Genomic DNA, 115,343 nt, shown 5'->3' with positions numbered 1-115,343 from the left:
AAGAACACCATCAACACGATGGTCGACCAGCTGTCCGCATTCGCCGAGCAGGTGACCCGGGTGGCCCGTGAGGTGGGTACGGACGGCCGGCTGGGCGGTCAGGCGCAGGTGCCGGGCGTCGCGGGTGTGTGGCGTGACCTGACGGACTCCGTGAACGGCATGGCGGGCAACCTCACCGCCCAGGTCCGCAACATCGCCCAGGTCGCCACGGCGGTGGCGCGTGGTGATCTGTCGCAGAAGATCGACGTGGACGCGCGCGGCGAGATCCTCGAGTTGAAGAACACCCTCAACACGATGGTGGACCAGCTCTCGAACTTCGCCGAGCAGGTGACCCGGGTGGCCCGAGAAGTGGGCACCGAGGGCATCCTGGGCGGCCAGGCGGAGGTGCAGGGTGTGTCCGGCACCTGGAAGGACCTCACCCAGTCCGTCAACTTCATGGCGAACAACCTGACCTCGCAGGTGCGCAACATCGCCGAGGTGACGACGGCGGTCGCCAAGGGTGACCTGTCGAAGAAGATCACCGTCGACGCCAAGGGTGAAATCCTCGAGCTCGTGACCACCGTCAACACGATGGTGGACCAGCTGTCCAACTTCGCGGACGAGGTGACGAGGGTCGCCCGTGAGGTGGGCACGGAGGGCATCCTGGGCGGCCAGGCGCGGGTGCGTGGTGTCACCGGTATCTGGAAGGACCTCAGCGACAACGTCAACCTGATGGCCAACAACCTGACCAGCCAGGTGCGGAACATCTCCCGGGTGTCGTCGGCGGTTGCCAACGGGGATCTGACGAAGAAGGTCACGGTCGAGGCGCGCGGCGAGGTCGCCGAGCTCGCCGACACCGTCAACACGATGGTGACGACCCTGTCGTCCTTCGCGGACGAGGTCACGCGAGTGGCCCGTGAGGTGGGAACCGAGGGCGAGCTGGGCGGACAGGCCCGTGTCCCGGGCGTCTCCGGTACGTGGAAGGACCTCACCGAGTCCGTGAACTCGATGGCGTCCAATCTGACCGGCCAGGTGCGCCAGATCGCCACGGTCACCACCGCCATTGCCAAGGGCGATCTGACCAAGAAGATCGACATCGATGCCCGGGGCGAGATCCTCGAGCTGAAGAACACCATCAACACCATGGTCGACCAGCTGTCGTCGTTCGCGGAGCAGGTGACCCGGGTGGCCCGTGAGGTGGGCACGGACGGCATGCTGGGCGGCCAGGCGCGGGTGCGGGACGTCGACGGCACGTGGCGTGACCTCACCGAGTCCGTGAACGAGATGGCCGGGAACCTGACCCGGCAGGTGCGGGCGATCGCCGCCGTCGCCACCGCGGTGACCCGTGGCGACCTCAATCTCAAGATCGATGTGGACGCGGCGGGCGAGATCCAGGTCCTTCAGGACAACATCAATACGATGATCGCCAATCTGCGCGACACCACGCTCGCCAACGAGGAGCAGGACTGGCTCAAGGGCAACCTGGCCCGTATCTCCGGTCTGATGCAGGGCCGGCGCGACCTCGACGACGTGGCCTCACTCATCATGAGCGAGCTGACTCCGGTGGTCTCGGCACAGCACGGCGCGTTCTTCATGGCCATGCCGACCGGCAGCGGGGACCTCGGTTCGGACGGCGAGGGCTCGTACGAGCTGGTGATGCGGGGCAGCTACGGCTATTCGGCCGGCTCGATGCCGACGTCGTTCCGGCCGGGGGAGACCCTCATCGGCACGGCCGCCGAGGAGAAGCGGACGATCCAGGTCAACGTGCCACCGGGCTATCTGAAGATCTCCTCGGGGCTCGGTGAGGCTCAGCCCGCCTATGTGGTCGTGCTACCGGTGCTGTTCGAAGGAAAGGTGCTCGGTGTGATCGAGCTGGCCTCGTTCCAGCCGTTCACGCAGATCCAGCGCGACTTCCTCAACCAGCTCGCCGAGATGATCGCGACGAGCGTCAACACCATCAGTGTGAACACGAAGACCGAGGTGCTGCTCAAGCAGTCGCAGGAGCTGACCGAGCAGTTGCGTGACCGCTCGGAGGAGCTGGAGAACCGGCAGAAGGCGCTGCAGGCGTCCAACGCCGAGCTGGAGGAGAAGGCCGAGCTGCTTGCCCAGCAGAACCGCGACATCGAGGTGAAGAACACCGAGATCGAGGAGGCGCGGCAGGTGCTGGAGGAGCGTGCGGAGCAGCTCGCGGTCTCCATGCGCTACAAGTCCGAGTTCCTGGCCAACATGTCGCACGAGCTTCGCACGCCGCTGAACTCGCTGTTGATTCTCGCCAAGCTGCTCGCCGACAACGCCGACAGCAATCTCACCCCGAAGCAGGTGGAGTTCGCCGAGACGATCCACGGCGCAGGCTCGGATCTGTTGCAGCTCATCAACGACATCCTCGACCTGTCGAAGGTCGAGGCGGGGAAGATGGACGTCAGTCCGACCCGGATCGCGCTGGTCCAGCTCGTCGACTACGTGGAGGCGACGTTCCGCCCGCTCACCGCGGAGAAGGGGCTCGACTTCTCGGTGCGGGTGTCGCCCGAGCTGCCGGCGACGCTGCACACCGACGAGCAGCGGCTGCTCCAGGTGCTGCGCAATCTGCTGTCGAACGCGGTGAAGTTCACCGACACCGGGGCGGTGGAGCTGGTGATCAGGCCGGCGAACACCGACGTACCGCAGTCGATCCGCGAGCAGCTGCTGGAGGCGGGCTCGCTGCGCGACGCGGACGGCGATCTGATCGCCTTCTCGGTCACCGACACCGGCATCGGGATCGCGGCCAGCAAGATGCGGGTGATCTTCGAGGCGTTCAAGCAGGCCGACGGTACGACGAGCCGCAAGTACGGCGGTACGGGCCTCGGCCTGTCCATCAGCCGGGAGATCGCCCGGCTGCTCGGGGGTGAGATCCATGCGGCGAGCGAGCCCGGCCGGGGCTCGACGTTCACCCTCTATCTGCCCCTTCACCTGAGCGAACTGCCGCCGCAGGGCTACCCGCAGCTCGTTCCCGGCGGCGCTGATGCGCAGCGCGCCCCGCTGGACGATCCGGCGGCCCTCGAGTCCGGCCAGCACACGCCGCACCAGCCGACGGGGCCGGTCGATGGGCACACGGGCCCGGCGACGCTCTTCCGGCGCCGCCGCAAGGCCCTGGGCGCCACCGACATCCGGACGGCGCTGCCCGGGCAGCCGGCCGGATCGCCGGGCGCGGCACCGGAGTCGTGGGCTGCACAGCATGCGCAGGACGCGGCGCCCGAGCAGCGCCGCACGTTCGAGTTCCACAGTGAGAAGGTGCTCATCGTCGACGACGACATCCGCAATGTCTTCGCCCTGACGAGTGTGCTGGAGCAGCACGGTCTTTCCGTGCTGTACGCGGAGAACGGGCGGGAGGGCATCGAAGTCCTGGAGCAGCACGACGATGTGACGGTCGTACTGATGGACATCATGATGCCCGAGATGGACGGCTATGCGACGACGACGGCGATCCGCAGGATGCCGCAGTTCGCCGGACTGCCGATCATCGCGCTCACGGCGAAGGCGATGAAGGGCGACCGGGAGAAGGCGATCGAATCGGGCGCGTCCGACTATGTCACCAAGCCGGTCGACCCTGATCATCTGCTCGCGGTCATGGAGCAGTGGATGCGCGGGAAGTGACGATGGTTGCCCGCCGGTACATCACAGTCCGATTGCAGGCTGTGCGGATTTTCGCGAGTCGCTGACTGACTGTGGCCGAAGGCGTGTGAGAGGACGCTATTCGGGGAACCTTCTGGTCTCCCGCTGCGTTTCTGCTACGTGCACAGTGACATCGCGGTGACAGGGTGTGGCGACGGGCGGGGTGCGGCTACCATGACCGGCACAAGGACGGGCGACGCAAGGGAGTCGTCCCCTGGGGCGGCGCCCGGTGCTTCCTCCGGCCTTTCGGGCCGGGGTGAGCCCAAGCCGGGGCGAGGAGGGCGAGGCATGGTGCAGAAGGCCAAGATCCTCCTGGTCGATGACCGGCCGGAGAATCTGCTGGCGCTGGAGGCCATCCTCTCTGCGCTCGATCAGACGCTGGTACGGGCATCGTCCGGGGAGGAAGCGCTCAAAGCGCTGTTGACGGATGACTTCGCGGTCATTCTGCTGGACGTCCAGATGCCAGGAATGGACGGATTCGAGACCGCCGCGCACATCAAGCGACGGGAACGGACCAGGGACATCCCCATCATCTTCCTGACCGCGATCAACCACGGCCCGCACCACACCTTCCGTGGCTATGCCGCGGGCGCGGTGGACTACATCTCCAAGCCGTTCGACCCATGGGTGCTCCGCGCCAAGGTCTCCGTCTTCGTCGAGCTCTACATGAAGAACTGCCAGCTGCGTGAGCAGGCCGCGCTGCTGCGGCTCCAGCTGGAGGGCGGTCATGCGGGCGCGGGCGACAGCAAGGAGCCTGCGGGACTGCTCGCCGAACTCTCGGCACGGCTCGCAGCCGTCGAGGAGCAGGCCGAGGCGCTCTCCAAGCAGCTCGACGACGATTCGGCGGATGCCGCCGCAGTCGCCACCGCCGCCCACCTCGAGCGCAAACTCACCGGTCTGCGCAGGGCGCTGGATGCCCTGGAGCCGGGCACGGGCAGCGGCGCACCCACCCTTCCCTCTCAGAACTAGCCCTCTGCGAGGGGCATTCGGCGGGAAACCCGTTTCGGAGTTCTGTTTGAGCGGGCGTCAGTTCCGCGGTACGTCAAGGGCGACACGAAAGGGTGAAGCGGTGGGCACACGTGTCCGCCGCCGTTCGCACCGGTAATCTCACCACCATGTCCTCACGTACGTCCGGCAAGGGTTCCCAGGGCACGGCGGGCACCGCGAAGCCGCGTGCCGGCCGTACGACTGGCGCAGCGAAGAAGGCGGCGCCCGCCAAGAAAGCCGCGGTGAAGAAGACCGCTGCCAAGAAGACGGCACCGCCGAAGAAAGCACCCGCCAAGAAGGCGGCGGCGAAGAAGGCCGCACCGAAATCCACCCCGAATCCCACCGGCGGCGTTCTCTGGCTGCTGCGCGCCGTATGGCTCGGCCTTGCGCATGCCGTCGGTGCCATGCTCCGTGGCATAGGGCGCGGCGCGAAGGGTCTCGACCCCGCGCACCGCAAGGACGGACTCGCCCTTCTCCTGCTCGCCCTTGCGCTGATCGTCGCCGCGGGCACGTGGTCCAATCTGCGCGGCCCCGTCGGTGATCTCGTCGAGATGCTCGTCACGGGCGCCTTCGGCCGGCTCGATCTGCTCGTTCCCCTGCTGCTCGCGGCGATCGGGGTCCGGCTGATCCTCTATCCCGAGAAGCCGGAGGCCAACGGCCGTATCGTCATCGGACTCTCGGCCCTCGTCGTCGGTGTGCTCGGACAGGTCCACATCGCCTGCGGTTCGCCGGGCCGCGGCAACGGCTCGGAAGCGATGCAGGACGCAGGCGGCCTGATCGGCTGGGCCGCGTCCAAGCCGCTGGTCTTCGCGATGGGTGAGGTTCTCGCCGTACCGATGCTGGTGCTGGTCACCGTCTTCGGTCTGTTGGTCGTCACCGCGACCCCGGTCAACGCGATTCCGCAGCGGCTGCGCGCTCTCGGTGTCAGGCTCGGAGTGCTCGATCCGCTGTACGAGCCGGGCGCGACCGACGACGAGGCGTACGACGAACAGTGGCGGGACGCCCCGTCCGCCGGACCGGCCCGGCGCAGGGCTCCTGCCACCTCGTCCTCCGGGGTCTACGACGCCGAGCAGGCGGAGGAGGAGGCGCTGTCGCGTCGCAGGCGGCCGCGCCGGGCCTCCGCCCAGCCGCCCCTGGACCGTCCCATGGATGCGGTGGACATCGCGGCGGCCGCCGCGGCGGCTCTCGACGGGGCCGTGCTCAACGGGATGCCGCCCTCGCCGGTCGTCGCCGATCTGACCCGCGACCTCACCTCCGATCGTGAGCGCGCGGTCGGTCCCGTACCGGGAGCACGAACCGAGCAGCGGCCCGGGTCGGTGCCCGAGCCGCACGCCTCCGTGCCGGATCTGACCAAGGCCGCGCCCGAGGAGTCCCAGCCGCTGCCGCCGCGCGCCGAACAGCTTCAGCTGTCCGGTGACATCACGTACGGCCTTCCCTCGCTGGACCTGTTGGAGCGCGGAGGGCCCGGCAAGACCCGCAGTGCCGCCAATGACGCGATCGTCGCCTCACTGACGAACGTCTTCGCGGAGTTCAAGGTCGACGCCGCCGTCACGGGCTTCACCCGCGGCCCGACGGTCACGCGCTACGAGGTGGAACTCGGCCCTGCCGTCAAGGTCGAGCGGATCACCGCGCTGACCAAGAACATCGCCTACGCCGTCGCAAGCCCGGACGTACGGATCATCTCGCCGATTCCCGGAAAGTCCGCCGTCGGCATCGAGATCCCCAACACCGACCGGGAGATGGTCAAGCTCGGCGATGTGCTGAGGCTGGCGGAGGCAGCCGGTGACGACCATCCGATGCTGGTGGCACTCGGCAAGGACGTCGAGGGCGGCTATGTGATGGCCAACCTGGCGAAGATGCCGCACGTCCTGGTCGCCGGTGCCACCGGATCGGGAAAGTCGTCCTGCATCAACTGCCTGATCACGTCCGTGATGATAAGAGCGACACCGGAGGACGTCCGCATGGTCCTCGTCGACCCGAAGCGGGTCGAACTGACCGCGTACGAGGGCATCCCCCACCTGATCACGCCCATCATCACCAACCCCAAGCGGGCCGCCGAGGCCCTCCAGTGGGTGGTCCGCGAGATGGATCTGCGCTACGACGACCTGGCGGCCTACGGCTACCGGCACATCGACGACTTCAACGAGGCCGTGCGCAACGGCAAGGTCAAGCCGCCCGAGGGGAGCGAGCGCGAGCTTCAGCCGTATCCGTATCTGCTCGTCATAGTCGACGAGCTCGCGGACCTGATGATGGTCGCGCCGCGGGACGTCGAGGACGCCATCGTCAGGATCACGCAGCTGGCGCGCGCGGCCGGCATCCATCTGGTACTGGCGACCCAGCGGCCGTCGGTGGACGTAGTCACCGGTCTCATCAAGGCGAATGTGCCGTCCCGGCTCGCCTTCGCGACCTCGTCGCTCGCCGACAGCCGGGTCATTCTGGACCAGCCGGGTGCCGAGAAGCTGATCGGCAAGGGAGACGGTCTCTTCCTCCCGATGGGTGCAAGCAAACCGACCCGGATGCAGGGCGCCTTCGTGACCGAGGAGGAGGTCGCCGCGGTCGTCCGCCACTGCAAGGACCAGATGGCACCCGTCTTCCGGGAGGACGTGGTGGTCGGGACGAAACAGAAGAAGGAGATCGACGAGGACATCGGCGACGACCTGGATCTGCTCTGCCAGGCGGCCGAGCTGGTCGTCTCCACCCAGTTCGGGTCGACGTCCATGCTCCAGCGCAAACTGCGCGTCGGCTTCGCGAAGGCCGGCCGCCTCATGGACCTGATGGAGTCGCGGAACATCGTCGGACCCAGCGAGGGCTCAAAGGCTCGTGACGTTCTGGTGAAACCTGATGAGCTGGATGGAGTGCTCGCGGTGATCCGTGGGGAGGCTGACTCGTAAGGGAATGTGAGGCAACCGTTTCCCTTGGTCAAACGTCACATGGGAAGGAGGGACAGGACCGTGTCCCACTCTCCCGCTGTCCGGCCATTCTGATGGCGTACAAACGGCATCCGCCCGGTTGCCCCACCCTTTCGTACCACCCCTAGACTGAACCTCCAGCAGGTGGCTACACGCTCGAAAGGCGCACACGTGTCCATCGGCAACTCCCCCGAAGACGACCGGCCTTCGATCGAGGACGACCGCCCTTCGATCGGCCGCTCGCTCCAGCAGGCTCGAAGCGATGCAGGTCTGACCGTTGACGAGGTCAGTACCTCCACCCGCGTGCGCGTCCCCATCGTGCAGGCGATCGAGCAGGATGACTTCTCCCGCTGTGGTGGCGACGTGTATGCGCGCGGGCACATCGGGACGCTCGCCCGTGCCGTAGGACTGGATCCGGCCCCGCTCGTCGCGCAGTACGACGCCGAGCACGGCGGCCGCCCGTCGCCCACCCCCGCGGCCCCGCTCTTCGAGGCGGAACGTATCCGCCCAGAGCCCAGGCGCCCGAACTGGACCGCCGCGATGGTCGCGGCCATCGTCGCGGTCATCGGATTCGCCGCCTTCACCCTTCTCAACGGCGGCGACGAGGGCAACAGCACCAAGAACGTTGCCGAGGGCGCAGCGCCGCAGAAGACCACACCCAAGCCCACCCCGCCCCCCGTCAAGCCCGCGGAGCCCAAGCCGGTCCCCTCGGACAGCGCGATCGCCGCGGTTCCCCAGGACAAGGTCACCGTCAAGGTGTCCGCCGTCGGCGACAAGAGCTGGATCTCGGCGAAGTCCGCGAACGGAAAGCTGCTGTTCGACGGGCTGCTCCTGGCCGGGCAGTCCAAGACCTTCCAGGACGACGAACGGCTGGACATCATCCTCGGCAACGCGGGTGCGATCGAGCTGTTCGTGAACGGCAAGAAGGTCGAGGACAAGTTCGAGCCCGGCCAGGTCGAGCGGCTGTCGTACTCGAAGGGTGACCCCGAGGCCGGGTGACCCTGTGGCAGGTCCTGCCGGGGAGTCCTGTGGGCGGCCCCGCAGGGCCGCCCGGACCGGATGACCGGCCGAAACGGAGGCCCGTACGCCCCGGCAGCCTCGCGGACCGGGCGTGGGCCAGGACAAAGTAGTCTTGGGCCCATGCCCGAACGCCGTACCGTCGCCCTTGTCACTCTTGGCTGCGCCCGTAACGAGGTGGACTCGGAGGAGCTCGCAGGCCGCTTGGCAGCGGACGGCTGGGAGCTCGTCGAGGAAGCCACCGACGCGGACGTCGCGGTCGTCAACACCTGTGGATTCGTCGAGGCCGCCAAGAAGGACTCCGTCGATGCCCTCCTCGAAGCCAATGACCTGAAGGATCACGGCAGGACCCAGGCCGTCGTCGCCGTCGGCTGCATGGCCGAGCGGTACGGCAAGGAGCTCGCCGAGGCCCTGCCGGAGGCGGACGGTGTGCTCGGATTCGACGACTACGCCGACATCTCCGACCGGCTCCAGACCATTCTGAGCGGCGGGATCCACGCCGCGCACACCCCGCGCGACCGGCGCAAGCTGCTGCCCATCAGCCCCGCCGAGCGGCAGTCCGCCGAAGTGGCCCTGCCAGGCCATGCCCAGGCTCCGGCGCCGGAGAGTGTTCCCACCGATCTCCCGGAGGGCCTCGCACCCGCCTCGGGGCCGCGAGCGCCCCTGCGTCGCCGCCTGGACACCAGCCCCGTCGCATCCGTGAAGCTCGCCTCCGGCTGCGACCGCCGCTGCTCCTTCTGCGCCATCCCCTCGTTCCGGGGGGCCTTCGTCTCCCGGCGGCCCAGCGATGTGCTGGGTGAGACGCGCTGGCTCGCCGAGCAGGGCGTCAAGGAGATCATGCTGGTCTCCGAGAACAACACCTCGTACGGCAAGGACCTCGGCGACATCCGGCTGCTGGAGACGCTGCTGCCCGAGCTGGCGGCCGTCGACGGGATCGAGCGGGTGCGGGTGAGCTATCTGCAGCCCGCGGAGATGCGCCCCGGCCTCATCGACGTGCTGACCTCGACGGAGAAGGTCGCGCCGTACTTCGATCTGTCCTTCCAGCACAGCGCGCCTGGCGTACTGCGTGCGATGCGGCGCTTCGGTGACACCGAGCGGTTCCTGGAGCTGCTGGAGACGATCCGGACCAAGGCCCCGACCGCCGGAGTGCGCTCCAACTTCATCGTGGGCTTCCCCGGGGAGACCGAGGAGGACTTCGCGGAGCTGGAGGGCTTCCTCACGGCGGCCCGGCTGGATGCGATCGGTGTCTTCGGCTACTCGGACGAGGAGGGCACCGAAGCTGCCACCTACGACCGCAAGCTCGACCAGGACGTCGTGGACGAGCGGCTCGCGGATCTGTCCAGACTCGCCGAGGAGCTGACCGCCCAGCGCGCGGAGGAGCGGATCGGAGAGACCCTGGAGGTACTGGTCGAATCCGTCTTCGACGGGGACCAGGAAGACGACCTCGACGAGGACGAGTACGCGGCCGTGGGCCGCGCCGCACACCAGGCACCGGAGACCGACGGCCAAGTGATCTTCACGGCTGCCGACGGGCTGGTGCCCGGACGTATGGTCGAGGCGAAGGTGGTGGGCACGGAGGGCGTCGACCTGGTCGCCGAGATCGTTTCGGAGTGTCGTGAGGAGGCAGCCAGATGACGGGAGTCCCGGCGTCCGCGGGTGGGACCGGCAGGCCGGCACCCGGCGGCAAGCTGGGCGCTGCGGCCGTCAATCAGGCCAGCCTGTGGAACATTGCCAACATCCTCACCATGGTGCGGCTGGTGCTCGTCCCCGGCTTCGTCGTCCTGATGCTGATGGACGGGGGCTACGACCCGGCCTGGCGCGCCTGGGCATGGGCGGCCTTCGCCGTCGCCATGATCACCGACATTTTCGACGGTCATCTGGCGCGCACGTACAACCTGGTCACGGACTTCGGGAAGATCGCCGACCCGATCGCGGACAAGGCGATCATGGCGGCGGGGCTGATCTGTCTCTCGGCGCTCGGGGATCTGCCCTGGTGGGTGACGGGGGTGATCCTCTTCCGTGAGCTCGGGATCACGCTGATGCGCTTCTGGGTGATCCGGCACGGGGTCATCCCCGCCAGCCGCGGCGGCAAGATGAAGACGCTCTTCCAGGGCACGGCGGTCGGGATGTACGTGCTGGCGCTGACCGGCCCGCTGGCCACCCTGCGGTGGTGGGTGATGGCCGCGGCGGTCGTGCTGACCGTGGTCACCGGGCTCGACTACGTGCGCCAGGCGGTGGTCCTGCGCCGCAGGGGGCTCGCCGCCGAGCGAGAGGCCGCTCAGGAGGCCCGGCCGGACGCGGCGGAGTCGTCGCGATGAACGCGGCTCCGCACGACGCGGCAGGGGTGCTCGCGCTGCTTGCGGAGCGTGGCGAGACCCTGGCCGTCGCAGAGTCCCTCACCGGCGGTCTGGTGGCCGCGGAGCTGACCGCGGTGCCCGGCGCCTCGAAAACCTTCCGCGGCTCCGTGACGGCGTATGCGACGGCCGTGAAACAGGACGTTCTGGGAGTCGACGGGGCCCTGCTGGGCGCGCGGGGCGCGGTGGACCCGGAAGTCGCGGCGCAGATGGCGGCGGGCGTGCGCATGCGGATGGGCTCCGGCTGGGGAATCGCGACCACGGGTGTCGCAGGGCCCGAGCCGCAGGACGGGCAGGCGGTCGGAACCGTCTTCGTGGCCGTCGCGGGACCGGACGGGGCGCGGAAAGTGGCCGCGCTGCGGTTGAACGGCGACCGTGCGGAAATCCGTAGAGAGAGTGTACGGAGAGTGCTGGAACTGCTCGCCGGAGAACTCCTGGGGAATGAGCGGGCACAGGATACGGAACAGAACGGGGGGACTTGATGTTTGCAGCCCTGAGTGAACACGTCATCGCTCCCCGCACGGCCGCAGCGCGAGGCGGTACGGTGGGGCGTGAAGGATGCGGCTACACGGTCCGAGGAGGGAGCCACCGATGATTCTGCTCCGTCGCCTGCTGGGTGACGTGCTGCGTCGGCAGCGCCAGCGCCAGGGCCGTACTCTGCGCGAAGTCTCCTCGTCCGCCCGAGTATCGCTCGGCTATCTCTCCGAGGTGGAACGGGGGCAGAAGGAGGCTTCCTCCGAGCTGCTCTCCGCGATTTGCGACGCGCTTGACGTACGGATGTCCGAGCTCATGCGTGAAGTGAGCGACGAGCTGTCGCTGGCCGAGCTGGCCGAGTCGGCAGCGGCGAGTGAGCCGGTGCCCGCGCCAGTACGTCCGATGCTGAATTCCGTGTCGGTGACGTCGGTGGCGGGTGTGCCGACGGAGCGGGTGACCATCAAGGCGCCCGCGGAAGCGGTGGACGTCGTCGCCGCTTGACGGTACGGGCTGATGCCCGCGCTGATCTCCGTGTGTGAGCCCCGGTCGGGTGGGTACTCGATCGGGGCTCCACTCTTTCCCCCGAATAACCGTTTCGTCCCATATGTGCCATGGTGGAGAACGGTGTCATCGGGGGTGTCATCAAAACGGAGGTCACGATGTCTGTGGTGAAGAGCCCGCTCTCCGAGGCGGACCGCAAGGTCACCGGTGAGGCGCTGCAGGGTGCACTGGTCGATCTGGTCGATCTGGCGCTGGTGGCGAAGCAGGTTCACTGGAACGTGGTCGGGCCGCGATTCCGCTCCGTACATCTGCAACTGGACGAGGTCGTGGCCACGGCGCGGATGCACTCCGACACCGTGGCGGAGCGGGCGTCCGCGATCGGCGTGGCGCCGGACGGGCGTGCCGGAACGGTCGCCTCGTCGAGCGCCATCGGCAACGTGCCTGACGGCTGGATCCAGGACACCGATGTGGTGAGCACCATGGTGAAGGCGCTGGGTGCGGTGATCGGCAGGATGCGGGAACGTGTCGACGTCACGGGCGAGCCCGACCCGGTGAGCCAGGACATCCTGATCGGGCTCACCGCCGACCTCGAGAAGCACGCCTGGATGTTCCAGGCCGAGAGCGCGTAGCGCGATGTCCGTGTCCGTGCCCGTGGGCGCGCAGCCGGGAGAGACCGGTGGCGTGCGCGGGCGCACAGCCCGGTGCACGAACCTCCGGGACACCGAGCACATATGCTGCGGGCGCGCCTGGTGTGCAACCGGTGCGCCCTCCCGCCGAGTGATCGGTCCGGTCTAGCGTCGACCGGAGGAGGCGGCCATGGCAAGGCGATGGGTCCTGCTGCCGGCGCTCGCGCTGGGCGTGCTGTGGTGGTGGGCCGTTCTGCGACTGGCGCTGGTGCCGGAGCATGCGGGGCTCGTCGAGGGGGCAGTGGCGGCAGGCGGGTGGGGGCTCAGTCTGCTGCCGGTGCACGTCGCGTCGCGAGCCGGGGATGCCGGTGGAGCTGGGGGAGCGCACACGGCTACCAAGGCATCGCGACGCCCCCGTTCGGCCGGAGGATCTGACCCGTCGTGAACGACGACGCGTCGGAGGCGAGATGGAGGACCGCGTGCGCGATGTCCTCGGGCTCGCCGACCCGGCCGAGCGGTGACAGCCGAACCATGGCGGCCTCCGCCTTCTGCTGAAGACCGGCCTCATGGCGGTCGGTCATGGGGGTGCGCACCCAGCCCGGGGCGACCGCGTTCACCCGGATGGAGTGCTGTCCCAGCTCGGATGCGAGGGTCCTGGTGAGCTGTACAACAGCCGCCTTCGCCACGCTGTAGCAGAGCAGGCCCGGCGTCGCGGCATCGACCGCGCCCGAGGCCATGGTGATGATCGAGCCCTCGATGCCCGCATCGATCATGGAGCGGGCGGCAGCCTGGCAAGCGTGGAGCACGCCCTTGAAGTTGACCGCGAGGACTCGGTCGAGATCCTCGTCGCGGGTCTCCAGCACAGGGCTCGAGTGCATGATTCCGGCGATCGCGGCCATGACGTGAATCGGGCCCGCCGTCTGCACCGCCGCCCGGAGGCGGACGGGGTCGCTGACGTCGACGACATGGGTGTGGGCGGTGCCGCCGATGTCGGCGATCAGGGCCCGGGTCTCGTGCAGGCCCTTCTCGCCCACATCCGCACAGTGGACAGTGGCGCCCGCCCGGGCCAGGAGGACTGCGGACGCCCGGCCGATACCGCTCGCCGCCCCGGTGACGAACGCGGTGCGGCCGGTGAGGTCGTACGCGGTGAGGGGCATGCCGGTGACCGTACGACCAGATCTGACGGAGCGTCAACCAGTGCTGCGTGCACGGGAGATGGAGGTGTGCAAGGCGGCTGCTCAGGCCGCAGGGCCCGACTGGCACACCGGGCACCAGTACGTCACGCGATCGCCCTGGTCCGCTCTGCGGACCGGCGCCCCGCAGCGCAGACAGGGACGGCCTTCGCGGCCGTACACGAACAGGCGCTGCTCGGCGCGGCGCTCGGCAGGGGTGGTGCGGCGGTCGAACCGTTCCTTGTTCGCCTCCAGCAGCCGGTGCGCGGTCGCAACGAGACGCTCGGGGACGCCGGCGGGAAGCTCGCCGACCGGGAGCCAGGGCGTGACGCGGGCCATGAAGGCCAGCTCGGACTTGTAGACATTGCCGATGCCGGCGAGATTTCGCTGGTCGAGGAGCGCCTCGCCGAGCGGGCGGGCCGGGTCGGCGAAGAGATTCCGCAGCGCTGTGCCCGGATCCCAGTCGGGTCCCAGGAGATCGGGGCCCAGGTGTCCGACGACCCGTTCCTCGTCCTTGGTGCGGAGCAGTTCGAGTACGGGGAGGCGGTACCCGACAGTGGTGTGCTCGGTGTTGCCGAGCACCGCCCGGATCTGGTGCGCGGGGCCGCCGCGCCAGCGCGCACCGGCCGGGTACACCCGCCAGGAGCCGTCCATCCGCAGATGTGAGTGGAGGGTCAGACCACCCTCGATGCGGGTGAGGAGGTGTTTGCCGCGTGGTGTGACGTCCAGAACGTCCCGGCCGGTGAGGTCGGCGGTGGCGAACCGCGGCACCCGCAGGTCGAAGACCGTGAGTGTCCGGCCGGCCAGGGCACGGTGCAGATTCCGGGCGGTCAGCCAGACGGTGTCTCCTTCGGGCATGCCATCCATGATGCGGGAATCGGGCGGGAGCGCGCTCCGGCAGCCCACGGCCGGCCGTACCGGCGGGCGCCCGCCGGGCAGCGGAACGAGGGGCGTGCAGGGGTGTCGGCGGCGCGTGCGGACGGGCCTCGGGGCGTGCGACACCTGCGCAGGGCCTCCGGCTGCGTCAGGGACGCAGCCGGAGGCCTCTCGGAGTGGCGTGGAAGCCGGATTCCTCGAGCGCTCGTGACAGGGGAGAAGTCAGAGCGGTCACTCCGTTGATGCGCTCGACGGTGACGGTGCCGAGTGTGCCCGCCCTGGCCGCCGCTGCGAGCGCATCGGCCGCTGCCCGCAGCACCGGGGCGTCCGGTTCGGTGGGCCAGCACAGGAGGGTCCTGCCGCCACGCTCCATGTAGAGCGTGAGCTCGCCGTCGACGAGAACGACCAGGGAGCCCGCTTTGCGGCCCGGCTTGTGGCCCGCGCCGGTCGGAGGCTCCGGCCAGGACAGCGCTGCCCCGTACGCGTTCGCAGGGTCCGCCGCCGCCAGCACCACCGCGCGGGGCGCGGCGTGCCCGTCGGCGCGGTCGCGGGCGGTGGCGGCCGCGCGCAGCCGGTCCACGGCTCCGTCCATGGCGAACTGGGCGGCACCCAAGCCCTCGACGACATAGCCGCGTCGGGCCTGCCCGTTGTCCTCGAAGGCGGACAGGATGCGATACGTCGCGGAGAAACCGCCTTCGACCCCTTCGGCGGCCACCGCACCGCGGGTGACCACGCCATGGCGGTCCAGCAGAGTGCGGGCCAGGGCATGGGCGCGATGCGTGGGGTCCGGCTCATGGGCGGGGAGCAGCGACCAGCGCCCGGAGACGGTCGGCGGTCCCGTGCGGGAAACGGGGCGCGCGGCTCCCGTCAGTGCACCGTAGCGCCCGCGGGGGACGGTGCGCTTGGCCCGGTGCGCCGTGGAGCCGGCCGTACGGCCCGATCCCAGGAGCGAGCGCAGCGGCGCCAGGGTGTCATTGGTCAGCCGTCCCGACCAGGCCAGGTCCCAGAGCGAGTCGGCCAGCTGGGGATCAGTGGCGTCCGGGTGGGTCGTGGCCCGTACCTGGTCGGCGATCTGACGGAAGAACAGGCCGTACCCACCGGAGAGGGAGGTGAGCACCGACTCATGAAGTGCCGTCAGCTCCAACGGGTGTGGCGGAGGGAGCAACAGCGGGGCCGCGTCGGCGAGATAGAGGGAGACCCAGCCGTCCTTGCCGGGCAGGGAGCCGGCCCCGGCCCACACCACCTCGCCGGTCGTGGTCAGTTCGTCGAGCAGGGCGGGGGCGTACCCCGTGACCCGGGACGGGAGGATGAGCTTCTCCAGCGCGGAGGCGGGTATCGGCGCACCCTGCAACTGCTCGATCGCGCGCGCCAGTCCGTCGATGCCGCGAAGGCTGCTGTTCCCGACGTGCTGCCACTGGGGGAGGAATGTGGCGAGCGCGGCCGGGGGGACGGGCTCCAGCTCCTGGCGCAGCGCGGCCAGGGAGCGGCGACGCAGCCGCCGTAGCACCGCTGCGTCGCACCACTCCTGGCCGATGCCCGAGGGGTGGAACTCGCCCTGCACCACTCGCCCCGTCGCGGCCAGCCGCTGCAGCGCCCCGTCCGTGACGGCTGCGCCGAGGCCGAACCGCGCGGCGGCCCGGGACGAGGTGAACGGACCGTGCGTACGGGCGAATCGGGCCAGAAGGTCGCCCAACGGGTCCTTGACGGGCTCAGTGAATGCTTCGGGGATGCCCACGGGGAGTGCCGTGCCCAGGGCGTCCCTCAGCCGTCCGGCGTCCTCGACCGCCGCCCAGTGGTCGGCGCCCGCGATACGGACCCGGATGGCGCGGCGGGCCGCGGCGAGCTCCTCGGGCCACCGCGCCTCGGCGCCGCGCTCGGTCAGCTCCGCCGTGGTGAGTGGTCCGAGCACGCGCAGCAGGTCGGCGACGCCCTCCATGTCCTTGACCCTGCGGTCGTCGGTGAGCCACTGGAGCTCCTGCTCGAGCTCGGTGAGCACATCCGCGTCGAGCAGCTCGCGCAGCTCGGCCTGACCGAGCAGCTCGGCCAGCAGCCGTGAGTCCAGGGAGAGGGCGGCGGCGCGACGCTCGGCGAGGGGTGAGTCCCCCTCGTACAGGAACTGCGCCACATAGCCGAAGAGCAGGGAGCGGGCGAAGGGGGACGGCTCGGGGGTGGTGACCTCGACGAGCCGGACCCGGCGGGACTCGATGTCCCCCATCAGTTCCGTGAGTCCCGGGACGTCGAACACGTCCTGGAGGCACTCCCGCACCGCTTCGAGGACGATCGGGAAGGAGCCGAACTCGCTCGCCACCTGCAGCAGCTGGGCGGCACGCTGGCGCTGCTGCCAGAGCGGTGTGCGCTTGCCGGGATTGCGGCGCGGCAGGAGAAGGGCGCGCGCCGCGCACTCCCGGAACCGGGATGCGAAGAGCGCAGAGCCGCCCACCTGATCGGTCACGATCTGACCGATCTCCCCCTTGTCGAAAAGAGTGTCCGCGGCACCGACCGGCGCCTGATCGCTGTCGTACGCCGTGTCGAGGTGCACGGGGTCCTGGTCGAGGAGATCCAGGCCCATGAGGTCGGCGTCCGGCAGCCGCAGCACGATTCCGTCGTCCGCGTGCATGACCTGGGCGTCCATGCCGTAGCGCTCGGCGAGCCGGGCGCCGAGCGCGAGCGCCCACGGGGCGTGCACCTGGGCACCGAACGGGGAATGCACGACGACCCGCCAGTCACCCAGCTCGTCGCGGAACCGCTCGACGAGGATCGTGCGGTCGTCGGGCACATGGCCGCAGGCGCGACGCTGCTCGTCGAGATAGGCGAGCACATTGTCGGCCGCCCATGCGTCGAGCCCTGCCGTCAGCAGTCGCAGCCGGGCGTCCTCGTCGGAGAGCGAGCCGATCTCCCGGAGGAACGCGCCCACGGCACGGCCCAGTTCGAGGGGCCGGCCGAGCTGGTCGCCCTTCCAGAACGGGAGTCTGCCCGGAACTCCCGGCGCGGGGGACACCAGCACCCTGTCCCGGGTGATGTCCTCGATCCTCCAGGACGTGGTGCCGAGCGTGAAGACATCGCCGACGCGGGACTCGTACACCATCTCCTCGTCGAGCTCGCCGACGCGACCGCCGCCCTTCTTGGGGTCCGCCCCGGCGAGGAACACCCCGAACAGCCCGCGGTCCGGGATCGTGCCGCCCGAGGTGACGGCGAGGCGCTGGGCGCCGGGCCGCCCCGTGACCGTTCCGGCGACCCTGTCCCACACCACGCGCGGCCGCAACTCCGCGAAGGCATCGGACGGATAGCGCCCCGCGAGCATGTCCAGCACGGCCGTGAACGCCGACTCGGGGAGCGAGGCGAAGGGAGCCGCGCGCCGCACCAACGCGAGCAGATCGTCCACCTGCCAGGTGTCGAGGGCGACCACGGCGACGAGCTGCTGGGCCAGTACGTCCAGCGGATTGGCGGGGATGCGCAGCGCCTCGATCGAGCCGGTCCGCATCCGCTCGGTGACCACGGCGGCCTGCACCAGATCGCCCCGGTACTTGGGGAAGACCACGCCCGTGGACACCGCGCCCACCTGGTGCCCCGCGCGGCCGACGCGCTGAAGTCCGGAGGCGACGGACGGTGGCGACTCGACCTGGACGACCAGGTCCACCGCGCCCATGTCGATGCCCAGTTCCAGGCTGGACGTGGCGACGACGGCGGGCAGCCGGCCCGCCTTCAGGTCCTCCTCGACCAGCGCGCGCTGCTCCTTGGAGACCGAGCCGTGGTGCGCGCGGGCGAGCAGGGCCGGAGCGCCGTGGGCGGTACCGGACTGCGCCATGATCTCGGCGGGCGGAGCGCCTTCCGGCAGGGGTTCCCCCACAGACCTCTCGTACGCGATCTCGTTGAGCCGGTTGCACAACCGCTCGGCGAGACGGCGGGAGTTGGCGAAGACGATCGTCGAGCGGTGTGCCTGGACCAGGTCGGCGATCCGCTCCTCGACATGGGGCCAGATGGACGGCTTCTCACCGGCGGCGTCCGGCTCCGACGCGGGGGATCCGCCCAGCTCGCCGAGATCCTCGACCGGTACGACCACGGACAGGTCGAACTCCTTGCCCGAAGGCGGCTGGACGATCTCCACCCTGCGCTGAGGCGAGAGATAGCGGGCCACCTCGTCGACCGGCCGGACCGTCGCGGACAGGCCGATCCGGCGGGCCGGGCGCGGCAGCAGCTCGTCCAGCCGCTCCAGGGACAGGGCGAGGTGCGCGCCTCTCTTGGTCCCCGCGACCGCGTGCACCTCGTCCAGGATCACCGTCTCGACACCCGTCAGTGCCTCCCGGGTGGAGGACGTGAGCATCAGGAACAGCGACTCGGGGGTCGTGATCAGAATGTCCGGCGGGCGGGTGGCCAGAGCCCTCCGCTCGGCCGCCGGGGTGTCACCGGAGCGGATCCCGACCCGCACCTCCGGCTCGGGGAGTCCGAGCCGGACCGACTCCTGGCGGATCCCCGTCAGCGGGCTGCGCAGATTGCGCTCGACATCGACGGCGAGCGCCTTCAGCGGTGATACGTACAGCACACGGCAGCGCTTCTTCGCGTCCGCGGGCGGCGGCGTGGACGCGAGCCGGTCGAGGGCGGCCAGGAACGCGGCGAGCGTCTTGCCGGACCCGGTCGGTGCCACGACCAGGACGTCCGAATCCTGCCCGATGGCCCGCCAGGCGCCCTCCTGGGCCGCGGTGGGCGCGCTGAACGCCCCCGTGAACCAACCGCGGGTCGCGGGGGAGAAGGAATCGAGCGCGCTCCTGGACATGCCCCCATCGTGCACCGCCCCAGTGACAATCGCCCGGACCTGCGAGAATGTGCTCATGGCGAAGGGCGAGTGGGCGCGATTCTGGCAGCACGAGGGTCTGCCGGGCATCGATCTGCTCAGGGCCCGCTACGTCCGGCACACGTTCCCCCGCCACAGTCACGAGGGGTACGTCTTCGGCACGATAACCGGCGGGATCGAGGACGTCGGGCTGCCCGGCGGCGTCGTGCACGCGGGACCCGGCACGGTCGTCATGATCAATCCCGAGGTCCCGCACACCGCGAGGGCCGGGGCGCCCGAGGGATGGGTGTACTCGACTCTGTACCCGTCCTCGCAGGTGGTCGCCGAGATCGCCGCCGAGACCACCACGATCCGTGGCACGCCCGGCTTCGCCGAGACCGATGTGGTGGACCACCGGGCGGCCCGGCTCATCCGCGCGGTCCACCGTGCGGCGGAGGAGGGCAACGCGCTTGCAGCCGACAGCATGCTGCGGATCATGGTTTCGCGGATGCTGTGCCACTACGGCAGCGCCCTGCCCCCTCGCCCGGCACCCACCGCTGGCGCTGGCAACGCCGCGCGCGCCCGTGCGCTGCTGGAGGAGCGGATGGAGGATCCGCCCACGCTCCAGGCTCTGGCCGCCGAGCTCGGCACCAGCCCGTTCGCCCTGCTGAGGGCCTTCCGCGACAGCTACGGAATGCCCCCGCACACCTGGCTCACCGACGCGCGGGTCCGCCGTGCCCGTCGGCTGCTGGACACGGGCACCGCCCCGGCGGAGGCGGCCGTCGCCGTCGGCTTCACCGACCAGCCCCACCTCAACCGGCATTTCGCGCGGATCGTGGGCGTGCCTCCGGGGGCCTACCAGCGGGGCCGCGGGCTCGGCGGGGAGGGCTGAAGCACGTCGGGCGGGACCGGCTGGGTCCGTCGTCGCGCTTCCGGACCCGTCGCGCCGGCACCGTGCAGGACCGGGGCGGGCCGCAGGGCCGTTCACGAGAGGACGGACCGCCGGTACGACCGGACGGACCGCACAGGGCCGGGGACGGACCGCAAGAACGTACAAGACCGTGGACGATCCGCCCCCGTAACGTCCACGGCGTGGCAGAACAGACAGCATCCCCAGAGATACCCGTCGAAGGCGCACGGTCCACAGCGGCCCGTGCGCCCGGGCGCCCGGGCATTCCCGGTGCACCGGTGAAGACCGACTCCGCGGTCGTGAGGGACGCTCTCGGCGTCGGAATCGCCGTGGGCCTCTCCGGCTTCGCCTTCGGCGTCACCGCCGCGGGCGCCGGACTCACCGTCCTGCAGACCTGCGCGCTCAGCCTGCTCGTCTTCACCGGCGCCTCGCAGTTCGCCCTGGTCGGCGCGCTCGCCGCGGGCGGCAACCCGTTCACCGCGGCGGCCGGCGCCTTCTTCCTGGGCACCCGGAACGCCTTCTACGGTCTCAGGCTGTCCCAGCTCCTGGCCCTGCGACGGTCCGTGCGGCCTCTGGCCGCCCACTGGGTCATCGACGAGACCACTGCCGTCTCGCTCGCACAGCCCACCAGGCACGCAGCACGGCTGGGCTTCACCGTCACCGGTCTCACGCTCTACGTGCTGTGGAACCTCACCACGCTGCTGGGCGTGCTCGGGGCCGAGGCGATCGGCGACACCAATGCATGGGGTCTGGACGCCGCCGGACCGGCGGTCTTCCTCGCCCTGCTCGCACCCATGCTTCGCACGACGACCGAGCGGGTCGTCGCCGGTCTCGCAGTCGTGCTGGGGCTCGGCCTGCTGCCGGTGCTGCCCGCCGGGGTGCCGGTGCTGGTCGCGGCGCTCGCCGCGCCCGCCGTCCTCTGGCTCGAAGGCCGCAAGATCATCAATAGTCGGAAGGGAACGGACCGTTGAACGGACCGTTGAACGTATGGATCGCGATCGGCGTGACAGCGGTCGCCTGCTACCTGGTCAAACTGGCCGGTCTCCTGGTCCCCGCAGGGGTGCTCGAGCGACCGCTGGTGCAGCGGCTCGCCGCACTGCTCCCCGTCGCGCTGCTGGCGGCGCTCACGGCTCAGCAGACGTTCAGCGCCGGCGGCGCGCTCGTCGTCGACGCCAGGGCCGCGGGTCTGGGGGCGGCGGCGGTGGCGCTGGTACTGCGCGCGCCCTTCCTCCTTGTCGTCGCGGCAGCCGTCCTTGTCACCGCGGGCGTGCGGGCACTGGGCGGCTGAGGCCTCGCCCGAGGGCGTGCGCGTGCGCGAGCAGGCGCCCAGCAGGACGCGATCGGCGGAACCCGGTGGGCCTCGGCATGCCTCAGCGGATTGATCGCCCGTGCGCCCTGAGCGTCCGGAGTGCCTCGACCGTCACGACCGGGCGGCCCTCCAGGGCGGTGCCCGGGGCCCACTGCTGCCAGGGCACGGGCCATCCGCCGTCCTCCTGCTGCCGGCCGGCGAGGTGATCGAGCGAGAGCTCCATCTCCTCGTCCGTGAACCAGCGTCGGGCCAGCGAGCCGGGCACCCGCGCGTAGTCGTACGGAAAGTGGTGCTCGCCGGGCGCATATCCGGCAGCGACCGGGTACGCGTCCGGCCGGGACGGGTCGAGGACCACGAGGCGCTGCTCGCGCACGAGCCGGCCGAGCCGGTCCGCCGCAGCCTCGGCCCTGGAACGGTCGGGGACGCCGTCCAGGAAGGCGACCGCTGCCTGGATCTCGTACGGATGCGACTTCCCGAGCGCGTCGACCGCCGCCCAGCAGAAGTCCGTCGCCCGGAACAGCCACGCGTGCCACACCTGGTTGCGGTGCAGCAGTCCGACGACCGGCCCGGTGGCCAGGAGCTCGCTCGCGGGGTCGTCGACGACGGGGATGAACGGCGCGGACGGGTAGCCCCGCTGAGAGGGATGGACCGCGGGCAGCGCGCCGTCCCTGGTGGCCACCTGAGTGAGATACCGGCACATCCGCTCGACCCGCAGTCCGCCGCAGCGCCCGATGGAGTCCAGGATGCGCAGCGCATGCAGCGTGTGCAGCGGCTGGCTCACGGGGCCGCGGAGATCGGGTTCGAGGGCGTGCCCGTACCCCCCGTCCTCGTTGAGGTACGCGGTCAGCGCGGCTTCGACCGGGTCCGCGCCCGCACCGAGGAAGTGGTACGCGAACCGTCGCTGCTCGAGCACGCGGGCGGTCAGCCAGACGAAGTGCTCGGCCCGTTCCAGGGGTGTTCCAGCCATGCTCCGACCGTAGGGCGGAAACGGCTCTCGGCAAGGAGGTCGGGCACGGCTGCACTCTCAGGAGCGGGATACTGGAGGCATGCGGTTGACGATTTTCTGGGAACGCATGGAAGAGCACTTCGGTGCGGCCTACGCCGATTCCTTCGCGCGGGACCATGTGATGGCCGAACTCGGCGGCCGCACCGTGTACGACGCACTGGCCGCCGGGTGGGAGACGAAGGACGTGTGGCGCGGGGTGTGTGCGGCGGTGGGGATTCCCGCCGACAAGCGGTAGCCGCCGGGTTTTCCACAGGCCGTCGTCCGGTGGTCGGCGCGGTGAGTGAGACTTGCTCCGTGGCATCGACTGACGAGACCCTCCGTGACGAAGTGCCGCCGATCGCCCCGCCCGGCGTCGGCGGTCCGCAGAGCTGCGCCGGTACCGCGCATCCCGGCGCCGAGGCAAGGGGAGCCAGCGCCGGTGCGACGGAGCCGGACGTCCGTCCCGTGGACACCGCCAACGGGCCGGCTCCCGGGGTTGCTCCGGGCCCGGGGGCCGTCAGCGGGACCGCCCAGCCGGGCGGTCCCATCCGTATGCCCCGCTGGCTTCCGCGGGCCATGGTGCTGGCGCTGGCCCTCTACGCCTGCTTCCAGCTCGGCAGCTGGGCGTTCCACCAGCTCGTCGGGCTGCTGATCAATATTCTGATCTCGTTCTTCCTGGCACTGGCGATCGAGCCGGCGGTGGGCCGCATGGCAGCGCGTGGCATGCGCCGGGGCCTCGCCACCTTCCTCGTCTTCTTCGGGGTGCTGATCGTCGGCGCCGGATTCGTCGTGCTGCTCGGCTCGATGCTGGCGGGTCAGATAGTCGAGATGGTCGAGGACCTTCCCAAGTACCTCGACCAGGTGATCAACTGGATCAACCAGACGTTCCGCACCCAGCTGTCGCGGGTCGCGATACAGGACAGTCTGCTGCGCTCGGACAGGCTGAAGAAATATGTCGAGAACAGCGCGACCGGCGTTCTCGACGTCTCGGCGACGGTGCTCGGCGGACTGTTCAAGCTGCTGACGATCTTTCTGTTCTCCTTCTACTTCGCGGCCGACGGGCCCCGGCTGCGGCGGGCGCTGTGCTCCGTGCTGCCGCCGGCGAAACAGACCGAGGTGCTCCGCGCCTGGGAGATCGCGGTCGACAAGACGGGCGGCTATCTCTACTCGCGCGGTCTGATGGCGCTGATCTCCGGCGTCGCGCACTACATCCTGCTCGCGCTGCTCGGTGTCCCGTACGCCCCGGCGCTGGCGGTGTGGGTGGGGCTGGTCTCGCAGTTCATCCCCACGATCGGTACGTATCTGGCAGGCGCCCTGCCGATGCTGATCGCCTTCACGGTCAACCCCTGGTACGCGCTGTGGGTCCTCGGCTTCGTGCTGGTCTACCAGCAGTTCGAGAACTATGTGCTGCAGCCCAAGCTCACGGCCAGGACCGTGGACATCCACCCCGCGGTGGCGTTCGGCTCGGTCATAGCGGGCACGGCGCTGTTGGGGGCGGTCGGCGCGCTGATCGCGATTCCTGCGGTCGCCACACTCCAGGCCTTCCTCGGCGCGTACGTGAAGCGGTACGCGGTGACGGACGACCCCCGTGTGCATGGCCACCGCCGCCAGGGCGAAGCGGTGGTCGCCCGGCTCCAACGCGTGCTGAGCAGCAGGAGGGAGCAGGCGCCGCCCGCGGGGGACGACGCCTGAGACTGCCCGACCGAGGAGCCTCCCGTCCGAGGGGTGGTGCCGATTCGACAGTCGGCGCGCATGGACCGCCCCGGCCCTCACCTGTGCCCGCTCCGTGAGGCCGACGCCTGTCCTCAGGGCAACCGGGCCGGCCGGCACAGCGCGGGACCGCCGGCCCTCCCGTCAGGGCACATCAGTGGCGTTCCAGCTCCATTGCCGGCAGTGCACGGCGCAGCCAGGACGGCAGCCACCATGCGCTGCGCCCGAGCAGTTGCATGACCGCCGGGACGATCAGACAGCGGATCACGACGGCGTCCAGCAGGATGGCCACCGCCAGCCCGAGTCCGAACTGCTGCAGCATCCGGTCAGGGCTGAGCATGAAGGCCGCGAACACCACGATCATGATCGCCGCCGCAGTGGTGATGACCTTCCCGGTCGCCGCGAGGCCCTCCCGCACCGCACCCTGCGGGTCCTTTGTGCGCTCCCACTCCTCGTGGATCCGGGAGAGCAGGAAGACCTCGTAGTCCATGGAGAGACCGAAGACGATCGCGAAGATCATGACTGGGATGAACGCCTCGATCGGGCCGGGATCGACTCCGAACCAGCCGTGCTGGAAAACGAGAGTGATCGCGCCGAGCGCCGCGCCGATGGACACCAGATTCAGGAGCGCCGCCTTCACCGGGATCAGCACCGAACGGAAGACCGCGAGCAGCAGCAGTGCGGAGAGGCCGACGACGATCGAGACGAACATCGGCATCCGGTCCGAGACGGTCGAGGCGAAGTCCTCCGTGGCCGCCGTAGAGCCCCCCACCAGCAAGTCCGTACCCGTGCGCAGCTCGAGCCGCGGCAGGACGTCACCACGGAGCCGTTCCACGAGCCGTGAGGTCTCCTCGGCCTGCGGCGCGGAGTCCGGGAAGACGATCAGCGTGGCGACCGAACCCCCGTCGGCCGCGAGAGGCGGGGTGGTCGCCGCGATCCCGGGCGTACGTTCCAGAGCGGCCCGCACTTCGCCCGCCGCCGCCACTGCCGTCCCGCTGCCGCTGCCGCTGCCGCTGCCGCTGCCGTCGCCGTCCCCGGTCCCGTCCGCGACCACGATCAGCGGACCGTTGAAACCGGCTCCGAAGCCCTCGGCGAGCATGTCGTACGCCCGCCGACTGGTCCTGGTCTCCGCGTCGTTGCCCGCATCGGCGAAGCCGAGCCGCATATCGAGCGCGGGTGCGGCCAGGGCGCCGAGTGCCACGACCGACACCAGCAGGGCGGCCCACGGCCTGCGCTGCACCCTGTCGGTCCAGCGCCGCCAGCCCGCGCCCTCGGTACGGCCCTTGGCCGCGGTCCTCGCCGCCCGCTTCTCGACCTGCCTGCGCAGTCGGTTCCCGCACAGGCCGAGCAGAGCGGGAAGCAGCGTCAGCGAAGCGACCATCGTCACCAGCACGGTCAGCGCGACCGCCAGCGCGACACCCTGCAGTGACCCCAGCCCCAGCGCCACCAGCCCCATCAGCGCGATGATCACCGTGCAGCCCGCGAAGAAGACCGTGCGTCCAGCGGCGTCCAGCGCCCTGCGGGTCGCGTCCTGCGGGGTCGCACCGCTCAGCAACTCGCCCCGGTAGCGGGAGAAGATCAGCAGCGCGTAGTCGACGCCGACCCCGAGACCGACCAGCATCATGATCGGCGGGGTGAAGTCGGCGACGTCCGCGAGATGCGAGGCGAGCGCGATCAGACCGATCGAACTGCCCACGGCGAACAGCGCAGTGACGACCGGAAGGCTCGCGGCCACCAGCGAACCGAAGAGGAAGACCAGAATCACCAGCGCCCCGAGGACGCCGGCGCCCTCGGCCGCACCGCCCTCTCCTTCCTCCGCTCCGCGCGCCGCGTCACCGCCCACCGCTGTCACCAGTCCATCGCCCTCGATCGACGCCGCCGTGCCGATGAGCTTCCGCACGTGCTCCTTGGGAACGTTCTCGGCCTCGCCGTCGAGGGTCACGGTCGCATAGCCGACGGTGCCGTCCTCGGAGATCGCCGCGGAGTCCTCGTAGGGGCTGCGCACATCCGTCACACCCGGCAGTCCGGCGACCTCGCCGAGCATGCCCTCCACACGCCGCTCGGCCGAGCCGCCGCGGATTCCTCCCGGGTGCTTGACGACGATCTGCACGGTGGCGTCCGCCTGTGCCGATCCGTGCCGCTCCAGCACCGCTCTGGCCCGGTGCGAGTCCGTGCCGGGCAGCGAGAAGTCGTTGTGGTACGAACTGCCGACGGCCGTCGAGGCCAGGGTGACCCCGGCCACGGCCACGACCCAGAGGAGCAGGGCCCACCAGCGGTGCCGGTGCGAGAGAGCGGCGATGCGTTCGAAGGCGCTCGCGCGCTGCCGGATCGCGCGGTCGGTGTCCCGTGTCACGGTCATGGTGGTCTCCTCGTCGAAGTCGGAAGATGCGGGTGGGTCAGAGGTACGAGGGGCGGCTCACCCGGTGCCGGAACATGCGCCACGTCCATACCTGGGCAGCGACCAGCAGCGGAGTGAGGACGAGCAGTGCAGGCACGAGCAGCGCGAGCGTCGCGCCGTCCGCGGCCGACGAGCCGAGTTCCAGCCCTGTTCCCGCCAGCAGCGCCGTGGCACCCATCGACACGGCGGTCAGAGCGAACGACTTCCCGGGCCCGGTCCGGCCGACCAGTCGGCGGGCACGCTCGTAGGGGGCTCCGGTGAGCCGCATCCCGGCGAAGCCGAGCCCGTGCACGGCGAACAGCGCGGCGACCGCGCCCGCCGTGAGGACGGCGACGGGACCGGAGGCGAGCTCGCCAGGCCGCCCGGTGAACAGTGCGGCCAGCAGCCAGCCCCAGGCCGACGCGACCACCCAGCTCCCGCACACCACGGCCGTGTCGCAGACGGCCCGCCAGAGGCGCTCCTCGCGGCGACCGCGCAGCCACAGCCCCATGTCACGGACGATCCACCCGGCGAGCAGCGGTACGACCACGGCGATCTGGCCGCTCAACAGCTCCCCTTCGAGATCCGGGAAACATCCGACGAGCACCCCCGCCGTGGCTATCAGCCACACCTCGTTGCCCAGGAAGAAGGGCGCGAAGGAGGCGATGACCAGCCGGCGTTCACGGTCGTCGCGGCCGAGGTACGGGGCGAGCATCCCGGTGCCGATGTCGGCTCCGGCGAGCACGAAGTAGCCGGTGGCGAAAAAGCCGAGCAGCACGATGGCAAGGGTCTCCACAACCACTCCTCAGTAACTGGACGCGGGGAACGGGTCGGCGGCGTCCCGACCGTCGCCGCCGGTGTGCGTGCGGTCGTCGTGGCCGAGGCCGTGCTCGACGGGGCCGCGGCGCGCGAAACGCACCAGCAGGTGCACGTTGACGGCCGCCAGCACCGCGAACAGGGCGGTGAAGGTGATGAGTGAGGCGCGCATCGCACCGGGGGAGAGGCCGGAGACCGCGTCCTCGGTCCTGAGCAGCCCGTACACCACCCACGGCTGGCGGCCCGCCTCCCGGAACACCCAGCCGCTGATCATCGCCAGGTACGGCAGCGGAACGGAGGCGATCAGCACGACATGCCAGGCGCGGAAGCGGAGGACCGCTCTCCTGAAGAAGGCCATGACGAAGCCCGGCAGGACCAGGTACATCATCAGCGCGAAGCACAGCAGCATCACGATCGCTCCGCCCCGAGTCCATGCCTCGGACGGCACGTAGTCGCCGGGGCCGAACCTGGCGGTCATGTCCGCCTGGAGCTGGTCGATCTCGGCCTTCTTCTGACTGAACACGGCCGATTTCATGGGCTGGAGCGTCGTGAGCGACAGCAGCTGCACCCCGCCGAAGGCCGCCGCGGCGAACAGCGCGGGCACGGACAGGAACACTCCCGTGCGCAGACTCAGCCCGAAGAGTTCCCATTCCGGACTCCTCCGGAAGAGGTGGTACGCGCTGACCCCGGCCATGAAGAAGCCCGCCGTCAGCAGCGCTCCCGCCACGATGTGCCCGAAGGCCAGCAGGGCACTGGGGTTGGTCAGCACGGCCCCTGCATCGGTCAGGACCAGCTTCCCGCCCTCCACGCGGTGTCCCACCGGGTTGTTGAGGAAGCCGTTCGAGACGAGGATCCAGTACGCCGACAGATACGCGGTCAGCGTGACGGTCCAGATCATCGCCAGGTGGACCCAGCGATTGAAGCGGTGCCAGCCGAAGATCCACAGCCCCAGGAACGTCGACTCGACGAAGAACGCGACGATCGTCTCGACGGCGAGCGAGGCGCCGAACACATTGCCCGCGTAGTGGGTGAGACCGCTCCAGCTCAGCCCGAACTGGAACTCCATCACGACGCCGGTGACGATGCCGACCGCGTAGTTGATGACGTACAGCTGCCCCCAGAAGCGCACCATCCTGGCGTGCAGGGGCCTACGGCTGAACGTCGCCCTCGTCTGGATGCAGGCGACGACCGTCGCCAGCCCCAGCGTGAGGGCGACGAAGAGGAAGTGGCCCCCGGCGGTGAGGGCGAACTGGAGCCGCGCAAGATCGAGGACCTCTGCGCTTTCGATGGATTCAGCCACGCCGCAAGCGTCGGCGTACGGCTACGCGCGGAGCGTCGGCCGAGGGTGGTCACCCGGCGTACCCCAGGGGTTGCGGGCCCCGCCCGACGCATACCCCATGAGTTGCGGAAGGTGGGCGAGGCCCCCTAGGGCCTCTCGTGTGGATCTTGCCGGGCTCGTGTGCCCCGGTACGCACGCTCGCCGCGTTGTCGTCGGTCGCCCACGCTCCGCGTGGGCTCCTTCCTCCGCCCTGCGATCGCACGCACCGGACCCCGCTCACCGATCCAGCCTGATCCAAACGAAAGACCCCAGTGACCTGAGTCAGAGATCTTTAGGCAGTTCGATCGGCTCTCGGCTTGCGGCTGGCGATGCCAAGTCGAGTCACACCGTGGTCGACAGTGGACGAGGCAGCCGACATTCGAATCGGAGATCTACCGAGGAATCTCTGACTCAGGTCACTAGGGACCAGCCTCAGCCCAGCCAGCCCGGAGTGATCATGCCCGACTCGTAGGCCAGGATGACGAGCTGCGCCCGGTCCCGTACGTCGAGCTTCGTCATGATCCGGCTGACATGCGTCTTCGCGGTGGCGGGGGAGAGGACGAGCCGTTGCGCGATCTCGTCGTTCGACAGACCGGCCCCCACCAGTCCCATCACCTCACGTTCCCGTTCGGTCAGGGCATTGAGGCGCGGGCTCGGGTCTGGCTGCCTGCCGCGCTTCGCGAACTCGGCGATCAGTCTGCGGGTCACGGCGGGCGCGATCAGCGCATCGCCGCGCGCCACCACCCGTACACCGTGGAGCAGTTCCATCGGCTCCGTGTCCTTCACCAGAAAGCCGGAGGCCCCGGCGCGCAGCGCACCGTAGACATAGTCGTCGACGTCGAAGGTGGTGAGGATGACGACCCGCACATCAGCGAGGCGCTCGTCGCCGGTGATGCGACGGGTGGCGTCCAGGCCGTCGAGGCCTGGCATGCGGATGTCCATCAGGACGACGTCGGGGCGCAGTTCGCGGGCGAGTGCGACGGCCTGCTCGCCGTCGCCCGCCTCGCCGACGACTTCCATGTCGGGCTCGTCCGCCAGGATCGAGCGGAACCCGGCCCGTACCAGCGTCTGGTCGTCAGCGAGCACGACACGAATCATTCCTGGGTCCCCCCGGTGGTGGTGAGCGGCAGCCGGGCGCTCACCCGGAAGCCGTCCGCGGTGTTCTCCGCGGTCAGTTCGCCGCCGAACGCCTTGGCACGCTCGGCCATTCCCCGGATGCCGCTGCCCAGCGCCTGCTCGTCCGCCGAGCCCCGTCCGTCGTCGTCGATCCGCACCCGAACGTCCTCTTCGGTGAACACGATCGTGACCAGTGCGCTGTGAGCCTCTGCATGCCGCGTCACGTTCGTGAGCGACTCCTGCACGATCCGGTACGCGGCCAGGTCGAGCGGAGGGGGCAGCGACCGCGGTGTGCCTTCCGTCCTCGTACGCACCTCGATCCCGGCAGTACGGGCCCGTTCGACGAGCTCGCCGAGCCGGTCGAGTCCCGAGGTCGGCGCGGTCGGCGCCGCCTCGTCGGCCTGGCGCAGCACACCGAGGGTGGCCCGCAGCTCGCGAAGGGCGTCCTTGCTGGTGGCCTTGACGGCTTCCAGCGCCCCCTCGGCGGTGGCCAGCCCCGCGGCGGGCCCGGGCTTCTTGCCGAGTTTGTGCAGCGCGGCGGAGGACTGGACGTTGATCAGGGAGATGCTGTGGCCGAGCACGTCGTGGACCTCGCGGGCTATCCGCAACCGCTCCTCGGTGGCGCCCTGCAGGGCGCGCGCGTCCTGTTCGCGCTCGGCGGCCAGCGCCCGTTGCTCCACCTCGTGGAGATAGGCGATCCGGGTGCGCTGCGCGCGGCCCATTGCCACCAGACTGATCAGCCAGCCCGCGAGCATGAAGAGAGAGGTGTCGTCGATCTGGCGGTTGTCCCCGGTCTGGCGCGCCTCGCCGAAGCCGACAGCGAGCAGCGTGATCACGCCGAGCGCTACCGCGGCGGTGAAACGGCCCTCGGCGCTCGCGGTGTAGAGCGCCAGCGCGAACGCGACCATCAGGGGACCGTCGTAAGCACTGAGGGGGTAGTACACCGTGGACACGACCAGGGTGACGGCGGCGACGGTGACGGGATGCCGACGCCGGAAGGGGAGGGCCCCGCACCCCACGGCGATCAGCACCCAGCCGATCAGGGTGCGGTCCAGCGGCTCGTCCTCGTACCGCATGCTGACCAGCGTCCAGGCAACCACGACGGCGGTGACGACGAGCGTCACGGCGGTGTCGGTGGCCCGTGCGGACAGACGGCCGCCAAGGGCGCGGGAGAGGAGGGCCATGAACGGAAGGATAGGCAGACGCGGGGTGCGAGCAGCGGGGGTTGTGGACGGCCGGGCAGTATGTGGCGGTACGGACCGGTCTCAAGGACCCGGCTTCTCCCGGACGCCTCACCCCGGCCACGCCCTGGCACCGGTCACTGCACCGCCGCGCGGTGGAAGCGGCGGCGCTCCGTCGCATCGCCGGGGTGCGGGAGCGCCAAGGCTCATTCCGGCCCCGTCGCGAGCCGCTCGGCCAGGAAGGCGATGATCTCGTTCCGAGCCTGCACGGTGGGGTGACCGTTCTCGTCGACGAGGTGTGCGGTGACGACGCTGTGGGCGCAGCCGACGACGTCACGGAAGAAGGGCGGAGGGTTCGTGTTCGCCGTCTCGGCCTGGAGTACGCGGCCGTCGAATGCGTCCCCGAGGAGCGCTCGGTAGGCCGCGAACCGCCGGCCGGTGCACCAGCTGTCGTCGTCGAAGCGATAGGCGAGGACCTTCAATCCGTCTCGCGCGACGCGTTCGGCCACGGCAGCTGCGTCTTCGTCGCTGATCTCCAGACCTCCGGGGTCGTCGAGCGGAAGCGACGGATGGTTGACCACCGGTGCGATGACGGCGGGTTCGAGCGCCATGGTCAAGGCGAAGTTGCCGGTGAAACACAGACCGACGGCGCCGACGCCGGGCCCGCCACGCTCGGCGTGCGCCAGGCGGGCGAGGCCGCGCAGCCATGCGACGACCGGGCTGGTGCCGCCACCGGCAAACGCTCGGAACTCGGCGCTGACGCACGCCCGTCGAACGACGGTGTCGCGTGCCTCGGCGAGCGGATAGGCACCGTCGACGCCGAAAAGAGAAGGCAGGTACACGGAGAAGCCGGCATCACGCACCCAACGCGCGAACCGCGCGACGTCGGGGCTGATACCCGGCATCTCGGGCATGAGGACGACCGCCGGTCCCGAACCGGCGACGTACACGGTCTTGTCGACGCCATCGACGCCGACGGCCCTCCGTACGAAGTCGTCCAAGGGGTCGCTCTGTCCTCGCATGATTGTCATGATCGAGATGATGATGAGTGGCCGCCCTCCTGAGAAGCGGCGGCATCGCCATGTATCCCGGTAATATCGCCACCCGTTCAGAGGCGCCGGAGGGGCTGTATGAGTCCGCTGCGAGTCGGTGTGCTGGCCTATCCCGGCTGCTTCGCGTCGGAGGTGTTCGGGGTCCCCGATCTCCTCGCGATGGCGACTCACGTCGCCGCGGCGCAGGGCTCGGTCCAGCCGGCCTACGAGACGTCGGTCGTCTCGCCCCGGCGGCGCGTGATCGCGTCCGGCGGCTCCGTCCTCGACGTCTCGGCGGTTCGCCCGGTGGACGTCCTGATCGTGCCGGGCTTCGAGCTTTCGCCCACTCTCGATCTCGACGCGACACTCGCGGACCTGGGACCGGAAGTGGCGTCGATTCGGTCGCAGGCGGCCTCGGGGACCGCCGTCGTGTCGATCTGCGTGGGTGCCTTCCTGGTCGCTGAAGCCGGGCTCCTCGGCGGACGCGAAGCGACCACGTCCTGGTTGTTCGCGGATCGGTTCGCCCGCCGGTACGCCGATGTGCGCCTCCGCCCGGAGAGCTTGGTCGTGACCGACCGGGGGGTGACGACCACGGCGGCCTTCAGCGCCATGTACGACTTCGCGCTGCAGTTCATCCGCGAGCACGACGGTCCCCGCGTCGCCCGTAGCACCGCGCGTATCGCGCTGGTCGACGATGCGCGTTCCACGCAGGCTCCCTATGTCGACTCGGAGCTCATACCCACTGTGGGCAGGGAGTTCTCGCTCAGCGTCAAGCGGTGGCTCGACCAGAACCTCAAGTCCCGCTATGACCTGCCCGCGCTCGCCCAGGAGTTCCACGTGAGCACGAGAACCATGCTCCGTCGCTTCGGTGACGAAGCCGGCGAGACGCCACTCGCGTACCTGCAGACGGTCAGGGTGCGTCGGGCGAGACACCTGCTGGAGACGACCGACAGGACCGTCGCAAGCATCGCCGCCGACGTCGGCTACCGCGATCCCGGGGCGTTCAGCGGCATCTTTGCCAGACACACGGGCCGGCGGCCGAGGGAGTACCGCGCGACATTCCATCGTCGCGGCGACCACCACGGGTCGACCCGACGACCGGAGACATGAGACCCGTCCGCCGACAGACAGGACCTTCGGGCCGGGCCGAGCGCAGGCTTCCGCAAGCCCGCAAGCCCGCAAGCCCTGCGCCTGCGTGTCTGCAACCCGGCGGGTCACGCTTCGACGGCACGAACCACTGGTCATCGACCTTCGATGATGACGCCGAGCGCGGACGGCGCAGGGCACATGTTCTGTGACTGCGAACCTCGACCATTGCCCTCGAACGTCTGACGACCGGGCAGTTCGTGGCGCCGGAGCCTGACCGGACGGAATTCCGCAGCCGACACCGGACAGCCCTCAGCGCGGCGTGGTGTCGTCGGCCCTGAACGGGCCTCCGTGGCCGGGCACGATCAGGTCCGCGGCGGTCAGCACCCGGAGCCGGGAGGCGCGCAACACCTCACGGTCGGGGGCCACGGGGTCGTCCGCCGGGCCGTCCGCGTGCCACCACAGGTCACCGGCGAAGGCGACCACGCCCGACTCCGTGCCCGCCAGCATCGTGATGTCCTCGGCGCTGTGGCCGGGGGTGCGGATCAGCCGTAGCGACGGGGTGAGTTCGTAACCCTCCGCATCCCGGTTCCTCCACCGATCGCCGAGGTACTCCACCTTGTGGTCGTGCACCCGGGCCCGTCCGAACAGGCCCACGTTCATGGTGTTGTCCGGGTGGTGGTGGCTGAGCACCACGTCGGTGATGTCGTCGGGGCCGAGCCCCAACTCTTCGAGCGGGGCGAGGATGCGGTCGCGACTCGCCACCATGCCCGGGTCGAAGATCACATGCCGGCCGGCGTCGGACACGTAGGAGACGGTGGCGGCGACTCCGGGGCCGGTGGAGCCGACGTATCCGGTGGTCAGGATCGTGTACACGGCGCTGCGGCCGAGCGGTGCGTCTGTCATGGCCTCAATGCTTCCGGGCAGGCCGATCGTTCACGAGTGGCACAGCTGCCGCTGATCGCAGGATTAGTGCCACACTGCACGTGTGCCTCCCTTCGTGACCGTCGCCGCGTACACCCCGCCCGGAGTCGGCATGCTCGCCGTCGGCATCGTCGCCGAGGTCTTCGGCCCGCACGGCGGGACACTGCCCGGCTTCGACTTCGCCCTGTGCACCGACCGGCCCGGGCCGGTCCCCACCGACCTCGGCGTACCGCTCACCATCACGCACGGCCTGGACCGGCTCGCCTCAGCCGATCTGGTGATCGCCCTGCCGTGGGCCGGCTTCCGCACACCACCCGCTCCCGCCGTGCTCGATGCGCTGTCGGCCGCACACGAGCGCGGCTCACTGGTCGCGGCCCACTGCGTCGGCGCTTTCGCGCTCGCCGCCGCCGGACTGCTCGACGGTCGGCGGGCCACCACCCACTGGCGGTTCGCCGAACTGCTCGCCCGCCGCCACCCCGAAGTCACCGTCGAACCCGACGCCCTCTACATCGACGAAGGACACCTCATCACGGGCGCGGGCGCCGCCGCGGGCTTCGATCTCTGCCTGCACCTGCTGAGGCGGGAGTACGGAGCAGCGATGGCCAACGCTGTTGCCCGGGACGTGGTGCTGCCCTCCCACCGCGACGGCGGGCAGGCACAGTACCTGGCCGCCCCCGTCCCCGAAGACTGCCGCGACGAGCGTCTCGCCGGGGTACTCGCGTGGGCCCGCGAGAACCTCCACGAGCCGCTTCCCGTCGCGGAACTGGCCCGGCGTGCCTTGATGAGCAAACGCTCCTTCGCCCGCCGCTTCACCGCCGCGACCGGCACCACCCCCCACGCCTGGCTGCGGAGCCTGCGTCTGAGCAGCGCCGAGGAGCTCCTGGAGACCACGGACCTGCCGGTCGAGGAGATCGCCCACCGCGTCGGATACGGAAGCGCGGCCGTCCTGCGCGAACAGTTCGTGCGCCGCCGGGGAGTGCCGCCCCGCTCCTACCGCCGCTCCTTCACGAACACGCCGTAACGAACAGGGTCAGGAGAGCCCACGCCGCTCCGAGCAAGGCCGCCTCCCGCTCCCGCGGGCACCTGGCCACGGCGTGAGCTGCGGGACTCTTCCGGCCGAACCGTCTCGGCATTCGAGCAAGATCCACTGGCGAAGTTCTCCGCATCCCAGAGCAACGGCACCCATGAAGCCAAGCCACTTCGCCACTCAAGATTCCTCATTGCAGGTCAGAGCGACTGACTCAGGGACGACTCAGTGGCACGGGACAGCTTGACACCAAAATCGAACATCCATTCTTATGGGATTCCCCGGCCCGTGGATCCCGGCTTTCCGGTCGAGGTTTTCCACAGGCCGGACGGACGTCGGGGCGCATTGTCAGTGGCAGGGGTTAGCGTCTGTGACGTGAAGCGATCGACTCAAGCATCCCGGGTGGAACCCATGGCAGGAACCGACCGCGAGAAGGCGCTCGACGCCGCGCTCGCGCAGATTGAACGGCAATTCGGCAAGGGCGCTGTGATGCGCCTGGGCGAGCGGCCGAACGAGCCCATCGAGGTCATCCCCACCGGGTCGACCGCCCTCGACGTCGCCCTCGGTGTCGGCGGCCTGCCGCGCGGCCGAGTGGTGGAGGTGTACGGGCCGGAGTCCTCCGGCAAGACGACCCTGACCCTGCACGCCGTGGCCAACGCCCAGAAGGCCGGCGGACAGGTCGCCTTCGTGGACGCCGAGCACGCCCTCGACCCCGAGTACGCGAAGAAGCTCGGCGTCGACATCGACAACCTGATCCTGTCCCAGCCCGACAACGGCGAGCAGGCTCTCGAGATCGTCGACATGCTCGTCCGCTCCGGCGCTCTCGACCTCATCGTCATCGACTCCGTCGCCGCGCTCGTCCCGCGCGCGGAGATCGAGGGCGAGATGGGCGACTCCCACGTGGGTCTCCAGGCCCGGCTGATGAGCCAGGCGCTCCGGAAGATCACCAGCGCACTCAACCAGTCCAAGACCACCGCGATCTTCATCAACCAGCTCCGCGAGAAGATCGGCGTGATGTTCGGCTCGCCGGAGACCACGACCGGTGGTCGCGCGCTCAAGTTCTACGCATCGGTGCGCATCGACATCCGCCGTATCGAGACGCTCAAGGACGGCACGGAGGCGGTCGGCAACCGGACCCGCTGCAAGGTCGTGAAGAACAAGGTGGCACCGCCCTTCAAGCAGGCCGAGTTCGACATCCTGTACGGCCAGGGCATCAGCCGCGAGGGCGGCCTCATCGACATGGGCGTGGAGCACGGCTTCGTCCGCAAGGCGGGCGCCTGGTACACGTACGAGGGCGACCAGCTCGGCCAGGGCAAGGAGAACGCCCGGAACTTCCTCAAGGACAACCCCGACCTGGCCAACGAGATCGAGAAGAAGATCAAGGAGAAGCTGGGCGTCGGCGTCAGCCCGGAGGCTCCGTCGGCCGAGCCGGGTGCGGACGCGGCGGGCACCGCGGCTTCCGCCGATGAGCCCGCGAAGTCGGTGCCCGCGCCCGCCACGAAGGCGACCAAGGCCACCAAGGCGGCTGCTTCGAGCAAGAGCTGAGCCCGCCCATGACCCGGCGCACCGAATGGCCGGGCGACAGCCCCGATTCGTCGAGGGCCGAGAAGGAGCTGTCGCCCCAGGATCCGGCTGAGCGGGCGCGGGCGATCTGCCTGCGCCTGCTCACCGGCACCCCGCGTACGCGCAAGCAGCTCCGCGATGCGCTGCACAAGAGGGACATCCCGGAAGATGTCGCCGATGAGGTCCTGTCCAGGTTCGAGGACGTCGGCCTCATCGACGATGCGGCGTTCGCGGAAGCCTGGGTGGAGTCCCGGCACCATGGGCGGGGCCTGGCCCGCCGGGCTCTTGCAAGGGAACTGCGGACCAAGGGCATCGAGTCGTCGCTGATCGACGAGGCGGTCGGTCAGCTCGACCCGGACCAGGAGGAGGCAACGGCCCGCGAGCTGGTCGCCCGAAAACTCCGGGCCACTCGCGGTCTCGACCGGGATCGCCGACTGCGCCGCCTTGCGGGCATGCTCGCCCGCAAGGGATATGCGGAGGGCATGGCTCTGCGCGTGGTGCGTCAGGCACTGGAGGAAGAGGGCGAGGACACCGAGGGCCTGGACGACGGCTGCGACGACCTCTACTGACCGGAGTCCAGTGAGTTCAGCCCCGGTCCTGCCCGGTCACCGGCAATGCACTGCCTGCTGCCAGGAACGACCACAGCCGTTCGTCGGCTCCCAGGATCGACCCTCTGCATCAAGGGCCTGGCCCGGGCGACCGGCAGCCCCTGGGCCATCACTACAGGTGGCATCACGAGCGCCCTCTGTGCAGAAAGAGGCGGCCGTCATGAAGAACCGTCATGAAACAGGGGCGGCCGTGGCCGGCCGCCCCTGACTCAGCCCGTCATGCCTCAGGGCTTGGGCGTGGCGTGCGGGGTGCACGTCACATCGCGGCTGTCCAGCTTGCCGCTGAGCAGGTAGGAGTCCACCCGCTCGTTGATGCACGGGTTGACCAGACCGGTCACACCGTGCGAGCCGGCGTCCTTCTCGATGATCAGACGCGAGCCCTTGAGCCGCTTGTGCAGCTCGACGGCGCCCCCGAAGGGAGTGGCGGCGTCACGGGTCGCCTGCACGATGAGCACCGGCGGCAGGCCCTTGCCGGTCCGCACCTGCACCGGGGTGTGCTGCTTCGAGGACCAAGTGGCGCACGGCAGGTTCATCCAGGCGTTGGCCCAGGTCATGAACGGGTGGTCCTTGTGCAGCCGGGTGTTGTCCCGGTCCCACTTCTTCCAGCTGGTGGGCCACTTGGCGTCGGCGCACTCGACGGCCGTGTAGACGGCATTGCCGTTCTCCGAGGCGATGTTGCCCTTGGTGTCGGACAGGTCGGGTGCCGCGGCGTCGACGAGTGCCTGGGTGTCACCGGCGAGGTACTTGCTCCAGGTCTGGGCGACGGGCACCCAGGACGAGTCGTAGTACGGGGCGCTCTGGAAGAAACTGATGAGTTCGGCCGGGCCGACGACCCCACCGAGCGGCTTCTTCTTCGCGGTGGCCCGCAGCTCGACCCACTGCTGCTCGACCTTCTCCGGTGTGTCACCGATGTGGAAGACGGCGTCGTTCTTGGCGACCCATGCCTTCCAGTCGTCCCAGCGCATCTGGAACGCAACATCCTGGTCCAGGTTCGCCTGGTACCAGATCTTCTCGCGCGACGGGTCGACCACGCTGTCGACGATCATGCGCCGGACATGGCCGGGGAACAGGGTCGCGTAGACCGCACCGAGGTAGGTGCCGTAGGAGACGCCCAGGAAGTTGAGCTTCTTCTCACCGAGTGCGGCCCGGACGACGTCCAGGTCACGCGCCGTGTTCGGCGTGGTCATGTGCGGGAGCATCCAGCCGCTGCGCTCGGCGCACCCGTCCGCGTATTCGGCGGCGAGCTTGCGTTGCGCTCGCTTGTCGGCCTCGCTGTCGGGCACCGGGTCGAGCTTCGGCGCCTTGACGAACTCCTGCGGGTCGACGCAGGAGATGGGCGTCGAGTGGCCGACGCCGCGGGGGTCGAAGCCCACGAAGTCATAGGCCTTCGCGGTCTTGGCCCACAGTGGGCTCTTGTTGGTCACCCTGGCCGGGAAGCGCAGCCCGGATCCGCCCGGGCCTCCCGGGTTGTAGATCAGGGCGCCCTGTCGCTCTTCCTTGGTCCCGGTGTTTCCGATACGGTCCACGGCAATCTTGATCTGCTTGCCGTTCGGCCGCGCGTAGTCCAGCGGTACGCTCACGAAACCGCACTGGATGGGCTTGGCGAGCCCCCAGTCCTCCGGGCAGTCCGCCCAGTCGATCCCCTTCTTGGCCGCCCGCTCCGCGGCGACCTGGACGCCCCGGGCTTCGGACCATCCATGGCTGCGGCTGTCGGCACTGGCCGCCGGAGCCGCCATCGCACCCGCTATGAGGGTGCCCGCGACCAGAGTGCCGGCCGAGCCGAGCACTACTGTGCGTCTCACGTAGAACCTCCCCCTGATGTTGTGGAGTTGACCGGGAGATCCTTTCGTGGGCAGCGCGGCGCGGAACAGGGCGGACCGGTGTTCTTTACCGAACCAATAACCGGTGCGACAAGTACCGCTCAGCGGTGCAACTCCATGGACGGGTCGACCGGTTGGGCAGGAGCGGGCCACCCAGTGCGACGCATGCTCCTCGACGGGTTCGGTCGATGTCGGCCCGGGAAGGGGCCGTGGCGCCAGGACGGGGCACCGGTGCGTGGGGCCGTGGGCGTCGCATCCGTGGCCCATCGCCTGCGGGTGTCGCCCGGGCACCCGGTTGCGAGGGTCCGACGAGATCGTGACCGGCCCTTCCCCAACAGGCCCCCACCACGCACGAGATCACCGGCCCGTGTCCGCAAGGTCCCGGCCGGTCCGCGACCTCCGCCCGGCCGGCCCGCTGCGTCGTCGGGCCCACCCGAGTGCGTCACGAGAGCAGCCGCCGTACGACCGCACGCCGGGGCAGCGACGTCCGTGCGACTGCACACCGCGGGCAGCGACGTCCGTGAGACCGCACGCCGCGGGCAGCGACGTCCGTGAGACCGCACGCCGCGGGCAGCGACGTCCGTGCGGACGACGCTGCCGTGGCGAGACGTCCCGGGCTTACGGCACCTGCACCGGCAGGCCCTCCGCCCGCCAGGCCTGGAAGCCACCCACCAGATCCGTCGCCCGGTGCAGCCCCAACTGCCTGAGCGAGGCGGCCGCGAGGGACGAGGCGTAGCCCTCGTTGCAGACGACCACGATGTGCAGATCGTGGCTCGTGGCCTCGGGCGCGCGATGGCTGCCCTGGGGATCGAGCCGCCATTCCAGCTCATTGCGCTCCACCACCAGCGCACCCGGGATGAGTCCGTCCCGCTCCCTCAGCGCCGCATAGCGGATGTCGACCAGCAGCGCCCCGTTCGCCGCGGCATCGAAGGCCTCGTGCGGCCCGACCCGTACCAGACCTTCCCTGACCCGTTCCAGCAACTCGTCGACACCCAGCGGGTTCCCGCGCCGCTCGCTCACTGCCAGTCCTCCGGACGCTCGACCTGTTCGAGTCGGAGCATTGCCCCGGTCCGGCTGAAACGCCGGAGCAGTGGCAGCGGTGGAAAGTACGCATGGACCGATACCGCGTGTTCGGTCTCCGAGGCGTTGAGCACCTCGTGCACATGGTGCTGTCCGAACGCCCGCCCCCGGCCGGGACCCAAGCGCCGCTCGCGGTCCACCCCTTCCGCCAGCTCCAGTGTCTTCCAGCCGTCGGCCGGGAGCCTCACGGTGAGCGAGTGCTCCCTGAGCTCACCGGAGGCCGTCGCGAATGCGCCGATCGACTCGGCGTGGTCGTGCCAGCCGGTTCCGGTGCCCGGCGGCCAGCCGATCAGCCAGGCCTCGCTGCCGCCCGGTCCTTCGAGCCGCACCCAGGTGCGGCCCTCGGGGTCCAGGGGGAGCGAGGCCATCAGTTCGGTGTCGGCGGCGGTGCGTCGGACGAAGTCGAGGAGATCGGCCGCGGTGGGCGCGGCCGACGCCGTGGGTACGGCAGCAGACTGAGGCACGGGAACCGTCCTGGAAGTTCGCAGAGGTGTGCGCGGCCCGGCCCAGGAGGGAGCGGACGCTGTTGCGCGGAGGGAAGAGGCGAATCAGCAGGACGGACGACACACGCAGCCCGCATAGCGGAGCAGGTCCATATGGACCCTCCGCCACAGGCGCACATGGGTGTCGGTCATGTTCCGGAGTACACCATGCACGCCTGTGGCGGTCAATTGATGTCCGCAGTGCGGTCGGCGGCGCGGTCCGAGCGTACGGACGGTGATTCCGGTTCGCCCCCGCGCGCGCTGTCAGCCGCCGCGAACAGCTCGGCCGGGTGCACCCCGCCGAAGGCCGCGACGAGATGCCCGTCGGGCCGTACGAGCAGCACCGTGTGCGCCGAGGCTCCCGGGTAGCACTCGGTGACCAGCAGTTCCGCCCGGACCGGCAGGGCCTCGACGGCCTGGACCAGCCGTGGCATCACACCGGCCGTGACCCAGTGCCGCCGGTCCCAGACGCCCGTTCCGGGCGCGACCAGGACGACCAGCAACCTGCCCAGCCCGAGCCGGTCCCGCAGCCGTACGGTCGTGCCGTCCGGTGCCGTGACCCGGGCGTCGGCCACCGGTGCTCCGTACGGAGTACCGACGGCGGTGTGTCCCTCGGTCTGCCGTGGCTGGAGCGGGGAGTGCCGGTACGAGGGGGGCGCGCCCAGTGGCCCGAGCCCGAGATGCGCGTCGGTCAGCATGGTGTCGTGCCCACGCGCGGCACCCGGTAGATAGGTCCGCAGCCCACCGCTGCCCCGCAGTATCGGCAAGGACTGGTCTGCGGCACGCAGCCGCGCGGCAACGGCCGTCCGCCGCTCCGCCTGGTAGCTGTCGAGCAGAGTGTCCGAGGCGCCGTGGTGCCAGGCATGGGCGAGCTTCCAGGCCAGGTTCTCGGCGTCGCGGAACCCCTCGTCGAGTCCCTGCGTGCCCACCGCACCGAGGAGGTGTGCCGCGTCCCCGGCGAGGAAGGCCCGGTCCACCCGCCAGCGCCTGGCCAGCCGGTGGTGCAGGGTGTAGACGCCCGTGTCGACGAGGTCGTACTGCGGCGGACCGTCGCACCAGCCGGACAGGGTGTCCCGCACCCGCGACACCAGGGCGTCGGGCGTCACCAGCTCGCCGCGGGCCGGTAGCAGCCAGTCCAGCCGCCAGGCGCCGTCGGGCAGCGGCCTGGCCGTGACCTCCTCGCCACCCGATCGCCACGGCGGCAGCCGGTGCAGCACCGCCTCGTCGGGCCACGGCAGCTCGGCCCGCAGCGCGGCGACGGCATGACGCTCCACGGCGGTACGGCCCGGGAACCGGACGCCGAGCAGTTTGCGCACCGTCGACCGCGCCCCGTCGCAGCCGACCAGATAACTCCCGCGCCACCACGTCGCCTCGGGCCCGCGCGTGTGCGCGGTCACACCGCTGTCGTCCTGCTCCAGTGCGTCGAGCCGACTGTGGGTCGCGACCTGGACCAGATCGGCATCCGCAATGGCGTCCCGCAGTCCGCGCAGCAGGGCGTGCTGCGGAATGTGCAGCGGCGCCGGGAAGTCGTCCCCGCCGAGCTCCAGCGCCCGCAGCTCCTGCTTGCGCCGCAGCGATCGCCAGCCGACCCAGCGGGCACCCTCGTCACGGATCGTGGCACAGCCGAGCCGCTCCATCAGGGCCGCGGTGTCGGCACGGAGCACGACCGTACGGGCCGGGCGCGGCTCGTCCTTTCCCGCGCCTTCGTCGAGAACGACGGAAGGAACGCCCTGCGCGGCCAGAGCCAGCGACAGCGCAAGCCCGACGGGGCCCGCGCCGACGATGATCACCGGGTCCACGGCGCTGCTCCTGAGGCCTGCCGGGTCGGAGGGAATGGTGAGGACGGGCTGGCCGGAGCTGGGTGCGCGATCACAGAACGTATGCAACCCACTGCCGCTGCCCCCGTCAAGCGACGGCGGAACGCGGCGAGGGGCGGTGGCCCTGTGGCCACCGCCCCTCGCACAATGAATCCTTGACGACTGATCAGACCGCGCGGCCGTCGTCGACGTGGATCGTCGGCGGGCCGATGGTCTCCAGACCCCCGCCGGGGCCGGCGTGCACCACGGCGCCCGTGCTCTTCTTGCCGCGCCGCAGCTTGCGCTCCAGCCCGCTCGCGGCCGAGGTGAGCGCGAAGTTCAGGGCCACGAAGATCACGGTGACGATGGTGAAGCAGGCAATGGTGTTCGCACCGTAGTTGGCGCTCATCGGGCGGACCGAGGAGAGCAGTTCGGAGAAGGTGAGCATCGCGCCGCCGAGGGCGGTGTCCTTCACGATGACCACCATCTGGCTGACGATCGCCGGGAGCATGGCCGTGACCGACTGCGGCAGCAGCACGTGCTGCATGGTCTGGCCCTTGCGCATGCCGATCGCCTTGGCCGCGTCCGTCTGCCCGCTGGGCAGGGAGAGGATGCCGGCCCGGACGATCTCCGCCAGGACCGAGGCGTTGTAGAGCACCAGGCCGGTGACCACCGCGTACAGCGGACGCATTTCGCTGCTGATATCGGTGAAGTCGACGTAGGCCTGGTTGGCGAACAGCATGAGGATCAGCACCGGGATGGCGCGGAAGAACTCCACGACCGCGCCGGCGACCCCCCGGACCCATCGGTGGTCGGAGAGCCGGGCGATGCCGAAGAGCGCTCCCAGCGGCAGCGCGATGACCAGCGCCAGGGCGGCGGCGATCAGAGTGTTCTGAAGGCCCGGCCAGATGTACGTGGCGTACGGCTGGGAGCTGGTGAAGAACGGCTCCCACTTGACCCAGTCAAGCTGGCCCTTGGCGTCGAGGCTGTCGTACACCCACCACCCGAGGGCCGCGAGACCGACCGTGAACAGCAGCGTGTAGAGGATGTTGCGCCGCTTGGCGCGGGGGCCCTGGGCGTCGTAGAGAACGGAACTCATCGCTTCACCGCCACCTTCTTGCCCACCCAGCCGAGAACCAGTCCGGTCGGCAGCGTGAGGCAGATGAATCCGAGCGCGAAGACGCCGACGATCGGCAGGAGCGCGGCGTAGTTCTCGATCCATTCCTTCATCAGGACCGCGGCCTCGGCGACGCCGATGGCCGATGCCACGGTCGTGTTCTTGGTCAGCGCGATCAGCACGTTCGCCAGCGGATTGACGACCGAGCGGAAGGCCTGCGGAAGGATGACGAGCCGCAATACCTGCGTGAAGCTGAGACCCAGGGCGCGCGCCGCCTCCGCCTGTCCCACGGGCACCGTGTTGATGCCGGACCGCAGTGCCTCGCACACGAAGGCGGCCGTGTAGGCGATCAGACCGAGCACGGCGAGCCTGAAGTTGATGACCGTGAAGTCTTCCGCCCCGAGCTTGACAGCGAGCGTCTGGAAGAGGCCCAGTGAGGTGAAGACGATGACCACGGTGAGCGGGATGTTGCGCACCACGTTCACATAGGCGGTGCCGAAGCCCCGCATCAGCGGGATCGGGCTGACCCGCATGCCGGCCAGCATTGTTCCCCATATGAGGGAGCCGAGGGCCGAGTAGACGGTGAGCTGCACCGTCACCCAGAAGGCCCCCAGGAGCTTGTCCATTTCAAGAAAGTCGAACACGATCTCCCGCGCTTCCGCGTGTGCGTGTGGGAAGGGCCGGCGCGCCGCCGCCGTCAGCGGCGACGCGCCTCGTCAGCCCCGGAGTCACTTGACGATGTTGCCGATCTTCGGCGCGGGGTCGTTCTTGTAGCCGGCCGGGCCGAAGTTGGCGTCCACGGCCTTCTGCCAGGAGCCGTCCTTGACCATCTTCTCGAGCGCCGCGTTGATCTTGGTCTTGAGCTCGGCGTCGCCCTTCTTCAGGCCGATGCCGTAGTTCTCGTTGCTCAGCTTGAAGCCGGCGAGCTTGAACTTGCCCTTGTGCGCCTCCTGCGCGGCGTAGCCGGCGAGGATGGAGTTGTCCGTGGTCAGGGCGTCGATGACCTTGTTCTCCAGGCCGGTCAGGCACTCGGAGTAGCCGCCGTACACCTGCAGCTGGGCCTTCGGCGCGAGCTTGTCCTTGACGTTCTGCGCGGAGGTCGAGCCGGTGACCGAGCAGAGCTTCTTCTTGTTGAGGTCCTCGGGCTTGGTGATGGTGGTGTCGTCGGCGCGGACCAGGATGTCCTGGTGGGCCAGCAGGTACGGGCCGGCGAAGTCGACCTTCGCCAGACGCTTGTCGTTGATCGAGTAGGAGGCGGCGATGAACTTGACGTCACCGCGCTCGATCGCCGTTTCACGGTCGGCGCTCTTCGTCTCCTTGAAGACGATGTCGCCCTCTTCGTAACCCAGCTCCTTGGCGACGTACTTCGCCACGTCCACGTCGAAGCCGGTGTACTTGCCGTCCGGGGTCTTCAGGCCGATGCCCGGCTGGTCGATCTTGATACCGATCGTGATCTTCTTGCTGCCGCCCGCGGAATCGCTGCCGCCGCCGGCGTCCTTCTTGCCCGAACCACAGGCAGTGGCGGAGAGGGCCAGCGAGAGCGCGACGGCCGAAACGGCGGTGACCTTACGAAGGTTCATGGTGACTTCCCTAGAGTTGAAGCGATGAGGTGATCAGCTGATCCGGGCCGGATTCAGTGGTGCAGGATCTTCGACAGGAAGTCCTTGGCGCGGTCGCTGCGCGGGTTGTTGAAGAACTCCTCGGGCGAGGCCTCTTCGACGATCTTGCCGTCGGCCATGAACACGACCCGATTGGCGGCCGATCGCGCGAAGCCCATCTCGTGCGTGACGACGACCATGGTCATTCCGTCCCGGGCCAGCTGCTGCATGACCTCGAGCACCTCGTTGATCATCTCGGGGTCGAGCGCGGAGGTGGGCTCGTCGAAGAGCATCACCTTCGGATCCATGGCCAACGCCCGGGCGATCGCGACACGTTGCTGCTGACCACCGGAGAGCTGGGCCGGGTACTTGTCGGCCTGGGTGCCGACGCCCACCCGGTCGAGCAGGGAACGCGCCTTCTCCTCGGCCGCCTTCTTGTCCGTCCTGCGAACCTTGAGCTGACCCAGCATCACATTCTCCAGCACGGTCTTGTGTGCGAAGAGGTTGAAGGACTGGAAGACCATGCCCACGTCGGCGCGCAGCCGGGCGAGGGCCTTGCCCTCCTGGGGCAGTGGTTTCCCGTCGATCGTGATGGTGCCGGAGTCGATCGTCTCCAGGCGGTTGATGGTGCGGCACAGCGTGGACTTGCCGGACCCGGAGGGCCCGATCACGACGACGACCTCGCCGCGCGTGATCTTCAGGTCGATGTCCTGGAGCACATGCAGCGCGCCGAAGTGCTTGTTGACGTTGCTCAGTACGACCAGGTCGGCCGCCGGTACGGCATCCTCGGCGCCCTTGGTCACTGACACTCCGCTCATCGGCTTCTTGCTCCGTCCTCCTCGGTTGGGGAGGACACTAAGCACGCGGTACGACCAGCGTCAGTACATCTGAGCGGAAATTGAGCATAACGATCCGGCTTCATCCGGGCACTCTGGGTGAACGGGACGGTCGATGTCGTACCGGGTCGATAACGGAAACCCCAGGTGAACGGAAACCGCTTGACGCACCCCCGCGTCATCGGCGTTCATTCGGTGGTACATACGCGAGGGCTACGTCTGGAGAGGGGCCATGAGGCTGCTGCTCGTCGAGGACGACGACCATGTCGCTGCGGCCCTGTCGGCAGTGCTCGCCAAGCACGGCTTCTCCGTGACGCACGCCAGAAACGGTGAAGAGGCGCTGCAGGCCGTGCTGCCCGCCGCCACCGGGACCAAGCCGCCCTTCGGTGTCGTTCTGCTCGATCTCGGACTGCCCGACCAGGACGGCTACCAGGTCTGCGGAAAGATCAGGAAGCTCACGTCCACGCCGGTGATCATGGTGACCGCGCGGTCCGACGTCCGCTCCCGTATCCACGGCCTCAACCTCGGCGCGGACGACTACGTCGTCAAGCCGTACGACACGGGTGAGCTGTTGGCCCGGATCCATGCCGTCAGCCGGCGCAACGCACCCGGAGAGGATGCGACTCCCTCTGCCGACAGCGCCCTCAGGCTGGGATCCGTCACCATCGAGCTCCCCACCCGCCGTGTCAGCGTCGAAGGCACGGCCATACAGCTCACCCGCAAGGAGTTCGACCTGCTCGCGCTGCTCGCGCAGCGTCCCGGAGTGGTCTTCCGCCGGGAGCAGATCATCAGTGAGGTGTGGCGCACGAGCTGGGAGGGCACCGGCCGGACGCTCGAGGTGCACGTCGCGTCGCTGCGCTCCAAGCTCCGTATGCCCGCTCTGATCGAGACCGTGCGTGGCGTCGGCTACCGCCTGGTCGAGCCCGCCGCGTAGGGCGGCCGCTCCCCTTGCGTACCCGCCTTCTCCCGCTCCTCATCGTCCTCATGGCGGGCGTTCTGCTCGCACTCGGCTTTCCGCTCGCCGTGAGTCTTGCCGCGGGCGAGCAGCAGGGAGTCGTCGTCGACCGGCTGGACGACACCGCGCGGTTCGCGGCGCAGGCCCAGTTCGTCACCGACGGGTTCGCGGGCCAGGACGAGCGCCGCGAGACGCTCGAGGAGGAGCTGAGCCGGTACCACGATGTCTACGGAATGCGGACCGGGGTCTTCTACCGAAGTGACGTCGCCATGGCTCGCGCTCCCGAGTTCTGGGAGCTCCCGGAGGAGGGGGAGGGTCGCCGGGCCTTCCAGGAGGCGCTGGTGGGGCGGCGCAGCCACGACCCGCCCCAGGTCTGGCCCTGGCAGCTGGATGCCAGGCTCGTCGTCGCCTCACCGGTGGTGCGCGACGGCGATGTCGTCGCCGTGGTCGTGACCGACTCGCCCACCGGTCAGCTGCGTTCGCGGATCCTGACCGGCTGGCTGCTGATCGCCGCGGGCGAGTCCGCGGCCATGCTCCTCGCCGTCGGGGCGGCGGTCCGGCTCACCGGCTGGGTGCTGCGTCCCGTACGCGTCCTGGACGCCGCAACCCACGACATAGCGACCGGCCGGATGAACTCGCGTGTTGCGGCGGCCGGCGGACCTCCGGAGCTGCGCCGGCTGGCCCGTTCGTTCAACGAGATGGCGGACAACGTGGAAGAGGTGCTCGAGCAGCAGCGCGCCTTCGTCGCCGACGCCTCCCATCAGCTGCGCAATCCGCTCGCCGCACTGCTGCTGCGGATCGAGCTCCTGGCGCTCGAACTTCCCGAGGGCAACGAGGAGATCGCCTCCGTACGTACGGAGGGCAAGCGCCTCGCCCAGGTCCTGGACGATCTGCTGGACCTGGCGCTGGCCGAGCACGCATCCGCGGACCTCCAGCTCACCGACATCGGCGCGATGGCCGCCGAGCGGGTCGCTGCCTGGCGTCCCCTCGCGGAGGAGAAGGGTGTACGGCTCACCGGCAAGGGCCCGGCGGTCACCGCCTGGGCCGACCCGGTGGCGCTGTCCAGCGCTCTCGATGCGGTGATCGACAACGCCCTCAAGTTCACGCCGGAAGGCGAGGAGGTCACGGTCGCGGTCGCCGCGGACGGCGACACGTCGACGATCGTGATCACCGACCGGGGCCCCGGACTGACCGACGAGGAGCTGGGCCGGGTCGGCGACCGGTTCTGGCGCAGCAACCGGCACCAGAACGTGAAGGGCTCGGGTCTCGGACTGTCGATCACCAGGGCACTGCTCGCGGCAGCGGGTGGTTCGATCTCCTACGCGCACGCTGATCCTCGCGGCCTGCGTGTGACGCTCACGATTCCGCGCACCTCACCCGTCGGGGACCGCTTCGAGGACGCGCCCGACACCTGCTGACCGGACAGGAGGCCCACACCTGCTGACCGGACGGGACCAAGCGGGGCCGGAGCGTTCGGCGCATGGCCGTGCAAGGCGCATCCACAGCACCGCGCGCCGAGCACGCGCCGGCAGCACACCGGCGTCCGAAGCATGCGGGACGCGCCCTGAGCCGTCGGGCGACGGTCTGCGGGGAGACCTCTACGGCTTGACCGAGCGGTAGTACCGTCGGGCGCCCTCGTGCAGCTGCAGCGGATCGGTGTAGATCGCCGTACGCAGGTCGACCAGCTGCGCCGGGTGCACCTCCCGCCCGATCCGATCCCGGCTGTTGATCACCGCACGGGTGAGGCGCTCGGTCAGTTCCGGGTCCGCGGCGGTGGTCGTGACCAGCAGGTTGGCGACGGCGATCGTCTCCACCTGCAGGGCGCCGCCCATGATGTTCGGGTATGCGTCGGCAGGTATCACGGCCGAGCGGTAGTAGCGGGTCGAGCCGCCGGATCCGTGGAGCCGGTCGACCAGGTCGTCCTTGAGCGGGATCAGCCGCACGGGGAAGCGTTCCGAGAGCATCTGTACCGCGCTGGTGGGCAGTCCGCCCGACCAGAAGAAGGCATCCAGCTCCCCCCGCTCCAGCCTGCCGGGCATTGTGTCGATGCCTGCGGAGACCGGAGTGATGTCCTCCTCCGGGTCGAGCCCCGCCGCCGTCAGCACCCGCTCGGCGATGAGCCGGACACCGGACCCGGGCTGCCCCACACCCACTTTCATGCCGCGCAGATCGGCCGGGGTGTCCGCCCGCGACCCCTGCGGGACCACGAGCTGCACATAGTCGTCGTACAGCCGTGCACAGCCGCGCAGCCTGTCCGCTCCGACCTTGCCGTCCCGTTGGTGCGTCGCCACGGCGTCGGCGGAGGCGATGGTGAAGTCGGCCTCGCCGTTCGCCACCCGTTCGAGGTTCTGCTGAGAGCCCTCGCTGGTCCGCAGGTCTATGGAGACGTTGGGCAGATCGCGGGCGAGCGTGTTGTCGAGGAGCTCGCCGTACTTCTGATAGACGCCGGATGTCACGCCGGTGCTGAACGTGAGCCGCCCACTCGGAGTGCTCTCCCCGACGGGCAGGAGCCACCAGAGCAGCAGCCCGCACACCACGGCCAGCGCCGCCGACGCCTGGAGAGCGAGGCGTCGGGTGATGCGAGGAAGTGCCGGTGACATGCCCGCGATCCTGCCAGCTCGCTCCCCGTGCTGGCCAGGCCGCCCCGGAGCAGTGCCGGCCAGGCCCCCTTCGGGCCGGGCCCCGTCTCTCGTCGGAACTCAGCGGCGGCGGCTGGACGCGACCCCGTACCCTGGTGTGCGAGATGAGCGCGAAGACTTACGAGGTGCGCACCTACGGGTGCCAGATGAACGTCCACGACTCCGAGCGGCTGTCCGGCCTGCTGGAGGATGCGGGATATGTCCGGGCGCCCGAGGGCACGGGGGAGGGCGAGGTCGATGTCGTCGTCTTCAACACCTGCGCGGTGCGGGAGAACGCCGACAACAGGCTGTATGGAAATCTCGGCCGGCTCGCCCCGATGAAGGCCGCCCGTCCAGGGATGCAGATCGCCGTCGGCGGCTGCCTGGCCCAGAAGGACCGCGACTCGATCGTCAAGCGGGCGCCGTGGGTCGATGTGGTCTTCGGCACGCACAACATCGGCAAACTGCCGGTGCTGCTGGAGCGTGCGCGCGTCCTCGAAGAGGCGCAGGTCGAGATCGCCGAATCGCTGGATGCCTTCCCCTCCACGCTGCCCACGCGCCGCGAGAGCGCCTACGCCGCCTGGGTCTCCATCTCCGTCGGGTGCAACAACACCTGCACCTTCTGCATCGTCCCCGCGCTGCGGGGCAAGGAGAAGGACCGGCGCCCCGGCGACATCCTCGCCGAGGTGGAGGCACTGGTCGCCGAGGGCGTCTCGGAGATCACCCTGCTCGGCCAGAACGTGAACGCTTACGGCTCCGACATCGGTGACCGCGAGGCGTTCAGCAAGCTGCTCCGTGCCTGCGGGAGGATCGAGGGGCTCGAGCGGGTCCGGTTCACCTCGCCGCACCCGCGCGACTTCACCGACGACGTGATCGCGGCCATGGCGGAGACCCCGAACGTGATGCCGCAGCTGCACATGCCGCTGCAGTCCGGCTCGGACACGGTGCTGAAGGCGATGCGGCGCTCGTACCGGCAGGACCGTTACCTCGGGATCATCGAGAAGGTCCGCGCCTCGATTCCGCATGCCGCGATCTCGACCGACATCATCGTGGGCTTCCCCGGCGAGACCGAGGAGGACTTCGAGCAGACCCTGCATGTCGTGCGCGAGGCGCGCTTCGCGCAGGCGTTCACCTTCCAGTACTCCAAGCGGCCCGGAACCCCGGCTGCCGAGATGGACGGGCAGATTCCCAAGCAGGTCGTCCAGGCCCGCTACGAGCGTCTGGTCGCCCTTCAGGAGGAGGTCTCCTGGGAGGAGAACAAGAAGCAGGTCGGCCGCACCCTGGAGGTCATGGTCGCGGAGGGCGAGGGCCGCAAGGACGGCGCCACCCACCGGCTGTCCGGCCGAGCCCCGGACAACCGCCTCGTGCACTTCACCAAGCCGGTGACCGAGGTCCGACCGGGCGATGTCGTCACCGTCGAGATCACCTACGCGGCCCCCCACCATCTGCTGGCCGAGGGCCCGACGACGGCGGTGCGGCGTACCCGTGCCGGCGACGCCTGGGAGAAGCGCAATGCCGCCCCGCCCCAGCCGGCCGGCGTGATGCTGGGCATCCCGACGATCGGAGTTCCCGCGCCGCTCCCGGCAGCGACCGGTGGCTGCGCGGTCGACTGATCCGACCCGGATGCCGGGCGGACCGCGTCCGAGCCGTTGCACCGTTCCGTGCGGCTGCGGCGATGACTTCGCGCCCCGGCCGCACGGCTCGTACGCGGTACCGAGCCTGCGACCGGGCCGTGTGACACGGTCCCGTCAACCAGTGGCTGCGGCAGGGACTAGGCTGCGATCATGCTCGTCGCCGCAGCCGTCTGTCCCTGCCCCCCGCTCCTCGTGCCCGACGTGGCAACGGGCGCCGCGCCCGAGCTCGACGCCGCCAGAACGGCTTGCGCCGACGCCCTGAGCGTGCTCGCGGCCTCCCGCCCCGACCGGCTGATCGTGGTCGGTCCTGCGGGGCCCGACGAGCTGGGCCCCTACCCCCAGGGAGCGCGGGGCTCCTTCGAGGGCTTCGGAGTCGATGCCACGGTACGGCTGGGAGCGCCGGACGCCGCGGAGACCGACCACACCGGTGCGCCCGACACCCAGGTGCCCGGGCGCCCGCTCCCGGTGGCGCTCGCCGTCGCCGCCTGGCTGCTCGACCGGGCGCGGTGGGCCGGTGCCCCGGTCGAGGGTCTCGCCGTCGACCGGTGGCTGCCGACGGAACGCTGCGCGGAGACCGGCCGTGAGCTCGCCGCCCGGGCGCCGCGCGTCGCGCTGCTGGTCATGGGGGACGGCAGCGCCTGCCGCACCCTGAAGGCACCCGGTTACCTGGACGAGCGGGCCGCCGGCTTCGACACCGAGGCGGCTCGTGCGCTGGGAGCGGCGGACACACCGGCCCTCATGGCACTCGGCGCGTCGCTCGCGGACGAGCTGAAAGCCGCAGGGCGTGCTCCCTGGCAGGTGCTCGCGGGAGCGGCGGAGGGCGTGGGCCTGGAAGGGCGGCTGTTGTACGAGGACGCCCCGTACGGCGTCGGCTACTTCGTCGCCGCCTGGTCCTGAAGCCACCCGGCACACCCGCACGGCTCAGGACTCTCGGACACCGCAACGGCGGACGGCCGCGGAGAGAACTCCGCGGCCGTCCGCCGTTGTTCATGCGCGCCGCGTCGTGCCGGCGCATCACCGTCTCAGGTAGCCGGCGGCATCGTGCCCTTTTCCCCGGGGCCGGTGCCGTCGTCCTTGTGGGCGAGGCGGTCCAGGGCTTCCTTGGCCTTGCCTGTGCCCGACTGGATCCTGTCGCTGTACTTTCCCTTGGTCCGGTGGTCGACCTTCGCCGCGGCCTTGTCCAGACCGTGCTCGATCTTCGAGATCTTGTCTTCGTGATGGTGCGCGAAGTCGGAGACCTTGTCCTTTGCCGGGGCGAGCTTGGCCTTGAGTGTGTCCACGATTCCCATGGGTCACCTTCGCTGGTGGGTTCTACTTCCGGGCGCTCTCGCCGGCCTCGTTGTCCGCGGCCTCCTCGGCGGACTGCTGCTTGGGGATCTCCACACTCTCCGCCGGGGGAGCCTCCGCCTCCCCGGCTGCCGCTCCGGAAGCGCCCGAAGTGGCCTGCGCGTCCCCGGACACCGCCTCGGACGACGTCTCCGACGTCTTCGGCGCCGCTCCGGACCCGGGCTCGGTGCCGGCCGCGGCATCCACCTCGGAACCGGATTCGGCCGTCAGAGTGCCGGCTCCGCCCTCCTCGGTTGACGCCGTGGCAGTGTCCTTGCCCTTCCGGCGAAACCTTGCAAAAACGCCCATATCTACTCCATAGCCTACTCGGGTGGGCGAAATTCCGCGCAGCCCGGGGCATCCCATCGCGGCGCCCGGGGCGCCGGTTCGTAAACCGGCGGGCAGAACCTCGCAACAGGAACGACTCCGCGCAGGTGCCGTCACGTAACTCGTTCGGGGTGCCGGTGGAGATTTGCGAGACTGTGGCGGTGAGAAGTGCAGCTCCCGCACCGCGGGTCATCGCCGTCGTCGGTCCCACCGCGGCCGGAAAGTCCGATCTGGGTGTCCATCTGGCCCAGCAGCTCGGCGGCGAGGTCGTCAACGCCGACTCGATGCAGCTGTACCGCGGCATGGACATCGGAACCGCCAAGCTGACCCCGCACGAGCGCGGCGGTGTTCCGCACCATCTCCTCGATGTCTGGGACGTCACGGAGACGGCGAGCGTCGCCGAGTACCAGCGGCTGGCCCGTGCCGAGATCGACCGGCTCCTCGCCGAAGGCCGTACACCCGTGCTGGTCGGCGGCTCCGGGCTCTACGTACGCGCAGCGATCGACGCCCTCGAATTCCCCGGCACCGATCCCGGGGTGCGCGCCCGCCTGGAGGCCGAGCTGGAGGAGCGCGGCCCCGGGGTGCTCCATGCCCGGCTGGCCGCCGCCGATCCGGACGCCGCCCGCGCCATCCTCCCCGGGAACGGGCGTCGCATCGTCCGCGCCCTCGAGGTCATCGAGATCACCGGCAAGCCCTTCACCGCGAACCTCCCCGGCCATGACGCCGTGTACGACACGGTCCAGATCGGTGTCGACGTCGGACGCCCCGAGCTCGACGAGCGGATCGCCCTGCGCGTCGACCGGATGTGGGAAGCGGGACTCGTCGACGAGGTGCGGGCCCTGGAGGGGCAGGGACTGCGCGAGGGGCTCACGGCCTCCCGCGCGCTCGGCTACCAGCAGGTGCTCGCGGCGCTCGCGGGGGAGTGCACGGACGACGAGGCGCGGGCCGAGACCGTACGCGCCACCAAACGCTTCGCGCGCCGCCAGGACTCCTGGTTCCGCAGGGACCCGCGTGTCCACTGGCTGAGCGGCGCCGTGGTGGACCGTGGGGAACTCCCCGGCCGTGCGCTGGCGTTGCTCGAACGAGCGGTCACAGCCTGATCACGTGATGGCATCGGGACGTCATGCTCGTCATTCCGGTAGCCGAGGCCGTGCCATCATCAATCATCGATCCACCAGTGGAGTCCGAGTTGGGAGGGCGCGTGGCGATGGAGGCCGGCCCTCGAGAGAGAGATCAGGAAGCACCGGAGGACGTGGTTCGTCTGAGCCCCGACGGTCCTGACGACGCTCTGGACGTGGCCTTGGACATGCCGACGGACGACGCCGACGGGGTGCTGGTCGGTGCCGAGGTCGAGGTCGAGCTCCGCCCCCAGCGCAGGCTGCGCATCTGGCAGCTCGCCCCCATCGTGGGGCTCGCCGCGGTGGGCTCGCTCATGTTCGCCTTCCCCCTGGCCTTCGGTTCGGGGGACGGCGGTGCGGTCGTCGCCATGCTCGGCCTCCTGATCAGCAGCTGCGCCGCGGGCTGGGGAATGATGGCGGCCCGCAGGGTCGGCCACACCTGGCCCGGGCTGCCCGAGCGTGGCTCCGGCGAGCGCCCCGACTGGCGCGTGATCGCGTTGTACGCCGTCGTCGTCGTCGCACTGGTCGCGCTTGCCGTGTGGAGAGTGGCCCGGCTCCGCTGACCGGCTGCCGCGGGATCTGCCGTACGCGCCTGCGCGGCGCCCGGCCCGAGACCCTGCCGGTCCCGTCGGGCACTGCCGTGGGCGGCGGGCACGCCCCGGTCGTACCCGGCCCGGCTGCTCCGCCCTGCCCGGCCCTTACGATTGACCCGTGACCACAGCGCAGATCAGCACCAGCACGTCGCCGCTCGAGTTCCTCAAGGGCCATGGCACGGAGAACGACTTCGTGATCATCCCCGACCCCGACGGCGTCATCGATCTGACCGCGGCGGCCGTCGCCCGGATCTGCGACCGACGCGCCGGGATCGGCGGCGACGGACTGCTGCGCGTCGTGCGCTCCGCCGCCCACCCCGAGGCGCGCTCGATGGCCGGCGAGGCCGACTGGTTCATGGACTACCGGAACGCCGACGGCTCGATCGCCGAGATGTGCGGCAACGGCATCCGGGTCTTCGCCCGCTACCTGGAGCACGCGGGCCTGGTGACCGCGGGCGACATCCCCATCGCCACGCGGTCCGGCATCAAGCGGGTCCATCTCGCCAAGGCGGTGTCCGGAAGCGGTTCCACCGTCGAGGGAGACATCACGGTCACGATGGGCCGCGCAAGGCTCCTCGAGGACGGGGTCACCGTCACCGTCGGCGGCCGCAGTTGGCCCGCCCGCAATGTGAACATGGGCAATCCGCACGCGGTCGCCTTCGTCGAGCACCTCGACCACGCGGGCGATCTGCGGTCCGTGCCGCCGTTCACCCCCGCCTCCGTCTACCCGGACGGTGTGAACATCGAGTTCGTCGTCGACCGAGGCCCCCGGCACGTGGCCATGCGTGTGCATGAGCGCGGCGCCGCCGAGACCCGCTCGTGCGGAACGGGCGCGTGCGCGGTCGCGGTGGCGACCGCCCGGCGCGACGGCACCGACCCCGCGGTCACCGGTGAGCCCGTGACATACACCGTGGACGTGCCCGGCGGCACACTCGTGATCACCGAGCACCCGGACGGCGAGGTCGAGATGACCGGCCCCGCGGTGATCGTCGCCGAGGGGCGCATCGGCCCGGCCCTTCTGGACGGAGTCACGGTCGGCGCCGCACAGCACGGCCATACGGCTGCGCCATAGAGCTTCGCTCGAATGGGTGATCCGTTTCACGCTGAGCGAGAGCCGGACTCCGGGTCGTGATGGGCTCGGTAGCATCAAGCACCGGCCCGGAGGGCAAGCCTGACCTTCCCACCGCCGGTCGACGCTGCCGGAGGTGCCCCATGAGTGCAGAGGCCCCCAATCCTGGTGCTCCCAGTCGTCGGCGCGGCCGCCCCAGACTCGATCTGCGCCGGCTGGGTCGCGCGGCACTGCTCGGCCCCGCGACGCGGGACCGGTTGCCCGATGCGATCGGCCATGTCGCGGAGGCGCACCGCGCGCACCACCCCGATGCCGATCTCGCCATCCTGCGCAGGGCGTACGTCCTCGCCGAGTCCTCGCACCGGGGCCAGTTCCGCAAGAGCGGCGAGCCCTACATCACCCATCCGCTCGCCGTGACGCTGATCCTCGCCGAACTGGGCGCCGAGACAACGACCCTGACCGCCTCCCTGCTCCATGACACCGTCGAGGACACCGAGGTGACACTCGATCAGGTGCGGGCCGAATTCGGCGAAGAGGTCTGTTATCTCGTCGACGGGGTCACCAAACTGGAGAAGGTCGACTACGGAGCGGCGGCCGAGCCCGAGACGTTCCGGAAGATGCTCGTCGCCACCGGCAACGACGTACGGGTCATGTCCATCAAACTGGCCGACCGGCTGCACAACATGAGGACTCTCGGCGTGATGCGCCCGGAGAAGCAGGCCCGCATTGCCAAGGTGACCAGGGATGTCCTGATCCCGCTCGCCGAGCGGCTGGGCGTCCAGGCCCTCAAGACCGAGCTGGAGGACCTGGTCTTCGCGATCCTCCACCCCGAGGAGTACGAACGCACGCGTGCCCTCATCGCCGACAACGCCGATGCCTGCGACGCGCTCGCCGTCATCGCCGAGAACGTGGGGGCCGTGCTGCGGGACGCCCGTATCCAGGCGGAAGTCCTCATCCGGCCCCGCCACTTCGTCTCCGTGCACCGCATCCGGCTCAAGCGCGGCGATCTGCGGGCGACGGACTTCGGACGGCTCCTCGTCCTCGTCGGTGAGGACGCCGACTGCTATGCGGTGCTCGGTGAACTGCACACCTGTTTCACCCCGTTGATCTCGGAGTTCAAGGACTTCATCGCCGCCCCCAAGTTCAACCTCTACCAGTCGCTGCACACCGCGATCGCCGGCCCCGACGGTGCCGTCGCCGAAGTCCTCATCCGCACGCACCGGATGCACAAGGTCGCCGAGGCGGGCGTTGTCGCCCTCGGCAATCCCGATGTGGCGACGGACGGCAGTGAGGTGGACGAGGCCCGGCGCACGGGGGAGCACGCCCACGCCGATGGCGAGCGCGCCGACCCGACCCGGCCCGGCTGGCTCTCCCGGCTGCTGGAATGGCAGGAATCCGCCCCGGACCCCGACACGTTCTGGACGTCCCTGCAGGCGGACCTCGCCGAGGACCGTGAGATCACCGTCTTCCGCGCAGACGGCGGCGCACTGGGCCTGCCGGCCGGGGCGAGCTGTGTCGACGCCGCGTACGCCCAGTACGGCGAGGAGGCCCACGCCTGTATCGGCGCCCGCGTCAACGGCCGGCTCGCCACGCTCAGCACCCAGCTCGGCGACGGCGACACCGTGCAGCTGCTGCTCGCCCAGGACTCCGCATCAGGGCCCTCGCCCGACTGGCTCGACCACGCCCGTACGCCCGCTGCACGCATCGCCATCACCCGCTGGCTGGCCGCACATCCCGAAGGCGCGAAACCCCCGGCCGCGGCCCCCCGTGCGCCCACGTCCGTCACGGCAGGCCGCCGTTCCGCCGCCAATGCGGTGGCCGACCTGCCCGATGCCGCCGTACGTCTCGCCGGCTGCTGCACTCCCGTGCCCCCGGACACGATCACCGGCTTCGTGGTGCGCGGGGGAGCCGTCACCGTCCATCGAGAGGAATGCTCCGCCGTGGACCGCATGCGTGCACTCGGGCGGGCGCCCGTGGGCGTCCGATGGGGCGACACGGCCGAGTGCAGGGTCACCCTCGTAGCCGAATCGTTCGGACGCCCGCGGCTGCTCGCCGACCTCACCGACGTCATCGCGACGGCGGGTGCGGCGATCGTCTCCGCCACCGTCGAGCCGCCGAGCGAACAGCGTGTACGCCACACCTATACGCTCCAGCTCCCGGACGCGGCCGGGCTGCCGGCGCTGATGAGGGCGATGCGCGATGTGGCCGGGGTGTACGACGTGACCCGCGCACAGCATCCTGTGGCGACGAGCTGAAGCCCGACCGCCGGGGTGGCTCGCCGTCGTCCGGCTGACGGAGTCCGTTCGAGTGGGCGAGGAGCGCGCCGTCGCCGTGGGCGATCGGCGCGCTGGTAGCGGTGGTGCATGCTGCTCTCCTCTCGCCCCCTGCGGGCCGTGCTGCTCGTTGCCGCCTCGGCCACCCTGCTGGCCGCCGCACCGCCCGCGCCGGTACCGCTGGGGATCGGCGACCCGCTCTTCCCCTACTTGGGCAATCCCGGGTACGACGTCCTCACGTACGACATCGCCTTCGCCTACGGCGGCTCGAACAGCAAGCCCCTGGAGGCGGTCACGAAGATCGAGGCCCGCGCGACCGAGCGTCTCGAGCGGATCAACCTCGACTTCACCCGCGGCAAAGTCCGGACCGTCGAAGTGAACGGCCGCGCAGCCGGGTTCGCGACTGCCGGTGAGGACCTCGTCGTCACGCCTCGGGACGCGGTCGAGGACGGCGATCGCCTGCGGATCACCGTCACCCACACGAGCGACCCGAAAGGCCCCAAGGGGGCCGGCGGATGGGTCCGCACCTCCGACGGGCTGGTCATGGCCAACCAGGCCGATGCCGCCCACCGCGTGTTCCCCTGCAACGACCACCCGGCCGACAAGGCCATGTTCACGTTCCGCATCACCGCCCCGGCAGAGTTGACGGCGGTGGCCAACGGGCTGCTGGTGGCGAAGGTCCCGACCGGCCGGACCGCGACCTGGCTGTACCGCACCGGCCACCCCATGGCGACCGAGCTTGCCCAGGTCAGCATCGGCACGTCGGCGGTCGTCCACCGGGCGGGCCCGCACGGACTGCCCGTGCGGGACGTTGTGCCGGCGGCGGACCGCAGGCTCCTGGAGCCCTGGCTCAAGAAGACCCCGGGCCATGTCGAGTGGATGGAGCGCAAGGTCGGGCGCTATCCCTTCGAGACGTACGGACTGCTGATCGCCACCGCCGACACCGGGTTCGAACTGGAGACGCAGACGCTCTCGCTCTTCGAGCGGTCGCTGTTCACGAACACCCAGCGCCCGGCGTGGTACGTCGACTCGATCATGGTCCACGAGCTGGCCCACCAGTGGTTCGGGAACAGCGTCACCCCGCGCGGCTGGTCGGACCTCTGGCTCAATGAAGGGCACGCCACCTGGTACGAAGCGCTGTACGCGGAGGAGCACGCCCAGCAGTCCCTGCAGAAGCGGATGCGCGACGCATACACGCGGTCGGACGGCTGGCGCGCCGCGGGCGGACCGCCCGCGGCTCCGAAACCCGCAGCGCCAGGCCAGCAGCTCGGGCTGTTCCGGCCGATCGTCTACAACGGCAGCGCGCTCGTGCTGTACGCGCTGCGGCAGGAGATCGGGAAACCCGCCTTCGAGGCGCTGGAGCGCGCCTGGGTGGCCGAGCACAGGGACGGCACGGCAAGCACGGCGGACTTCACGGCACTCGCGTCACGGATCGCCCACCGGGATCTGTCCGCGTTCTTCCAGGCGTGGCTCTACGGAGAGCGCACGCCGAGGATGCCGGGGCATCCCGACTGGCGCAGTGCCGCACCGGCGGCGAAGCAGGAGCAGCCGGCGCAGCCGCAACGGTGACTGCGCCGCGCCGGCTTGGCTGCCGGGCCGCGGAAGCGGCAGCGGTGGACCGGGCAGTGGTCGTGTGCACGGCGGGGCGCGAAGCGGCGTACGGCACCGAGGGCCCCGCGGTGCCACCGAGGGGCCGCAGCGCGGCCGGCGTCAAAACCGGGGTGACGGCCGTGGTGGCACCGTGCGACCATCGACAGGTCGGCGGTGCTGCCGGGCCGGACCTTCCTGCGGGGCCCGCAGGGGGTTTCTTCCGGAGCCCCTTCGGGAATCTTTCCGGTTCGTCACGCGTTGTGACCGGCGTAGCGTACGTTCCGTACCGTAAATCTCATCGACGTAAGGATCCAATGACCTCCTCTTCATCCCCTTCCAAGCGCGCGCAGAGCTTCGCGGACAGCCACCGCACGGAGAGCCTTCGGGCCGATGCCCTGATGGAAGAGGACGTCGCCTGGAGCTACGAGATCGACGGGGACCGGGACGGCGATCAGTTCGACCGCTCCGATCGTGCCGCTCTGCGGCGTGTGGCAGGCCTCTCCACCGAGCTCGAGGACGTCACCGAGGTCGAGTACCGGCAGCTCCGGCTGGAGCGCGTGGTGCTCGTGGGTGTCTGGACCTCGGGGACCGTCCAGGACGCCGAGAACTCCCTGGCCGAGCTGGCCGCGCTCGCCGAGACGGCGGGCGCGCTCGTGCTCGACGGTGTCATCCAGCGCCGCGACAAGCCGGACCCGGCCACCTACATCGGTTCGGGCAAGGCGAACGAGCTGCGCGACATCGTGATCGAGAGCGGGGCCGACACCGTCGTCTGCGACGGTGAACTTAGCCCCGGCCAGCTGATCCACCTCGAGGACGTCGTCAAGGTCAAGGTGGTCGACCGGACCGCCCTGATCCTGGACATCTTCGCCCAGCACGCCAAGTCCAGGGAGGGCAAGGCGCAGGTGGCGCTGGCACAGATGCAGTACATGCTGCCCCGGCTGCGGGGCTGGGGCCAGTCCCTGTCCCGGCAGATGGGTGGCGGCGGAAGTGGCGGCATGGCCACCCGCGGACCCGGTGAGACCAAGATCGAGACGGACCGGCGTCGGATCCGCGAGAAGATGGCGAAGATGCGCCGTGAGATCGCGGAGATGAAGACGGGCCGCGAGATCAAGCGCCAGGAGCGGCGGCGGAACAAGGTCCCGTCGGTCGCGATCGCCGGATACACCAACGCGGGCAAGTCCTCGCTGCTCAACCGTCTTACCGGCGCCGGTGTCCTGGTGGAGAACGCACTGTTCGCCACCCTGGACCCGACGGTGCGCCGGGCCGAGACGCCCAGTGGCAGGTTGTACACGCTGGCGGACACGGTCGGATTCGTCCGGCATCTGCCGCACCACCTCGTGGAGGCGTTCCGCTCCACGATGGAGGAGGTCGGCGAGGCCGATCTCATCCTGCATGTGGTCGACGGCTCGCACCCGGTTCCGGAGGAGCAGCTGGCAGCCGTGCGCGAGGTGATCCGCGACGTCGGCGCGGTGGAGGTGCCCGAGATCGTGGTGATCAACAAGGCGGATGCGGCCGATCCTGTGGTGCTCCAGCGCCTGCTGCGGATCGAACGGCACGCGATCGCCGTATCGGCCCGCACCGGCAAGGGCATCGGTGAGCTGCTCGCCCTGATCGATGCCGAACTGCCCCGGCCCGAGGTCGAGATCGAGGCTCTCGTGCCGTACACGCAGGGCGCACTGGTCTCGCGGGTGCACGCCGACGGTGAGGTGCTCTCCGAGGAGCACACCTCCGAGGGCACACTGCTCAAGGCGCGCGTCCACGAAGAACTGGCCGCCGCCCTCGGGCCGTACGTACCGGCGACGCACTGACCCGGAGCCACGGCGAACGCCGGCAGGCAGACCGAAGGCCCGCCCCCTCCGAATGAGGGTGGCGGGCCTTCGGGCGTCCACGGCAGTTCGTGCCGGCCGGCGAACGCGTCGCCCATCGTCGTGCGGATCTGTCGGCGCCCCCGCCGAGCCGCGGTCCGGCCCGCCGGCGGACCTCGCCGGGACGACGGACGTGTTGGAGGCCGGCGCGAGCCTGCCGTTCGGCTGCTCGGTGAACCAGCCGCCACCGGAGGAGCCGGCCGTCCCGGTACGGCCGATGCGCCACATCGTCGGCGTCCCGGGGCCGGTGGACAGCCGGCCGGGAGCGACGACGACCCGGCGCCTCGGTCGATGCACTTGTGCACGATCAGACCGTCGAAAGGCACCGCCACAGGGTGGCACCGCGCGCTCATTGCACCGTTGCGCCGCGGCGGAGGAGGGCGGGAGCGCGAAGGAGCCTCCGGAGACGCGCTCCGGAGGCTCGATCGCATGTGCGGCGCTGCTGCCCCGCAGCCGGCTACTGGCCGGCGAACTTCTTGCTGACCGCGTCGTAGATGCCCTTGGCCTCGGGGCCGAGCCGCGGGCCGGCCAGCCAGCCTCCCGTCGCCGGGCCTATGGACGTGTTCGACACGAGCGCGGGCTTGCCGTTCTTGCCCGCCGCGAACCACCCACCGCCGGACGAGCCGCCGGTCATGGTGCAGCCGATGCGGTACATCGTCGTCTGGTCCTTGTCGATGGACAGGCGGCCGGGCCGGTCCTTGCACTGGAACATCCGCTCACCGTCGAACGGCGGCGCCGCCGGGTAGCCCGTCGCCGTCATGCCGCTGATCTTCGGTGTGGCGGGGGCGTTGAACTCCACCGGGAGTGCCGAACCGACCGTCTCCTCCAGTGACTTGCCGTTCCCGCCCTTCTCCGGCGTCACATGGATCACGGCAAAGTCGTACGGAGCGCCGTGGCCGCCGGTCGCCATTCCCTGGGAGATCCACTGCTCGGAGGTCTGCGCGCCGTCGGCCCACCAGACGCCGAGCGGGGCGATCTCGGCCCTCGTGCCGCCCGAGGACCTGGCGTCGTTGTTGTACGACGGGACGAAGACGATGTTCCGGTACCAGCCGCCCTCCTTGCCCGCGTGGACACAGTGACCCGCCGTCCACACCAGATTGGACTTGCCGGGGTTCGCCGGATCCTGCACAACGGTCGCGGAGCAGACCATCGAGCCCTTCGGGCCATCGAGGAGGAGCTTCCCCGCCTCGGGCGCACTGTCGTGGTACGGACTCTTCACGGCCTGTGCCGTGACCGGGTCGGGCGTCGGGTCCGTGACGCCTTCGTCACCGGAGATGTCCTCCTCCTCGACCGGCCTGTCCGGCTGCTCGGCATCCCGCATCCGGTCCGCGTCCCAGAGGTCCTCGATGATCGGGTTGACGAAGTCCTTGGCCTCGCGCAGCCACGTGTCCTTGTCCCAGTTCTTCCACTCGCCGTTCTTCCACTTGTCCAGGTCGATCCCGTGCTCCTTGAGCCGGTCCTTGAGGTCGTCCGGGATCGTGATCTTGCCGTCGGAAGTGGCTGTGGCACTGGGGCTGTTGCTCGCATTGTTCTCGCTGGGGCCGCATGCCGTGGCCGTCAGCGCGAGGGCAGCGACGACAGCAGCCGCCGTGAGCACCGGAGTTCTGCGACCGGCGCTCCTCCCGCGGCCTGCAGCGAAGGTCGGGCGAATGAGTCGCATGTGGTGATCCCCCTGGGACTTCAAGAGTTCCGTGCCTGTTGAACGAACTGCCTCCGCACAGCGGGCGGTGCCGCCCGTCGCCGGAGCGCAGCCCCCCACTATGCCGGTGCCGAAAGGGACGGTTGACGGCAGGGGCTCGGTTCCCGCCGTCAGGATCTTCGGTAGGGACCGTGATCCCTTGCGGTCGTCGTCGTTGCTACGTACGGGGGACACAACGCCGGCGCTCGGCCCCATGGTGCGGTGGTGGAGCGTCGTACCGGGTGCGCATCGCAACTGTGGACAGCAGGAGGACCCTTAGCCGTGGCCGTGACCGAACCTGCCCGGGTGACGCAACCCGCCGTGCACGAAGGGATCCTCGGACGCCAGTCGCTCCGCGAGTCGGCGGCCCGTACCTATGCTCGCTCGCTCCCGATCGTCCCCGTACGGGCCCGGGGCCTGACCATCGAAGGGGCCGACGGCCGCCGCTATCTCGACTGTCTCTCGGGAGCGGGAACCCTGGCTCTCGGCCACAACCACCCGGTCGTGCTGGAGGCCATCAGAAAGGTGCTCGACTCGGGTGCACCACTCCATGTCCTCGACCTCGCCACCCCGGTCAAGGACGCCTTCACCACCGAGCTGTTCGCCACTCTGCCCCGTCCACTCGCCGACAACGCCCGCATCCAGTTCTGCGGACCGGCGGGCACGGATGCCGTCGAAGCGGCCCTCAAACTCGTCCGCACCGCGACCGGCCGTACCGGCATGCTCGCCTTCACGGGCGCCTACCACGGCATGACCTCCGGAGCCCTCGACGCCTCGGGCGGCGCCACCGACGTCCGTGTGACCAGGCTGCCCTACCCGCGGAACTACCGCTGTCCCTTCGGCGTGGGCGGGGAGCGCGGCGCCGAACTCTCCGCGCGATGGACCGAGAATCTCCTCGACGACCCCAAGGGCGGTGTCCGCTCCCCGGCCGGAATGATCCTTGAACCGGTGCAGGGCGAGGGCGGGGTCATCCCTGCGCCCGACTCCTGGATGCGCAGGATGCGCGAGATCACCTCGTCCCGCTCCATCCCCCTGATCGCCGACGAGGTGCAGACCGGCGTCGGGCGTACCGGCACGTTCTGGGCGGTCGAGCACAGCGGGATCGTCCCCGATGTGATGGTCCTGTCCAAGGCCATCGGAGGCTCTCTGCCGCTGGCCGTGATCGTCTACCACTCGGACCTCGACACCTGGCAACCCGGCGCCCACGCCGGTACGTTCCGCGGCAACCAGCTCGCCATGGCCGCGGGCGCCGCCACCCTCGCCTATGTACGCGAGAACCGCCTCGCCGAGCGGGCCGCCACCCTCGGTGCCCGCATGCTCGGCCGGCTCCAGGGCCTGGCGGCGACGCACCGCTGTATCGGCGACGTCCGCGGCCGCGGCCTCATGATCGGCGTCGAACTCGTCGACCCGGACATCGACGACCCGGGCGCCGACGCCCCACCGCCCGATCCCGCGCTCGCCGTCACGGTCCAACAGGAATGCCTGCGCCGCGGTCTCATCGTCGAACTGGGCGGACGCCATGCCGGTGTCGTGCGTCTGCTGCCCCCGCTCACCCTCACCGATGAACAGGCCACCGCGGTCCTCGACCGCTTCGCCGATGCACTGACGGCGGCCGAAGGCTCACTTCACCGCCGGAACGGCACCCGGCCGTCTCACTGACCCCCGGACGACAGCACAAGGAAGTCCCCTGTGAACCCCACCCCCGTTGCACCCGACGTTCCCGATCCCGACTGCCCCGCCGCCCCCCACGTGACGGAGAACGGAACACCCGGCGCTCTCACGGTCGAGCAGACGACGGTGCCGCGGCAGTCATCGGGGTTCCCCGGCGAGGGGACCGACCCCGCCGCCGCCCTCGATGCCACCAGGACGCCCCTGGCCGCCTCGCCCGATCCCCTCGACCACGCCGACCCGCACATCGCCGCGGACGCGGCCGCGGTCGAGAACCTGTTGCGCTGCTGGGTCCGCGAGAACGATCTGCCGCGCCCCGACGGGTACACCCTCACCATCCCGCTCCACGCCAGCGGCACCGCCCTCCTCGTCCCCGTGCGCTACTGGTCCGACACCGGCTGGCACCGCTTCGGCCCGCCCGCGCTGCAGGGGGTGCCGGACGGTGCCCCGACGGCCGACGCAGTCACGGTCGCCGCTCTGCTCACCCGGGAGCAGGGAAGCAGGGAACGGGCCGACAGCTGCTCCGACACCGATGACCACGGGCCGGCAGGCGCATCCGGGGCCGAAGGAGCCGACCTCGTCGGCCGGGTCGCCGACTCACTCCGTCGAACGGCCGACTTCATTGCCGCCCGCCGAGAGTCCCCCGGCCCCGACGAGCGCGCCGACCTGTTCCTCACAGCCGAACAGTCGCTGATCCTCGGGCACCCCCTGCACCCCACGCCCAAGAGCCGGGAAGGCCTCACCGAGACCGAGGCCCGCCTCTACTCACCCGAACTGCACGGCGCTTTCCTCCTCCACTGGACGGCCGTCGACCGCAGCATCCTCGCCACGGACTCGGCATGGACGGAGGAAGGTCGCGTCATCCCGGCGGAGCGGCTCACGGCCCGCCTCCTCGGCAGTGATCCGAGGCTCCCTCCCGGCACCGTGCCCTTGCCGCTCCACCCATGGCAGGCTCGCGAGCTCGGCCGTCGTCCCGCCGTCGCGGCACTCCTCGACGCCGGACTGCTCCATGACCTCGGACCCGGTGGGGACCCGTGGCATCCCACCTCCTCGGTGCGCACCGTCCACCGCCCCGGCACGCCCGCCATGCTCAAGCTCTCACTCGGTGTACGCATCACCAACTCCCGTCGCGACAACCTCCGCAAGGAACTCCACCGTGGGGTCGAGGTCCACCGACTACTCCGCACAGGACTCGCCGAGCAGTGGCGGACCGTCCACCCGGGCTTCGACATCGTGCGCGACCCCGCCTGGCTCGCCGTCGACGCCGGCGACGGTCTGCCCGTGCCGGGACTTGACGTCATGCTGCGGCACAACCCCTTCGGCCCCGGCGACGACGCCGTGTGCATCGCCGGGCTCACCGCGCCGCGGCCCTGGCCGGGCCGTCCCGGGATGCACTCGCGCCTCGCCGACATCATCAACCGGCTCGCCGTCAGCACCGGCCGGCCCGGCGGCGCCGTCGCCACCGAGTGGTTCCTGCGGTACCTCGATCAGGTCGTGCGGCCCGTGCTCTGGCTGGACGGCACCGCGGGAGTCGCCCTCGAAGCCCACCAGCAGAACACCCTGGTGCTGCTCGACCCCGACGGCTGGCCCGTCGGCGGCCGCTACCGCGACAACCAGGGCTACTACTTCCGTGAGTCCCACCGCTCGGCCCTCGACCACAGGCTCCCCGGTATCGGCAGCGTCAGCGACACCTTCGTCCCCGACGCCGTCACCGACGAACGCTTCGCCTACTACCTCGGCATCAACAACGTCCTCGGCCTGATCGGCGCCTTCGGAGCCCAGCGCCTCGCCGAGGAACGCGTACTCATCGCCGCCTTCCGAAGGTTCCTCACCTCTGCCGCCGCACTCGGCTCACCCCTGCCGGCACTCCTCCTGGACATGCCCACCCTGCGCTGCAAGGCCAATCTGCTGACCCGGCTGCACGGCCTCGACGAGCTCGTCGGTCCCGTCGACACCCAGTCCGTCTACGTCACGATCGCCAACCCCCTCCACTCCTGAACGACACCGCCACCCGATGACATCGCCCCCGAGCCGCTGAGAGGAGAGGGCCACCCATGCCTCCCACCGAATCGAGCACCGACACCGGGCCGTCTCCGGCACCTCCTTCCGGCGGCGGCACCGAGGACACCCTGGACCTGCGGCTGCCCGATGAACTCCTCGCACTGCTCGGACAGGACCAGGCCTTCGGCGACACCCCCGCCACGCGCGTGGCGTCCGTCGCCGAAGCCGCCCACTGGGCGCCGGACCGTGACGATCTTCTCGACGGCCTCGCCGACTGGGGCCCGGCCGGCACCCCTTTCGGCTCCCTCCAGCTCCTCCCCGTTCGCATCGAGCGCGACCTCGAACTGATCAGCCGGTGGATGAACGACCCCGCGGTCGCCGCCTTCTGGGAACTGGCCGGGCCCGAATCGATCACTGCCCTCCACCTGCGCACCCAGCTGGACGGCGACGGCCGCAGCATCCCCTGCCTCGGAGTGCTCGAAGGCGTACCCATGAGCTACTTCGAGATCTACCGCGCCGATCTCGACCCCCTCGCCCGCCAGTACCCCGCACGCCCCCACGACACCGGAATCCACCTCCTCATCGGTGGCGTCGCAGACCGGGGACGTGGCGTCGGCACGGCACTCCTGCGCGCCGCGGCCGACCTCGTCCTCGACAAACGTCCCCGTTGCGCACGCGTCGTCGCGGAACCGGACCTGCGCAACACCCCCTCCGTGTCCGCCTTCCTTCGGGCCGGCTTCCGCTTCTCAGCGGAAGTCGACCTCCCCGACAAACGAGCCGCGCTCATGGTCCGCGAGCGCCTGCTCACCGGCCTGCTCTGAACGACCCGCTGATCTACATACACCGCTCGACCCGCATCGGTTCCATCCGAGGAGTCCCCGTGCCGAAGTCCTCCGCCGCCCCAGACTCCGACGGGCATTCGGCCCTGCTCGCACCGCCCGAGCTGAACCCGGAGACATGGCACGGTGCTTCACGTCGTCTCCTTGCCAAGATGATCGGCGAGTTCGCCTACGAGGAACTGATCGAGCCTCTGCCGCAGGGCGACGGCGATCACTACACCCTCCACCTCGACGACGGCGAACCCGTCGCCTTCCGCGCCGAGCGGGGCTCGTACGGCAGTTGGCGGGTGGCACCCGACTCGATCACAGGCGGCGCGGGGGAGCCGTTCACGGATCCACTGCGCTTCATCGTCGGAGCCCACGGTCTGCTCGCCCTGGACGGAGCCACCCTCGGCCACCTCATCCGCGAGCTGAACACGACGCTCGCCGCCGACTGCCGGCTCGCCCACACAGCACTCCCCGCCGCCCGGATCGCAGACCTCGACTACGCGACACTGGAAGGCCACCAGACCGGTCACCCCTGGCTCGTCGTCAACAAAGGCCGTCTCGGCTTCTCCGCCCAGGACTGCGCCCGCTGGGCACCCGAAGCCCGCACCCCCGTCCACCTGCCCTGGATCGCCGTCAGCACCACCCTCGCCACCTATCGCGGAGCAGGCACCGTTGCCACGGCCGACGGCCTGTACACGAGGGAACTCGACGACGCCGTCCGCGACACCTTCGTCGCAGGACTCCGCTCACGCGGCCACGACCCCGACCGCTACCTCTTCCTCCCCGTCCACCCCTGGCAGTGGGAGCACGTCCTGCTGCCCCTCTACGCCGAGTCCATCGCCCGGGGCGACATCGTCCCGCTGACCTGTGACAGCGATCTGCGGCTGCCCCAGCAGTCCGTCCGCACCTTTCTCAACACCAGCCGGCCCGACCGGCACACGGTCAAGCTCCCGCTCTCCGTGCTCAACACTCTCGTCTGGCGCGGACTGCCCACCGACCGCACCCTCGCGGCCCCCGCCGTCACCGCCTGGGTGCACGGGCTGCGCGACGCCGACCCCTTCCTGCGGGACGAGTGCGGTGTGATCCTGCTCGGCGAAGTCGCGTCCGTCACGGTCGAGCACCCGCACTACGACCGGCTCCCCGAGGTCCCGTACCAGTACAAGGAGCTCCTCGGCGCCATCTGGCGCGAGCCCCTGCGGCTGCCGCCCGGCGAGCGAGCCCGCACGCTTGCCTCACTCCTGTACACCGACCCCGAGGGGCGCGCCCTCACCACCGAGCTGGTCGGGCGCTCCGGTCTCTCTGCCACGGCCTGGCTGCAGCGCCTCTTCGCCGCACTCCTGCCCCCGCTGCTGCGTTTCCTCTATCGCCACGGCACCGTTTTCTCCCCGCACGGGGAGAACGCCATCGTCGTCTTCGACGATCACGACGTGCCAGTGCGGCTCGCGATCAAGGATTTCGTCGACGATGTGAACATCAGTGCGGAATCGCTGCCGGAACATGAATCGATGCCCGACGACGTGCGGGCGGTCCTCCTCACAGAGGAGCCGTCCTTCCTGGTCCAGTTCATCCACTCCGGACTCTTCGTCGGAGTCTTCCGCTTCCTGGCGCCTCTGTGCGAGGAGCAACTGGGTGTACCGGAAACCGAGTTCTGGCGACTGGTCCGGACGGAGATCCTGCGCCACCAGGCCCGTTTTCCGGAGCTCAAGGAGCGATACGCGATGTTCGACCTGCTCAGTCCACGTATCGAGCGGCTCTGCCTCAACCGCAATCGGCTCCACCTCGATGGCTACCGTGACCGCCCCGAACGCCCGCACGCAGCCGTGCACGGCACGGTCCGCAACCCCCTCGGCACGGGCTGAGGGCCCCGGCCCGCCATGTGTGTGATCCCGGTGTCAGTGGCGCCCCGTAGGGTGGACTGTCTATGACGAAGCCATCCCTCCCCGAGCTCCTCCACGCCGCGGTGTCAGCCGTCGGCGGGATGGAACGGCCTGGCCAGGTCACCATGGCCGAGTCCGTGGCCGAGGCCATCGACGACAGCTCCCACCTGCTCATCCAGGCCGGCACCGGCACCGGAAAGTCCCTCGGCTATCTGGTGCCGGCCCTGTCTCACGGTGAGCGTGTCGTCGTGGCCACGGCCACGCTCGCCCTGCAGCGCCAGCTCGTGGAGCGGGACCTGCCGCGGACGGTGGACGCGCTGCACCCGCTGCTCCGCCGCCGCCCGGAGTTCGCCATGCTCAAGGGGCGGTCGAACTATCTCTGTCTGCATCGCCTCCACGAAGGTGTTCCGCAGGAGGAGGAGGACGGACTCTTCGATCCCTTCGAGGCCGCGGCGCCCACCAGCAAGCTGGGCCAGGACCTGCTCCGGATGCGGGACTGGGCCGATGAGACGGAGACGGGGGACCGGGACGATCTCACCCCGGGTGTCTCCGACCGGGCGTGGTCCCAGGTCTCCGTGTCGTCCAGGGAGTGCCTCGGGGCGAGCAAGTGCGCGTACGGGGCGGAATGCTTCGCCGAGATGGCCAGGGAGCGCGCCAAGCTCTCCGACGTCGTGGTCACCAATCACGCTCTTCTGGCGATCGATGCCATCGAGGGCGCTCCGGTGCTGCCGCAGCACGAGGTGCTGATCGTCGACGAAGCCCACGAGCTGGTCTCCCGGGTCACCGGCGTCGCCACGGGCGAGCTCACTCCCGGCCAGGTCAACCGGGCGGTGCGGCGCGCCGCCAAGCTGGTCAACGAGAAGGCGGCGGACCAGCTGCAAACGGCGGCCGAGGGCTTCGAGCGGCTGATGGAGCTCGCTCTCCCCGGCCGGCTGGAGGCGATCCCGGAGGACCTGGAATATGCGCTGATGGCGTTGCGTGACGCCGCCCGCACGGTCATTTCGGCGCTCGGTGCCACCCGCGACAAGTCCGTCCAGGACGAGGACGCGGTGCGCAAGCAGGCGCTCGCGGCCGTCGAGACGATTCACGACGTCGCCGAGCGGATCACCAATGGCTCCGAGTACGACGTCGTCTGGTACGAGCGCCACGACCGGTTCGGCGCCTCGCTGAGGGTCGCACCGCTCTCCGTGTCGGGCCTGCTCCGCGAAAAGCTCTTCGCCGACCGGTCGGTCGTCCTCACCTCCGCGACGCTCAAGCTGGGCGGCGACTTCAATGGGGTGGGTGCCTCGCTTGGGCTGGCCCCGGAGGGTACGGGGGGCGAGGACCTCCCGGTGTGGAAGGGCATCGACGTCGGTTCGCCCTTCGACTATCCGAAGCAGGGCATTCTCTATGTCGCCCGCCATCTGAGCACGCCCGGACGCGAGGGCAGCCGCGACGACATGATGGAAGAGCTGGCCGAGCTGGTGGAAGCGGCCGGAGGGCGGACTCTCGGTCTGTTCTCGTCGATGCGAGCGGCCCAGGCTGCCGCGGAGGAGCTGCGGGGCCGGCTCGAGAAGCCGATCCTGCTCCAGGGCGAGGAGACCCTCGGCGAGCTGATCAAGAACTTCGCGGCCGACCCGGAGACCTGTCTCTTCGGCACGCTCTCCCTCTGGCAGGGTGTCGATGTCCCGGGGCCGAGCTGTCAGCTCGTCGTCATGGACCGTATTCCCTTTCCCCGGCCCGACGATCCGCTGATGAGCGCCCGCGCGAAGGCCGTGGAGGAAAGCGGCGGAAACGGGTTCATGGCGGTCGCGGCTACGCACGCGGCACTGCTGATGGCCCAGGGAGCAGGCCGCCTCGTACGTGCCACGGGCGACCGCGGGGTCGTGGCCGTTCTCGATCCCCGCCTGGCCAACGCACGCTACGGCAGCTATCTGCGGGCTTCACTGCCCGACTTCTGGTACACCACGGACCGTAACCAAGTGCGCCGCTCCCTCGCGGCCATCGACGCGGCGGCGAAGGTCGACGGACGCTAGTGCCGCGTCGGCCAAGGTTTGCCCCGTCGCGACGCCCGGCACGGCACTCCCCCTGGCTTCGCCGGGAGGTGCCCCCCACGCTGCGTTGCCGAATCAACCGAGTAGGCCCACTACGAGGTCGATCCAGCGCCTTGCGATCCACCGCACCGGACGCCGCTCCTTGACGGGCAGACCTTGCCTGATGCGGCACTGGTGCGCTGACCGGGGCGGTGCCGGGGCCCGCGGCGTCGGGGTGCGCGGAGTCTCCTCAGGCCTGCCAGGCCCGGGAAGGATCCCAGGGCGGTGGGGGTCCGGGGATGCCGCCGCCCGTCCGGACGCCGGGGGAGCCCTCTACCGGTTGTGGATGCTTCCCAGGCGTAGCTCCGGGAGAGCACTCGGTTCACCCCGAGAACGACGAACAACGCAGCGCGGGCGTGCCTCCGGCGGTAGCCGGGGAGCGCCGTGCAGGGAGGGTGTACCGGTGGACCCGCACCATGTCGCAGGTGTACAAGCCGGGCAGACAACAGGGCCCCGGGACCGGCGCAGTGGGTCCCGGGGCCCGGTCAGGGCCGACGAGGTGGGCTCACACCCGTCGAAGCACCGCCACCACCTTGCCGAGGATTGTGGCCTCGTCACCAGGGATCGGCTGGTAGGCCGCGTTGTGCGGGAGGAGCCAGACGTGACCGTCCTCCCGCTTGAAGCGCTTGACCGTGGCCTCTCCATCCAGCATCGCCGCGACGATGTCGCCGTTTTCGGCCACCGGCTGCCGGCGCACGGTCACCCAGTCACCGTCGCAGATCGCGGCCTCGATCATCGAGTCGCCGACGACCTTGAGGACGAAGAGTTCACCGTCACCGACCAGCTGGCGGGGCAGGGGGAATACATCCTCGACCGACTCCTCGGCGAGGATCGGGCCACCGGCGGCGATCCGGCCGACCAGGGGCACATAGGACGCGGCGGGCTTGCCGGTGGTGTCCGTGGGCTGCGTGGCGGGCTGGTCGGAGCCGCGCACCTCGTACGCCCGCGGTCGGTGAGGGTCGCGGCGGAGGAATCCTTTGCGCTCCAGAGCCATCAGCTGGTGGGCGACCGAGGAGGTGCTGGACAGGCCCACTGCCTGGCCGATCTCGCGCATCGACGGCGGGTAGCCCCGACGCTGCACGGAGTCGCGAATGACCTCGATAACCCTCCGCTGCCGGTCGGTGAGGCCCGAGCTGTCCGCGCGGATCCCTGGAGGTCGGCCTGGGAGCGAGCGCGTGGGGCGCGAGGGCTCGGCCCCCTCCGGGGTCGTGACTGTGTCATTCATGGCATGCACCGGCTCGAATCGGTTCTGGGAGCGGTCCTGGGCAGTGATGGTGGCACTGTCTGCGGTGGTGGTCACGTCGGCCCCTCTCGAGATGGTCTCCCTAGCTGGACAACGGTAGTTGCTTTCGAAAGGTTGCGCCAAACACACGTTCGAGTGAAAAATCGCAAATGACCTGACGCGTGCTTGTGGCCGGGTGTATTGGACGGGCCGTGATCACGGTGGCGATCCGGGCTGCTGCGAACGCAGCCGCGGCAACCTTCACCGCCGCTCGCCGACCGCGGGATCTTCCCGTGGGGTGTGACACCAGTGTGTCACCCGTGGCCCCGTAATCCGGGTAGCCGCGCGTTTCCCGTACCCTCGTGGCCGGTCGGATCCGCCCCTGTTCCGCTTGCCGCCGCCCCCGTGCGGCAGGGGACGCGCCGATACGCGAAAGCGGGCCAAACCCCAGATCTAGTGGTTGGATTGGGGCCGCCTCCCAGAAGTTGTGGTCCCCGGTGATTCAAGGTCCCGGCGATCGCCTATGCTTGTGGCTGCTTCGAGGGGGTCCGACCGGCCCTGTCGGGGCTATTCAGTCGTGCTGTGAAGGAGGGTTGGGAGCCATGCACTGCCCCTTCTGCAGGCACCCGGACAGTCGCGTCGTCGACAGCCGGACCACTGATGACGGCACGTCGATCCGGCGGCGCCGCCAGTGCCCCGACTGCTCCCGTCGATTCACGACGGTGGAGACCGCCTCGCTGATGGTGATCAAGCGCAGCGGGGTGACCGAACCCTTCAGTCGTACCAAGGTCATCTCCGGTGTGCGCAAGGCATGCCAGGGACGGCCGGTCACCGAGGACGCCCTCGCTCAGCTCGGCCAGCGGGTCGAGGAAGCGGTGCGCGCCACCGGCAGTGCCGAGCTGACCACCCACGATGTGGGGCTGGCCATACTCGGCCCCTTGCAGGAACTCGACCTCGTCGCCTACCTGCGCTTCGCGTCCGTGTACCGAGCGTTCGACTCGCTCGAAGACTTCGAGGCCGCCATCGCGGAGCTCCGTGAGCAGCGGCCCCCCGCAGAGGAATGCGTGCCCGGTGTGGCCCCCGAGGTCCCCGTGCCCGCCGCTGCCGCCGACTGACTGACCGGCCGGCCCCCGAGGGGCCGGCGATCGGCCGCCGGGCGGCGAACGACTGCCCCGGGCGCCGTGCGCGGCGCCAAGGGGCGAAAGACAGAGACTGTGCCACGGGAAGATCTGGGCACTTCAGGGCGTTTTTGCCCGTATATGGGAGGCGGCATGACAGAGACGGCGAGCGGCCCGGCACGGGGTTCCCGAGCCAAGGGATCCAAGGCCGCAGCGGCCCGGCAGGGCCTGCGTATCGAGCGTGTCCACACCACCCCCGGCGTGCATCCGTACGACGAGGTGGTCTGGGAGCGCCGTGACGTCGTCATGACCAACTGGCGCGACGGCTCGGTGAACTTCGAGCAGCGTGGCGTCGAGTTCCCCGACTTCTGGTCGGTCAACGCGGTCAACATCGTCACCAGCAAGTACTTCCGCGGAGCCGTGGGCACCCCGCAGCGCGAGACCGGTCTCAAGCAGCTCATCGACCGGATCGTGAAGACGTACCGCAAGGCAGGTGAGGACTACAAGTACTTCGCCTCGCCCGCTGATGCGGAGATCTTCGAGCACGAGCTGGCGTACGCCCTCCTGCACCAGATCTTCAGCTTCAACTCGCCGGTGTGGTTCAACGTCGGCACGCCGCAGCCGCAGCAGGTCTCCGCCTGCTTCATCCTGTCCGTCGACGACTCCATGGAGTCGATCCTCGACTGGTACAAGGAAGAGGGCATGATCTTCAAGGGCGGTTCCGGCGCCGGCCTGAACCTCTCTCGCATCCGCTCCTCCAAGGAGCTGCTGTCCTCCGGGGGCAACGCCTCCGGCCCGGTCTCGTTCATGCGCGGCGCCGACGCCTCCGCAGGAACGATCAAGTCCGGTGGCGCCACCCGCCGCGCCGCCAAGATGGTCATCCTCGACGTCGACCACCCCGACATCGAGGGCTTCATCGAGACCAAGGTCAAGGAAGAGGAGAAGATCCGCGCACTGCGCGACGCGGGCTTCGACATGGACCTGGGCGGCGACGACATCACGTCCGTCCAGTACCAGAACGCCAACAACTCGGTCCGTGTGAACGACGAGTTCATGAAGGCTGTCGAGTCCGGCGGCAAGTTCGGGCTGCGCGCCCGTATGACCGGCGACGTCATCGAAGAGGTCGACGCCAAGTCCCTCTTCCGCAAGATGGCCGAGGCCGCCTGGGCCTGCGCCGACCCGGGCATCCAGTACGACGACACCATCAACCACTGGCACACCTGCCCCGAGTCCGGCCGCATCAACGGCTCGAACCCGTGCAGCGAGTACATGCACCTGGACAACACGTCCTGCAACCTGGCCTCGCTGAACCTGATGAAGTTCCTGAAGGACGACGGCAAGGGCAAGCAGTCCTTCGAGGTCGAGCGCTTCGCCAAGGTCGTCGAGCTGGTCATCACCGCGATGGACATCTCCATCTGCTTCGCCGACTTCCCGACCCAGAAGATCGGCGAGAACACGCGCGCCTTCCGCCAGCTCGGCATCGGCTACGCCAACCTCGGCGCGCTGCTGATGGCGACCGGCCACGCCTACGACTCCGACGGCGGCCGCGCCCTGGCCGGTGCCATCACGTCCCTGATGACCGGTACGTCGTACCGGCGCTCCGCCGAGCTCGCCGCGGTCGTCGGCCCGTACGACGGATACGCCCGCAACGCCGAGCCGCACAAGCGGGTCATGAAGCAGCACGCCGACGCCAACTCCAAGGCCGTCCGCATGGACGACCTGGACACGCCGATCTGGGCGGCCGCGACCGAGGCCTGGCAGGACGTCATCCGCATCGGCGAGAAGAACGGTTTCCGCAACTCGCAGGCATCCGTCATCGCCCCGACCGGCACCATCGGTCTCGCGATGTCCTGCGACACCACCGGCCTGGAGCCGGACCTCGCGCTGGTCAAGTTCAAGAAGCTGGTCGGCGGCGGCTCGATGCAGATCGTCAACGGCACCGTGCCGCAGGCGCTGCGCCGCCTCGGCTACCAGCCGGAGCAGATCGAGGCGATCGTCGCCCACATCGCCGACCACGGCAACGTGATCGACGCCCCCGGGCTGAAGACCGAGCACTACGAGGTCTTCGACTGCGCCATGGGTGAGCGCTCCATCTCCGCGATGGGCCACGTCCGCATGATGGCCGCGATCCAGCCCTGGATCTCGGGCGCCCTCTCCAAGACGGTGAACATGCCGGAGTCGGCCACCGTCGAGGAGGTCGAGGAGATCTACTTCGAGGCCTGGAAGATGGGCGTCAAGGCGCTCGCGATCTACCGTGACAACTGCAAGGTCGGCCAGCCGCTCTCCGCCAAGAAGAAGGAGGCGGAGAAGGCCGAGATCACGGAGAAGGCCGAGGAGACGATCCGCACCGCGGTCGAGAAGGTCGTCGAATACCGCCCGGTCCGCAAGCGCCTGCCGAAGGGCCGCCCCGGCATCACGACCTCCTTCACCGTCGGCGGCGCCGAGGGCTACATGACCGCGAACTCCTACCCGGACGACGGTCTCGGCGAGGTCTTCCTGAAGATGTCCAAGCAGGGGTCCACCCTCGCGGGCATGATGGACGCGTTCTCGATCGCCGTCTCGGTCGGTCTGCAGTACGGCGTGCCGCTGGAGACGTACGTCTCGAAGTTCACGAACATGCGCTTCGAGCCGGCCGGCATGACGGACGACCCGGACGTGCGGATGGCGCAGTCGATCGTCGACTACATCTTCCGCCGTCTGGCGCTGGACTTCCTGCCCTTCGAGACCCGTTCGGCCCTCGGTATCCACTCGGCGGAGGAGCGTCAGCGCCACCTGGAGACCGGCTCCTACGAGCCGGCGGACGACGAGGTGGACGTCGAGGGCCTGGCCCAGTCCGCCCCGCGCCAGCAGGAGACCCTGCGGGCGGTGGCCCCGCCGAAGGCAGAGGCCCCGGACCCGAAGCAGGCCCACACCTCGGCTGAGCTCGTCGAGATGCAGCTGGGCATCAGCGCCGACGCGCCGCTGTGCTTCTCGTGCGGTACGAAGATGCAGCGTGCCGGTTCCTGCTACATCTGCGAGGGCTGCGGCTCCACCAGCGGCTGCAGCTGAATGTGAGCGCCTTTCAGGCGTGAAGTGACTGCTCGGGTTGGGGAGTCGGCAACGTGCCGGCTCCCCACTCGGCTGTCGTGGCTATCGGGACTTCCTGTCGCCCGGTTCCCCAAGTGTTCTTGCTATCAGGTCGGTATCGCAGTACTCGGTCAGCGCCCGCAGTTTTCCGTCCTCGATATGGCAAACCCAGCAGTACGTGTTGTGATAGGGCTTCCCCTCCGTGGTCGTGGCGCGCCCTCTGCACTCCACGACGACGCAGTCGCCGGCGGCGACGAAACGATGTGGGGTGTTCGTGTACGTGTCCGCGAACTGGGCGAGCAGCGGCCGGAACAGCTCGTTGAGGACGGTCTGTTTCCCCTCATAGGTCCCGGACCATTTCGTCGTACCGATGATCGTCCAGCGGAAGTCGTCGGCGAGACTCTCGGCGAGAGGCCTGCCGTCCCCTTCCTCCAGCCCGGCGAAGATGCGCTGCATCAGTCGCGTGTTCTCGGTCTCGCTCATGGCTCCTCCGTCACCTCTTCCCAAAGGTTCGGCCTGTCATTCAACAGGCTGGAGTGCCGTCGCGGGCGGCGTTCCCGGGAGAGGCGGGCACCGCGGGAGCGACGGCGCAGGCACCCGCGCGGTCGGGACCGACGGCCAGGGGCCGAGGAACGGCGCACACCAGGAACAACGGCCCTGCGCCAGTACGAGGGGGCGGAATCGCGTCGGATGCACCACCCGGCGCATCGGAACCCGAAGCATGACCTCCGGAGGGAGGGACTTTGGCTCTTGGCCGGCGCCCCTCCCTCCGGCGCGCACCAGGGCCATGCCGTGGGGACCGGCATCGCGCCGGAGAGCGCGAAGAGAACGTTCCGGAGGTGAGGGCCTCCGGGATGACGACCGCCCGGCCCTGGAGGGGCCGGGCGGTCGTCTCGGACAGGAGGCCGGCGGGTCCGCCCGCAGCGGCAGTGCTCCTGGGCCGGTCCGGCGGCGAGCTGCGGCAGCTCCATGGGCCGTCGGTCCCCCGCGGGCATGGCCTGGCTTTCACGTAGGTGGAGCAGGTGGCACAGGTGGTTCAGACCTCGGCGGACCGAAGCTGGGACGACCTCGCGCCGGGGGCGATACGACCCCCTCCCACGCTTGCCGTGAGGGTCAACGGTCCAGCCGTCGGCTAACGGGAACGCAGGGCGGACTGCGTGACGTTCCTGAGGAACGGCACCACCGTCGCCGCCGTAGCCACCGCGAACACCCCGAAGGCGGGCCGTATGCCCCCGAGTTCGGCCAGCACGCCCACCAGGGCCGCGCCCAGCGGCATCGCGCCGAAGTTGAAGAGCCGGGCCGCCGCGCCGTAGCGGCCGAGCATCTCGTCGGGGACCATGCGCTGGGTGATGGTGCGGGAGTTGACCGTCCAGAGCGTGCCGCCCATGCCGCCGAGGAAGGCGCCGACTGCCACTGCCCAGATGTTGGTGGTCAGGGCGGGCAGCGCCACCATCGCCGCGGTGCCGATGAGGTCGGCGAACATCGCCCAGCGAGCGCCCAGCAGCCGGTTCGCCCAGGTAACGGTCACCGTGCCGGCCAGTCCGCCGATGCCGAGAGCGCTGAGCACGATGCCGTACTGCTGCGGCCCGAGCTCCATGGCTTGCTTGGCGTAGAGCGGCATGAGCGCCAGCCAGGCGCCCCAGACGGCGCCGAGCACCGCGACGACCAGCGACAACGTGCGCAGCACCTGGTCCCGCCAGAGGAATCGCAGCCCCTCGGCGATCCGGCTGTGCACGGGGACGGGAGCCGCGTCCTGGGTGGGCATGGCCGCCCGGAAGCGGCCCACCAGCAGGAGCAGGGAGAGGGCGGCGATGGCGTACGAGGCGCCTATCGCCCCGAGCGCGAGGCTCGTCCCGGCGGCGAGCAGCAGCCCGCCGACAAAAGGTCCGGCGAACTCCTGCCCCACTGTCTCTGCCCCCACCATCCAGGCGTTGGCGCGTTCCCGCCCCGCCTCCGGCACCGCGGCCGGCACCAGAGCGGAGGCGGAGGTCGAGGCCAGTACGTCGGCGACGCCGAGGATCCCCCCGGCAGTGAAGAGCTGGGTGAGGGAGATGCCGCCGGTCACGGCGGAGGCGGTGAGCCAGCCCATCGCAGCCAGCCGCATTCCGTTCGCGCCCCAGAGCAGCCGCCGCCGGTCGAAGCGGTCGACGAGGACGCCGATGTGCAGGGCGACAAGCAGCCAGGGCAGCGTGAGGGTCAGCGAGACGGCGGTGACCTGGGCGGGAGAGCCGGTGAGCTGGGCGGCGAGCAGCGGGAGGGCCATCTTCATCACGCCGTCGGCGAGGTTGGTCGCGGCGGTGAAGCCGACCAGGATCGCGGTGTTGCGGCGACGAGGGTCCGGCCGGTGCCCGCCCAGCGGCAGGGAGCCAGGGTTTCCCTCGGTCTGCGTCCGCTCGGGCACCGTGGTGACCATGATCTTCTCTCCTAACCGGCTAACGCTTTAACTGGTGAGATCACTTTGGCATGCGCGCCACCGCATCCCCAACCGGTAAAGCGTTTAGGCGGTAGAATGGCGGTATCCCGTAGGAGGTGACCCGCAATGCTGGAGCCGTCGGCATCGGCCGTTCTGGTGGAGGCCTTCGCCAACACGGTCGACGTGGAAGAGGCGAGCGACGAGATCTCCACCCCGGCCGGGCTGACCGGCTGGCTGAAGAGCCGACGCCTGCTCGACGCGCCGGACGAGATCTCCGACGAGGTCCACGAGAGCTATACGGCTCTGCGTGCAGGCATCCGAGAGGAACTGGGCGCCCATGTCGGCGACACCCCGGACCCGCAACTGCTCGCCGCGGCGGACAGGGTGCTGGCCGAGCACCCGGTGCTGATCACGGCGCGCGGCGTCCTGGCCCCTGCGGCGGGACTGCCCGCGGAACGCCGGCCGCTGGCCGTGCTGGCGATCGCGTGGAGCGAGCTGGTCACGACGGGGGATGCCGCCCGGCTCAAGCGCTGCGCGGAGCACACCTGCGGGTGGGTGTTCTGGGATGTCTCGAAGAACCGCAGCCGCCGCTGGTGCTCGATGAAGGTGTGCGGGAACCGCAACAAGTCCCGGTCCTACGCCTCCAGGCAGCGGCAGGCGACCCAGTGATCCGGCCCTGAGGTTTCTCTTCGCCAGGTGAGTTGCTTCTGTCGCAGATCAAGGGCCTGGTCGCAGATCAGGGCCTCGTGCCGACAGGTGTGCTCGTTCGCGTCCGCTCGGGGTTCGCGGGCGGGGCAGCCCCGCCGCAGGAGCCCCGGTCGAGAGCGCAGAGCGCGACGAAGAGGGGCGCCGGCCCGCACCGAGGGGCAGAGCCGTACCGCAGTGGCCGCGCCTGGCCACCGACCGGCCAACGGTGGTCCGCCGGCAGGCCGGATACGACCGGCTCGAGGTCTGAATATGCCCCTTCCCGCGGGCGGTCGTTCCTCCTGCTTGGGCGGTCGGACTGGGTCCGGTCGGCCGTCCCGTGCCGCAGTGGGACGATCCGCTGCTCGCTGCTCATGGAGGGTGCGACCCCATGCCGCCTCCTTCGGCTGCGACGGCCCGTCACGATCAACCGGCCGGCAGCGCGAAGGCGCCTGGTCCTCGGCCGGCGACGCGAGGGTCGAAACAGCTCCGCGGCCAGTGCACCCAGCCGCCCGCGCGGGGGCCGTCGCGGCAACCCGCCAGGTCAGCAGCGCGCAGTGGTGGCGGATCCGGTCCGGCCCGGTGGCCGCCCGCTCACGGCACCGCCCGGCCGCGCCTGAGGCCGCTCCCGGGATGATGCCAAGGGCGGCCCGAGAGGGGATGCCGAGGGCCGGCGACACGTCACGAGAACGCGGCGCCCATCAGCTTCGCGAACTCTGCCGGGTCTGCGTCGAAGCCGCGGACACCTGTGCGCAGTTGCCATTCTCCCGCGGCGTCCCGCGTGAACTCCGCGATCGTCGCGGCGGTGGCGTCGGGCACGCTCGAGAGGTCGTCGCCGGCCAGCTCGACGGGGCCCTCGAGGATCCGCACGGCCGTGTTCGTGATCCGGGAGAAGGTCTTCTCGCCCCTGCGCTGCTGGATGACCACCCCCACCACGACGCGCGCGTATGCCTCGGCCAGGCGGTCGAGTTCCAGGGTCATGACCTCGTCGTCGCCGAAACCCTGACCGGTCCGGCTGTCCCTGTTGAGGGTGATGGTGCCGTCCGGGGATCGGCTGCCGAAGTGCACGAGATACGCGGGCTCCCCGTGCACGGCGTCCGCCGGGTAGGTTGCGGCGACGATGTCGAGGTCGACGGCCGGTTCGCCGATGGGGCTGGGATCCCATTTCAGCGTCACCTGGACCTTCCGGAGCCCCTTGCTGAGACTGCTCACCCTGCTTCCCTTCCTCGCGGGCCCGCCGTTACGGACGCCAACGCCCTTGTGGAAGGCCCATGTTGTCATGGGCGGGCACCGGCACCCCGAACACTTTCGGCCGTGTGGTCAGTGAGGGATGCGCCGGGGTGGGCGCTGCCGCGCGACGTCGTCCCGGAACACCGCGATCGCGCTGCTCACCTGGCGCATCAACTGTGTGTGCTCGATCTCTTCGAGATACAGACAACGCCGGGCCACGCCCTCCAGTTCGAAGGCGAAGTAGAGCGACATCAGGGGATTGATGAAGAGCTCGCTGCCGTGGGTACGCGAGGTGAACTGGACGTCACCGAAACCACCGCGGACCGCGGCGGCTATCGAGCCGTTCACGATGCTCGGGTGGTCGGGAGTGCCGGCCTGGGCATGAGCGACCGCGTCAAGGAAGAGAGCCCCTTCCTCGGTCGCACGGGAGACGGAGAAACTGCCGAGATACGAGCCGTCGCGCTCCAGGGCCGCGATGTTCTCCAGGACCAGTCCGTGGCTGACCCCGTGGTAGGCGTCCACACCGAAGCCGAGCGAGAGGACCAGACGTTCCGGCACGTCGAGTCCATGGAGGGCCGCGACGCTCGCCAGGTCCTCCTCCGGCGTGCCGAGCCCGGACTCGTCCCCCCGCATGAGGATGTCGGTGCCGCCGTCGACCAGGACGACCGCGTCGATGTCGTACCGCTCGATCAGTGCCCGGTAGGCGGCACGCAGCGGCTGGACCCCGACGCGTGCGAGGGCATGGACGGTGCTGGGGTAGCCGTGGAGGTCGAGCCACTGGGCGAGGGTGCGCTCCGGGAAGTACGTCTGGTGGAGCGACGTCGTCGGGGTGACGGCCGCGACGTCCGGGGCGAGCCACGAGTCGAGTGGCAGACCTTCCAGGGCGCTGAACGACAGGTTGGCGAGATGCACGTCCTTGCCCTGGTGGACCAGCGAGAGTGCCACCGGCAGCCCGGCGTAGATGTCGAATCCGCCGCCCGCACCGGTGACGAGAATGCGCTCGGCGGATCCAAGGCGTGCGAAAAGCGGGTTCAGATGAAGCGCGGTCATGACGATCATTCTGCGCTGTGCCGCGCAGCACCCGGTATCGCCTTCTCCCGGAGAGTGACCAGGGCCACGTTCCGGGCCGTACGATGGCGCGGTGCTGGTCAAGTGGATTCGCTGCACCGTCACGGACCGTCGAGGGTTCGAGCGGGGGCAGCGGAAGTGGGCGGGGCTGCTGGGTGAGCCGGGATTCCGGGGGCAGGGAGGAGGGTGGAGCCGGGGACGGCCCGGGGTGGCCCACATATTCGCGTTCTGGGAGACACGTGCCTTCTACGACTCCTTCATGGCACGCTCGCACGACCGGCTGGCGGCCGCGCAGTCGGGCACGTTCAGAGACGTTCAGGTCAAGCTCTTCGACCATCGCTTCGATGTGAAGACCGGCTTCGAGCCGCGCTTCACCGACGCCGATGTCGTACGTGTCGCGCACTGCAGGGTGCACGAGCACAGGGTCGAGCACTTCTCCCTGATGCAGGAGAAGGTGTGGAATCCGGCCATGGCGGGATCGCCAGGGATGGTCCGCGGTCTTTTCGGTGAGGCGCCCGGGAACGAGTTCCTGGTGTTGTCCATGTGGCAGTCCGCTGCGGAACACGGCAAGTACCGCGTGGAGCGGGTCGAACGCCTTTCGTTGCGCGCGCAGACGGAGGCGGACGTCGCCGCACTCGCCGGGGACGTCGTCCAGCTCGAACACGCCTGGACGGTGTGATCGCCCGCGGCCGTGCCGCTGCGGACCGGCAGCCCCACCCGGGGCGGTCGGGACATCGGCCCGCCTTCGCCCTAGGTTTGTCGTATGGCACGACCGCGGCGCATTGTTCTCGTCCGGCACGGCGAGTCGGAGGGAAACGCCGACGACTCGGTGTACGAGCGTGAGCCGGACCATGCCCTGCGGCTCACCGAGCGCGGATGGCGCCAGGCGGAGGAGGCCGGGGAGCGTCTGCGTGAGCTGTTCGGGCGGGAACAGGTCAGTGTCTACGTCTCGCCGTACCGCCGTACCCATCAGACCTACAAGGCCTTCCGTCTGGACCCGGCCCTCACCCGCGTCAGGGAGGAGCCGAGACTGCGCGAGCAGGACTGGGGAAACTGGCAGGACAGGGACGATGTACGGCTGCAGAAGGCGTACCGGGATGCGTACGGGCACTTCTTCTACCGCCTGCCGCAGGGCGAGTCGGGTGCCGATGTGTACGACAGGGTGGGGGCGTTCCTGGAGAGCCTCTACCGGAGCTTCGAGGCCCCGGACCACCCGCCCAACGTGCTGCTCGTCACCCATGGGCTGACCATGCGGTTGTTCTGCATGCGCTGGTTCCACTGGACGGTGGCCGAGTTCGAGTCGCTCTCGAACCCGGGCAACGGCGAGAGCCGGATGCTCCTGCTCGGCGAGGACGGGCGGTACACACTGGACCGGCCGTTCGAGCACTGGCGTACAGCGGAGTGGTACGGCATCACCGGATAGAGTGGCCGTGCGATGACCGCTGATTCCTCTCCTGCTTCGCCCGACTCCGTCGACCGGCGCTTCGACCGCGCCCTGGCCAGCCTGCGTGGGCTGTCCGTGGGAGACGCCCTCGGCTCCCAGTTCTTCGTGCCCGCGAATTATCCGCTGCTCAAGCGGCGCGAGCTGCCGTCCGGCCCCTGGCAGTGGACCGACGACACCGAGATGGCGTGCTCCGTGCTCGCCGTGCTCGCCGGCCACGGCCGGATCGATCAGGACGCGTTGGCCCGCTCGTTCGCCGAGCGCCATGACTTCGACCGCGGCTACGGTCCCGCCGTGAACCGGATGCTCCGGCTGATCCGGGAGGGCGGCGACTGGCGTGAACTCGCCTCCTCGTTGTTCAACGGACAGGGCTCGTGGGGCAATGGTGCGGCGATGCGGATCGCTCCGCTCGGCGCCTGGTACGCAGATGATCCGGAGCAGGCCACGCACCAGGCCGAGATCTCGTCGTACACGACGCACCAGCATCGCGAAGCCGTGGTGGGCAGCATGGCCGTTGCGGCCGCCGCCGCGCTGGTCGCCTCCCCGGACGGGCCGCCCACGCCGACCGAACTGCTCGACGGTGTGGTTGCGCTCGTGCCGCGCAGCGCGGTAGGGGCGGGACTGCGCAGGGCGCGGGACATGCTCGACTACGGTGACGCCGGGACGGTCGCCGCGGTGCTCGGCAGCGGGCGGCGCACGAGTGCGCACGACACCGTGCCGTTCGCGCTGTGGTCGGCCGCGCGGGCGCTCGGTGACTTCGAGCAGGCGTTCTGGACGACCGCGCAGGTGGGCGGGGACGTGGACACGACCTGTGCGATCGCCGGGGGAGTGGTCGCCGCGGCGGTGTCCGGGGCCCCACCGGTGAGCTGGCTGGATCGGACCGAGTCACTGCCCGGGTGGCTGCCGACCCGAGTCGGCTGAACCCCTGAGTCGGCGGAACGCCACAGTGGGCGGCCGAACGCCGGAGTGGGCTGTGCACATGACTGCACTCGGCCGGGTCCGAGCTGCACTCGGCCGGGTCCGACTGTCACGGTCCTGCCACAGGGCAGCCTCGGACGACCGTGCAGGTCCATCGAGGGCTACCCTTTCGGCCACGCCGCCGCATTGATCATGACGGGCGTGCGGCGATGAGACGCCGGGTCCTTTCCGCTGCCGTGTGGCCGCACGGGATCCGTTGGGGGAGGGGGTCCCGTGTCAGACGTACCGTCCACACCACCCGGCTCGGAGCCGGAACCGAGCCCGGGCAACGACTCGGGACCGGCCGAGGAGCAGCGCCGTCGCAGGGCTTCGCAGCACGACCAGGATCAGGACCGGGACCAGGACCGGAGGACGGGCGGGACCGAGGACCGACTTCCCGAGCCCGGCCGAATACCCGATCAGGACCGAAGACCGGATCAGAAGCGGGGCCCGGCCATGGAGTCGGGCGCGGAGCCCGGCGAGGCGACGGCCCCTGGGGAGCAACGGCAGGGGCAGTCGGGGTCCCGGCCGGACGTCACCGACGCATCGTCGGAGCCATCGGCCTCCACGCCGCGCATCCCAGGTTCCGCGCCGGACGCCTCCACCACGGGGCAGCAGCCGTCCCCGTCACCGTCATCGGGAGCGGTGCCCGGGTCCCCTCCGGGCCGGGTGTCTCCGGCTCCGTGGTCACAACAGGGCCGGCCCTGGCCCCCGCCGCCGGCGCGGACCGCCGAACCCCCGCTCGCCCGGATACGTCCCGGGCCGCCCGCACCCGTGCGCGTCGCCACGCTCTGGTGCTCCCTGGCCACCGCGCTGCTGAGTGCACTGCTGCTGGGCGACGGGCTGGGGATCAATCTGCTGATCGTGGCCGTGCCGGCCGCCCTCGCCGCGTTCTTCGCCGCTCGGTCCGCCGGTCGCCGTATCCGCGGCTGGACGGCCGCCTGGGCTGCCGGTGCCCTGGGCCTGCTGGCCGTGCCCGCGCTCCGTGACGCGAGCTGGCCGACCTTCCTGGCCGTCGTGTCCGCGCTGGCGCTCGGCTCGCTCGCTCTGCACGGCGGCCGTACCTGGCCGGGCGTGCTGTTCGGGTCCGTCGGTGTCTTCGACTCGCTCGTCACGGGACCGGCGTGGGGCTGGCGGGGGCTGCGTGAACGGGCAGGCGGTTCACGCGATCGCTGGGCGCCTGCGGCCCGGACGATCGCGGTCGCAGTGCTTCTGCTCGTGGTGTTCGGAGCGCTGTTCGCCGGCGCCGATGCAGCTTTCGCCGATCTCCTCGGCGAGCTGATACCCGACGTCTCGTTCGTCGACGGCCCGTGGCGCTTCTTCCTCTTCCTCCTCGGCCTCGCCGGGGCGCTCGCCGCGGCACGCACCGCGGCGGCGCCACTCCGCTGGGACCGCCTCGCCAAGGGGCGGGGAAAGCCGAGGGGCAGGTTCGAGTGGGCACTGCCGCTCGTCGTGCTCAACCTGCTCTTCGCCGCGTTCATCGCGGTCCAGCTCGCCGTCCTCTTCGGGGGGTACGACAAGGTTCTGGGCGAGACGGGGCTGACCTACGCCGAATACGCACGGCAGGGCTTCTGGCAGTTGCTCTGGGCCACTCTGCTCACGCTGCTCGTCATCGGGCTGGCCCTGCACTGGGCGCCGCGCGGCGGGGCCCGGGACCGCAGCCTGGTGCGGGCGGTGCTCGGCACGCTGTGCGTGCTCACCCTGGTCGTCGTGGCGGCCGCCCTGCGCAGGATGGATCTCTACGTCGATGCATACGGGCTGACGAGGCTGCGCGTGTCCGTCGCCGCGATGGAACTGTGGCTCGGGCTGGTGATCGTACTGATCATCGCCTCGGGGCTGTTCGGCAGCCGCTGGCTGCCCCGCGCCGTTGTGGCGAGTGGCGCGGCCGCTGTGCTGGCCTTCGGAGTCGCCTCCCCGGATGCGCTGATCGCCGAGCGGAACGTACAGCGTTACGAGCAGACCGGAAAGATCGACACCGGGTATCTGCGCGATCTCTCGGCGGACGCCGTACCCGCCCTCGACCAGCTGCCGGAGCCTGTCCGTTCGTGCGCGTTGAGGGAGATCGCACGCGATCTCGAGGACGCGGGCAACCCGTGGTACGTGACCAGTTGGGGCGAGGCGCGGGCCCGGTCGATCCTGGACGCGCGGCCCCCGGTCATGGACCGGGCGGCCTGCCCGGACGAACACGACGGACGGTTCGGCGGGGACCCCGACGACTACGACGCGGACTTCTACGACCCGGAGGATCCCGGCGACTACGACCCGGGCATGGGCATGGACTGAGAAAATGCGGCGCGGTGTGCGGTTCCGTCCCCCCGTGGGACGGAACCGCACACCGCCGTACGAGGGCGTCCGCTACGCGGCCGGCGGACCCGCCGCGCCTGCCGTGCCGCTCAGCGCCTCCAGGTCGCTCTTGCGGACGCGCACCACCAGCAGTGCCGTGACCAGCGCCAGAACCACCATCCCCACCGCTGCCACGAACGACGTCGAGATGCCCTCGGTCAGCACTTCGTGCCCCCAGGGGGCGGGCAGCTCCCGTGTCGTGGCGAAATCCGCCTGCTGCTGCGGCGTCGAGTGCGCGAGGAACGACGGGACCTGCTTCTCGGCTTCGCCCCGGCTCGCGGTGCCGAACACGGTGACGAGGATGGAGAGCCCCAGGGAGCCGCCCACCTGCTGCATCGCATTGAGCAGCCCTGATGCCGCACCTGCCTCGTGCGGCGCGACGCCCGAGACGGCGGTCAGCGTCAGGGTCACGAAGTTGAGCCCCATGCCGAAACCGAAGAGGACCATCGGGCCGAGAACCCCGCTGACGTACGAGCTGTCCCGGCCGATCATGGTCAGCCAGAGGAGGCCGGCACCGGTGATCGCGGAACCCGTGACCATGAACGGCTTGGGACCGAGTACCGGCAGCAGCCGCTGAGACAGCCCGGCTCCGGTGATGATCGCGGCTGTCACCGGAAGGAATGCCAGGCCTGCCTGGATCGGGCTGTAGCCGAGCACGTTCTGGACGAACAGCACGATGAAGAAGAACATCCCGAACATCGCCGCGGCCAGGCTCAGCATGATCAGGTAACTGCCGGACCGGTTCCGGTCGGCGAACATCCTGAGCGGAGTGATCGGCTCCCGGGCCCGTGACTCGACGACCGCGAATGCGGCGAGCAGCAGCACCGCCGCGCCGAAGGATCCGAGTGTGAGCGAATCCCGCCAGCCCTCCTCCGAGGCCCGGATGAAGCCGTAGACCAGCGAGGCCATTCCTGCCGTCGAGGTCAGTGCGCCTGCTATGTCGAAACGGCCGGGATGGCGCTCCGACTCATTGATGTACAGCGGGGCGAGGAACGCGATCAGGATGCCGATCGGTACGTTGACGAAGAGCACCCAGCGCCAGTCGAGCCACTCGGTGAGCATGCCGCCCGCCAGCAGTCCGATCGCGCCACCGCCCGCCGACACCGCGGCGAAGACCCCGAAGGCCCGGTTGCGTTCCGGCCCTTCGGGGAACGTCGTCGTGATCAGGGCGAGCGACGTGGGTGACGCGATGGCGCCGCCGACTCCCTGGAGCGCCCGCGCGGCGAGCAACTGCCATGGCTCCTGCGCGAATCCGCCGAGCAGCGATGCAAGGGTGAAGACCAGGATGCCGGTCATGAACACCCGTCGACGGCCCAGGATGTCGCCCGCCCGGCCGCCGAGCAGCAGCAGCCCGCCGAACGTCAGCGTATAGGCGCTGAGCACCCATGACAGATCGGTGGTGGAGAAGCTGAGCGCATCCTGGATGTGCGGAAGCGCGATGTTCACAATCGTCGCGTCGAGTACCACCATGAGCTGGCAGGCGGCGATGACGGCCAGGGCGACCCCCGGACGCCCTTCTCTGCGGGCAGCGCCGGGCGCACGCTGTGTTTCTAATTGAGAGGTTGTCACTATGGTCCCCCCACACATGAATTAGTGAACGAGTCCGTTCACTGTGTCGTTCACGGTAGTGAGTCCCCAACAGGGAACGCAAGCGTTCACTGGAGCTACCGCACTGCTGCGATGGAGAGTTGTCGATGGTTACTTCGCGATCTGTGGCCACCGCTCGGCCGCAGTCGGCGTCCCCGCGCCGCCGCGGACCCGTGCTGGAGCAGGCGATCCTCGACGCCGCGCTCGATCAGCTGAGCACGGTCGGCTGGAGCGGGCTCACCATGGAGGGCGTCGCTGCCGGCGCCCAGACCGGTAAGGCTGCGGTGTACCGCCGCTGGCCGTCCAAGGAGGACCTGGTCGCGGACGCCCTTCGGGCGGGACTTCCCAGCCTCGGCGACGCGCCGGATCACGGCAGCGTTCGTGAGGACCTCTATCAGCTCTGCCGGCGTATGCGTGCGGCCATGTACTCGAAACCCGGATGTGCGCTCCGCTCGGTACTTCACGAATGCGATTCTCCTGTCGCCGAACGCTTCCATGCCCTGATCCTCACCGGGGTCATCGAGCCCTCGAACCGGCTCTTTCGGGAAGTCGTGCACCGGGGAATCAGGCGCGGTGACGTCCGTTCCGACGCCACAGGAAGCATGGTGTTCGATGTGATTCCGGCGATGATGATGTACCGCTCGAAGGTGTGCGGAAGTGAATGGATGGATGCGGACATCGCCGAGATGATCGATCAGATCATGGTGCCCCTGTTGCGTCCGCGGGCCGTCTGAACCGGGATCCGTGGATGTCCGCCCCCGCACTCGCGGGAACCGTGTCGACTCCCGGTCCGCTGCCCCGAACTCGTCTCTCCGGGGCGGCCTGTCCCATGGCAGCACTCAAGATCGGGATCCCGGGGTGTTGTGGCCAGCCCGGGCGGCGTACCCTGTCTGGCGCCATGCCGTACGAACCACCCACCCATACCGTCGAGCGCTCGCTCCGGGCCACCACCGGCGCCAAGATCATCGCGGGAGTCGATGAGGTCGGGCGCGGAGCCTGGGCCGGGCCGGTCACGGTGTGTGCCGCCGTCACCGGACTGCGCAGAGCCCCTGCCGGACTCACCGACTCCAAGCTGATCAGCCCCAAGCGCCGTACGGAGCTGGCCGATCAGCTGGAGGACTGGGTGACGTCGCACGCCCTCGGGCACGCGTCCCCGCAGGAGATCGACGATCTCGGCATGACCGCGGCACTACGGCTGGCAGCCGTGCGCGCCCTGGATGCGCTGCCGGTGCGACCCGACGCGGTCATCCTCGACGGCAAGCACGACTACCTGGGTCTGCCCTGGCGTGTCCGTACGGTCATCAAGGGCGACCGCTCCTGCGTCGCCGTGGCGGCCGCCTCGGTGATCGCCAAGGTGCGCAGGGACGCGTTGATGGCGGAGTTGGGGGTGGAGCCGGTGTGCGAGCCGTTCGGGTTCGCCGAGAACGCCGGCTACCCCTCGCCCGTCCACAAGGCGGCCTTGCAAGAGCTCGGGCCCACGCCGTACCACCGGCTGTCCTGGGCCTTCCTCGACGGGCTGCCACAATGGCGGCACCTCAAGAAGGTCAGGATTCCCGCGGGGGCGGCCATGCTGGAGAGCGGGGGCCAACTCGGCTTCGACTTCTGATCCGCCCGGTCGACCGACCGTCGTGCGAACCGGCTGACCAGTCCGGTCGTACTTATGTGCCCACCCGCCGATGCCAGGCGCACCGGCGTTTGATAGATATCCACTCATGCCTCTCATCCCCGAGGAGCCTCAGATTCACGAGAGTGCCCAGGGTCCCCGCGTTACCCCGGCCGCAGGCCGCACCGCGCCGACCCCCCATCCCGTACCCGGTCCGCGTACCGCGGCCGCACCCCGTCCCGGACGCCCGGGCCCCGGCCCGGCCCGGCCCACCCCGCCCTCGCAGCGCACCCACAGCACTGCCGGGCAGGCCTCCGCACCACGGCCGGAGAATCGTTCCGGACCGCAGATCCAGCTGATCCCGGCCCCGGCCGACGGTGCCCTCGACGCCGCCGGCGAGGCTGTCGACCTGCTGCTCGACTCCGGACGGGCGCCCGGCGACATCCTGGTGCTCACTACGGGTGAACAGCACCCGTGGGCCGCGCACGAACTGTCCTTCGGCGAGACGGCCTACTGGGCGCAGCACGACGCCGGTGACGACGTGTTCTACGCACACGCCGCGGCGGTGGACCGTGCGTCCGCCCGGCCCGTGGTCGTCGTCGCCGTCGATGGCGGCAGCGAGGACGATGCCGCCCGGGCCCTGCCCCTCGCCATGGGCCGTGCGGGAGCACTCCTCATCGTGTGCGGCGACCCGCAGCGCATCAACGCCCTGCTCGGCGCGGGCGTCTGATACCTGCGCCGTGCCGCTCCATGACGCCGCCCGCGCCCTTGCGTGGTGCGGTCGGCGGGCCAGGTCGGCCGTGCACCCTGCGGCCGGTCCGTTCGACGTGCTCCGACGGGGGAAGGGGCGGACCGGGCGGTGGGGGGTTCCATGGCGGAGCCCTTCGTGCGGGACGTCGTGCAGACGCGGTCAGCGGGCGGCCGTGCGCCGGAGTATCTCCGCGGCTCCGCTCGCGGTGCGCAGCGGCAGAGTTCCCGTTTCAGCCACGAGGTCGCCGAAACCGCCCGGCCGGGACTCTGAGTTGGGCCGACGGCCGCCCCGCCCTTCACCGAGCACCTGCCACCCGCCGCGCGTCAGCGTGATGTACGCGCCACAGCGCAGCCCGTGCAGAGTGCAGGCGTCCCGCAGGCCCCACATCCACGCTCCGTCCTCTTCCGTCCAGCGTTCGTCGCCGTCACGGCAGTAGAGCAGCACGGCGGTACGGATCGGAGTGCGGCGGCGCAGGTCGTGGGGGATCACCCGGCGCAGCTGCGCCAGGAGGGCGTTGCGGAATTCCCAGCCGTCGGCGGACACGGCTCGCCGGACGAACGAGGCGCTGGCCGCGATCCGTTCGTCATGGTCGAGCACGGCGACAACCGCTGTCGACGGGGTCGGCCGGTGCCGTGAGTGCAGGCCGCCTACGACCTCACGGGGGTTGCGCAGCAGAGGTATTCCGGCTGCTGTCCACTCGGCGGGTTCCAGCATCCTTGCCAGGCGGCTGGCGGAGTCGGCCGATCCATTGATCGAAGTGGCTGCGGACGAAGCGAATCCGAAGGTCACGTTCCTCCCTTCGCATACGCGCCCACAGTGCGGGCAGGGTTCGGTGAGGCGCACCGCGGCACAGCCCTTGATGACCGCGAATTGGCCGTGCGGGGGGCGTATCCAATTCTTGCGGGCCTGCGGGCAGGCGGCAACGAGCAATTGAGCCCGCTGACTGGAATAGGCAGGTTTGGCGCTCATATCCCTGCCCAATCGGGCCCACTGTCACGCACTCTTCATGCCGACACGGCAAGTACCAGCGGAAACACTCCCTCGGCTCCGGCTCGGAGCAGCAGCCGCGAAGCGATGGCCAGGGTCCAGCCGCTGTCCGAGAGATCGTCGACGAGCAGCACGGGTCCTCCGGCTGTCCCGACTGCCTGAGCCAGCTCCGCCGGGACGGTGAGTGCCTCATGCAGACCGCGTACCCGCTGGGCGCTGTTGGTTCGCGAGATATGAGCCTCCTCCGACCCGGGTGCGTACTGAATCGTGCCCAGCAGTGGCATACGGCCGACCTCGGCAATTCCGGACCCGAGCGAGGCGACGAGCCGGGGCCTGCTCCGCGAGGCGACGGTCACCACTCCCACAGGACGGGACGGCGCGTCGGCGGCTCCTGACGACCAACCACCCGGACCCCTTGCCCAATCGGCCAGCACACTCACCACGGCGTTCACCACATCGGCCGGAACCTGTTCGTCAGGAGAGCCGGTGGAAAGCATCGGACGGAGACGATTTCCCCAACCGATGTCGGACAGCCTCCCCAGTGCCCGTCCGGTGAAGGACTGTTCCCCGAGCGGGATACGGCCCTTCAGTTCGATACCCACGGCCGTCAGTCCGGTCGGCCACATCTTGCGCGGCTCCACCTCCACACCGGGCCGGCCCAGTTCGCCGCGTGCCGCATCCAGTGCTGCGGCCGACACCCCGGCGTCGAAGCGGGCTCCCGCACAGTTGTCACAACGGCCGCACGGGGCGGCCTCCTCGTCGTCGAGCTGCCGCCGCAGGAACTCCATCCGGCAACTGACCGCCGAGGCGTAGTCGCGCATCGCCTGCTGTTCGGCTTCGCGCTGCCGTGCGACCCAGGCGTACCGCTCGGAGTCGTACACCCAGGGCTCGCCCGTCGAGGTCCAGCCGCCCTTCACCCTGCGCACCGCGCCGTCCACGTCAAGAACCTTGAGCATGGCTTCCAGACGCGTGCGCCGAAGCTCGACCAGGGGCTCCAGCGCGGGCAGTGAGAGGGGCCTGCCCGCCTGCGCCAGCACATCCAGAGTGCGGCGTACCAGCTCCTCCGGCGGGAAGGCGACCGAGGCGAAGTACTGCCAGATGGCCTCGTCCTCCTTTCCGGGCAGCAGCAGCACCTCGGCGTGCTTCACGCCTCGGCCTGCCCGGCCCACCTGCTGGTAGTAGGCGATGGGGGAGGACGGCGAGCCGAGATGGACGACGAATCCGAGGTCGGGCTTGTCGAACCCCATGCCCAGCGCGGAGGTCGCGACCAGGGCCTTCACGCGGTTGGCGAGCAGATCGTCCTCGGCCTGCTGCCGGTCCGCGTTCTCGGTGCGGCCCGTGTACGAAGCGACCTGGTGTCCGCAGTGCCGGAGATACGCCGTGACCTCTTCGGCCGCCGCGACCGTCAGGGTGTAGATGATCCCGGAGCCCGGCAGGTCGCCGAGGTGATCGGCCAGCCACGCCAGGCGGTGGGCGGCATCGGGCAGCGGAAGCACACTCAGGCTGAGACTTTCCCGGTCGAGCGGCCCGCGCAGCACCAGGGCATCGGTGCCCGCACCTGTCCCGAGCTGCTCCGCGACATCCGCGGTCACGCGTGCGTTGGCGGTGGCGGTCGTGGCGAGCACCGGAACACCCGGGGGCAGGTCGGCCAGCATCGTCCGCAGGCGCCGGTAGTCGGGCCGGAAGTCGTGGCCCCAGTCGGAGATGCAGTGCGCCTCGTCGACGACCAGCAGACCGGTGGCGGCGGCGAGCTTGGGAAGCACCTGGTCGCGGAAGTCCGGGTTGTTGAGCCGCTCAGGACTGACCAGCAGCACGTCGACCTCGCCGCCGGTGATCTCGGCATGGACGGTGTCCCACTCCTCCGTGTTGGACGAATTGATCGTCCGGGCCCGGATTCCTGCGCGGGCGGCGGCCTCCACCTGATTGCGCATGAGCGCGAGCAGCGGCGAGACGATCACCGTGGGTCCGCTGCCCCGCTCACGCAGCAGCGAGGTCGCGACGAAATAGACCGCGGACTTGCCCCAGCCGGTCCGCTGCACGACCAGCGCCCGGCGCTTGTCGGCGACGAGCGCCTCGATGGCCCGCCACTGGTCCTCCCGCAGTCCGGCGGCTCCGGTGGAGTCGCCGACGAGGCGTGCGAGGACGGCATCGGCCGAGGCCCTGAGGTCTGCGCGGTCTGCGTTGGTCATGCCCCCATGCAACCCGATGGCACGGACATCGCGCGAACGAGGCGGCCAGGCCTGTGGACAACGTTATCCACAGGCCTGGCGGCGGTGGCTTGATCACGGGACCGTCGAGGCATGCGAGACAGCAACGAGCACAACACGTCACATGAACCCGACGAGTCCGACCGTCAGGCCGACGGTCCCGATGGTTCGGTCGGCGCGGCGCACGGCCAGCCGGAGATCTCCCACGGCCGGGCGGACGAGTTTCCCGCACGGGTGGATGATGCTCACGCCCGGAGCGACGAGCCACTCGACCGGGCCGATGGGCCCCATGGCCGTGCGGACGAGCCGTCCATCACCCTGCGCGGGCCGGCCGAGCTCGCCGACGCCTTGCCGTATCTGATGGGCTTTCATCCGACCGATTCCGTCGTCATGGTCGCGTTGCACGGTCCGCGCGGCCGCTTCGGCGGGAGGCTCAGGGTGGGCATTCCCGCTGCGCAGCGGGAGTGGCTGCCGGTGGCGGAGCAGCTGGCGGAATGTCTTGTCGAGGCAGGCGAGCGGCGCGGAGCCCGTCCGGACGGCATTGTGGTCTTCCTCTGCCAGGACCCGGGAGAGGACGAGACGAGCCTCATGGTGATGGAGCGCCTGCGGCCGCTGGCGCAGTGGCTCAGGACGGCCTGCGGCTCATTCGACGTTCCGGTGTACGAGGCGTTGTGCATCTCCGACGGCCGCTTCTGGTCCTACTGCTGCCCGGATTCCCGATGCTGCCCCGTGGAGGGGACCGTGCTGGCGATGCAGGGCACGTCCGTGATGGCTGCTGCGGCCGCCTATGCGGGGATCCAGGTCAGGGGATCGCTGCGGGACATGGAGGCCCGGCTGGAGCCTCCGCGGGCATCCGTCATGACCGAGCAGATGCGGGCTCTTGACGGAGCGGCCTCGGGGTTGGTTTCCAGGATTCTGGATCAGAAGGGCCGCGAGCAAGTTGGCTCGGAAACGCTCGGGCTGGCCCGCCGACTGATGAAGCGGCTGGGGGAGCGGGCGCCCGGGGGCGCCGGTTGGCCGGAGGCGGACGCGGGGGACGACAGACTCATCTCGCACGACGAGGCAGCTGCCGTGATCCTCGGGCTGCAGGATCGGATCACCCGGGACCGGGCGGCGGCCTGGATGGAGGGGCCGGAGGCCGATCAGGCACTGCGCCTCTGGCGGGCGCTTTCCCGGCGCTGTGCCGGGGCCTATGCGGAGCACGCGGCCGCCCCGCTCGCGCTGGCCGGGTGGGTCTCCTGGTCGACGGGCGATGAACCTGGGGCGCGGGTCGCGCTGAGCCTGGCCCTGCGCGCCGATCCGGAGTACGTCTTCGCGCGGTTGCTCCACCAGGCGTGCAACGACGGGCTCGATCCGGAGGAACTGCGCCGCTGCCTGCGCGGGGAACGGAAAGCCTCGTCCACCGCTCCCGGCACCGGCGAAGCCATCGGCGTCGCCACGGCAGCTGCCACCGGTTCGGGTGGCACGGACACAACCGGCAAGCGCCACGTGCCACCGCGGTCCCGGCGGCGGACGGGGGCGAAGCAGTCGGCGGAGAAGAGCGCGAAGCCGGCGGAGAAGAGCGCAAAAAGGAGTGCGAAGAGGAAAGGCGAACCCGTCCCGCCCCGGCGTGGCCCCGGCCGGGGATCCGGCTGCGACCCAGGGGCCGCAGTCGGGCGGAACCGTACGCGGCCGCAGGGCGAAACGGGCCGGAGCGGTCCTGGAGCCGGGCGATGAGCACGCTGGCCCCCGGGGCAGCACTTCCCGTGGTGGTCGCCGGTGAGTCTCCTGCCCGACGGGCGGCCGGGCGGCCGGCCGATCGTGCAGCCACGCCTGCTCCGGCAGGCACCACCGCCCAGGCACCTTTCGGGCGCAGGTGCCCCCCCCGCGACAGCCCGTGCGGGTCCGGAGCCACGCCGGGACAATCTCTCGGGCTCCACGCCGCGGCAACCGTCGACGACTGCGGCCGGCGGATGCGGCGCACGCGCGGGGGCCGGAGCGAGCCGAGAAGTCGTCGTTCGGGATCACGAAGGGAGTGTTTATCGTCAGGAAGACGACTATGATCGCGTCATGTCTCCCTACGACCCGTCGGCTTTCCCGCCCTTTGCCGTCACCGTCGACCTGGTCGTGCTCACCGTACGCCGCCATGCGCTCTGCGCACTGGTCGTCCGTCGCGGAGAGCCGCCGTTCCAGGGGCGCTGGGCGCTGCCCGGGGGATTCGTCAGGGCCGACGAGGACCTTGCGGCGGCGGCGACGCGGGAGCTCGTCGAGGAGACCGGGCTCTGTGTGCACGACCCTGGTTCGCCCGAGCACGACAATGGTGCCCACCTGGAGCAGCTCGCCACCTACGGCGACCCGAAGCGAGACCCCCGTATGCGGGTGGTGAGCGTCGCCCACCTCGCGCTCTCCCCCGATCTGCCGGCGCCCCGCGCGGGTGGTGACGCGAACAGTGCCCGCTGGGCACCCGTCGAGTCGTTGCTGGACCCGGAGGGCGACGGACGCGAGAACGAGCCGCTCGCCTTCGACCATGCCCGGATTCTGGCGGACGGCGTGGAGCGAGCCAGGTCGAAGATCGAGTACTCCTCGCTGGCCACGGCGTTCTGTCCGCCGGAGTTCACGGTGGGCGAGCTGAGGCGGGTGTACGAAGCGGTGTGGGGCGTTGCGCTGGATCCGCGGAACTTCCACCGGAAGGTCACGGGCACTCCAGGCTTCCTGGTGCCGGTGGGCGGGACCACGACCCGCCAGGGCGGCCGCCCTGCTCAGCTGTTCCGGGCCGGCGGCGCGACTCTGCTCAACCCGCCCATGCTGCGGCCGGAGGTCTGACGAGACAGGCCCACGGCGAACGCCGACCGGAGTCAAGGGTCCGGCGGCGTCGTCCGACCCGGCTGCCGCACGGCCGGCCCGAGCAGGTCGAGCTCCGCGTGCGCACGGCGAGGACGTGCTGCACAGGACGTGCTGCACATACGCGAAAACTGGCTCCCGAAGTCGGTGAGTTGGCCATGCCGGATGGTCGGACCGGTTGGCCACCGAAGTCCTCGCCGAAGTCCTCGCGGTGAAATCCTCGCCTTCGGCGGCGTGCGATTGCGGCCGTGGTCGTCGTTCCGGTGACTCCCGTGCCACTGACGATGAAGAGGCCGGTCGGACATGGCACGGGTGGGGTCGTTGCGCGCCGATGGCCGGACCGCTTGCGCCGACCGCGCTGCGGCGACAGCAGCGGGCCCGGTGCGGCGTGAGATGCGTTGCCGTCGCCGCGCGAAACTGCAGGCGCCGCGTTTCACGGGGGCTGTGGATGCGGCCCAACCCATGCCCTCCGCAAGGACGTTGCCGCACTCTTCCGTCGTTCCGGGAAGCCTGTGCCACGTCTCCCGCGGCAGGGTCCTACGGCGGACAGGGCAGCGTGGAGGGCGGGAAACCGTCGCAACTCCCCGATGAACGACCGTTTCTTCCTGATAAGTCGTCAATTGTGGAGGGGGCGCTGATCACCCTTTCGTGTGCTTTTCACCAAAGACCTCAAGGGTCGTGGGAGCCGCGCCGACAAAGGATGCGTGAGTACCCTTGCGCACACCATGATGACCGCCGCCCGCCCCGCCGAGTCCGGCCTCGCCGGCCCGGGCGAACTCGACCGATACCCCTATCCGGAGGCGCCCGGCGCCGACCGTGCGGACCGTGTCGGCCCCCCCGCCTGGGACGCCGCGGACGGCGAGTTGGGCCGGGCGGCCGGCCGCCGAACTGCGGGCAGCCGGGGCCGCGGGCTCCACGGTCAACTCGTCCAGCAGCTGGGCCAGATGATCGTCTCCGGTGACCTCGGAGCCGACCGCCCGCTCGTACCCGAGGAGATCGGACAGCGCTTCGAGGTCTCCCGGACCGTGGTCCGGGAGTCGCTCCGCGTCCTCGAGGCCAAGGGCCTCGTCAGCGCCCGCCCGAACGTCGGCACCCGGGTCCGTCCGGTCAGCGACTGGAATCTGCTGGATCCCGACATCATCGAGTGGCGCGCCTTCGGTCCGCAGCGCGACGACCAGCGTCGTGAGCTCACCGAGCTCCGCTGGACGATCGAGCCGCTCGCCGCCCGCCTCGCCGCGGGCCACGGCAGGGAGGATGTGCAGCAGCGCCTCGGCGACATGGTCGAGATCATGAACCACGCCCTTACTCAGGGTGACGGAATCACCTTCACGCGGGCCGACGCCGAGTTCCACTCGCTCCTGATCCAGGTCGCCGGCAACCGCATGCTGGAGCACCTGTCCGGCATCGTCGGCGCCGCGCTTCAGGTGTCGGGCGGCCCGGCCTCGGGCTGCGACCGGCCTTCCGAGGTCTCCCTGGCGCACCACGCCAGGATCGTGGACGCCCTCGGCGCCGGCGACGCGAACAGCGCCGAGGCGGCCATGCGCCAACTCCTCACCGTCCACCCCGAGGTGGACCGCGTCGTTCCTGCTCCTCGCGAGCACTGACCGCAGGTACGGCCGGGGCGTCCCAGGACGTAACCCCATCGTGTGTCGCCGGACCCGCGGGTCCGGCGACACGATCGTGGTCGCGGTGTCATGAGCCGTAGGGCGGGGAAGGAATTCGCGGGAGCCTCTGTGGTGACTTCAGCGAGACGATTTTGGAGCGAACTTCCCCATTGGATGTTTTGTCGCAAATGAGGTGTGACTCGGGCCACGCGGATTGGGCGTAACACTCCTCGAAACAGTGCGATGACCTAAGAGGTGACAGCCGAGGAGGGAATACAGACGCCGTTCACGGCGCTGTGCAGCTCTGAGGTCCAGCCTGCGCCGTCGGTCACATCCCCAACCGGCGGTCGTCGGCTCCGGCCCGATCATGGGCGGGGCCGGAAGCCGTTTTCCATCGTTCCGAGAGGTTGTTCGTGTCGGCCAGCACATCCCGTACGCTCCCGCCGGAGATCGCCGAGTCCGAGTCTGTGATGGCGCTCATCGAGCGGGGAAAGGCTGATGGGCAGATCGCCGGCGATGACGTGCGTCGGGCCTTCGAGGCTGACCAGATTCCGCCAACCCAGTGGAAGAATGTTCTGCGCAGCCTCAATCAGATCCTCGAGGAAGAGGGTGTGACGCTGATGGTCAGTGCCGCGGAGTCGCCGAAGCGCACCCGCAAGAGCGTCGCAGCGAAGAGCCCGGCCAAGCGCACCGCTACCAAGACCGTCGCGGCCAAGACGACCACGGCGAAGACCGTCGCGGCCACCGCGGCAACGGCGGCAGAGACCGTGGAGGCCTCGGCCGACGAGACCGTGGCGCCCGCGAAGAAGGCGGCTGCGAAGAAGGTCGCGGCCAAGAAGACGACGGCGAAGAAGACCGCCGCCAAGAAGACGACGGCGAAGAAGACCGCCACCAAGAAGGACAGCGACGAGCTGCTCGAAGGCGAAGAGACGCTCGAGGAGGCGCAGCCCGGCAAGGGCGGCGCCGACGAGCCCGAGGGTGCCGAGAGCGCGGGCTTCGTCCTGTCCGACGAGGACGAGGACGACGCCCCCGCGCAGCAGGTCGCCGCGGCCGGCGCCACTGCCGACCCGGTCAAGGACTACCTCAAGCAGATCGGCAAGGTCCCCCTGCTCAACGCCGAGCAGGAGGTCGAGCTCGCCAAGCGCATCGAGGCGGGTCTGTTCGCCGAGGACAAGCTGGCGAACTCCGACAAGCTCGCCCCGAAGCTCAAGCGCGAGCTGGAGATCATCGCCGAGGACGGGCGCCGGGCCAAGAACCACCTGCTGGAGGCCAACCTCCGCCTGGTCGTCTCGCTCGCCAAGCGCTACACCGGCCGCGGCATGCTCTTCCTGGACCTCATCCAGGAGGGCAACCTCGGTCTGATCCGCGCCGTCGAGAAGTTCGACTACACCAAGGGCTACAAGTTCTCCACGTATGCCACCTGGTGGATTCGTCAGGCGATCACCCGCGCCATGGCGGACCAGGCCCGCACCATCCGTATCCCGGTGCACATGGTCGAGGTCATCAACAAGCTCGCGCGTGTGCAGCGCCAGATGCTTCAGGACCTGGGCCGCGAGCCCACTCCGGAGGAGCTGGCCAAGGAACTCGACATGACCCCCGAGAAGGTCATCGAGGTCCAGAAGTACGGCCGCGAGCCGATCTCCCTCCACACCCCGCTGGGTGAGGACGGCGACAGCGAGTTCGGCGACCTGATCGAGGACTCCGAGGCGGTCGTTCCGGCGGACGCGGTCAGCTTCACGCTCCTCCAGGAGCAGCTGCACTCGGTGCTCGACACCCTGTCGGAGCGCGAGGCGGGCGTCGTTTCCATGCGTTTCGGCCTCACCGACGGCCAGCCGAAGACCCTCGACGAGATCGGCAAGGTCTACGGCGTGACGCGTGAGCGCATCCGTCAGATCGAGTCCAAGACGATGTCGAAGCTGCGTCACCCGTCCCGTTCGCAGGTGCTGCGCGACTACCTCGACTGAGTCGGCGGTGCACTGGCGATGGAGCGGACGGCAGGTCGTCCGCCCTTGCGCGGCCGAGGGCCCGGTTCCCCTGCGGGGGCCGGGCCCTCGGGCGTTGTGCAGCGGGTGCGGGCTGCCGTGGCCTGACTGACTCTGAGTGGACGGAATGTCACCGGAGAGTCAGGAGACGGTATGCGTCGCCCCATCGCCCGAACACTGGCAGGGCCACTGGCCCTGATGGCGGCAGCGGCCCTTGTGCCGTTCGCCCGACCGGCCCCGGCATCCGCCGACAGTGTGATCATCGGCGGCCGCCCCGTGCGGTCCGTGGACAGCCCGTGGGTCGTCGCCCTGTCCAGCCGTGACCGGTTCGGAGGTATGCGGGCCGGTCAGTTCTGCGGCGGTGCGGTCGTGGCGCCGACGAAGGTGCTCACGGCAGCCCACTGTCTCAGCCGTGAGGTGCTGGGTGCGGCCGTGAAGGACATCCGCGATCTGCGTGTCATCACGGGACGTGAGGAGCTGCTCGGTACGGGGGGTCAGGAGATCCCTGTGCGGGCGGTCCGGATCGCACCCACGTACAGCGCCCGTACGCACTCCGCCGATCTGGCCGTACTCACCCTGTCGAAGGCGCTCCCCGCGAATCATGTGATCGCCACCGCGGGCCGCGGTGACGCTGCGTACGCACCGGGCACCACTGCGGCGGTCTACGGCTGGGGTGACACGTCCGGGGCGGGCACCTATGCGTACGCGCTGCGTTCCGCGCAGGTGCGGGTCATGCCCGACACGGTGTGTGCCCGTGCCTATCCGGGCGGTGTGGGAGGCCGCTACGAACCTTCCACCATGCTCTGTGCAGGCGACGAGAAGGGCGGGCATGACGCGTGCCAGGGGGACAGCGGAGGTCCTCTGGTGGCCGGTGGACGGCTGATCGGGCTGGTTTCCTGGGGCAGCGGATGCGGCCGGGCGGACAGCCCAGGGGTGTACACCCGGGTCGCCACGGTGCTCCCATCGGTGGCCGGACGGCCCTGAAGTGCCGCCTCCCGGCCGTGGATCCGCCCGGTGACGCTGTATGACCGGGGGCCTGCAACCAGTACCGGCGGCCCCGCGACGACGCCCGCAGTTGCCCGCGTCGTCCGCACCGCGGACGGCGACGATGCGGCTGCTGCAGGTCATGAGAATGGGCGGCCGCCCCTCAGTGAGGGGCGGCCGCCCATCGGCCGGTCCGGGACCGGCCCTTGGCTCGTCGTCGGACGCGAAAGTCAGCGCTCGTCGTCACCGGTGTCGGCCGGTACGGCGGTCAGCCGCTCCGTCTCATCCTGTATCTCCACGGCGATCTTCTTGAGTTCCGGCTCGAACTTGCGCCCGTGATGGGCACAGAAGAGCAGTTCACCGCCGCTTGTCAGGACGACGCGCAGGTACGCCTGGGCGCCGCAGCGGTCGCAGCGGTCAGCGGCCGTCAGCGGGCTCGCGGGGGTCAGAACAGTAGTCACGTCGCCTCTTCTCTAGCTCGACGAGCTGTCGTACCAGGGTCAACATCCAACCAGGCCGAAAACGTTCCCGCTCCCGCCTTTACCCTGAAACTTCTTTGTCAAGGTGGCTGTCTGCTGCCGGTTGGCGGCGAATGTGCCGTATTGCATCGCTTTACGGTTTCGCATTGGTCTGTGTGGTTCGGTCCTCCCGGCTGGGTTGCCGGTTGTTCATGAGGACGTGCCCGGAGCCTAAATGGTTCATGCCCGGAAGGGAACGTGATGTGCGCGTCACTCCATCGAGGGATCGAACGTGTATGCGACTCTCGACTAGCATGAAGAATCAAGAGGGTGGCGTTACATCGGCTCTACCAGGCCTCGGTACCCTCTGACCGGCGACCGACGCCGGGGCCTTTACCCCACAGGGGCCAGATCCAAATTCAGCGAGGAGCGAACCGCGTGACCGCCGAAAAGTCCGTGCCGTCCAGTGCGCTGCTGACCGCAGACCGTGACGGTTCCAACTACACCGCGCGGCACTTGCTGGTTCTCGAGGGGCTCGAAGCTGTCCGCAAACGGCCAGGCATGTACATCGGGTCGACCGACAGCCGTGGTCTGATGCACTGTCTCTGGGAGATCATCGACAACTCGGTGGACGAGGCCCTCGGCGGGTACTGCGACCACATCGAGGTGATCCTCCACGACGACGGCTCCGTCGAGGTCCGGGACAACGGCCGGGGCATCCCCGTCGATGTCGAGCCCAAGACCGGGCTCTCCGGTGTCGAGGTCGTGATGACGAAGCTGCACGCCGGCGGAAAGTTCGGCGGCGGCTCGTACGCGGCCTCCGGCGGTCTGCACGGAGTGGGTGCCTCCGTCGTCAACGCCCTGTCCTCCCGCCTCGACGTCGAGGTCGACCGGAACAGCGCCACGCACTCGATCAGCTTCCGCCGCGGTGTTCCCGGCATCTTCACCGAGTCCGGGCCCGACGCCCCCTTCGACCCCGCCAACGGACTGCTCAAGGGCAAGCGGGTGCCCAAGGCCCGCACCGGCACCCGCGTGCGCTACTGGGCGGACCGCCAGATCTTCCTCAAGGACGCCAAGCTCTCCCTGGAGACCCTGCACCAGCGCGCCCGCCAGACCGCGTTCCTCGTCCCCGGCCTCACGATCGTCGTCCGCGACGAGCGGGACCTTGCGGGTGAGGGCAAGTCGCAGGAGATCTTCCGCTTCGACGGCGGCATCAGTGAATTCTGCGAATACCTCGCACAGGACAAGGCCGTCTGCGACGTGCTGCGCCTCACCGGCAACGGCACCTTCAAGGAGACCGTTCCCGTCCTGGACGACCGCGGTCACATGACCCCCACCGAGGTCACCCGCGAGCTCGCCGTCGACATCGCACTGCGCTGGGGCACCGGCTACGACACCACGCTCAAGTCCTTCGTCAACATCATCGCCACGCCCAAGGGCGGCACTCACGTCACCGGTTTCGAGCGCTCCGTCACCAGAACGGTCAACGAGGTGCTGCGCTCCGCGAAGATGCTGCGGGTCGCCGAGGACGACATCGTCAAGGACGACGCCCTCGAGGGGCTCACCGCGGTCGTGACCGTGCGGCTGGCCGAGCCGCAGTTCGAGGGCCAGACCAAGGAGGTCCTCGGCACATCGGCTGCCAACCGGATCGTCGCCAACGTCGTGGCCAAGGAGCTGAAGGCATTCCTCACCTCGACCAAGAGGGATGCCAAGGCCCAGGCCAGGGCCGTGCTGGAGAAGGCCGTCGCCGCGGCCCGTACGCGCATCGCGGCCCGCCAGCACAAGGACGCACAGCGCAGGAAGACGGCCCTGGAGTCCTCGTCCCTGCCCGCCAAGCTCGCCGACTGCCGCAGCGACGACGTCGAGCGCAGCGAGCTCTTCATCGTCGAGGGGGACTCCGCTCTCGGTACGGCGAAGCTCGCCCGGAACTCCGAGTTCCAGGCTCTGCTCCCGATCCGGGGCAAGATCCTCAACGTCCAGAAGTCGTCCGTGTCCGACATGCTCAAGAACGCCGAGTGCGGTGCGATCATCCAGGTCATAGGAGCCGGCTCGGGTCGCACCTTCGACATTGATGCCGCCCGGTACGGCAAGATCGTTTTGCTTGTCGACGCCGATGTCGACGGCGCGCACATCCGCTGTCTGCTGCTCACGCTCTTCCAGCGCTACATGCGGCCCATGGTCGAGGCGGGCAGGGTCTTCGCCGCTGTGCCGCCGCTGCACCGGATCGAGCTGGTCCAGCCCAAGAAGGGCCAGGACAAGTACGTGTACACCTACTCGGACAACGAACTGCGCTCCACACTGCTGGAGTTCCAGCGCAAGGGAGTCCGCTTCAAGGACTCGATCCAGCGGTACAAGGGTCTTGGTGAGATGGACGCCGACCAGCTCGCCGAGACCACGATGGACCCGCGCCACCGCACGCTGCGCCGGATCAACATCGGCGACCTGGAGTCCGCGGAGCAGGTCTTCGACCTCCTCATGGGCAACGAGGTCGCCCCGCGCAAGGAGTTCATCACCAGCTCCGCGGCGACGCTGGACCGCTCGCGCATCGACGCCTGATACCCGACTCCTGGGGCGGAACCGCAGCATCCGTCACCTAATGGGGTGAAGAGGAGAAGAGAAGAGTCCGGGATCTCCCCGTTCTGTCCATTCTTGTGCACGCGACCTCAATGGTTCGCTGACAAGGAGAACTGAGCGTGGAGAAGCAGGAAGGCCGGGACGACGGGGCCGTACGCATCGACGACCCGTGGTACGACGCGCTGGCCGCCGGCTGGGGCGAGCTGGACGGGACGGGCGTACCCGTGCCCGCGGCCCCCGGCGGGACCTCCTGCCCGGAGCACCGCCAGACGGCGACCGACATCTATCTGGAAGTGCAGCGCAGTGCGGCGTTCCAGGAAGTGCGCACTCGCTACCGGCGGTTCGTCGTGCCCGCGACTCTCGCCTTCTTCACCTGGTACGTGGCGTACGTCGTCGCCGCCACCGCCGCGCCAGGGCTGATGGCGCGGCCCGTCGCCGGAGTGGTCAATGTGGCGATGGTGGCGGGACTCGGGCAGTTCCTCAGCACGTTCCTGCTGACCTGGGCGTATGCGCGGCATGCCCGGCTGTGCCGGGATCGCGCGGCGCTGGACCTGCGATGGACGGTCTTCGACCAGACGAGAGAGCAGGAGCCGACGCGCAAGCCGGCACCGGAGCAGGTCCGGTACGGGGAGCCGGTGCCGACGCTCGAGCCGGCGCCGGCCCGAGTACGGCACGGGGAGCCGGAACCGGACCGGGAGCACGAGCGCGAGCCCGTGCGGGACCTGGAGCCGGTCGGGGTGCCCGTGCGGGACCAGGATCCCGTCGACGTGCCGGTGCGGAATCCGGGGCCGGGCGGGGTGCCTCCGCGGAACCGGGAACCGGTTCAGATGCCGGTGCGCGACCTGGCACCGGTGTCCGTGATGGAGCAGATGCGGGGGGCCGAGCGTTGACGGGCGACCATCAGACCCTGGCGCTGTTGCTCTTCAGCGCGTTCATCGCAGTGACCCTCGGCATCACCACCTGGGTCAGCCGCAACCGGCATGGCTCGGCGGAGGAGTTCTATGCCGGCGGGCGGCTGTTCTCGCCGATGGAGAACGGTTTCGCCATCGCCGGTGACTACATGTCGGCAGCCTCCTTCCTCGGAATCTCCGGCCTCATCGCCCTCTACGGCTATGACGGAATGCTCTACTCCGTGGGTTTCCTCGTGGCCTGGCTGGTCGTTCTGCTCCTCGTCGCCGAACTCGTGCGCAACTGCGGACGGTTCACGCTCGCCGATGTCGTCGCGGCCCGGATGAGGGAGCGCCCGGTGCGCATCGCGGCAGGAACTTCCTCGGTCACCGTGTCCGTGCTCTATCTGGTTGCCCAGATGGTGGGAGCCGGCAGCCTCGTCGCCCTGCTCCTGGGCGGCACGAGCGAGGCCGCACGCTCCTGGACCGTCATCGGCGTCGGCGCCCTGATGGTGATCTATGTGTCGTTCGGCGGGATGAGGGCCACCACCTGGATCCAGATCGTCAAGGCCGTGCTGCTGATGGCGGGTGCCATCGCCCTCACCGTGCTCGTGCTGGCGCACTTCCACGGTGACTTCAACCAACTGCTGAAGTCCGCCGCCGAACAGAGCGGCCACGGCAAGGACTTCCTTCAGCCCGGTCTGCGCTACGGCGGGGACTGGACCGCCCGCCTCGACTTCATCAGCCTCGGGCTCGCACTCGTCCTGGGCACCGCCGGACTTCCGCACATCCTGTCCCGCTTCTACACCGTGCCGACCGCGCGGGCTGCCCGGCGCTCCGTCGTCTGGTCCATCGGTCTCATCGGCAGCTTCTATCTGATGACGATCGTGCTCGGCTTCGGTGCCGCGGCCATCCTCGGCACGGACGAGGTGCGTGCATCGAACGCCGCGGGGAACACGGCGGTTCCGCTGCTCGCCCTCGACCTCGGCGGCGGTGCGGGCTCCACCGGGGGCACCGTGCTGTTCGCCGTCGTGGCGGCGGTGGCCTTCGCAACCATCCTGGCCGTGGTCGCGGGCATCACCCTCGCCTCCTCGGCCTCTGTCGCGCACGATCTGTACGCCTCGCTCAAGCGCCGCGGCGGGAAACAGCACAGTGAGGTCGCGGTGGCGCGGATGGCCGCCGCGGTCATCGGAGCGGCCGCGATCGCGCTCGGCCTGCTCGCCCGTGATCTGAACGTGGCCTTCCTGGTCGGCCTGGCCTTCGCTGTCGCCGCCTCCGCGAATCTGCCGGTGCTGCTGTACTCGCTGTTCTGGCGGAACTTCACCACGCGTGGTGCGGTGTGGTCGGTCTACGGCGGGCTGATCCCGGCGGTGCTGCTGGTGCTGCTCTCGCCGGTGGTGTCCGGAAGTCCGGAGGCGCTCTTCCCGGGCGTGGACTTCCATGTCTTTCCGCTGCAGAACCCGGGCGTGGTGTCCATTCCGCTCGGCTTCCTCGCCGGCTGGATCGGCACCGTCACTTCGAACGACGTACCGGACGAGGCGAAGCACGCGGAAACCGAGGTGCGCGCGCTGACAGGGGCAGGGGCGGTTTGAACAGTGACAGGGGCGCCGTCACCGGCACGGCGCCCTCACCGGAACCGTACGACGATGATCCGGATGTGCTCCGCGCGTGTCCGGCGTCCCGGTCGGGCATGGTCGACGACCGGACCGGCCCAAAGGTGTGGTGCTCGGCGAGCATGCGCAAGGTGAGCCGCACCGGACGGGGAGCAGGCCGTACTCCAGTGACTCCGACCGAGCGGTGCGGCGCCGTGCAGGGCGTCGCGAGCCGGTGAACTCATCCGTCACCGCATCGGGTCAGCCGTCCGGACCTCGCCGGCCCGGTCCGGAGGACGGGCCCGGGACGCTCGCCGCCCATGTGTACCTGTGCTCCGGACGGCCCGTCTCCCCGTACCTCAAGGACAGACTGACCCGGCCCGAGCGCTCCAGGAGCTTCAGATAGCGCTGTGCGGTCTGGCGGCTCAGCCCGGCCCGTTCGGCGATCTCCTGTGCGGAGAGAGCGGCGTCGGCGGCCAGGAGCACCTTGCGCACCAGCTCGGCGGTCGTCGGTGAGTGCCCTTTGGGGAGACCGGGAGCGCTCGTGGCGGAGAGGGCCCCGAAAATGCGGTCCACCTCGGCCTGTTCGGCCTCTCCACCGCCCTCCAGAGTGCGGCGGAGCCCGGCGTACGCCTCCAGCTTGGCGCGCAGACCTGCGAACGCGAACGGCTTCACCAGGTACTGGAGTGCCCCGTGCCGCATCGCCGACTGGACGGTCGCCACATCACGAGCCGCTGTCACCATGATCACATCGATCCGGTGGCCCTGACGGCGCAGCTCCCGGACGACCGAGAGTCCGTTCTCGTCCGGCAGATAGTGGTCCAGCAGGATCAGGTCCACGGGCTGTCCGGCGATCCGGGCGAGCGCCTCGGCGGCGGAGTGAGCCTGTGCGGCGACCCGGAAGCCCGGGACCTTGGCCACATAGACTGCGTTGATCCGGGCCACCCGGACGTCGTCGTCCACGACCAGGACGTTGATCGCGGCGCCGGTCATCGTGGTTCTCCGACGGCCGCGAGGCCCGGCTCCGACAGCGCCTCGGGAAGCACGACGGTGAACTCCGCGCCGCCCATCGCCGCATCCGCCTCGGTCACCCGGACGCTGCCGCCGTACCGTTCGGCGAATCGCCGCACCAGTGCCAGCCCCAGTCCGCGCTTGCCGTGTGCCGGGAGCTCCTTGGTGGACCAGCCCTCGGTGAAGATCAGTTCGCGCTGATCGGCGGGTACGCCGGGTCCGCTGTCGCAGACCCGCAGGACTGCCGTACGTCCCTCGCCACGCAGCTCGATCTCGATGCGCGGGTCATCGGAGCCGGCGGCCGCGTCCAGCGCATTGTCGACGAGGTTGCCGACCACGGTGACCAGTCCGCGCGGGTCGACCAGCCGGTCGGGCAGCAGGGTCCCGGACGCGATCCGCAGGGAGACACCCCGCTCCGCCGCGACCGTCGCCTTTCCGACCAGCAGCGAGGCCAGGAGCGGATCATGGACCTTCTCGGTGATCTGCTCCGCGGTGGCCCGGTGCACACCCACGACCTCGGTCACGAACTCCGCGGCCTCCTCGTGCATCTCCAGCTCCAGCAGCCCGAGCAGCGTGTGCATACGGTTCGCGTGCTCATGGTCCTGGGCGCGCAGCGCATCGATCAGCCCGTGCGTGGAGTCCAGCTCACGGCCCAGCTGCTCCAGCTCGGTGCGGTCGCGAAGCGTGGCCACCGCCCCGCCGTCGTCCGTCGGCATGCGGTTGGCTATCAGCACACGATGTCCCCGTACGGTGACCAGGTCCTCACCGGTCACCCGTCCGGCCAGCACATCCGTCGTGCGACCCGGCCCGAGGACGTCGTCGAGTGGCCGCCCGATGGCCTCGGGGCCGAGGCCGAGGAGCCGCTGCGCCTCGTCGTTCGTGAGCCGGATCCTGCCCGAGCCGTCGAGGGCGACGACGCCTTCGCGGATACCGTGCAGCATCGCCTCACGCTCCGCCAGCAGCGCCGAAATGTCCGAGAAGGCGAGATCATGGGTCTGCCGCTGGAGTCTGCGGGAGATCATGTAAGCGGCGAGGGCGCCGGCCGCCAGGGCGCCACCCGCGTAGGCGAGCAGACCGGGGATCGCGGCGAGCAGCCGCTCGCGGACGCTGTCGTACTCGATGCCGACCGAGACCGCCCCGATGATCTTTCCCTCGTCGTCGCGGAGAGGCACCTTGCCCCGAGCGGAGCGGCCGAGGGTGCCGCTGTCGATCTCCATGATGTGCCGGCCCGCGAGTGCCTGGCTGGGGTCGGTGGAGACCACGCGGCCGATCTCGCCGGGGTCGGTGTGCGACCAGCGCACACCACGGGTGTCCATGATCACGACATACTCGGCGCCCGTGGCCTGCCGGATGCGGTCCGCCTCCCGCTGCACGGGGCCGCGCAGGGACGGCGGCGAGGTCAGGAGTGCTTCGGCGACCTGCGGCGAGGCGGTCGTCTCGGCGATCGCCAGCGCGCGCCGCATGGCCTGGTCGTCCAGCTGGGCGCTCAGCGGTGCCAGGAACAGGCCGGTGGCCAGCACGGTGACACCGGCGGCGATGGCCAGCTGCATCAGCAGGACCTGAGCGAAGACCCGCCGAGGCCAGCCGAACCGCCGGCGTCTCGCCGGCGCGCCTGGGCCGGTCGGTGCGGGGCTCATACAGAGGCACGGTAGAGGGCGGATACGCGCTTCGGAAATCTCGGCGTCCGGTCGGTGAGATCCGGGTGGGAACAGGCGCGGCAGCCTCCGGGCCCGGCGCACTGCTCGTCGAAAGACCCCTGAGCGAGTCCGGGGCCGACTGTCGCCGACGCGGCGGGCCGAGCGGCGGCGCCGCATATTCTGGGTGCAGGACATGGAGTCGTCGGCCGGAGAGGTTCCGCGTTGAGCAAGCAGCAGATCCCCGTCATCGTCCTCGCGGGCTTTCTGGGATCGGGCAAGACGACCCTGCTCAACCATCTGCTCCGGGCGAGCCGCGGTACCCGGATCGGCGCGATCGTCAACGACTTCGGGTCGATCGAGATCGATGCCATGACCGTGGCCGGTCAGCTGGGTGATTCCACGGTGTCCCTCGGCAACGGCTGTCTGTGCTGCGCCGTCGACGCGAGCGAGCTCGACGTCTTTCTCGACAAGCTCACCAGGCCCACCGCCCGCCTCGATGTGATCGTCATCGAGGCGAGCGGTCTCGCCGAGCCGCAGGAGCTCGTCCGCATGCTGCTCGCCAGCGAAAACGAGCGGATCGTGTACGGCGGTCTCGTGGAAGTCGTCGACGCCGCGGAGTTCGACGCCACCCGGGAGCGGCACCCGGAGATCGAGCGCCATCTCCGCATTGCCGATCTGATCGTGCTGAACAAGGCGGACCGGGTTGCCGGTGGCGCGGTCGAGCGGTTGCGCGAGCGGATCACTGGCCTTGCCGACGGGGCGGCCGTGCTCACGGCGGCGTACGGGCGCGTCGATCCCGGACTGCTCTTCGAGTGCCGCCCGCGGACCGAGCGGGTGGGCCAGCTGTCGTTCGAGGATGCCTACGACGACGTCCACGAGCAGGTGGACGGAAGCGACCGCGAAAGCCATCACCACCTCGGCCATCTGCATACCGCCTACGAGACCGTCTCGTTCACCTCTGCCGAGCCCCTGCACCCGCGCCGGTTGCTGGACTTCCTCGACTCGCGGCCCCAAGGGCTCTATCGGATCAAGGGCTTTGTCGACTTCGGTGACGCCGATCCCCTCAATCGGTACGCCCTCCACTCCGTCGGTCGGTTCCTCCGCTTCCAACCGGAGCCCTGGCCCACGCCGGAGGCCGTGGAGCGGACGACCCAGCTGGTCCTCATCGGCTCCGGTATCGACTCCGCAGCAGCGCTCGAGGAGCTGGACGCGGCCCGGATCTCCGGACCGCACGACACCCCGCCGGAGCACAGCATGTGGGGCGTCCTGCGTCATGTGCCCGCGCCCGGGACGGCCGAAGGGCCGGAACCGGACGACTACATGCCGTGACCCGTTGTCCCGGAGCGAGCGCGTGGTTCATAGGATCAGCCTCGTGACGACAGGGACAACGGGGTGGGCGCCGCCCACGGAAACCGAGCAACTGCTGTACGAGGCAAGGGCGGGCGACGGAGCCGGGGCGGCACTCGCCGTACTCTCCCGCGCCAATCTGTTCCTGGCCGTCGGGCGGCTGCAGGCGGACACCCCCGGATCGCCCACCCTGCCCGCGCCGGTGAAGGACCCGGTGACCGGCAAGCGGACCCTTCCGGCGTTCACGGCAGGCATGCTGCCTCCCTGGCACCCGGAATGGGTGCACCGATCCGTCACCCTGGCCGAGCTGGCGCATGAGTGGCCGAACGATCGGTGGCGGCTGGCGGTCAACCCGGGCACACCGTGCGCCGTCACCGTGGACGCCCGGCGTGCCGACCGTCAGAGCTGGCTGAAGACCGCCGCGGAGACCGGCGGGCCGCCACGAGGTCTGCTGGTCACGCACACCGGAGGTCCGCTGCACGGGGCCCTGGCACATGGTCTCGCCTGCGGCGCCCATCTGTCGGTGCACAACAGCGTGGCCTGGAACGAACTGGGCACGACGTACTTCGACTACTTCAGGGACGCCGGAACGCTGCGCGGCACCTGGAAGGTGACGAACCGCGCCCAGTTCCTCGACACGCTGGACGCGCTCTGCAAGGCCAGGCTCTGCGGCAAGGAGGAAGCCACCGCCCTCGGCACCCGCGTCCGGCTCACCGAACGCCTGGGCAGGGCACCCTCCCACGAGGAGTGGCTGGATGCCGTCACCCGCGTCCTGCTCCAGCGCAGGGCGGACCACGACACGGTCGAGGAGATCCGGGAGACCGCCGGGCGGATCGCCCGCTACGAGGAGCGCTTCCGCGCCGACGGCGTGCTCGGAACCGGTGAACGCGTCGATTCGCTGAGTGCCTTCGACTACGGACGGATCGTCATCTTCGTACGGATGGCGCTCGGCTCCCGCCTGTGCGACCCGCAGGAGGCCGAGCAGGCGGTGCTCACGGCCGGCAGACTGGGCCGTGAGACGTACGCCTCGTGGGAGGCGTTCTCGGCTGCGTACTCGCTGGCCCGTGTACTCGCCTTCGACGACGAGGAGTTCGGACAGACGTACCAGGAGTCGGTCGTGCAGCACCGGATACTCACGCAGCACCCGCGGAGCCCCTACCGGAATGTCCCGTGGTCATGAACTGGGTGCCGCCGACGGCGGTGGAACGTGAGTTGTACGAGGCCCGGCTGCGCGGAGACGTGGACGCGCAGCTGCGGGTGCTCGCGGCCGAGCAGCTGTATGTGGGGCAGGCCCGGCACGAGGTCGACGCAGAGCCCGGCAGTTACCGCTGGCGCCCGGTGGCGGACCCGGTGACCGGGCGGCCCTTCAGGCCCCTCCTCACCCGGGGAATGCTGCCGCCCTGGCACCCGGACTGGGTGTTCCACGAGGTGTCGCTCGACATGGTGGCCGAGCACCAGTGGTCCGACCCGAAGCTGTGGCTCGCCGTCAATCCGGGTACCCCTGCGGCCGTCAGCCTTCCGGCGTCACCACAGGACCGGGCGCTGTGGCGGCGGTACTACGCGGAGAACGACCGCACCACGGACAACCGGCTGAGCGCGCTCCACACGGGCCCGCTGTTCGGGCCGCTCGCCTTCGGGCTCGGGTGCGGAGCGCACCTCGCCGTGCGCAACGGCGTGCCCTGGAACGAGGTCGGGACCGTCTATCTCGACTACGAGTCCCAGCGGCGCATGCTCCGCGAGTCCTGGGCGATCACCGACAACGCAGGATGGCACAAGGAGATGAGCGCCCTCCTGGACTACTCCAACAGCCCGCCGCAGCCGGAGTTCGCGCTGCGGGTGCGCGAGCAACTGCGCCGGGGACTGGGCGAGCTCCCGCCGGCAGACCTGTGGCGCGAGACCGCTGCCGGCTCCCTGCACGACCGCGGAGCCCCGCCCGCCGTCGTCAACGACATGGAGGAGCTGGTGCGCCGCATCGTGCGCTACGAGGCCAGATTCCGGGCCGACGGACTGCTGCCCGGAGACGGCCGGGTCGTCACAGCAGCCGCGTACGACTACGGGCGGGCACCGTCCGTGGCCCGCTGGGGGCTGGCCGCGCGTTACTGCACCCCGCACGAGGCCGAGCAGGCGATCGTGCACGCGGGCGCGCTGAGCAAGTCGGCGTACCACTCATGGGAGGAGTTCTCGGCCGGGTACACGCTGGGCCGGGTGCTCCGCTTCGACGACGAGGAGTACGGCGACTTCTACGAGGGTTCTCTGTGGGCCCACCGGCTGCTCACGGAGAACGAAGGCAGTCCCTGGCGGAACATCCCCTGGAGCTGACCGCTCCGCCGCCCCCTCCGCCCGATGGCGGAGGGGGCGTGCGCTCTACGACGCCGGACCCGCCAGCGAGGCGACCGGCTTCGACAGCGGCGTGCCCGAGCCGTCGCGCCTGGGGTCGATCTCCGGCAGCTCGGTCGGGGTGCCGTTCTTCTGCGCGGCGCGGGCCGGAGCCGCCCCGGCCCAGGCCAGCAGCAGCACGTCCTCGCCCTTGAGGAACCGCTGGCAGCGCACGCCGCCGGTCGCCCGGCCCTTGCGCGGATACTGGTCGAACGGCGTCAGCTTGGCCGTCGTGACCGAGTCGTCCAGTGCACCCGTGGAACCGGCGGCGGTGAAGACCACCGCATCCGCCGCGGGATCCACCGCGGTGAACGAGATCACTTCTGCGCCCTGTGCGAGCTTGACGCCCGCCATACCGCCCGCCGGCCGGCCCTGCGGCCTGACCTGAGAGGCCTGGAAGCGCAGCAGCTGGGCGTCGGAGGTGATGAAGACCAGGTCCTCCTCACCCGTCCGCAGCTCGGCGCCGCCCACGATGCGGTCACCGTCCCGGAGAGCGATGACCTCCAGCTCGTCCTTGTTGGCCGGATAGTCCGGCACCACACGCTTGACCACACCCTGGAGCGTGCCCAGCGCCAGGCCCGGCGAGGACTCGTCGAGCGTGGTGAGACAGACCACGGACTCGTCCGTCTCCAGCGACAGGAACTCGGACACCTGGGCCCCGCCCGAGAGATTCGGTGCGGCGGCCGTTTCGGGCAGCTGCGGAAGGTCGATCACCGAGAGGCGCAGCAGCCGTCCGGAGGACGTGACCACACCGACCTCGCCACGCGCCGTCGCCGGCACGGCGGAGACGATCACATCGTGCTTGGTCCGCTTGCCGCCGTCCTCCGGCAGCGGCTCCCCGGTGACCGTACGGGCCAGCAGCCCCGTCGAGGAGAGCAGCACACGGCACGGGTCGTCCGCGACCTGGAGGGACACGACTGCGGGTGCGGGTGCCCCCGCGGACTCCAGCAGGACGGTGCGCCGGTCGGTGCCGAACTTCTTGGCCACCGCGGCCAGTTCGGACGACACCAGCTTGCGCAGCTCCGCGTCCGACTCGAGGATCCGCGTCAGCTCCGCGATCTCCGCGGTCAGCCTGTCGCGCTCGCTCTCCAGCTCGATCCGGTCGAACTTGGTCAGCCGGCGCAGCGGGGTGTCCAGGATGTACTGCGTCTGCACCTCGCTGAGCGAGAAGTGCGCGATCAGCCGCTCCTTGGCCTGTGCGGAGTTCTCGCTGGAGCGGATGAGCCGGATGACCTCGTCGATGTCGAGGAGCGCCACGAGCAGGCCCTCCACGAGATGCAGCCGGTCGTTCTTCTTGCGCCGCCGGAACTCGCTCCGTCGGCGCACCACGTCGAAGCGGTGGTCGAGATAGACCTCCAGCAGCTCCTTGAGGCCCAGCGTCAGCGGCTGGCCGTCGACGAGCGCCACATTGTTGATGCCGAAGGACTCCTCCATCGGCGTCAGCTTGTACAGCTGTTCCAGGACGGCCTCGGGGATGAAGCCGTTCTTGATCTCGATGACCAGGCGCAGCCCGTGCTCACGGTCGGTGAGGTCCTTGACGTCCGCGATGCCCTGCAGCTTCTTCGAGCCGACCAGGTCCTTGATCTTCGCGATCACCTTCTCCGGGCCGACGGTGAAGGGCAGTTCGGTGACGACGAGGCCCTTGCGGCGCGCCGACACGGTCTCGACGGCGACCGTCGCACGGATCTTGAAGGTGCCGCGGCCGTTCTCGTACGCGTCCCTGATTCCGGACAGGCCCACGATCCGGCCGCCGGTCGGCAGGTCGGGACCCGGGACGTACCGCATCAGCGTCTCGAGATCGGCGCCCGGGTGCCGGATCAGATGGCGCGCGGCGGCGACGACCTCGCCCAGGTTGTGCGGCGGCATGTTCGTCGCCATACCGACCGCGATGCCCGATGCGCC

The 115,343-nt window shown here is 69.9% G+C and carries 90 protein-coding genes and 1 pseudogene (2 of these 91 running past the window's edge); 55 read left to right on the top strand and 36 right to left on the bottom strand.

The window, feature by feature from the left end; all coding sequences use genetic code 11:
- From AC068D_RS28365 to AC068D_RS28320, 10 genes are all read left to right on the top strand, one after another.
- Positions 1–3,609, top strand: the 3' portion of a protein-coding gene (locus tag AC068D_RS28365) for a HAMP domain-containing protein (RefSeq protein WP_478825939.1). 1,893 nt of this gene lie to the left of the window's left edge; 3,609 of the gene's 5,502 nt are visible here — the last part of the coding sequence; its start codon lies off the left edge, out of view; its stop codon occupies positions 3,607–3,609.
- A gap of 306 nt (positions 3,610–3,915) precedes the next feature.
- Positions 3,916–4,596 carry a response regulator gene (locus AC068D_RS28360; protein WP_478825929.1) on the top strand — a complete coding sequence of 227 codons (681 nt, stop codon included), beginning with the start codon at positions 3,916–3,918 and terminating at the stop codon, positions 4,594–4,596.
- 146 nt (positions 4,597–4,742) lie between these two features.
- The gene (locus AC068D_RS28355) at positions 4,743–7,505 is read left to right on the top strand and encodes a DNA translocase FtsK (protein WP_478825928.1); all 2,763 of its coding nucleotides are present in this window, start codon (positions 4,743–4,745) and stop codon (positions 7,503–7,505) included.
- 189 nt (positions 7,506–7,694) lie between these two features.
- A complete protein-coding gene (locus tag AC068D_RS28350; RefSeq protein ID WP_478825927.1) occupies positions 7,695–8,522 on the top strand; it encodes a helix-turn-helix domain-containing protein in 828 nt (275 codons plus the stop codon).
- Positions 8,523–8,663: 141 nt separating this feature from the next.
- Positions 8,664–10,175, top strand: coding sequence for a 30S ribosomal protein S12 methylthiotransferase RimO (gene rimO / locus AC068D_RS28345; protein WP_478825926.1), 1,512 nt, complete (start codon positions 8,664–8,666; stop codon positions 10,173–10,175).
- A complete protein-coding gene (gene pgsA / locus AC068D_RS28340) occupies positions 10,172–10,858 on the top strand; it encodes a CDP-diacylglycerol--glycerol-3-phosphate 3-phosphatidyltransferase (protein ID WP_478825925.1) in 687 nt (228 codons plus the stop codon). The genes rimO and pgsA overlap by 4 nt, the downstream gene beginning before the upstream one ends.
- Positions 10,855–11,376 (top strand): CinA family protein, encoded by a 522-nt coding sequence (locus tag AC068D_RS28335; RefSeq protein WP_478825924.1) that lies wholly within the window; start codon positions 10,855–10,857, stop codon positions 11,374–11,376. The genes pgsA and AC068D_RS28335 overlap by 4 nt, the downstream gene beginning before the upstream one ends.
- 109 nt (positions 11,377–11,485) lie before the next feature.
- The gene (locus tag AC068D_RS28330) at positions 11,486–11,869 is read left to right on the top strand and encodes a helix-turn-helix domain-containing protein (protein ID WP_019889909.1); all 384 of its coding nucleotides are present in this window, start codon (positions 11,486–11,488) and stop codon (positions 11,867–11,869) included.
- 158 nt (positions 11,870–12,027) lie between these two features.
- Positions 12,028–12,498: a Dps family protein gene (locus AC068D_RS28325; protein WP_478825923.1), complete on the top strand. Its 471-nt coding sequence runs from the start codon at positions 12,028–12,030 to the stop codon at positions 12,496–12,498.
- A 187-nt stretch (positions 12,499–12,685) separates the two neighbouring features.
- Positions 12,686–12,940 (top strand): hypothetical protein, encoded by a 255-nt coding sequence (locus AC068D_RS28320; protein ID WP_478825922.1) that lies wholly within the window; start codon positions 12,686–12,688, stop codon positions 12,938–12,940.
- Here AC068D_RS28320 and AC068D_RS28315 read toward each other — a convergent pair.
- The 3 genes from AC068D_RS28315 to AC068D_RS28305 form a co-directional block, all read right to left on the bottom strand.
- Positions 12,888–13,652, bottom strand: coding sequence for an SDR family NAD(P)-dependent oxidoreductase (locus AC068D_RS28315; RefSeq protein WP_478825921.1), 765 nt, complete (start codon positions 13,650–13,652; stop codon positions 12,888–12,890). The two genes, AC068D_RS28320 and AC068D_RS28315, sit on opposite strands and share 53 nt — an antisense overlap.
- A gap of 81 nt (positions 13,653–13,733) precedes the next feature.
- Complete coding sequence (locus AC068D_RS28310; protein ID WP_478825920.1) at positions 13,734–14,525, bottom strand: Fpg/Nei family DNA glycosylase; 792 nt, start codon at positions 14,523–14,525, stop codon at positions 13,734–13,736.
- A 166-nt stretch (positions 14,526–14,691) separates the two neighbouring features.
- On the bottom strand, positions 14,692–19,314 hold the full coding sequence (locus AC068D_RS28305; RefSeq protein WP_478825919.1) for an ATP-dependent helicase: 4,623 nt from the start codon (positions 19,312–19,314) through the stop codon (positions 14,692–14,694).
- A gap of 55 nt (positions 19,315–19,369) precedes the next feature.
- Here AC068D_RS28305 and AC068D_RS28300 point away from each other — a divergent pair, with 55 nt between their 5' ends.
- The 3 genes from AC068D_RS28300 (at position 19,370) to AC068D_RS28290 (ending at position 21,509) form a co-directional block, all read left to right on the top strand.
- Positions 19,370–20,203, top strand: coding sequence for an AraC family transcriptional regulator (locus AC068D_RS28300; protein ID WP_478825918.1), 834 nt, complete (start codon positions 19,370–19,372; stop codon positions 20,201–20,203).
- Positions 20,204–20,403: 200 nt separating this feature from the next.
- Positions 20,404–21,192 (top strand): AzlC family ABC transporter permease, encoded by a 789-nt coding sequence (locus AC068D_RS28295; protein WP_478825917.1) that lies wholly within the window; start codon positions 20,404–20,406, stop codon positions 21,190–21,192.
- 8 nt (positions 21,193–21,200) lie between these two features.
- Entirely contained in the window at positions 21,201–21,509 is a 309-nt protein-coding gene (locus AC068D_RS28290) for an AzlD domain-containing protein (protein ID WP_478825938.1), read from the top strand.
- A gap of 82 nt (positions 21,510–21,591) precedes the next feature.
- On the opposite strand, the gene AC068D_RS28285 is transcribed toward AC068D_RS28290, so the two are convergent.
- On the bottom strand, positions 21,592–22,497 hold the full coding sequence (locus tag AC068D_RS28285; RefSeq protein WP_478825916.1) for a hypothetical protein: 906 nt from the start codon (positions 22,495–22,497) through the stop codon (positions 21,592–21,594).
- Between the two features lie 79 nt (positions 22,498–22,576).
- Between AC068D_RS28285 and AC068D_RS28280 the strand changes: the two genes are divergently transcribed.
- The gene (locus AC068D_RS28280; protein ID WP_478825915.1) at positions 22,577–22,771 is read left to right on the top strand and encodes a DUF3046 domain-containing protein; all 195 of its coding nucleotides are present in this window, start codon (positions 22,577–22,579) and stop codon (positions 22,769–22,771) included.
- A gap of 296 nt (positions 22,772–23,067) precedes the next feature.
- The gene (locus AC068D_RS28275; RefSeq protein ID WP_478825937.1) at positions 23,068–24,207 is read left to right on the top strand and encodes an AI-2E family transporter; all 1,140 of its coding nucleotides are present in this window, start codon (positions 23,068–23,070) and stop codon (positions 24,205–24,207) included.
- Between the two features lie 172 nt (positions 24,208–24,379).
- Here the strand turns inward: AC068D_RS28275 and AC068D_RS28270 are convergent, their stop codons facing one another.
- The 6 genes from AC068D_RS28270 to AC068D_RS28245 form a co-directional block, all read right to left on the bottom strand.
- Positions 24,380–26,584, bottom strand: coding sequence for an MMPL family transporter (locus AC068D_RS28270; protein ID WP_478825914.1), 2,205 nt, complete (start codon positions 26,582–26,584; stop codon positions 24,380–24,382).
- Positions 26,585–26,621: 37 nt separating this feature from the next.
- A complete protein-coding gene (locus AC068D_RS28265; protein WP_478825913.1) occupies positions 26,622–27,398 on the bottom strand; it encodes a cytochrome d ubiquinol oxidase subunit II in 777 nt (258 codons plus the stop codon).
- 9 nt (positions 27,399–27,407) lie between these two features.
- The gene (locus tag AC068D_RS28260) at positions 27,408–28,718 is read right to left on the bottom strand and encodes a cytochrome ubiquinol oxidase subunit I (RefSeq protein ID WP_478825912.1); all 1,311 of its coding nucleotides are present in this window, start codon (positions 28,716–28,718) and stop codon (positions 27,408–27,410) included.
- 450 nt (positions 28,719–29,168) lie between these two features.
- Positions 29,169–29,834 carry a response regulator gene (locus AC068D_RS28255; protein WP_478825911.1) on the bottom strand — a complete coding sequence of 222 codons (666 nt, stop codon included), beginning with the start codon at positions 29,832–29,834 and terminating at the stop codon, positions 29,169–29,171.
- Positions 29,831–31,036 (bottom strand): sensor histidine kinase, encoded by a 1,206-nt coding sequence (locus AC068D_RS28250; RefSeq protein ID WP_478825910.1) that lies wholly within the window; start codon positions 31,034–31,036, stop codon positions 29,831–29,833. The genes AC068D_RS28255 and AC068D_RS28250 overlap by 4 nt, the downstream gene beginning before the upstream one ends.
- A gap of 203 nt (positions 31,037–31,239) precedes the next feature.
- Positions 31,240–32,064, bottom strand: a complete 825-nt coding sequence (locus AC068D_RS28245) for a dienelactone hydrolase family protein (RefSeq protein WP_478825909.1) — start codon at positions 32,062–32,064, stop codon at positions 31,240–31,242.
- Between the two features lie 99 nt (positions 32,065–32,163).
- On the opposite strand from AC068D_RS28245, the gene AC068D_RS28240 reads away from it, so the two are divergent.
- A complete protein-coding gene (locus AC068D_RS28240; RefSeq protein WP_478825908.1) occupies positions 32,164–33,174 on the top strand; it encodes a GlxA family transcriptional regulator in 1,011 nt (336 codons plus the stop codon).
- Positions 33,175–33,462: 288 nt separating this feature from the next.
- Here AC068D_RS28240 and AC068D_RS28235 read toward each other — a convergent pair whose 3' ends face one another.
- Positions 33,463–34,056: an MBL fold metallo-hydrolase gene (locus AC068D_RS28235; RefSeq protein WP_478825907.1), complete on the bottom strand. Its 594-nt coding sequence runs from the start codon at positions 34,054–34,056 to the stop codon at positions 33,463–33,465.
- Between the two features lie 130 nt (positions 34,057–34,186).
- Here AC068D_RS28235 and AC068D_RS28230 point away from each other — a divergent pair, with 130 nt between their 5' ends.
- From AC068D_RS28230 to recX, 3 genes are all read left to right on the top strand, one after another.
- The gene (locus tag AC068D_RS28230) at positions 34,187–35,095 is read left to right on the top strand and encodes a GlxA family transcriptional regulator (protein WP_478825936.1); all 909 of its coding nucleotides are present in this window, start codon (positions 34,187–34,189) and stop codon (positions 35,093–35,095) included.
- Between the two features lie 417 nt (positions 35,096–35,512).
- Positions 35,513–36,646 carry a recombinase RecA gene (gene recA / locus AC068D_RS28225; RefSeq protein ID WP_478825906.1) on the top strand — a complete coding sequence of 378 codons (1,134 nt, stop codon included), beginning with the start codon at positions 35,513–35,515 and terminating at the stop codon, positions 36,644–36,646.
- Positions 36,643–37,233, top strand: coding sequence for a recombination regulator RecX (recX, locus tag AC068D_RS28220; RefSeq protein ID WP_478825935.1), 591 nt, complete (start codon positions 36,643–36,645; stop codon positions 37,231–37,233). The genes recA and recX overlap by 4 nt, the downstream gene beginning before the upstream one ends.
- Positions 37,234–37,496: 263 nt before the next feature.
- Here the strand turns inward: recX and AC068D_RS28215 are convergent, their stop codons facing one another.
- From AC068D_RS28215 to AC068D_RS28175, 9 genes are all read right to left on the bottom strand, one after another.
- The gene (locus AC068D_RS28215) at positions 37,497–39,074 is read right to left on the bottom strand and encodes an alpha/beta hydrolase (RefSeq protein WP_478825905.1); all 1,578 of its coding nucleotides are present in this window, start codon (positions 39,072–39,074) and stop codon (positions 37,497–37,499) included.
- 636 nt (positions 39,075–39,710) lie between these two features.
- Positions 39,711–40,112 (bottom strand): rhodanese-like domain-containing protein, encoded by a 402-nt coding sequence (locus AC068D_RS28210; RefSeq protein ID WP_478825904.1) that lies wholly within the window; start codon positions 40,110–40,112, stop codon positions 39,711–39,713.
- The gene (locus tag AC068D_RS28205) at positions 40,109–40,636 is read right to left on the bottom strand and encodes a cupin domain-containing protein (RefSeq protein WP_478825903.1); all 528 of its coding nucleotides are present in this window, start codon (positions 40,634–40,636) and stop codon (positions 40,109–40,111) included. The genes AC068D_RS28210 and AC068D_RS28205 overlap by 4 nt, the downstream gene beginning before the upstream one ends.
- Before the next feature lie 84 nt (positions 40,637–40,720).
- Complete coding sequence (locus tag AC068D_RS28200; RefSeq protein ID WP_343235428.1) at positions 40,721–40,807, bottom strand: putative leader peptide; 87 nt, start codon at positions 40,805–40,807, stop codon at positions 40,721–40,723.
- 32 nt (positions 40,808–40,839) lie between these two features.
- Positions 40,840–42,453, bottom strand: a complete 1,614-nt coding sequence (locus AC068D_RS28195; RefSeq protein ID WP_478825902.1) for an FAD-dependent monooxygenase — start codon at positions 42,451–42,453, stop codon at positions 40,840–40,842.
- Positions 42,454–42,637: 184 nt separating this feature from the next.
- Entirely contained in the window at positions 42,638–43,549 is a 912-nt protein-coding gene (locus AC068D_RS28190; RefSeq protein ID WP_478825901.1) for an amino acid ABC transporter permease, read from the bottom strand.
- On the bottom strand, positions 43,546–44,193 hold the full coding sequence (locus AC068D_RS28185) for an amino acid ABC transporter permease (protein WP_478825900.1): 648 nt from the start codon (positions 44,191–44,193) through the stop codon (positions 43,546–43,548). The genes AC068D_RS28190 and AC068D_RS28185 overlap by 4 nt, the downstream gene beginning before the upstream one ends.
- Before the next feature lie 102 nt (positions 44,194–44,295).
- Positions 44,296–45,147: a glutamate ABC transporter substrate-binding protein gene (locus AC068D_RS28180; RefSeq protein WP_478825899.1), complete on the bottom strand. Its 852-nt coding sequence runs from the start codon at positions 45,145–45,147 to the stop codon at positions 44,296–44,298.
- Between the two features lie 53 nt (positions 45,148–45,200).
- A complete protein-coding gene (locus tag AC068D_RS28175; protein ID WP_478825898.1) occupies positions 45,201–45,983 on the bottom strand; it encodes an amino acid ABC transporter ATP-binding protein in 783 nt (260 codons plus the stop codon).
- A 250-nt stretch (positions 45,984–46,233) separates the two neighbouring features.
- Between AC068D_RS28175 and AC068D_RS28170 the strand changes: the two genes are divergently transcribed.
- A complete protein-coding gene (locus AC068D_RS28170) occupies positions 46,234–46,935 on the top strand; it encodes a response regulator transcription factor (RefSeq protein WP_478825897.1) in 702 nt (233 codons plus the stop codon).
- Positions 46,936–46,949: 14 nt separating this feature from the next.
- Positions 46,950–48,374, top strand: a complete 1,425-nt coding sequence (locus AC068D_RS28165) for a sensor histidine kinase (RefSeq protein ID WP_478825896.1) — start codon at positions 46,950–46,952, stop codon at positions 48,372–48,374.
- A gap of 180 nt (positions 48,375–48,554) precedes the next feature.
- Here the strand turns inward: AC068D_RS28165 and AC068D_RS28160 are convergent, their stop codons facing one another.
- The gene (locus tag AC068D_RS28160; RefSeq protein ID WP_478825895.1) at positions 48,555–49,556 is read right to left on the bottom strand and encodes a TAXI family TRAP transporter solute-binding subunit; all 1,002 of its coding nucleotides are present in this window, start codon (positions 49,554–49,556) and stop codon (positions 48,555–48,557) included.
- A 143-nt stretch (positions 49,557–49,699) separates the two neighbouring features.
- On the opposite strand from AC068D_RS28160, the gene miaB reads away from it, so the two are divergent.
- Complete coding sequence (gene miaB / locus AC068D_RS28155) at positions 49,700–51,187, top strand: tRNA (N6-isopentenyl adenosine(37)-C2)-methylthiotransferase MiaB (RefSeq protein WP_478825894.1); 1,488 nt, start codon at positions 49,700–49,702, stop codon at positions 51,185–51,187.
- A 171-nt stretch (positions 51,188–51,358) separates the two neighbouring features.
- The gene (locus AC068D_RS28150; RefSeq protein ID WP_478825893.1) at positions 51,359–52,105 is read left to right on the top strand and encodes a class III extradiol dioxygenase subunit B-like domain-containing protein; all 747 of its coding nucleotides are present in this window, start codon (positions 51,359–51,361) and stop codon (positions 52,103–52,105) included.
- Positions 52,106–52,230: 125 nt separating this feature from the next.
- Here the strand turns inward: AC068D_RS28150 and AC068D_RS28145 are convergent, their stop codons facing one another.
- Together AC068D_RS28145 and AC068D_RS28140 are read right to left on the bottom strand one after the other, a co-directional pair.
- The gene (locus tag AC068D_RS28145) at positions 52,231–52,497 is read right to left on the bottom strand and encodes an antitoxin (protein ID WP_478825892.1); all 267 of its coding nucleotides are present in this window, start codon (positions 52,495–52,497) and stop codon (positions 52,231–52,233) included.
- A 22-nt stretch (positions 52,498–52,519) separates the two neighbouring features.
- Complete coding sequence (locus tag AC068D_RS28140) at positions 52,520–52,843, bottom strand: hypothetical protein (RefSeq protein WP_478825891.1); 324 nt, start codon at positions 52,841–52,843, stop codon at positions 52,520–52,522.
- Positions 52,844–53,022: 179 nt separating this feature from the next.
- Here AC068D_RS28140 and miaA point away from each other — a divergent pair, with 179 nt between their 5' ends.
- The 6 genes from miaA to hflX all read left to right on the top strand — a co-directional run bounded on the left by miaA (position 53,023) and on the right by hflX (position 61,312).
- Positions 53,023–53,961, top strand: coding sequence for a tRNA (adenosine(37)-N6)-dimethylallyltransferase MiaA (miaA, locus tag AC068D_RS28135; RefSeq protein WP_478825890.1), 939 nt, complete (start codon positions 53,023–53,025; stop codon positions 53,959–53,961).
- A gap of 107 nt (positions 53,962–54,068) precedes the next feature.
- On the top strand, positions 54,069–54,542 hold the full coding sequence (locus AC068D_RS28130; protein WP_478825934.1) for a hypothetical protein: 474 nt from the start codon (positions 54,069–54,071) through the stop codon (positions 54,540–54,542).
- A 148-nt stretch (positions 54,543–54,690) separates the two neighbouring features.
- The gene (dapF, locus tag AC068D_RS28125; RefSeq protein ID WP_478825889.1) at positions 54,691–55,644 is read left to right on the top strand and encodes a diaminopimelate epimerase; all 954 of its coding nucleotides are present in this window, start codon (positions 54,691–54,693) and stop codon (positions 55,642–55,644) included.
- Positions 55,645–55,784: 140 nt separating this feature from the next.
- Positions 55,785–57,896 carry a RelA/SpoT family protein gene (locus AC068D_RS28120; RefSeq protein ID WP_478825888.1) on the top strand — a complete coding sequence of 704 codons (2,112 nt, stop codon included), beginning with the start codon at positions 55,785–55,787 and terminating at the stop codon, positions 57,894–57,896.
- Between the two features lie 108 nt (positions 57,897–58,004).
- Positions 58,005–59,483, top strand: a complete 1,479-nt coding sequence (locus AC068D_RS28115) for a M1 family metallopeptidase (protein ID WP_478825887.1) — start codon at positions 58,005–58,007, stop codon at positions 59,481–59,483.
- 335 nt (positions 59,484–59,818) lie between these two features.
- Entirely contained in the window at positions 59,819–61,312 is a 1,494-nt protein-coding gene (hflX, locus tag AC068D_RS28110) for a GTPase HflX (RefSeq protein ID WP_478825886.1), read from the top strand.
- A gap of 514 nt (positions 61,313–61,826) precedes the next feature.
- On the opposite strand, the gene AC068D_RS28105 is transcribed toward hflX, so the two are convergent.
- Entirely contained in the window at positions 61,827–63,029 is a 1,203-nt protein-coding gene (locus AC068D_RS28105; protein WP_478825885.1) for a trypsin-like serine peptidase, read from the bottom strand.
- A gap of 300 nt (positions 63,030–63,329) precedes the next feature.
- Between AC068D_RS28105 and AC068D_RS28100 the strand changes: the two genes are divergently transcribed.
- The 5 genes from AC068D_RS28100 to AC068D_RS28080 all read left to right on the top strand — a co-directional run bounded on the left by AC068D_RS28100 (position 63,330) and on the right by AC068D_RS28080 (position 71,435).
- Positions 63,330–64,706 (top strand): diaminobutyrate--2-oxoglutarate transaminase family protein, encoded by a 1,377-nt coding sequence (locus AC068D_RS28100; RefSeq protein WP_478825884.1) that lies wholly within the window; start codon positions 63,330–63,332, stop codon positions 64,704–64,706.
- A gap of 30 nt (positions 64,707–64,736) precedes the next feature.
- Positions 64,737–66,713 carry an IucA/IucC family protein gene (locus tag AC068D_RS28095; protein ID WP_478825883.1) on the top strand — a complete coding sequence of 659 codons (1,977 nt, stop codon included), beginning with the start codon at positions 64,737–64,739 and terminating at the stop codon, positions 66,711–66,713.
- A gap of 56 nt (positions 66,714–66,769) precedes the next feature.
- Positions 66,770–67,537, top strand: coding sequence for a GNAT family N-acetyltransferase (locus AC068D_RS28090; RefSeq protein WP_478825882.1), 768 nt, complete (start codon positions 66,770–66,772; stop codon positions 67,535–67,537).
- Between the two features lie 59 nt (positions 67,538–67,596).
- Positions 67,597–69,402, top strand: coding sequence for an IucA/IucC family protein (locus tag AC068D_RS28085; protein WP_478825881.1), 1,806 nt, complete (start codon positions 67,597–67,599; stop codon positions 69,400–69,402).
- Positions 69,403–69,464: 62 nt separating this feature from the next.
- The gene (locus tag AC068D_RS28080; RefSeq protein WP_478825880.1) at positions 69,465–71,435 is read left to right on the top strand and encodes an ATP-dependent DNA helicase; all 1,971 of its coding nucleotides are present in this window, start codon (positions 69,465–69,467) and stop codon (positions 71,433–71,435) included.
- A 562-nt stretch (positions 71,436–71,997) separates the two neighbouring features.
- Here the strand turns inward: AC068D_RS28080 and lexA are convergent.
- The gene (gene lexA, locus AC068D_RS28075; protein ID WP_478825879.1) at positions 71,998–72,792 is read right to left on the bottom strand and encodes a transcriptional repressor LexA; all 795 of its coding nucleotides are present in this window, start codon (positions 72,790–72,792) and stop codon (positions 71,998–72,000) included.
- Positions 72,793–73,316: 524 nt separating this feature from the next.
- On the opposite strand from lexA, the gene nrdR reads away from it, so the two are divergent.
- Together nrdR and AC068D_RS28065 are read left to right on the top strand one after the other, a co-directional pair.
- Entirely contained in the window at positions 73,317–73,829 is a 513-nt protein-coding gene (nrdR, locus tag AC068D_RS28070; RefSeq protein WP_478825878.1) for a transcriptional regulator NrdR, read from the top strand.
- Between the two features lie 156 nt (positions 73,830–73,985).
- Positions 73,986–76,880: a vitamin B12-dependent ribonucleotide reductase gene (locus AC068D_RS28065; protein WP_478825877.1), complete on the top strand. Its 2,895-nt coding sequence runs from the start codon at positions 73,986–73,988 to the stop codon at positions 76,878–76,880.
- An 81-nt stretch (positions 76,881–76,961) separates the two neighbouring features.
- Here the strand turns inward: AC068D_RS28065 and AC068D_RS28060 are convergent, their stop codons facing one another.
- Both AC068D_RS28060 and AC068D_RS28055 read right to left on the bottom strand, forming a co-directional pair.
- Entirely contained in the window at positions 76,962–77,381 is a 420-nt protein-coding gene (locus tag AC068D_RS28060; protein WP_478825876.1) for a nuclear transport factor 2 family protein, read from the bottom strand.
- A gap of 649 nt (positions 77,382–78,030) precedes the next feature.
- Positions 78,031–79,314 carry an MFS transporter gene (locus AC068D_RS28055; protein ID WP_478825933.1) on the bottom strand — a complete coding sequence of 428 codons (1,284 nt, stop codon included), beginning with the start codon at positions 79,312–79,314 and terminating at the stop codon, positions 78,031–78,033.
- A 123-nt stretch (positions 79,315–79,437) separates the two neighbouring features.
- Here AC068D_RS28055 and AC068D_RS28050 point away from each other — a divergent pair, with 123 nt between their 5' ends.
- Positions 79,438–79,980, top strand: coding sequence for a CGNR zinc finger domain-containing protein (locus tag AC068D_RS28050; protein ID WP_478825875.1), 543 nt, complete (start codon positions 79,438–79,440; stop codon positions 79,978–79,980).
- A gap of 696 nt (positions 79,981–80,676) precedes the next feature.
- On the opposite strand, the gene AC068D_RS28045 is transcribed toward AC068D_RS28050, so the two are convergent.
- Both AC068D_RS28045 and AC068D_RS28040 read right to left on the bottom strand, forming a co-directional pair.
- On the bottom strand, positions 80,677–81,207 hold the full coding sequence (locus AC068D_RS28045) for a TerD family protein (protein WP_478825874.1): 531 nt from the start codon (positions 81,205–81,207) through the stop codon (positions 80,677–80,679).
- A 108-nt stretch (positions 81,208–81,315) separates the two neighbouring features.
- Positions 81,316–82,275, bottom strand: coding sequence for a DUF1152 domain-containing protein (locus AC068D_RS28040; RefSeq protein ID WP_478825873.1), 960 nt, complete (start codon positions 82,273–82,275; stop codon positions 81,316–81,318).
- Between the two features lie 91 nt (positions 82,276–82,366).
- Here AC068D_RS28040 and AC068D_RS28035 point away from each other — a divergent pair, with 91 nt between their 5' ends.
- The 4 genes from AC068D_RS28035 to AC068D_RS28020 all read left to right on the top strand — a co-directional run bounded on the left by AC068D_RS28035 (position 82,367) and on the right by AC068D_RS28020 (position 86,974).
- Positions 82,367–82,972, top strand: coding sequence for a YdbC family protein (locus AC068D_RS28035; protein ID WP_478825872.1), 606 nt, complete (start codon positions 82,367–82,369; stop codon positions 82,970–82,972).
- An 84-nt stretch (positions 82,973–83,056) separates the two neighbouring features.
- Positions 83,057–83,716 carry a histidine phosphatase family protein gene (locus AC068D_RS28030; protein ID WP_478825871.1) on the top strand — a complete coding sequence of 220 codons (660 nt, stop codon included), beginning with the start codon at positions 83,057–83,059 and terminating at the stop codon, positions 83,714–83,716.
- A 12-nt stretch (positions 83,717–83,728) separates the two neighbouring features.
- Entirely contained in the window at positions 83,729–84,655 is a 927-nt protein-coding gene (locus AC068D_RS28025; RefSeq protein ID WP_478825870.1) for an ADP-ribosylglycohydrolase family protein, read from the top strand.
- Between the two features lie 492 nt (positions 84,656–85,147).
- The gene (locus AC068D_RS28020) at positions 85,148–86,974 is read left to right on the top strand and encodes a DUF4153 domain-containing protein (RefSeq protein ID WP_478825932.1); all 1,827 of its coding nucleotides are present in this window, start codon (positions 85,148–85,150) and stop codon (positions 86,972–86,974) included.
- 72 nt (positions 86,975–87,046) lie between these two features.
- Here AC068D_RS28020 and AC068D_RS28015 read toward each other — a convergent pair whose 3' ends face one another.
- Positions 87,047–88,603 (bottom strand): MFS transporter, encoded by a 1,557-nt coding sequence (locus AC068D_RS28015; RefSeq protein ID WP_478825869.1) that lies wholly within the window; start codon positions 88,601–88,603, stop codon positions 87,047–87,049.
- A gap of 125 nt (positions 88,604–88,728) precedes the next feature.
- Here AC068D_RS28015 and AC068D_RS28010 point away from each other — a divergent pair, with 125 nt between their 5' ends.
- The 3 genes from AC068D_RS28010 to AC068D_RS28000 all read left to right on the top strand — a co-directional run bounded on the left by AC068D_RS28010 (position 88,729) and on the right by AC068D_RS28000 (position 90,954).
- Complete coding sequence (locus AC068D_RS28010; RefSeq protein ID WP_478825868.1) at positions 88,729–89,355, top strand: TetR/AcrR family transcriptional regulator; 627 nt, start codon at positions 88,729–88,731, stop codon at positions 89,353–89,355.
- 164 nt (positions 89,356–89,519) lie between these two features.
- A complete protein-coding gene (locus tag AC068D_RS28005; RefSeq protein WP_478825867.1) occupies positions 89,520–90,227 on the top strand; it encodes a ribonuclease HII in 708 nt (235 codons plus the stop codon).
- Between the two features lie 106 nt (positions 90,228–90,333).
- Positions 90,334–90,954, top strand: a complete 621-nt coding sequence (locus AC068D_RS28000; RefSeq protein ID WP_478825866.1) for a hypothetical protein — start codon at positions 90,334–90,336, stop codon at positions 90,952–90,954.
- 180 nt (positions 90,955–91,134) lie between these two features.
- Here AC068D_RS28000 and AC068D_RS27995 read toward each other — a convergent pair whose 3' ends face one another.
- Both AC068D_RS27995 and AC068D_RS27990 read right to left on the bottom strand, forming a co-directional pair.
- A complete protein-coding gene (locus AC068D_RS27995) occupies positions 91,135–91,764 on the bottom strand; it encodes a hypothetical protein (RefSeq protein WP_478825865.1) in 630 nt (209 codons plus the stop codon).
- A gap of 215 nt (positions 91,765–91,979) precedes the next feature.
- Positions 91,980–94,151 (bottom strand): RecQ family ATP-dependent DNA helicase, encoded by a 2,172-nt coding sequence (locus tag AC068D_RS27990; RefSeq protein ID WP_478825864.1) that lies wholly within the window; start codon positions 94,149–94,151, stop codon positions 91,980–91,982.
- Between the two features lie 111 nt (positions 94,152–94,262).
- Between AC068D_RS27990 and AC068D_RS27985 the strand changes: the two genes are divergently transcribed.
- The 5 genes from AC068D_RS27985 to AC068D_RS27965 all read left to right on the top strand — a co-directional run bounded on the left by AC068D_RS27985 (position 94,263) and on the right by AC068D_RS27965 (position 101,559).
- Positions 94,263–95,885, top strand: a complete 1,623-nt coding sequence (locus AC068D_RS27985) for a DUF4192 domain-containing protein (RefSeq protein ID WP_478825863.1) — start codon at positions 94,263–94,265, stop codon at positions 95,883–95,885.
- Between the two features lie 333 nt (positions 95,886–96,218).
- Positions 96,219–96,971 (top strand): NUDIX hydrolase, encoded by a 753-nt coding sequence (locus AC068D_RS27980; protein ID WP_478825862.1) that lies wholly within the window; start codon positions 96,219–96,221, stop codon positions 96,969–96,971.
- 722 nt (positions 96,972–97,693) lie between these two features.
- On the top strand, positions 97,694–98,593 hold the full coding sequence (locus tag AC068D_RS27975) for a FadR/GntR family transcriptional regulator (RefSeq protein WP_478825861.1): 900 nt from the start codon (positions 97,694–97,696) through the stop codon (positions 98,591–98,593).
- A gap of 413 nt (positions 98,594–99,006) precedes the next feature.
- Positions 99,007–100,557, top strand: coding sequence for an RNA polymerase sigma factor (locus AC068D_RS27970; RefSeq protein ID WP_478825860.1), 1,551 nt, complete (start codon positions 99,007–99,009; stop codon positions 100,555–100,557).
- Between the two features lie 171 nt (positions 100,558–100,728).
- On the top strand, positions 100,729–101,559 hold the full coding sequence (locus AC068D_RS27965; protein ID WP_478825859.1) for a S1 family serine peptidase: 831 nt from the start codon (positions 100,729–100,731) through the stop codon (positions 101,557–101,559).
- A 230-nt stretch (positions 101,560–101,789) separates the two neighbouring features.
- On the opposite strand, the gene AC068D_RS27960 is transcribed toward AC068D_RS27965, so the two are convergent.
- Positions 101,790–102,020 carry a DUF7455 domain-containing protein gene (locus AC068D_RS27960; protein ID WP_478825858.1) on the bottom strand — a complete coding sequence of 77 codons (231 nt, stop codon included), beginning with the start codon at positions 102,018–102,020 and terminating at the stop codon, positions 101,790–101,792.
- Between the two features lie 435 nt (positions 102,021–102,455).
- On the opposite strand from AC068D_RS27960, the gene AC068D_RS27955 reads away from it, so the two are divergent.
- The 3 genes and pseudogenes from AC068D_RS27955 to AC068D_RS27945 all read left to right on the top strand — a co-directional run bounded on the left by AC068D_RS27955 (position 102,456) and on the right by AC068D_RS27945 (position 107,070).
- A complete protein-coding gene (locus tag AC068D_RS27955) occupies positions 102,456–104,573 on the top strand; it encodes a DNA gyrase/topoisomerase IV subunit B (RefSeq protein ID WP_478825857.1) in 2,118 nt (705 codons plus the stop codon).
- A 137-nt stretch (positions 104,574–104,710) separates the two neighbouring features.
- Positions 104,711–105,181, top strand: a pseudogene (locus AC068D_RS27950) (DUF485 domain-containing protein); the annotation flags it as partial.
- Positions 105,182–105,477: 296 nt separating this feature from the next.
- Positions 105,478–107,070 carry a solute symporter family protein gene (locus AC068D_RS27945; protein ID WP_478825856.1) on the top strand — a complete coding sequence of 531 codons (1,593 nt, stop codon included), beginning with the start codon at positions 105,478–105,480 and terminating at the stop codon, positions 107,068–107,070.
- Positions 107,071–107,331: 261 nt separating this feature from the next.
- On the opposite strand, the gene AC068D_RS27940 is transcribed toward AC068D_RS27945, so the two are convergent.
- Together AC068D_RS27940 and AC068D_RS27935 are read right to left on the bottom strand one after the other, a co-directional pair.
- The gene (locus AC068D_RS27940) at positions 107,332–108,063 is read right to left on the bottom strand and encodes a response regulator (protein ID WP_478825855.1); all 732 of its coding nucleotides are present in this window, start codon (positions 108,061–108,063) and stop codon (positions 107,332–107,334) included.
- Positions 108,060–109,718: a sensor histidine kinase gene (locus tag AC068D_RS27935; RefSeq protein ID WP_478825854.1), complete on the bottom strand. Its 1,659-nt coding sequence runs from the start codon at positions 109,716–109,718 to the stop codon at positions 108,060–108,062. Before AC068D_RS27935 ends, AC068D_RS27940 begins: the two co-directional genes overlap by 4 nt.
- A 222-nt stretch (positions 109,719–109,940) precedes the next feature.
- Between AC068D_RS27935 and AC068D_RS27930 the strand changes: the two genes are divergently transcribed.
- From AC068D_RS27930 to AC068D_RS27920, 3 genes are read left to right on the top strand one after another with little or no spacing between them, the layout of a single operon-like run.
- On the top strand, positions 109,941–111,047 hold the full coding sequence (locus tag AC068D_RS27930; protein WP_478825853.1) for a CobW family GTP-binding protein: 1,107 nt from the start codon (positions 109,941–109,943) through the stop codon (positions 111,045–111,047).
- A 43-nt stretch (positions 111,048–111,090) separates the two neighbouring features.
- A complete protein-coding gene (locus AC068D_RS27925) occupies positions 111,091–112,245 on the top strand; it encodes a DUF1266 domain-containing protein (protein ID WP_478825852.1) in 1,155 nt (384 codons plus the stop codon).
- The gene (locus AC068D_RS27920) at positions 112,242–113,384 is read left to right on the top strand and encodes a DUF1266 domain-containing protein (protein ID WP_478825851.1); all 1,143 of its coding nucleotides are present in this window, start codon (positions 112,242–112,244) and stop codon (positions 113,382–113,384) included. Before AC068D_RS27925 ends, AC068D_RS27920 begins: the two co-directional genes overlap by 4 nt.
- Positions 113,385–113,429: 45 nt before the next feature.
- Here AC068D_RS27920 and AC068D_RS27915 read toward each other — a convergent pair whose 3' ends face one another.
- Positions 113,430–115,343 carry the 3' portion of a DNA gyrase/topoisomerase IV subunit A gene (locus AC068D_RS27915; protein WP_478825850.1) on the bottom strand. Its footprint extends 540 nt past the window's final position, so 1,914 of the gene's 2,454 nt are visible here — the last part of the coding sequence; the start codon falls outside the window, past its right edge — the gene reads right to left on this strand; it ends in the stop codon at positions 113,430–113,432.

This window comes from Streptomyces sp. NPDC043861, assembly GCF_056435905.1.
The sequence above is the reverse complement of the archived record's forward strand: the minus strand, read 5'-3'. Positions and strand labels throughout refer to the sequence as shown.

Bases quoted from the DNA above. Each gene is read 5' to 3' on its own strand.
- AC068D_RS28360 (WP_478825929.1), top strand. From the start codon at position 3,916: ATGGTGCAGAAGGCCAAGATCCTCCTGGTCGATGACCGGCCGGAGAAT.
- AC068D_RS28355 (WP_478825928.1), top strand. From the start codon at position 4,743: ATGTCCTCACGTACGTCCGGCAAGGGTTCCCAGGGCACGGCGGGCACC.
- rimO (WP_478825926.1), top strand. From the start codon at position 8,664: ATGCCCGAACGCCGTACCGTCGCCCTTGTCACTCTTGGCTGCGCCCGT.
- pgsA (WP_478825925.1), top strand. From the start codon at position 10,172: ATGACGGGAGTCCCGGCGTCCGCGGGTGGGACCGGCAGGCCGGCACCC.
- AC068D_RS28335 (WP_478825924.1), top strand. From the start codon at position 10,855: ATGAACGCGGCTCCGCACGACGCGGCAGGGGTGCTCGCGCTGCTTGCG.
- AC068D_RS28330 (WP_019889909.1), top strand. From the start codon at position 11,486: ATGATTCTGCTCCGTCGCCTGCTGGGTGACGTGCTGCGTCGGCAGCGC.
- AC068D_RS28325 (WP_478825923.1), top strand. From the start codon at position 12,028: ATGTCTGTGGTGAAGAGCCCGCTCTCCGAGGCGGACCGCAAGGTCACC.
- AC068D_RS28320 (WP_478825922.1), top strand. From the start codon at position 12,686: ATGGCAAGGCGATGGGTCCTGCTGCCGGCGCTCGCGCTGGGCGTGCTG.
- AC068D_RS28315 (WP_478825921.1), bottom strand. From the start codon at position 13,652: ATGCCCCTCACCGCGTACGACCTCACCGGCCGCACCGCGTTCGTCACC.
- AC068D_RS28310 (WP_478825920.1), bottom strand. From the start codon at position 14,525: ATGCCCGAAGGAGACACCGTCTGGCTGACCGCCCGGAATCTGCACCGT.
- AC068D_RS28305 (WP_478825919.1), bottom strand. From the start codon at position 19,314: ATGTCCAGGAGCGCGCTCGATTCCTTCTCCCCCGCGACCCGCGGTTGG.
- AC068D_RS28300 (WP_478825918.1), top strand. From the start codon at position 19,370: ATGGCGAAGGGCGAGTGGGCGCGATTCTGGCAGCACGAGGGTCTGCCG.
- AC068D_RS28285 (WP_478825916.1), bottom strand. From the start codon at position 22,497: ATGGCTGGAACACCCCTGGAACGGGCCGAGCACTTCGTCTGGCTGACC.
- AC068D_RS28280 (WP_478825915.1), top strand. From the start codon at position 22,577: ATGCGGTTGACGATTTTCTGGGAACGCATGGAAGAGCACTTCGGTGCG.
- AC068D_RS28275 (WP_478825937.1), top strand. From the start codon at position 23,068: ATGCCCCGCTGGCTTCCGCGGGCCATGGTGCTGGCGCTGGCCCTCTAC.
- AC068D_RS28270 (WP_478825914.1), bottom strand. From the start codon at position 26,584: ATGACCGTGACACGGGACACCGACCGCGCGATCCGGCAGCGCGCGAGC.
- AC068D_RS28255 (WP_478825911.1), bottom strand. From the start codon at position 29,834: ATGATTCGTGTCGTGCTCGCTGACGACCAGACGCTGGTACGGGCCGGG.
- AC068D_RS28250 (WP_478825910.1), bottom strand. From the start codon at position 31,036: ATGGCCCTCCTCTCCCGCGCCCTTGGCGGCCGTCTGTCCGCACGGGCC.
- AC068D_RS28245 (WP_478825909.1), bottom strand. From the start codon at position 32,064: ATGACAATCATGCGAGGACAGAGCGACCCCTTGGACGACTTCGTACGG.
- AC068D_RS28240 (WP_478825908.1), top strand. From the start codon at position 32,164: ATGAGTCCGCTGCGAGTCGGTGTGCTGGCCTATCCCGGCTGCTTCGCG.
- AC068D_RS28235 (WP_478825907.1), bottom strand. From the start codon at position 34,056: ATGACAGACGCACCGCTCGGCCGCAGCGCCGTGTACACGATCCTGACC.
- AC068D_RS28230 (WP_478825936.1), top strand. From the start codon at position 34,187: ATGCTCGCCGTCGGCATCGTCGCCGAGGTCTTCGGCCCGCACGGCGGG.
- recA (WP_478825906.1), top strand. From the start codon at position 35,513: ATGGCAGGAACCGACCGCGAGAAGGCGCTCGACGCCGCGCTCGCGCAG.
- AC068D_RS28200 (WP_343235428.1), bottom strand. From the start codon at position 40,807: ATGACCGACACCCATGTGCGCCTGTGGCGGAGGGTCCATATGGACCTG.
- AC068D_RS28190 (WP_478825901.1), bottom strand. From the start codon at position 43,549: ATGAGTTCCGTTCTCTACGACGCCCAGGGCCCCCGCGCCAAGCGGCGC.
- AC068D_RS28185 (WP_478825900.1), bottom strand. From the start codon at position 44,193: ATGGACAAGCTCCTGGGGGCCTTCTGGGTGACGGTGCAGCTCACCGTC.
- AC068D_RS28180 (WP_478825899.1), bottom strand. From the start codon at position 45,147: ATGAACCTTCGTAAGGTCACCGCCGTTTCGGCCGTCGCGCTCTCGCTG.
- AC068D_RS28175 (WP_478825898.1), bottom strand. From the start codon at position 45,983: ATGAGCGGAGTGTCAGTGACCAAGGGCGCCGAGGATGCCGTACCGGCG.
- AC068D_RS28170 (WP_478825897.1), top strand. From the start codon at position 46,234: ATGAGGCTGCTGCTCGTCGAGGACGACGACCATGTCGCTGCGGCCCTG.
- AC068D_RS28160 (WP_478825895.1), bottom strand. From the start codon at position 49,556: ATGTCACCGGCACTTCCTCGCATCACCCGACGCCTCGCTCTCCAGGCG.
- miaB (WP_478825894.1), top strand. From the start codon at position 49,700: ATGAGCGCGAAGACTTACGAGGTGCGCACCTACGGGTGCCAGATGAAC.
- AC068D_RS28150 (WP_478825893.1), top strand. From the start codon at position 51,359: ATGCTCGTCGCCGCAGCCGTCTGTCCCTGCCCCCCGCTCCTCGTGCCC.
- AC068D_RS28145 (WP_478825892.1), bottom strand. From the start codon at position 52,497: ATGGGAATCGTGGACACACTCAAGGCCAAGCTCGCCCCGGCAAAGGAC.
- AC068D_RS28140 (WP_478825891.1), bottom strand. From the start codon at position 52,843: ATGGGCGTTTTTGCAAGGTTTCGCCGGAAGGGCAAGGACACTGCCACG.
- AC068D_RS28130 (WP_478825934.1), top strand. From the start codon at position 54,069: ATGGAGGCCGGCCCTCGAGAGAGAGATCAGGAAGCACCGGAGGACGTG.
- AC068D_RS28120 (WP_478825888.1), top strand. From the start codon at position 55,785: ATGAGTGCAGAGGCCCCCAATCCTGGTGCTCCCAGTCGTCGGCGCGGC.
- AC068D_RS28115 (WP_478825887.1), top strand. From the start codon at position 58,005: ATGCTGCTCTCCTCTCGCCCCCTGCGGGCCGTGCTGCTCGTTGCCGCC.
- hflX (WP_478825886.1), top strand. From the start codon at position 59,819: ATGACCTCCTCTTCATCCCCTTCCAAGCGCGCGCAGAGCTTCGCGGAC.
- AC068D_RS28105 (WP_478825885.1), bottom strand. From the start codon at position 63,029: ATGCGACTCATTCGCCCGACCTTCGCTGCAGGCCGCGGGAGGAGCGCC.
- AC068D_RS28090 (WP_478825882.1), top strand. From the start codon at position 66,770: ATGCCTCCCACCGAATCGAGCACCGACACCGGGCCGTCTCCGGCACCT.
- AC068D_RS28080 (WP_478825880.1), top strand. From the start codon at position 69,465: ATGACGAAGCCATCCCTCCCCGAGCTCCTCCACGCCGCGGTGTCAGCC.
- nrdR (WP_478825878.1), top strand. From the start codon at position 73,317: ATGCACTGCCCCTTCTGCAGGCACCCGGACAGTCGCGTCGTCGACAGC.
- AC068D_RS28065 (WP_478825877.1), top strand. From the start codon at position 73,986: ATGACAGAGACGGCGAGCGGCCCGGCACGGGGTTCCCGAGCCAAGGGA.
- AC068D_RS28060 (WP_478825876.1), bottom strand. From the start codon at position 77,381: ATGAGCGAGACCGAGAACACGCGACTGATGCAGCGCATCTTCGCCGGG.
- AC068D_RS28050 (WP_478825875.1), top strand. From the start codon at position 79,438: ATGCTGGAGCCGTCGGCATCGGCCGTTCTGGTGGAGGCCTTCGCCAAC.
- AC068D_RS28040 (WP_478825873.1), bottom strand. From the start codon at position 82,275: ATGACCGCGCTTCATCTGAACCCGCTTTTCGCACGCCTTGGATCCGCC.
- AC068D_RS28030 (WP_478825871.1), top strand. From the start codon at position 83,057: ATGGCACGACCGCGGCGCATTGTTCTCGTCCGGCACGGCGAGTCGGAG.
- AC068D_RS28025 (WP_478825870.1), top strand. From the start codon at position 83,729: ATGACCGCTGATTCCTCTCCTGCTTCGCCCGACTCCGTCGACCGGCGC.
- AC068D_RS28020 (WP_478825932.1), top strand. From the start codon at position 85,148: ATGGAGTCGGGCGCGGAGCCCGGCGAGGCGACGGCCCCTGGGGAGCAA.
- AC068D_RS28010 (WP_478825868.1), top strand. From the start codon at position 88,729: ATGGTTACTTCGCGATCTGTGGCCACCGCTCGGCCGCAGTCGGCGTCC.
- AC068D_RS28005 (WP_478825867.1), top strand. From the start codon at position 89,520: ATGCCGTACGAACCACCCACCCATACCGTCGAGCGCTCGCTCCGGGCC.
- AC068D_RS28000 (WP_478825866.1), top strand. From the start codon at position 90,334: ATGCCTCTCATCCCCGAGGAGCCTCAGATTCACGAGAGTGCCCAGGGT.
- AC068D_RS27990 (WP_478825864.1), bottom strand. From the start codon at position 94,151: ATGACCAACGCAGACCGCGCAGACCTCAGGGCCTCGGCCGATGCCGTC.
- AC068D_RS27985 (WP_478825863.1), top strand. From the start codon at position 94,263: ATGCGAGACAGCAACGAGCACAACACGTCACATGAACCCGACGAGTCC.
- AC068D_RS27980 (WP_478825862.1), top strand. From the start codon at position 96,219: ATGTCTCCCTACGACCCGTCGGCTTTCCCGCCCTTTGCCGTCACCGTC.
- AC068D_RS27965 (WP_478825859.1), top strand. From the start codon at position 100,729: ATGCGTCGCCCCATCGCCCGAACACTGGCAGGGCCACTGGCCCTGATG.
- AC068D_RS27940 (WP_478825855.1), bottom strand. From the start codon at position 108,063: ATGACCGGCGCCGCGATCAACGTCCTGGTCGTGGACGACGACGTCCGG.
- AC068D_RS27935 (WP_478825854.1), bottom strand. From the start codon at position 109,718: ATGAGCCCCGCACCGACCGGCCCAGGCGCGCCGGCGAGACGCCGGCGG.
- AC068D_RS27920 (WP_478825851.1), top strand. From the start codon at position 112,242: ATGAACTGGGTGCCGCCGACGGCGGTGGAACGTGAGTTGTACGAGGCC.